We start from the raw sequence: 111,226 nt of genomic DNA on the forward strand, positions 1-111,226 counted from the left end.
GGGAAAACAGCGAGCAACCTTGAAGGCCGGAGGAGACGATCTACAAGGAATGACGAATGGCAATTCAAAAACAAGCAGATACATCACGACAGATGAACGGCAGTTATGATCCATACGGGCCTTTGCGCGCTGGCTCTCAGAGGCTCATTGCATAATCGCAAGTTTGCGGCACAAATCTACTACCTGGTGGATTTTTAGGCATGTACGTCAGAACTCTGTCCCCGCCTAAGAAAACCACACCCTGAACGTCTTTTGCCCAGCTATTTTTGCATAAATGACTAGAATTGAAATCAGCCCACACGGCAAACTCTCTAATCAATTTTTTCTTATTTGATGATAAATTTGCCACGACACCAAGAAAGATCGAACATACCAAAAGTGCCGCAAAACCACCTCCGATAACCTTAATAACTTTAGTAAATTTAATCGACAGCACTACCATTAATGGAAAAACTATGCCCAAGACCATCGATGAAATGATTAATGCATTCCACATTTTTTCCACAACCCATTCGTGGTAAAAAATTCCAATAGGCGCATACAAAGCGGCCAACAAGGTATATGTGATACCAAGAGAAGTAGCATCCACATGAAATATTTCGTTAATAAGGGATGCAGCCCACTTTCTAGCATAAATTGTGTAGGCAAATAAAATCCAAGCAAACATTAACGCGTAATGCCATTTCTTAAAATTATGGCGAATACTAACACCAATATCGGATAAAGAAATCCATAGAGCTATAAAAATAAATGGCAACATTCCAGTTAAGCAGATTGCAATTGCCGCCACAACATTATTTGACGTTATCATAGTCAAAATAATTATTAACAACCAAAAAATAAATGCTAAAGCGTACGGAGTTTTTCGGTCGTTCACTGTCATAATTTCACCATTGTTTATGTCACACTAGACGTTGCATAGGATCACTTTCCAATATATACCTAGAAAACATTGATATACAGTGGACGGAAGGGCGCGGCTGTGTTGCAGCTAGCTCGCCTGAGGACAAAAGAATCGTACAAGGCAACGGCGCAAGAGAAGATTCTAAAGGCGGGTGAATGAGTATCAGCGACGCCGGTAACTCTTGGCACCGCTGTCGCTCAAGCAGTATTCCCCGCCACGCGGCCCGGTACAATAACTGCCGCTGCGGCATGTGCAGCCTGTAGCATCGGCCACAGGCGCCTTAGCTGGTTTGCTAATGGTGGAGCAAATTTTTTTCGAAGAGCTAATTGAGCCATCATTGCAGACAAATGTCGCGCCATCGCAATTTGAAATGCCCCCCTTGCTGCCAGAGCACGGCGTATTGCCAGCCAACAGCGGGAAGCATGTCAGCAGGCATGCGGTAAAAAGAAGATTTTTGATAAGCGGAAATCTCATTCCCTCTTTCCTGTTGACCATCGGGGCACACCGTTGGGACCGTTGTTCATACACTCGCATATAGTTCCATTTGGCATTCTGATGAAACTGCCCATCGAATAAGCCTTGCCATCGACGAAGCAGCGTGTATTAACGTCAGGCTTCGGCGCAGCATCGACAGCGGAAGGTAACAACAGCCAGCAGCAAAGCAAGGCCAAGCCCACCAGCAATGTCCATTGCGCGACGGCTGTAAGCCTCATCGGCTTAATGCCTGGTGCGTGTTGAATACAGGAGGCGCAAGGCATCGCCGCCATATACGTGCTGCATGAGCGCACTCTGTTACTGTCCGCGCCAAAATTACTGAGCGATACATGGTAGACACCTTGTGACGGTGTGCCTACCGACTCAATTGATGTCTTGACTTTGGAGCTTGCATCCTGCTGCTGCAACTTCGTCAGCGCCTGGAATTCAGTGCCCCCCCCATCTATCGTGAGATTAACCACATTAAATTGACGCGACACCTCAATGACATTGCCGACGACAACTTGCGTAACATTCCCATAAAAATCTATGACTTCCTTGGAAGACATTTTTTCAGTGTCTCCAAAACTACTAGCTTGCACTATAAATCTAGCCTTTAAAATCACATCGATTCGTCATTAACCAGTAAGCGGTCCGAGTCTGCGGGATAATCTTTTTCCCGCGAATGACATACGAGGCCCGACCACCACTGATAGGACAAATAGCTTTCACAATTTGATTAGGTTCGCTCAAGAAAATATCAATCACCTCGTCGCCGGTAAGAAAATACGGAGGTTCATCTTCTCCTTTTGCAACCTTTCCAAACTTAACATATTGCACAGTCATGCCCAAATTCGGCAGGCGTTCACCGATATTTTTGTAATTCAGAGTTTTATCCGTTACAGGAATCTTCGCCAGGAAAAAACTAATTTTTTGGGGATCTTTTGTTGACTCGTCAGCATGAGCCGACGTAATAAAAGATACTGTCAATAATACCGCCATCAATATGTTTTTCACTTCTTCTTACCACCCATATTGAACGTCTGTTTTCCAGTCACATCGCCGGTTACTTGCTGGCTCACTTTGCCATGGAAAACAACCGTAGTGGCACTGGCACCTGTCTCAGGCTTCGATGGCGCCGCTTTGACCGCAGGGGATGTGCTCATGCCGTCAATCATTCCTAGTACCCCGGCCTTACCCCGAATATCCAAGCCACGATAACCAGTCAGCAATTCCTTTTCATCCTGAGTGAGCGCCGCTGTTGCCTGATCTCCGGTAAGAATAAATTGAACATCAGCGCCAATCGCAGAGATTGCGCGCAAATAGACTGCATCGGGCGAACGCTCGTCCTGTTCATACGATATTTGAGTACGTTTTTTTACGCCGCCTGCCGCGCCGAAATCATCTTGATTCATGCCTAAGCGCAAACGCTCGGCTTTTAGTGCTTCCCCAATGGTGCTCATATTTTCACTAAATCTCGTTGACAAGTGCACGTTCGTACACTATAGTTACGCCATCCTGTAGCGATTACACATCATAACATTATGAAAAACGTATCCAAAACCGGGCGCACTACCAAGGGCGTCACTTCGCAACCTCTGGGCGTCCGCTTGGCACCTGATGAAGTGCTGGAAGTTGAAGCCTTTGCCGCCGCGCAACAACGATCCCGTGCATGGTTCTTGCGCTTCCTGATCTTGCGCGGCCTGGCTGACTACAAGCGTGAAATCGCTTTCCAATCCACCCACTAAGGACAACGTCATGTACCCCGATGCAAAACGTATCCGCAGCCATAAAGTCATGCTGCGCCTGGACGACTATGAGCACCAGCTCGTTTCCTCGATCGCCAATTATCAGGGTGAAGAATTAGCCGTTCTGGTACGCCAGATCGTCATGCGTGAAGCTCTTGCGGCCATTGCTGCAGACGACATTGACAGCGTACAGCGTCGCAGTGCTTAAACCGAGTCCCTGAATAGTAACTTTTGAGTAACTGAAAAGCTGCCGAACATGCCCGATCACGAAATTCATATCAACGACGAAGAACTTGCAGCGCTGGAAGTCGTTCGTCAACGGCAAGGGCTGGCAAGTATCGAGCAGGCGGCTGAATGGCTCGTCAAGTCGCGCTTACGCAAGCAGTCGAAAAACATGACGGGTCGCGGTCGCGCCCTGTACCAAGTGGAAAGAAAGCTGAAATGAGAGTCATCGGCCTGCCCTGCCCGCATTGCGAAAACACCGTCCGCGCCGTCAAAAGCCGCACGATGTCCGCCATGTTCAAGGAAATCACCTACATGTGCCAGAACCCGGACTGCGGGCACTCCTTCGTGGCAGGCCTGGAAGTGCTGCGCACCCTCTCACTGTCCGCCATGCCCAAGCCGGATATTCGCATCCCGATGTCCCAGCATGCGCGCGCGGCAGCCACCAGCCAGCTGGCCCTGGACCTGACGGCGGGCTGATGATGACTATCCCGATCCTCGCGCCGCCGTAGCCCGGCCGCTGTAAATCCCCTCTTTTGCTGTGCCCTGCAGCGCTCCCTTTTGAGCGTGCGGGATTCGTTCAACCAAAAATAAGGAAACCGATGGAAAACACGCTGCACGCCACCAGTCATGCCGACAACTCCCCGGTGCCAGACACCGCCCGTCCGGCCCTGCAAAAATGCGTCGTGCCGGTGGCGCCGACCTGCTTCCTGCTGCATGCCAGCGCTGGCGCCAGCGTCGCCGACCTGTCCGCCTATATCCGCGAGCTTGCCAAAACCTACCACGCCTATGGCGCGGCCAATATCACCTTCATCATCAGCGACCTGCATGCGCTGCAGCTTGGCGGCTTCTTCCTGCCAGATAGCCAGCGCGGCCTGGTCGATGGCCTGCCCATCGAGCTGCACTACCTGTTCGCCAGCGAATCGGGCGTCGTGCAATGCACCAGCGCGTCGCGCACGCTGACGTACTGGGCCAAGTATTTGACGAAGGAAGGGGCACGCTGATGCAGCGCTTGGCCAAGACCTGCGGCATCTGGCTGCTGTCGCTCCTGATCGTCATCACCCCTGCCGTGCTGCAGGCCATCGGCGCCATCAAGGACTGAGCGATGCCGGCGTCCCTTATCGACAATCACCTGTCGTTTCTGCCAGCGGCGGCCATCCTCGCCGCCCGCGACAGGGACGTGCCGACGCCCCCAGGGGCGCCGGAGGCGCTGGCCGCCATCGCGGCGGCGAAAGCCAGCCTGGCCGAACGGGCCAGCTTGCGCGCCATCGAGCAGCGGCGTGCAAGCGAGGCGCGCTTTATCGCCCAGGCCTGGGGATTGTCGCCACGCGGTGCGCGCCGTTCCGTGCTGATCGCCGCCGGCCTGGACGCCGACCGCTGGGAGTCGCCCATCCATTCATTTACCGAGGAAGAGCGCATCGAGCTGCGCGCCGCCACCTCTGCCGCTATCCGTGTGTACGAAAGACTGTTGAATGCAATCTAAACAAATCCTGCTGCCTGCCCCGCAACGTCACGAAGCCTTCTTGCGCTCCGCGCAGTTTGCGCCCGAGCTGGCCCGCATCCCGTACAAATGGCGCAACCGCGTCATCACGGCCGCCATGGCCAAGATGGCCTGGTCGTCCTGGTACAAAGTCTATGAATCCGTCGCCACCAGCTTTGTGCGCGAGTTCGCCGAACAGTACGTGCCGGCTGGCGTCGACCTCTCGCAAAGCGACGCCGACATCGTGGCCACCGCCGAGCGCGCTGCCTCTGGCGTCACCAGAATGTTATGGATGGCCATATCTGAAACGCACGCCCTGCAGATCATGGAAGACGAATGCGCCTCGTATGGCATTGAGCTGCCCGAGTTCGACACGATGACCGACACCATCGCCCGCCTGGTGGATGCACGCTGGTGGCGCCGCCAGTTGCGCAAGCGCGTCAAGCGCGCCTTTGAAGCCGGCAATATCCGCCTGGGCTATGTGAACTATCGCGGCGAACCCTACGCCAGCAATGACGCCGTGCTGTCGCGCCTGGCGCAGAACCGGCGCAACGCGGCAGCGCTGGCCGCCACGCTGGTGCAGAACGAGAACGGCCAGCAATTCAGCATCGCCGAGCTGGCCGAGAAGACGACTGCCAACAAGGCCATCCGGCGCGGCGAGCTGATGTTGCGCATCAACGGCTTCGAGCAGATCGCCCGCGAGTGCGGCGACCAGGGCATTTTCATCACCTGGACGTGTCCATCACGCTTTCACGCCATGCAGCACAGTGGCAAACCAAACGACAAGTTCGACGGCTCTACGCCGCGCGAAGCCAACGCCTACCTGGGCAAGATGACGTCGCTGTGCCGTTCCGCGCTGGCACGCCGGGGCATCGGCCTGTACGGCTTTCGCATCGCAGAGCCGCACCACGATGGCTGTCCGCACTGGCATCTGCTGCTGTTCGTGCGCCCCACCGCGAAATACAAGACGGCCCACCTGCAGGACGTGGCCGGCCGCGCCATCCGCATCATGAAGCGCTACGCCTGGCGCGTGGACCGTGGAGAGCCGGGCGCCTTCGCGCGCCGCCTGGACGTGAAACGCATCGACTGGGCCAAGGGTAGCGCCGCCGGCTACATCGCCAAGTACGTGGCCAAGAACATCGACGGCGTGGCCGAGCACAAGACGAAAGAAGGCTATGTCGTCACGGCCGACACCGAAGGCGATGTCGAGCTGACGCCATCAGCGCGCGTCGAGTCCTGGGCCGCGTGCTGGGGCATCCGCCAATTCCAGCAATGGGGCGGCGCGCCCGTCACCGTGTGGCGCGAACTGCGCCGCATCGAGGAGAGCATGCTCAACGAAGCCCCGGCCGCCATGCGCCGCGCCTGGGACGCTGTGCAAAAAATCGACGGCGAAAAGCGCGCCTGCTGGGCCGAATACCTGCGCGCCCAAGGCGGCGCCCTGGTGCCGCGCAAGGAACTGGTCGTCACCCTGGCCAAGGACGAAAAGACCGTCATAGGCCGCTACGGCGAAACCCAGCGCATCACGCCCTACGGCGTGCGCTGCAGCGACCTGATTGGGGTGGTCTTCAAGTCCGTGCGCCATACGTGGACGCCGGTACAGGCCACAGGCGGGCGCGGGGTGGCTGTTGGGGTTGCTGTTCCTCGGACTCGTGTAAATAACTGTACGCACCCCGACCGCCCAGCCCCGGCAACGCCGCCAGCGGCGCCCGTGCCCGATCTGCCCGACGAGGCAAAAAAAGCGCTGATTGCAGCCTGGGCGGCCGTCAACGCCTGCCCCTATCCCCGGCTGATCGTCCCCGACAACCCACCACATGAAAGAAATGGCTCATGAGCACCTATGCCGTGATCGTTCGCACGCAAACCGAACGCTTTGAATACGCCGCGATTGCCGCTTCCAGCGGCGACGCGATCCAGGCCGCCCTCGACCACTTCGGCGTGTGCGGCGTTACCGCCAAACTGAAAGGAGCACCGCAATGCTGAACACTTCGACCAATTCGCCGCGGCAAATCGCCCTGGGCGACCGCGTGACATTCAATACCGACGAAGGCTACCAGGCCGGCACCGTCAACGACCTGCGCCGCGACGTGGGCAATGGCGAGCTGCATGCGTGGGTCGAGCTGGACCACCAGTGGGCGGGCATGTTCCGCGCGGTGCCGCTGACGGCAATCATGCCCGCACTGGGTTAGGGACACGGTATGGCAGACCACATCGCGACGAATGCCACCTTCCTGTCGATGGACGATATTTGCGCCCTGACCGGAAGGAAGATGAAAACGAAGCAAATTGAGGCACTGCGGAAGATGGGCCTGCCCTTTTGGGTAAATGCCATCGGGCGACCAGTTGTCGCGGTCGCCGCAGTTGAGGGGCGCAAGGAAGCGCCACGGGAAAAAACATGGGTAATGCCAAGGATCAATAAAAATGGGCCGACGAAACACACGTAATTTGAACATGCCGCCGTGCATGCACCCGCGCACCCAGCGCAGCGGCAAGGTGTACTACTACATGTACACCAAGGACAAGCCGCGTAAGGAAATTCCACTTGGGCCAGACTTCATCCTGGCACTTCGGAAGTATGCCGAGCTGAACATCGTGGTAGAACCAACCGCTGGCGCGACGTTTTCCGATGTGCAAAAACGCTACTTAGTTGAGGCCGTGCCTAAGCTGGCCGTCAGCTCAGCCCGCATGTATCGATCAGACATTAAGCATCTGCTGGCCGCCTTTCACGAAGCGCCACTGGATCAGATCAAGCCGATGCACATTCGGCAGTTTCTTGATGACCATGCGGACAAGCCGACCACAGCGAACCGTTGCAAACGCGTATTCTCCACCATGTGGAACCATGCACGAGGCTGGGGCTATACAGACCTGCCAAACCCATGCGAGGGCATCCAGGGCCATTCTTTGGCAAAGCGCACCGTTTACATCACCGACGAGGTATTTGCAGCGGTCCGCAAGCACGCCAGTGCCCCACTACTCGATGCGATGGACTTGGCATACCTGACCGGCCAGCGCCCTGCCGATGCGTTGCGCATGACAGAGCATGACATCGTCGATGGATACCTGCTCGTCACACAGCAAAAGACAAAGCAGCCGCTGCGCATCACGATTACAGGCGAGCTGGCCAAGTTGATGGAACGCATCCGGGCACGCAAGGCTACGCACAAGGTTGTGACAGGTGCCCTGCTGACTAATATGCATGGCAAACGCCTAACGGCGCCGGCACTGCGCACCCAATTCGACGCGGCAAAGAAGCAAGCGGCAGAACATACGCCCGAGTTGGCGCAGAACATCATGGCATTTTGGTTCTACGACCTGCGCGCAAAGGCTGCAGATGATACATCGGATGACCGCGGCGACCAGGCGGCAAGCGATCTTTTAGGGCATGACAGCGTCAGAACTACACAGCGCCATTATTTACGACGAGGCAAGATAGTGGCGCCGACGAAATAAACTCACGAGGGCAATTTTTACACGGTAGCGGCGCCATGGCTTTCGCTACCATTTGTAGTGCGTTTCGAAAAGACTATGCTTTTTGAAGCGCCTTTTCAAATCAAAAAAGTATCGTCATCATCTACATGTCTGATTCAATTTGCTCCGCAGTCAATATTCTTGAAAGAAAATGCTCTTTAGCTTCCGCACTAATATCTTCCAAATTCTCAATAAAAATCCTCATTGACTTAACATTTACTTCAGCATCCACAATTATATATTGCACATCCTTTTCATTATATGAAAGCCTATACGGCTCAAGTAAATCATTAAACATTTTCTTTTTTGCCTCATTTCCCATTTCACTACTAGGAACAAAGGGCACAACGGCAGTTGTCCCTAATGGCAATACGTAACGCCACTCTCTTTCATCAGCAAATCTGTAATGTTTAGCCTCTTTATTTTTTCGCTTCAAAATACCTTCATAATTCTTTATGTACCGTTGAACATTCATAATATTCATATAATCTTTATTGAGCCTGTTGGCATCGGCATATTTAGGTATTCCATCACCCGAAGTAAGGAGATTGTAAACCCCTTGCAGTCCTTCCATAAGATTATTCGTAAATTCACTATTTTTGTTCACATACGCAACGGGATTCAACCCTTCTTTCAACGCCCATTCTTTTGCCATTCCAATTCCAAATTTTCCGTATTTTTCCATATGAGTAGGTAATTCAGATAACCTCAAATCACAAAATGACACCATCGGAACAGCAAAATCTCGATCAACCCCCGAATTATTTATAACTTCATTAGAATATGAAGGACGAAAGCCCTGATTACCAATAATGGCTTTCAATCCAGCAAAATTAGTGAAATGAAAAAGAATTTCCGGATATGGACTTCGCATAATATCTTCGCAATATTTTATATTTTAATTAAAAATGACAATCTAAACAAAACACTGATTTACCGACACTTCGTTTTATCGTGCTAAAGAGCAAATAGCATTTTATTCTCTTTTTACTATTAGCCATTAATTTCTCAGAATTAAGGTGCGGAAAAATATGGTTCTCCTCGACTAATAACCGCCATTAACGATAGAAAATTTCCAGAAGGAAATAACCACACATTATCACACTAAGCGAACACCTTAGCTTGATATGTGGCTACTCTATTCACGATAATTCAAGAGGTAGATGTTAAGTCGAAGCAACATAGTGCGTTGAATCGAATTTTGTGGAGCGGTTTGGCTTTGTGGAGCGGCGAAAACAGGTTTTCCGCCATTTTTGACTGGAGCGGGTGAAGGGAATCGAACCCTCGTCGTAAGCTTGGGAAGCTTCTGCTCTACCATTGAGCTACACCCGCGAAGCCTGCATTTTACGCGGGATGGCGAGGACTTGGCAAATTTGTAGAATGGCGCCCGGTGCGGCGGCGTACCCAGCAGGAATCTGGACTATATGGCAAATATAGATGCCATTTTCACCGATCAGGTCTTCGGGCTTACGGTAGTGGGCCAGCAATCTTGGCTTGGCTTGGCTTGGCTTGGCTTGGCTTGGCTTGGCTTGGCTTGGCTTGGCTTGGCTTGGCTTGGCTTGGCTTGGCTTGGCTTGGCTTGGCTTGGCTTGAGCAGCCAGGGATCGTAGCTGGCCCGCTTGTCCGGCTTTTGCAACGGTCATGGTTTCTCCTTGAGGGCGGCAGTGTCCTGCCACATGACCGTTTTCACAAAGTTATTTACACCCTTGGTCTTGGCATAGCGTCAACGCATCCTGCCATTGCGGCAGTCCGCAGAAGGTCTTCTTCAACCGTTCCGAGGACAGCACCGAATTGGCAGGTCGCCGTGCTGGAAGCGGATAGGCTTGCGCCAGTATCGGTTTGAGACGCGGCTTCTTAGCAATCGAGGCATGTGCCATGATCGCTTCGGTGAAGCCAAACCAGCTGGTTTGTCCTTGTGCCGTCAGGTGATACAACCCAGAATAGTTGTTCCACCACGCTTGACGATCTGCGGCAGCCACGCTTTGCGCCACGATATGCGCGGTGGTGTCGGCGATGGTTCGGCTCCAGGTCGGCGCACCGAACTGGTCGGAAACGATACTCAGCTCTTCGCGCTCCTGCGCCAGGCGGAGCATGGTCAGCAGAAAGTTCTTCCCATGCGTGCTGTAGACCCAGCTGGTACGCAGGATCAGGTGCGGAATGCCGGCTGCCTCGATTGCCTGTTCGCCGGCCAGCTTGCTGCTGCCATACACATTTACAGGGCAGGTCGGATCGGCTTCGACGTAGGGACCGTTTTTCGATCCATCAAAGACATAATCGGTGCTGTAATGAATCATTGCTGCGCCTAGTCTCTTTGCTTCCTCGGCCATGACACTCGGCGCCTCGCCATTGATACGCAGTGCCAGGTCTGGCTCGCTCTCCGCCTTGTCCACCGCAGTATAGGCGGCGGGGTTGACGATCAGGGTCGGCTTGATGCGGCGGATGACGTCGCGTACCTGGTCCAGGTCGGCCAGGTCCATCTGGCTGCGATCGAGTGCAAAGATTTCTCCCAGGCCCTGCAGGCTGCGTTCGAGTTCATAACCGACCTGACCGGTTTTTCCTGTGATTAAAATACGGCTCATGAAATAGGCTTGTTTCAGTGTGGAAAATTGATCGGGAGCGGTCAGGAAAAAACGTCGGCATTGGCCAGCAAGGTAGCGATTTTATCTTTGCCGGACAGCAGTGGCTCGCCATCGAGCGGCCAGTCGATGCCGATGGCCGGGTCGTTCCAGAGGAGGCTGCGCTCGAACTCTGGTGCCCAGTAGTCGGTCGTCTTGTACAAAAACTCGGCACTGTCGCTGGTGACCATGAAGCCGTGCGCAAAGCCTTCCGGTATCCATAGCTGGCGTTTGTTGGCCGCTGATAAGGTCACGCCCACCCATTGACCAAACGTCGGCGAGCTTTTGCGCAGGTCGACGGCGACGTCAAAGACCTGGCCGGCGGTCACACGTACTAACTTGCCTTGCGGCTGCTGAATCTGATAATGCAAACCGCGCAAGACCCCCTTGGCGGACTTGGAATGATTGTCCTGCACGAAGTCGCGCGTGACGCCAGTCAATTCGGTAAAGCGCTTCTGGTTGAAGCTTTCGTAGAAAAAGCCACGGTCATCGCCGAACACGGTAGGCTCGATCATCAGAACGCCTGGTATTGCGGTAGTTTGGATTTGCATAATATAAAATGAATCGCTCAGGCCTTGTATACTTTTTCTTCGAGCAGACGCAGCAGGTATTGCCCGTAAGCGTTCTTTTTCAGGGGTTGCGCCAACGCATCAAGCTTGGCCGCATCAATGTAGCCGCGACGGTAGGCGATTTCCTCCGGACAGGCAACCTTTAAGCCCTGGCGATTTTCGATGGTGGCGATGAACTGACCCGCCTCGAGCAGGGATTCATGCGTGCCGGTATCGAGCCAGGCCATGCCGCGGCCCATCAGTTCGACGTTCAGCTGGCCGCGTTCCAGGTAGGCACGGTTGACGTCGGTAATTTCCAGTTCGCCACGCGCCGAGGGGACAATGGCGGCGGCGATGTCGCACACCTGGCTGTCGTAGAAGTACAAGCCGGTCACGGCGTAATTCGATTTTGGCTTGAGCGGCTTTTCCTCGATGTTGATGGCGCGACGCTGCTCATCGAAATCGACCACGCCATAGCGTTCCGGATCGGTGACATGGTAGGCGAACACGGTAGAACCGCTGGTGCGCGCGGATGCTTGGCGCAACTGCGTTTCGAAGTCATTGCCGTAATAAATGTTGTCGCCCAAGATCAGCGCCGACGGTGCGTCACCGACGAATTCACGGCCGATGATGAAGGCTTGTGCCAGGCCATCGGGTGTGGGTTGCACAGCGTAGCTGAGCTTGATACCCCACTGGCTGCCGTCACCCAGCAATTCCTGGAAGCGCGGCGTGTCTTGCGGCGTGGAAATGATGAGGATGTCGCGTATTCCGGCCAGCATCAGGGTCGTCAGCGGATAGTAGATCATCGGTTTGTCATACACGGGCAGCAGCTGCTTCGATACCGCCATGGTGACGGGATACAGGCGCGTGCCGGAACCGCCAGCCAGGATGATGCCCTTGCGTTCGTTGCTTGTTTCCATTATTGCTGCTCCTGGACCGCATCGCGTGCCGCGTAATTTTTTTCTACCCACTTCAGGTAGTCGCCCGATTGAACATCGTGCACCCAAGCCTGGTTGTCCAGATACCACTGGACGGTTTTGCGTATGCCCGTGGCGAACGTTTCGGCCGGCTTCCAGCCCAGTTCGCGTTCGATCTTGCGTGCATCAATGGCATAGCGGCGGTCGTGGCCAGGGCGATCCTGCACGTATGTGATTTGCTCGCGATAGCTGCCGGAGGCTTTCGGATCGAGCGTGTCGAGGATATCGCACAAGGTGTGCACGACTTCCAGGTTGGCCATCTCGTTCCAGCCACCCACGTTGTACACCTCGCCCAATCGTCCTGCCTCAAGCACGCGGCGAATCGCCGAGCAATGGTCGCCCACGTACAGCCAGTCGCGCACCTGCATGCCATCGCCATAGATAGGCAGGGCCTTGCCAGCGCGGGCATTGCTAATAACGAGTGGAATCAGTTTTTCCGGGAAATGGCAGGCGCCATAATTGTTCGAACAGTTCGTCGTCAGCACCGGCAAGCCATAGGTATGGAAGTAGGAGCGCACCAGATGGTCAGAGGCCGCCTTTGATGCCGAATACGGGCTGTTTGGCGCATAAGGCGTCGTTTCCGTGAACGGCGGGTCATGCGGACCCAGTGTGCCGTATACCTCGTCGGTAGAGACGTGCAGGAAGCGGAAGCCGTCCCTGGCATCGCCTGCCAAACCTGACCAATAGGCGCGCGCGGCCTCGAGCAGGCTGAAGGTACCGTTGACGTTGGTGGTAATGAATTCGCCAGGGCTATGAATCGAACGATCGACATGGCTTTCCGCGGCAAAATGCACGATCGCGCGCGGCTGGTGCTCTGCCAGCAAGCGCGAGACATGGGCAGTATCGCAAATATCACCGCGCACAAAGATATGGCGCGGGTCTTGTTCCAGACTGGCCAGATTGCTGAGATTGCCAGCATAGGTCAGTTTGTCAAAATTGATTACGGGCTCATCGTTGAGCGCCAGCCAGTCTCTTACAAAGTTGGAACCGATGAAGCCGGCGCCGCCAGTCACTAAAATCATATTGCTTTCCTTTGTTCACTTGAACGAATTCACAGGCATTCCCGAGTGTGCATTCGCCGATGGACGACCTGACTGAACGTGCCACTGCGACATAACATTAAGTATTTAATATCTTTTGTGACTATTATGATACTATCATTCGTGACGAATATGCACCATCTTTCTTGAAGATGACTTTAACCGTTTTCAGTAAAAATAACGATGTCACTAAATACAGACCACTTCTTGAGATGCCAGGCAGCCAGATAGGCACGCTCATCGTACCTGACGGCATTGCGGCCACTGCCTTGCCCCTGCCCCTCCATGGCCTGCGCAATACGCTCCCCCTGCGGGCTACGGCAAGGGCAGCCACAGCATAGCGGGCAACCGCGTCAACGGTGTCCCGCAAGGGATTTTCTACGCCCGCGTGCAATGGCCGGTGGAGCAGTGCCGACGCCGGCCGGGCACTGCGCACCGGGAAGCTTTGGCGACATCAACAACTCGTGCTATTGGCGCCTGCACGGCGATGTGCCGAGCAACGCCAGCGCAGGCTGGCGCGTGGGCCAAGGGACGCGCGCCGGGATTCTCGCCGTGGGCACGCAAGCTGTGCGACAAGCGCGACTTCCCCGACCTGACGGGCGCGGACACAAATGCCTTTGCAGCGTCGGCTGGCCAGCCACGCACCGTAGGCGCCAGCGCCTGCCACGATTTTTAATGAGAAAGTGAATTATCGGCCAGCGCCTCCAGGCGCTGGCGCACCTGGATCAGATCCGCCTCGCGCATGCGCGCCGCCGTCTGGCGCAAGGACTTTTCCGCACCGGACACGCCGGCCGCTGCCGCCATCGACAGCCAGATATACGCCTGCTGCAAATCGAGCGGACCGCCCTGGCCGCTGGCGGCCATCAGGCCCAGGTTCAACTGGGCCCGCGCATGCCCCTGGCGCGCGGCCAGCGCATACCAATCCCAGGCGGCGGCGTAGTCTTGCGGCACATCCTGGCCATTGTCATGACGCAGTCCCAGTGCGAACTGCGCCAGGCTGTGGCCCTGCGCGGCGGCGCGGCAATAGCAGGCGCAGGCCTGCTGGCTGTCGGGCGCGGGACCGTCGTCGCGGTCATGCAATACGCCCTGCATGTATTGCGCCGGCGCGTAATCCTGCTCGGCCGCACGGCGGTACCACTCCAGCGCCAGCAGTAAATCCTGCGGTACGCCCCTGCCGTTTTCATAACGCAGGCCCAGGTCGAACTGCGCCCGCACGTGCCCCTGCTCGGCCGCCTTGCGGTACCAGTACACGGCTTGCTGCGCGTCCTCCGGCATACCCTGTCCTTGTTCAGACAACAGTCCCAGCTGGTACTGGGCGGCGGGGAAGCCCTGTTCGGCTGCCTGGCGGTAAAACGCCTGCGCCTGCGCGTAATCGTGCGCGCCATGCTCATGATGCAGACCCAGGTTATGCTGGGCCGCCGCATGGCCCAGGTCCGCCGCCTTGACATACCATTCCAGCGCCGCCTGTTTATCGCAAGGCACGCCCTGGCCATTGTCATAGATCAGGCCCAGGTTGAACAGCGAGCTGGCGTGACCCTGCTGCGCCGCGCGGCGATACCAATGGATGGCCAGCTGACTGTCCTGTGGCAGCACGTCGCCGTTTTCATAACGCAGCGCCAGGTTGAACTGGGCCGGTGCATAGTCTTGCTCGGCCGCCTTGCGCAGCCAGGCGCTCGCCTGCTGGCGATCCTGGCGCACGCCCTGGCCATTGTCATAGCGCAGTGCCAGGTTGAACTGCGCGCGCGCATAACCTTGCTCAGCCGCCTTGCGGTACCAGGCGATGGCTTGCGCAAAATCCTGTGGCACGCCCTTGCCGTTGTCGTACATCATGCCCAGATTGTTTTGTGCGCCCGCATCGCCCTGCTCGGCGGCACGGCTGAACCACAGCATGGCCTGGGCGCTGTCCTGCGCGATGCCCTGGCCCTTGGCGTACAGCCAGCCCAGGTTGTACTGCGCCGCCGCATAGCCCTGCTCGGCCGCCTGCTGGTACCAGTGTGCGGCCTGCTTGAAGTCCTGCGCCACGCCCTGGCCCTTCTGGCACATCACGCCCAGGTTGTATTGTGCATGCTCGAGTCCCTGCGCCGCAGCCAGGCCGTACCAGTGCAGCGCCAGCGCATAGCTTTGTTCGATTCCCTGGCCATTGAAATGCATGAAACCCAGGCTATGCTGGGCATTCGCATTGCCTTTCTCGGCCAGGCCCTTCAGGCGCAGGTAGTCGGCCGTGTAGCGGGCGTCGGCAAGCGGCATGCTCAAGCCTCGACACTCAGCGCCTGCGCGGCGCCGGGGGCGCGATCGGCAATCAGGCGGTTCTGTTCCTGCAGCACGTTGATAAAACTGCCCAGCGAAATGGGCCGGTGATACAGATAGCCCTGCATGGTGGTACAGCCCTTGTCCTGCAGATAGCGCGCCTGGCCTTCCGTCTCCACCCCCTCCGCGATCAGGTGCAGACCCAGCCCGCGCGCAATCGAGATGATGGCCAGGATGACGGGGTAATGTCCGTGCTCGTCGTGGATTTCCTTCACAAACGACTGGTCGATCTTGATCGTGTGGATAGGGAAACGGTGCAGGTACGATAGCGAGGAATAGCCGGTGCCGAAATCATCGATGGCGACCGAAACGCCCAGCTGGCACAGCTTGTTCAACTGCTCGATCGCGTACTGCGGATTGCGGATGCAGATGTTTTCCGTGATCTCCACTTCAATCTTTTCCGGCGCGATGCCGTAGCGCGTCAGCGCGCCGCGCATCTTCTCGAAAAAGTCGCCCCGGTCCAGGTACTGCGGCGACAGATTCAGCGACAGGCGCACGGCTTCGCCACCGGCCGCATCCCACTGCAGCAGGTCGCGGCACAGCGCGCCCAGCATCCAGTCCGAAATCGGCAGCATCAAGCCGTTTTCCTCGGCAAACGGCAGGAATTCTCCAGCCGTCAGCAGACCGCGCTGCGGATGGTTCCAGCGCATCAATCCTTCCGCGCCGACGATACGGCCCGTCGTCACGTCGACCTGCGGCTGGTAGTACATCTCCAGCTGGTTCAGTTCCAGCGCCTTGCGCAAGCTCTGTTCCAGTGCGATTTTCTGGTGCGACACATCGAGCATGGACTCGTGATAAAAACTGTGGCCATTCTTGCCCAGCGCCTTGACCTGATACATGGCGATGTCGGCATGGCGCAGCAGCTCGTCGATGGTCTCGCCGTCGCCCGGATAAATGGCGATGCCGATTGACGCGGAGATGTGCACCTGGTTGCCATCAAGGTCGAACGGCTGATGCAGGCATTCGAGGAACTTGTCGGCGATCAGACGCGCGTCCTGGCGGTCGCGCAATTCCGGCAGAACGATGGTAAATTCATCGCCGCCCTGGCGTGCCAGGGTATCACCGCGACGCAGACAATCCTTCAGGCGCAGCGCCACCTGCTGCAGCAACTCGTCGCCCTTCACGTGGCCAAGGGTGTCGTTGACCAGCTTGAAACGGTCCAGGTCGATGAACATTACGGCCAGTTCCGTCAGCTTGCGCCGTGCCTGGATCACCGCCAGACCCAGGCGATCCTTGAACAGCATACGGTTCGGCAAGTCCGTCAGGATATCGTGGTAGGCCTGATAGGAGATGACTTCCTCCGCGCGCTTGCGGTCGGTGATATCGCGCGCCACGCCATAGGTACCGAAGTATTCCTGCTTCCTCGCCTCGTGATCGAGGCTGTGCACGCCGATCGAGTTGAGCGGGATCGTCATCAGGGTGTTGTTGAAGGTGCGGTCGCTGCCGCTGCCGCTGTGGCACTTCAGGCGCAGCTCCACATTGCGCGAGGCGCGCTCGTCGAGCCGACGCTCGTTGAAGGCATAGCGTGCGCGCTCCTGGTCTTCGTCGTGGACAAGGATGGAATAATGGCTGCCGATCAGCTCCTCGCGGCTAAATCCCAGCAACTGGTGCACGCGGTCGTTGATGAAGGTAATGCGGCCTTCGTGATTCAGGGTATAGATGATGTCTGGCGAACTGTCGACCAGATACCGGTACATCTTTTCCGAGTTTTCCAGTTGCAGCGCAATGCGCTCGTTATCGTACGCCAGCTTGCGCTTTTGCAGCGCATTTTCCACCGTCTTGAGCAGCTCCTCGCGGCTGTACGGCTTGCGCAGATAATCGTAGGCGCCGCGCTTCAGGGCGCCGATGGCCGCCTCGATGCCGACATCGCCGCTCATGACGATCACGTCGCCCTCGATGCCGCGCCGGTTGATATGGTCCATGATTTCATGGCCGTTCATGTCCGGCAGGCGCAGGTCCAGCAGGATCAGGTCGAAGCGCAACTTCGACAATTGCGCCAGCGCCTCGCTGCCGCAGGTGGCCGTATGCAGCTGATAGCCGCGGTCCTTCAGCAATTCATGCAGGGAGGAGAGCAGCCGGGGCTCGTCGTCGACCAGCAGGATGCGTGGGCTATTTTCCAGGTCGAACGGAATGGCGGAGGAATTCATGAACGTTACGAAGACAGAGCAGTATTGCCGAGCGCGGGCATGGCGCCGGAAGCGGCGGCAGCCCCGTTGGACACGGGAACGGGCAGCAGGATTTCAAACGAGGTACCGGCCTTGCTGCTGCGGCAGCTGATCAAGCCATGCAGGCGCGTGACCAGCTCATGCACGATGGACAGGCCCAGGCCGTGATGCGCGCCCGCCTTGCCGCTGCGCACCGGCGAGAACAGATTGGCCAGCACGTCCGGCGCCAGGCCAGCGCCATTGTCGCTGATGCACAACTCCAGGTACAGCCGCCGGTCGCGGTTCACATGGCCGCGGTTGACCACCTCGATGCGTCCGCCGTCCGGCAAGGCTTCGACGGCATTTTTCAGCAGGTTGAGCAGGATTTGCTTGAGCGTATCCGCATCCGCTTCCACCTCGCTGGGTCCATCCTGCAGGCGCGTGAGCACTTCGATCTTCGCCGGCAAAAATTCGGTGGTGCGGAACAAGCGCAGCACGTCGTCAACCACGCGCGCGCAATCGGTAACGCCACTGGCCGCCACCGGCTGCAGATCGGCCAGGCCGTTAATCAGCTGGCCGACCCGGTCGATCTCCTCGTTGAGGATCGACATTTCTCCCGCCACCGGCTCCTGCTTTTCCAGCTTGTGATCGAGCACGCTCAGGTAATTCTTGATGATGGATAGCGGGTTATTCACTTCGTGCACAACGCGACGCGAGGCGGCGCGGTATTCGTCGGCCACGTGATCGAGCTGGCGTCGCGCCAGTCCGCGCGCGCTGATTGCAGTCTCCAGTGCGCTCGCGGCCTGGTTGCCAAATGCGCGCAGAAAGCCCTCGCGCTTCTGGCTGGCGGGAATCTGCCATGCTGCCACGCCGCCTATCAGTACGCCCAGGCTGCGCTGCCCCGCCACCAGCGGCAGGCACACCAGGCTGTCCGTGCCGAGGATGCGGAACAGCTGCTCCTCGACGACGCCCAGCGCCGGCATGTCGCGCTTCAGGAAGGCAGGACGGCACTCAAGCGCCGAGGCGGCAAGGGCCCCCCCCTTGGCCAGCGGTATCGAAAAGCCGGCCAGGCGCTGCTGCTGTTCGCCCGCCGCCACGCCGACAAGTGCATGGCCGGTAGGGTCTTGCAGCAGGATGACGGTCGTCTCGAAATCGAACAGGATGCGCGCCGAGCGCGTGATGGCTTCCAGCAGGCTGGTTTCGCCCTGCTGGCGCGCGAAGGTCTGGCCCACTTCCGACACCAGCACCATATTGCGCACTTCATCGGAAAGCCGCTGCTGCACCGGATCGAGCGGCGGCGCAAACGCGGGTGGCACGGCGATATCGTCGGCGCCAGCCAGGTCGATGCCCAGATGCTGCGCGGCCAGCTCCACTTGGCGCGCGGCACTGCCGATCAGGGTTTCCAGCACCTCGACCTCCAGCCCGCACAGGCTTGCCGCCTGCGTGATCGACCCGGCATCGTCGGCATGGCAGCACAGTACATGCGCCAGGCGCACGATGCGGATCAGCGGGTGGCTCGCCTCCAGGCGGGCCAGCGGCTCATGGTGATACAGCACGCTATCGGCCAGGAAGGAATCGAGGTGCCAGCGTTCGATCAGCCAGGCGCCCGCTTCCGCATGCGTGATCTGCAAGGTGCGCTGCTCCACCGCGCACAGGGCGGCGTCATCACGCGCCGTAAAATTGAACGCATATTCTTTCGGCGCCGTGGCCAGCAGGGCCAGGCGGCCCACGTTGTGCAGCAAGCCGGCCAGATAAGCTTCCTCGACGTGCGGATAAGCCATGGCCTTGGCCAGTGCACGCGCCATGACGGCAGCCGACAGCGAGCTTTTCCAGAAAGCGCGCAAATCGGTGCTGCCGGAATGGGGAAAGCTGCTGAAGGTCTGGAAGACGGATTCGCTGATGACCAGGGTCTTGATCATGTCCGTGCCCAGCGAGACGAGCGACTGCTCCAGGCTGACGGCCTTATCCTGGCGATGGTAGGCGGAACTGTTGGCCACACCGAGGATCTTGCTGGTCATGCCCGCATCCTTGGCGATCAGTGCCGCCAGTTCCGGCATGCCGGCATCGTCGGCCTGCAGGTGGGCGATCAGCTTGATGAGGATCTGCGGCATGGCCGGCAGGCGGGCAATCAGCAGGCGATTGCGAATATCTTGATCAGATTGATGCATCGTATCAGGCATTGCCGGTTTGAAAAGGAAGAGCGCTCAGCAGCGAAGCGCGGCCACGTTCAGAGGAATCCTCCACTCCTGTAACCAAAAATAAACTGCCTGAGAGGATGCCGGGAAAAAAAGTCATCTTATCATAAGCGCCGGATATTACTTGCAATATAGAAAATTAAGTTGAAATAAATCCAGCGTTCTGCGTTGGAAACTATGCCTTCAAGACACCGAGCAAACGGTGACGGAAACGCCGGGAAATCAGCCACAGCGCCAAGGCCAGACCTGTAAACGCCAACTGGCCGGACGCCAGCCACAACACGGAGCCGGACAGTAACGGCGAAATCACGCCAGCCACCACAGCGCCCAGCAAGGTGCTGGCGAACGACTGGCACGACGCCACTGTGCCGCGGATATGCGGGAACAGGTCCAGCGCCAGCAAAGTAGCACCCGGCCCTACCAGGGACATGCCGAAGGTGTAAAAGAACAGCGGCAGCACCGACCATGGCAAGGATGGCGGCAGGAACAGGTGGTACACGACATTGACGCTGGCCGCACACAGCAGGAAGGTAAAGCCGATGCCGATCTGGCGCGCGAACGTGACCTTGCCGGCGATGCGGTTGGCCGCCAGCGCCCCCATGAAAATGCCGCTCACGCAGGGAATGAACAACCAGCCGAACTGCGACGGTCCCAGGTGCAGCTGCTTGGGCAGCATTTCCGGTGCGGCCGTGATGAACAGGAACAGGCCCGCGAAATTGAGCGCGACGATGCCGGCCTTGATGTGGAACAGGGGCGAGCGCAGGATTTGGCCATAGCTCGACGCCAGGAAGCGGGGGTTGAAAGGCTGGCGCTTTTCCATCGGCAGGGTCTCGGGCAGGCGCCAGTAGCAGAACGCCAGCAGCACCACCGTGTAAAAGGCGAGGAACAGGAAGATCGAGCGCCAGTCGAACCAGATGACGATCCAGCCGCCTAGAATGGGGGCTACGGCCGGAGCGATGGAAAAGATCATCGTCACCAGCGACAGCAGCCGCGCCGCTGCCGCATCGGCATACAGATCACGAATGATGGCGCGGCTGATCACCACGCCAGCACCCGCCGAGACGCCCTGCATGATGCGGAAGAACCACAGATAGTGCACCGTGTGCGCCGAGGCGCAGCCGAGCGAGCCAATGGCAAACATCAGCAGCGACACGAGGATGACATTGCGCCGGCCGAAGGTATCCGAGATCGCGCCATGCCACAGCACCATGCCGGCAAAGGCCAGCATGTAGAACGTCAACGACTGCTGCACCTCCAGCGGCGAGGCCTGCAGCGATCCCTGTATCGCGCCAAAGGCGGGCAAATAGGTGTCGATCGACAAGGGTCCCAGCATCGATAGCCCGGCCAGCATCATGGCCAGCGCACCGCGGCTCAGCGGCGCCATGTGGCTTGGTGTAGGAGGCGGAACGGGCGTGACCGGGTCGGGCGGTACATTGGCCGGAGGGGTGGGAAACATGGCGGATCCAAGGTGGCGCGCGGACCGGTTTCGGTCCGCGCGAGGTACTGCGTTACTACAAACGTCTACAGACTCCAAAATAGCTGATAAAACCGTCGCGAGCGGAAGGGAGAGGTGGCCGAGAAACGCAGCCGTACACGAGTACGGCGAGCATCACAGGCCGCCTATCCCGACGCGCAGCAGGTTTGATCAGTTATTTTTTGGCTTGGCTTCTTCGCGGCGATTGTAGCCGGCGACCATATCAAAGCGGAACAAACGGCATTCCAGCGCGCCGTTGAAGAATGGCGTCTTGCGCGCCTCCTTCAGCCGCAGCAGCTTGGGCAGGCCCAGGTCGGCCGTAAACAGGAACACGGTCCAGCCGGCGAAGCGCTGCTTCAGGGTCGTGCCCATGGCCGAATAAAAAGAAGTCGACAGTTCATCTTCCGGGATGGTGCTGTCGCCGCGCACGCCGATACGCTCACCGTACGGCGGGTTGGTCAGCATGATGCCGGGCACGTCGCTTGGTGGCTTGACTTCCTGTGCCTCGATCTGCTTCAACGGCACGTCGAAGCGCACGCCGGCGCAACGCAGGTTATGACGCGTCATGGCGACCATGTCGCCCGAGATGTCGCTGCCGAAAATGGTCGGTTCTGCCGGCAGCGGATTGACCTTGATGGCGTTTTTCATGGCATTCCACGGCGCGGGATCGAAGTCGTGGAAGTTTTCAAACGCGAACTGGCGCGACGCGCCCGGTGGAATGCCCTGCAGCATCTGCGCCGCTTCGGCCAGGATGGTGCCGGAACCGCACATCGGGTCGAACAGCACCATGCCAGGCTTCCAGCCCGACACGCGCAGCAGGCCGGCGGCCAGGTTTTCGCGCAGCGGCGCGTCGCCCGTCTCTTCGCGCCAGCCGCGTTTGAACAGGGCTTCGCCTGAAGTGTCGAGATAGACGGTAAACGTGTGCGCGTCAAGGAAGCCGACGATGCGCATGTCCGGCGTCTTGGTGTTGACGGATGGACGCTCGTTGAACTGGTCGCGGAAGCGGTCGCAGATCGCATCCTTAATCTTCAACGTCGTGAACTCCAGGCTGCGCAGCGGCGACTTCACGGCCGTAACGTCGACGCGGATCGTATGGTGCACGCCGAACCAGTCTTCCCATGCTTGCGCCAGGGTCAGGTCATAAATGTCATTTTCCGTCTTGTAGCCGGAATGGGCCATGCGCATCAGCACGCGCGAAGCGATGCGCGAATGCAGGTTGATGCGGTAAGCATCGAGCAGGTCGCCCGAGCAGTGTACGCCGCCCGGCACCTGGTTGTGGACCTTCATGGTCGCACTATCCTGGGCGATCTCGCCCAGTTCCTCGGCCAGCGCCGCTTCCATGCCGCGCGGGCATGGGCAAAAATATGAAGCCATGGTGGTGTACCCTTTATCCGTTGAAAAACAATTTACTAAAACCCACAAGCAAAAAATGGGGTCAGACCCGCCGGGTCAGACCCCGGCATCAAAACTAAACTTATTTCTCCAGCGCCCGCTCGACGAAATCGAGGCGGTCCTGGCCCCAGTACCCTTCGCCATCGACGATGTACCACGGCGAACCGAAGACGGAAGCGGCGGTGGCCGCATCCGTGTTGGCATCGTATTCCGCCTGCACGCTGGCCGTTTCCGACGTCTTCAGCAACTGGCGGCCATCGAAGCCGGCATCGAGCGCGATCTGCACCAGGGTTTCCTCGTCACCGATGTTGCGTTCCTCGGCCCACAGGCCGCGCATGATGGCGTGCGCCAGGTTCAGCGAAGCGTCCACGCCATGCGCCAGGCGCGTGGCGATGATCAGCTTGGCCGACGCTTCCGGCGAGACGGGAAAGAACTTCGGCTGCAGGGTCAATGGCACTTGCAAAAAGGCCGACCAGCGCGCCAGCTCGGCCAGGCGGTAGGCCTGGCGCTGCGGCGCGCGCTTGGCCAGCGGCAGGCCGCCCGAAACGCTGAAGACCTTGCCCAGGTCGAAGGGACGCACGTCGATCTGTGCGCCCGTCTTCGCGGCGATGGCCATCAGACGCGCATGCCCCAGGTAGGTCCATGGCGAGTGGGGCGCAAAAAAATACTGCACGACTTTGCTCTGGCTTGCACTCATCTCGACTCCCTTAGAAAGGCTTGACCACGACCAGCACGACGACGGCCAGCAGCATCACCACGGGCACCTCGTTAAACCAGCGGAACCAGGTGTGGCTGCGCTTGTTGACGCCTTTTTCAAACTTGCGCAGGATGGAACCGCAGGCGTGGTGATAGCCGAGCAGGAGCACCACGAACGTCAGCTTGGCATGCATCCAGCCCGGCATCTTCATGCGGCCTTCCCCCCCGCCGTACAGCATCCACATCAGTGCCAGCCCCAGCACCATGGCCGGCAGCGCCAGCAGGGACATAAAGCGGTACAGCTTGCGCGCCATCAGCAGCAGCCGCTCGGTGGCCACCGTTTCCGTCTCCATCGCCAGGTTCACGAAGATGCGCGGCAAATAAAACAGGCCGGCGAACCAGGACATGACAAAAATGATATGGAAGGCTTTAGTCCAGAGAAAGAGCATGGGGTTCCCAGTGTCAGAGGTATCGAAAAAGGAGAGCGCGGACCGCCTTGTGGGCAGCCCGCGAAAGAGACTATTTGCGCACTTCGCCGTGGCCGAAGACCACATACTTGAGCGACGTCAGGCCTTCCAGCCCCACGGGACCGCGCGCATGCAGCTTGTCGTTCGAGATGCCGATTTCGGCACCCAGGCCATACTCGAAGCCGTCGGCGAAGCGCGTGGAAGCATTCACCATCACCGAGGCGGAATCTACTTCCCGCAGGAAGCGCAGCGCGTCGCTGTAATCTTCCGTGATGATGGACTCCGTGTGCTTGGACGAATACCGGTTGATGTGGTCCATCGCCTCGTCGATGCCCTCGACCACCTTCACCGACAGGATGGCGGCCAGGTATTCGGTGCGCCAGTCTTCCTCGGTGGCTGCCACCAGGTGCGGGTAAGCGGCAGCGGCCAGGATCGCATGGCTTTCCGCATCGGCGCGCAGTTCCACCTGCTTGCTCAGGTACAGTTCGGCCAGCTGTGGCAGCACGGTGGCGGCGATGGCACGCGACACGAGCAAAGTTTCCATGGTGTTGCAGGTGCCATAGCGGTGGCACTTGGCGTTGAAGCCGATGTCCAGCGCTTTCTTGATATCGGCCTTGGCGTCAATGTAGACGTGGCAGATGCCATCGAGGTGCTTGATCATCGGCACGGTGGCTTCGTTCATCAGGCGCGCGATCAAGCCCTTGCCGCCGCGCGGCACGATAACATCCACGTACTGCGGCATGGTGATGAGGGCGCCGACGGCGGCACGGTCGGTGGTGTCGATCACTTGCACGGCATCGGCAGGAAGACCTGCTCCCAGCAGTCCTTCCTGCACCAGCCTGGCCAGCGCGCGGTTGCAATGGATGGCTTCCGAGCCGCCGCGCAGGATCGTCGCGTTGCCGCTCTTGATGCATAGACCGGCCGCATCCACCGTCACGTTGGGGCGGGCTTCATAGATGATGCCGATGACGCCCAGCGGCACGCGCATCTGCCCCACCTGTATGCCCGTCGGGCGGAATTTCATGTTCGAGATCTCGCCGATCGGGTCGGCCAGCGCGACGATTTGCGTCAAGCCTTCGACCATGGTGGCAATGGCAGAGTCGGACAGGGTCAGGCGGTCAAGCATGGCCGGCGCCAGGCCGGCGGCCGCTGCCGCATCGAGGTCACGCTGGTTGGCCGCGCGCAGCAGATCCGCATCGCGCACGATGGCCGCGGCGATCAGGCTCAGGGCGCGGTTGCGCGTGGCGCTGTCGGCACGCGCCATGGCGCGCGAAGCGGCGCGCGCGCGCGTGCCCACGTCCTGCATATATTCGGTGATATCCATGCTCGTATCCATAAAAGTTAACCCTTGGCGATCTTCAGACCCAGTTGCAGCATGGCGTCCCAGGCATCACCCGCGTAGCCCCTGGCGCGCAAGCCCTTGATCATCTTGTCCACCTGCGCCGCCTGTTGCAGCGCCGCTTCCAGCACGGGCAGCGAAATGCGCCGCAGGGCTGGCTCCATCATGCGCTCGCGCGGCCCCCAGATGCGGTATTCCTTCAGCAGAGCGCTCAGCGGACGTCCCTGCGCCATGCCCGATTTCAATTTTAACAGCGTGCGGATTTCCTCGGAGACGGCCCACAAGACCAGCGGCAGCGCCTCGCCCTCGCCTTTCAAGCCTTCCAGCATACGCACCAGGCGCGCAGGGTCGCCTGCCAGCATGGCTTCGGACAGCTTGAAGACATCGTAGCGGGCCACGTTCAGCACCGCGTCCTGCACTTGCTCATACGTCAGCTTGCCCGCTGCGTGCAGCAAGCCCAGCTTCTGGATTTCCTGGTGCGCCGCCAGCAGGTTGCCTTCGACGCGTTCGGCGATGAAGTCGATGCTGGCCCGCTCCGCGCTCTGCCCCTGCGCCGCCAGGCGCTGGCCTATCCACAGCGGTAACTGCGCCCGTTCCACATTCGGAATCTCGATGTAGACGGCTGCCTGCTGCAGGCTGGCCACCCAGGCCGCCTTTTGCGTGGCCCAGTCCAGCTTGGGCAAGGTGATCAGCGTCAGATTGTCGGGGCTGAGGTTTTTTGCATAGCTTTGCAGCGCCGCGCCGCCATCCTTGCCCGGCTTGCCGGTGGGGATGCGCAGCTCGATCAATTTTTTATCGCCGAACAGCGACAGCTCCTGATTCGCCGCCAGCAGTTCGCCCCACTTGAAGCTGCGCTCCACCGTCAGCACGTCGCGCTCGGAAAACCCTTGCGCGCGCGCCGCGCGGCGGATCTTGTCGGCAGCTTCCAGCGCCAGCAGATGCTCGTCGCTGGTGATCACATACAGCTGCGCCAGCGGCTTGGCCACATGCCCATCGAGCGCGTCTATCCGCAATTGCATGGCGGCCCCGTTACTGCTGCGGGGTTGCCGGCGCGACCGGCGTCACGGGCGCCACTGGCGCCACCGACATGGCTGGCAGCAGCGGCTTGATGGCGGCCAGGCGACGCATGATCTGCTGCACCATATCGTTGCGCATGTCACGGTACAGCTGCGTTTCTTCCGTCTCCATGGCCAGCAACTGCGCTTCATTGAACGTGATCGGACGCACCAGGCTGATGGTCGTCGGCGCCAGCAACTGGTTCCCCGCCTTGTCCAGCACACGGAAATTGATCGAGTATCCGAGCTGGTACTCGCTTACGCGGCCATTTTTGTTCAGGGACAGGATGGTCTTGGTACGAGTCCTCTCCGGATCGCTGAGGACTTCAAGGACGGCGTCCGCGCCATCCTTGAGGTTAACCACTTCCGTGCTGCCGATGGCGCGGATATAGCGTTTCAGGTCAATCGCCAGCGGCGATGAGTCGGGCAAGCCGATATACATCGTCGCGAACGGCAGCATGAAACTGCCATTCGAACCGCGCAGGTGAAAGCCGCAGGCCGACAGCAGGACTGTCAGGCCCAACGCCAGCACGGCGCGGCGGCCCGACAGCGATACTTGAGAGGAAATCGTCATGATTACACCACGATGCTGATTAACTTGCCCGGCACGACGATGATCTTCTTCGGCGTGGTTTCAACATACTTCTGTACACTTTCGCACGCCAGCGCGGCCGCTTCGATGCTGGCCTTGTCCGCATCCTTGGCCACCGTGATCGAGCCGCGCAGCTTGCCGTTCACCTGGATCATCATCTCGATCTCGGACTGCTCCAGCGCTTGCGGGTCGACTTGCGGCCATTCAGCGTTGAGCAGGTCGCCGTGCACGCCGGCGTAGCCCAGTTCCTGCCACAGCACGTGGGTGATGTGCGGCGCGACGGGATTGAGCAGGCGCAGGAAGATGGAGAAGCCTTCGGCGATCAGCGCCTTCGACTGCGCGCTGTCGTCCAGCTTGGCCGATTCCAGGGTGTTGAGCATCTTCATGCAGGCAGACACCACGGTGTTGTACTGGATGCGCTTCAAGTCGTAATCGGCCTGCTGCAGCAGCTTGTGCAATTCGCGGCGCAGGTTTTTCTGTGCGTCGCCCGTGGCAGGAGCGGCGCCGCCAGCCAGTGCGGCCTGGATCGTTGCCGACTGGGCGTAGCCGAAGTTCCACACGCGGCGCAGGAAGCGGTTCGCGCCTTCGACGCCGCTGCCCGACCACTCCAGCGTCTGTTCCGGCGGCGAAGCGAACATGGTGAACAGTCGGGCCGTGTCGGCGCCATACTGTTCGATCTGCGCTTGCGGGTCAATGCCGTTGTTCTTCGACTTCGACATTTTTTCCGTGCCGCCGATTTCCACCGGCTGGCCGTCGGCCACCAGGATGGCGGACTGCGGACGGCCCTTGTCATCGAGGGACAGGCGCACGTCGTCCGGGTTGAACCAGGTGGTCTTGCCCGCGGCGTCCTTGCGGAAGTACGTTTCGTTGAGCACCATGCCCTGCGTCAGCAGGTTGACGAAAGGCTCGTCGAACTTGACCAGGCCGAAGTCGCGCATGATCTTGGTCCAGAAGCGCGCGTACAGCAAGTGCATGACGGCGTGTTCGATGCCGCCGATGTACTGGTCCATCGGCATCCAGTAATCGTTGCGCGCATCGACCATGGCGTCGTTCGAGCCCGGCGAGGTATAGCGCATGTAGTACCACGACGAATCGACGAAGGTATCCATGGTGTCCGTCTCGCGGCGCGCCGGCTTGCCGCACTGCGGGCAGTCGCACTGCAAAAAGGCTTCGTACTTGTTCAGCGGATTGCCCGTGCCGTCCGGCACGCAGTCTTCCGGCAGCACCACCGGCAGGTCTTTTTCCGGCACCGGCACCACGCCGCAGTCGGCGCAATGGATCATCGGAATCGGCGTGCCCCAGTAGCGCTGGCGCGAAATGCCCCAGTCGCGCAGGCGGAACGTGGTTTTCTTTTCGCCCAGGCCCAGTTCCGCCAGGTCGGCGGCCACCGCGTCGACGGCGGAAGCGAAATGCAGGCCGTCGTATTTGCCGGAAGCGACGCAGACGCCGTCCTTGCTGCCATACGATTCCTGCCAGGCGTCCGTCGAAAATTCCTGGCCCTTGACTTCGATCACTTGCTTGATCGGCAGATTGTATTTCTTGGCGAAGCCGAAATCGCGTTCGTCGTGCGCCGGCACGCCCATCACGGCGCCGTCGCCATAGGTGATCAGCACGTAGTTGCCGACCCAGACTTCCACCTGCGCGCCCGTCAGCGGATGCGTGACGAACAGGCCGGTCGGCATGCCCTTCTTCTCCATCGTCGCCATGTCCGCTTCGATCACGGAGCCCAGCTTGCACTCGGCGTTGAAAGCGGCCAGTGCAGGATTCGTCTGCGCGGCGTGGATGGCCAGCGGATGCTCGGCGGCCACGGCGCAGAAGGTCACGCCCATGACGGTGTCCGGACGGGTGGTGAAGACATACAGCTTGCCGTCGCCGATCAGGGCGCCATTCGCGTCCTTGATCTGGTGTGGGAAGGCGAAGCGCACGCCCGTCGACTTGCCGATCCAGTTGGTCTGCATGATGCGCACGCGCTCGGGCCAGCCCGGCAGCTTGTCGTCCACATACGCCAGCAGCTCTTCCGCGTAATCGGTGATGCGCGCGTAGTACATGGGTATTTCGCGCTTTTCGATCAGCGCGCCGGAACGCCAGCCGCGGCCATCGACCACTTGCTCGTTGGCCAGCACGGTCTGGTCAATCGGGTCCCAGTTCACGGTACCGGTTTTCTTGTAGATGATGCCTTTTTCCAGCATCTTGAGGAACATCCACTGGTTCCATTTGTAGTATTCAGGCTTGCAGGCGGTCATTTCGCGCGACCAGTCGATGGCCAGGCCCATCGATTCCATCTGCTGCTTCATGTGGGCGATGTTCGAATACGTCCATTGCGCGGGCGGCACGTTGTTGGCCATGGCCGCGTTTTCCGCCGGCATGCCGAACGCATCCCAGCCCATCGGCATGAGCACGTTGTAGCCGTTCATGCGCAGGTAGCGGTACATCACGTCATTGATCGTATAGTTGCGCACGTGACCCATGTGCAGCTTGCCCGAAGGGTAAGGCAGCATCGAGCAGGCAAAATACTTGCCTTTTGGGAAACGCGGGTCGTGTTCGACGGCTTTATAGGCGTCGATCGCCTTCCAGTGCGATTGGGCGGCTTGTTCGACGTCGGCGGGACTATATTTATCTTGCATGATGTGCGGCCAATAGTGGATATGAACCGAGCATTATACTGGTTGTCGCCGCCCGATAGCGCGGCGCGCTGGCGGCCCGGGCCGGCATATTTTTGCGAGCACACAATTATGCTGTGTGATATATACACAATCTTGTTCTTTGCATCAAAGCCGGCCATGATCGTCTACCAGGAAGTCGCCCCCATCCCCGCCCTGCGGCCATGGCTGGACTGCGTCTGGACCTGCCGCGTGCAGACGGGCGCCACGCCCCTGACGCACCATGTCTTGCCGGACAATTGCATCGATATTTTGTGCCAGGACCAGCAGGATGCCAGCTTTGCCGTGGGCATGATGACGGCGCCGATTGCCGTCGTCAGCCATGGCCTCGTGCAGACGGTGGCGGCCCGCTTCAAGCCGGGCGCGGCGGCCCGTTTCTTCCGGCTGCCCCTGTGCGAACTCAATGATGGACGTGCCGATCTGCGGCAACTGTGGGGCCGCGATCTGGCGGCGCGCCTCGGCGATGCACTGTGGAGCGAACCCTTGTCCAATGCACAAAGAATTGCCATTTTGCAAGATTATCTGCTGCTGCGCCTGCGCCAGGGGCCGCCGCTGCGCCCGGCCGGCGTCGCCGAACACGCGATTGCCGCCATCGAAGGCGCGCACGGCATGCTGCGCGTGGATGGCCTGGCCGAGCGGCTGGGCGTGTCGCGCCAGCACCTGGCGCTGCAATTCCGGCGACAAGTGGGCATCAGCCCGAAGCTGTTTGCCCGCATCTGCCGTTTCCGGGCCGCCAGCGCTGGCTTGAAAAGCCTGCCGGGGCAGCCGGACTGGGCGCAAATTGCCTTGGAATATGGCTATTTCGACCAGTCGCACCTGATCCACGATTTCCAGGATTTCGCCCATACTTCGCCCGAGGCGTGGCTGACGGGCCGGCGCGCATGAGCACCTTCCATTTTTCCAATCGCGCGGCGCGCGCCGGTGGCATGATGATGCCAGCTATTTCGCCGACTATTTCAACCAACAGGAGCAAAACATGATCAAGGGCTTGCGCACCGTCACCTATCCCGTCCCCGACCTGGACCAGGCCAAGGCCTGGTACAGCCAGGTGTTCGGCACGGCACCGTATTTCGACCAGCCTTTTTATGTCGGCTTTGCCATCGGCGGCTTCGAGCTGGGCTTGCTGCCGGGCGGCCAGCCTGGCACGCAGGGCAGCGTCACCTACTGGGGCGTGGAAGGCATCGAAGCGGAAGTCGAGCGCATCGTTACGCTGGGCGGCACCCTGCACCACCCGATCACGGACGTGGGCGACGGCATCCGCACGGTGGAATTGCTCGATCCGTTCGGCAACCAGATCGGCCTGATCGACAATCCCCACTTCGATACGGCCAAGGTCGCCTAGGCCGCTTCGCCTTGCAGCCACAGCCGGAACTGCTGCAAGGCCAGCTTTTCATGCGCCGCCTCGGGCGTGATCAGATAATATGCCCGCTGGCCGCGCAGTGGGCGCTCGCATACAATGCGCAGCTCGCCACGCGCCAGTTCCGCCTCCACCAGCATACGCGGCAGCAAGACCACGCCCTGCCCCTGCACGGCCGCCATGGCCAGCATGGAAAACAGTTCATAGCGGGCGCCATAACGGGCCAGCTCGCCATCGACCTGCATGGCGTCGCACCATTGGCGCCAGGCGCCGGGGCGCGTGCTTTGCTGCAATAACGTCAATTCCAGCATATCCTGCGGCTGCCAGTGACTGCGCGCGGCCAGCAGGCGCGGACTGGCGACGGGCACGATTTCCTCATGCATGAGCAGGGTGGCGCGCGTGCCGGGCCAGCGCGCCAGCTGCTCGGGCGTGCCCGCATACAGGGCGCCATCGTATTCCGTATCGGCAAACATGAACGGCTTCGTGTAAGCATCGATATGCACGACGATGTCGGGATGCAAGCCCGCCAGTGACGACAACCGCGGCATCAGCCAGCGCGTGGCAAACGTCGGCACGGACGCCAGTTGCAGCGCGCCGCCACCGCCCTGGCGCGCCATGGTGTCGAGCGTATCGCGTTCCAGGCCATCGAGCCGTGCCGCAATCTGGCGCGCATACGCGGCGCCGGCGCTGGTCAGCAGCACGCCGTGGCGCGTGCGCTGGAACAGTTGCACACCAAGAAAGCTTTCCAGGGAGGATATCTGCCGCGAGACGGCGCTTTGCGTCAGCGACAGTTCGCGCGCCGCATGCGTGTAGCTCTGGTGGCGCGCGGCCGCCTCGAAGCAATTTAAAGCTTGCAGCATGGGAATTTTTCGCGACATGGCATCTCAAAGGAAGGAAAAGATACGCCAGTATGCCCCAAGATATGCGCAATACGCATGTCTGGGTGCGAAAAAATCGTTTGCGCAAGGTAAGGCAAGAATCTACCATGAGCCATATTCAATCTTGCGCCGATCACCGGCGCTCACCTGCGAGGCCTGTGATGAGCAAAACCGTATTCGACTGGAATTCCCCCCTGCTGCTGGAAGAACAACTGACGGGCGACGAGCGCGCCGTGCTGGAAGCGGCCCGCGACTATTGCCAGGGCAGCCTGGTGCCGCGCGTGCTTGAATCGTTCCGCCATGGCCGCACGGACGCCGCCATCTTCCGCGAAATGGGAGAATTGGGCTTGCTGGGCACCACCATTCCCGAAGAATACGGCGGCGCCGGCCTGAACTACGTTTGCTACGGCCTGGCCGCGCGCGAAGTCGAGCGCGTCGATTCGGGCTACCGCTCGATGATGAGCGTGCAATCGTCGCTGGTGATGGTGCCGATCAATGCCTTCGGCAACGAAGAAACCAAACAGAAATACCTGCCGAAACTGGCGACGGGCGAATTCATCGGCTGCTTCGGCCTGACGGAACCGAACCACGGCTCCGACCCGGGCAGCATGGTCACGCGCGCGCGCAAGGTACCGGGCGGCTACAGTATCTCCGGCGCCAAGATGTGGATCACCAACAGCCCGATTGCCGACGTGTTCGTCGTCTGGGCCAAGGACGACGAAGGCGCGATCCGCGGTTTTGTGCTGGAAAAAGGCTGGAAAGGCCTGTCGGCGCCGGAAATCCACGGCAAGGTCGGCTTGCGCACCAGCATCACCGGCGAAATCGTCATGGATGAAGTATTTTGCCCGGAAGAAAATGCCTTCCCCGACGTGCGCGGCCTGAAAGGTCCGTTTACTTGCCTGAACAGCGCCCGCTACGGCATCGCCTGGGGCGCGCTGGGCGCGGCCGAAGACTGCTACCTGAAGGCGCGCCAGTACACGATGGACCGCCAGCAATTCGGCCGCCCGCTGGCTGCAAACCAGTTGGTGCAAAAGAAACTGGCGGACATGTTGACGGAAATCACCATGGGCTTGCAAGGCTGTTTGCGCCTGGGTCGCATGAAGGATGAAGGCTCGCCCGCCGTGGAAATCACCTCCATCATGAAGCGCAACAGCTGCGGCAAGGCGCTCGACATCGCCCGCATGGCGCGCGACATGATGGGTGGCAACGGCATTTCCGACGAGTTCGGCGTCATCCGCCACCTGGTCAACCTGGAAGTGGTCAACACCTATGAAGGCACGCACGATGTGCACGCGCTGATCATCGGCCGCGCCATCACCGGCATCGCCGCCTTCAGCAACTGATGGACGCCTTGGCTTCCACCCTGCGGCCCGCGCCGCTGGAAGGCTTGCGCGTGCTCGACCTGTCGCGCGTGCTGGCCGGTCCGTGGGCCGGACAATTGCTGGCCGACCTCGGTGCCGACGTCGTCAAGGTCGAGCAGCCGGGCCGCGGCGACGACACGCGCTCCTGGGGTCCGCCGTATCTGAAGGACGAGGACGGCCGCGACACGGCCGAGGCCGCCTATTTCCAGTGCGCCAACCGCAACAAGCGCTCCTTGTGCATCGACCTGGCCGCGCCCGAAGGCCAGGCGCTGGTGCGCCGGCTGGCGCAAGAAGCAGACGTGTTGCTGGAAAATTTCAAGCTGGATGGCTTGAAGCAATATGGCCTGGACTCTGCCAGCTTGCTGGCGCTCAACCCGCGCCTCGTGTATTGCTCGATTACCGGCTTTGGCCAGGATGGGCCGTACGCGGCGCGCGCCGGCTACGACTTCCTGATCCAGGGCATGGGCGGCCTGATGAGCATCACCGGCGTGCCCGATGGCCAGCCGGGCGCCGGGCCGCAAAAAGTGGGCGTGGCGCAGACGGACATCATGACGGGCCTGTACGCCACCATCGCCGTGCAGGCGGCGCTGGCCGAACGCGCGCGCTCGGGCCTGGGCCAGCACATCGACCTGGCCCTGCTGGACGTGCAAGTGGCAGCCCTGGGCAACCAGGCGGCCAATTACTTGTGCGGCGGCAAGGTGCCCCAGCGCATGGGCAATGCGCATCCGAACATTGTTCCATATCAAGACTTTCCCACGGCCGATGGCGACATGATTCTGGCGATCGGCAACGACGGCCAGTTTTCGCGCTTCTGCGCCGTCGCCGGCCACCCGGAATGGGCGCAGGATGAACGCTTCGCCACCAACCCGCAGCGGGTGGCGCACCGGGCGGTGTTGATCCCCTTGATGCGCCAGACCACGGTCATGCGCACGACGGCCGAATGGATAGCGGCCTTCGAGGCGCAAGCCGTGCCTTGCGGCCCCGTCAACCGCATCGACCAGGTCTTTGCCGACCCGCAAGTGGTGGCGCGGGGCTTGAAAGTGGAGATGCCGCATCCGACGGCGGGGACTGTTGCGCTGGTGGCCAATCCCGTGCGCCTGTCCGGCTCGCCGGTGCAGTACCGCTTGCCGCCGCCATTGCTGGGGCAGCATACGCAGGAAGTGCTGCAGCAGTGGCTGGGGTTGGAGAGTGGGGAGATTGACGGTTTGCGCGAACGCAAGGTCGTCTAAACAAAAACGCCGGCCAGTTGCAAAACTGTCCGGCGTTTTTTATGTCTTCAGCGTTACTTCAGCGTCAGTTTCAACGCCGGCTTTTCGCCATAATCGTCGTAGCGCTCATTGATGCCGGCGATACAGAAGGTGATTTCTTCCAGCAAATCAGGCACTTGCGCCTTCATCGCATCCGCGTCCTGCACCACGATTTCCAGCACTTCATTCGGTTTCAAACGGAACTGCGTCATGTTTTCATCGTCGCGCAGGTAGCTGAGACAATCGACCCAGGCATCCATGCTGTTGCCGTAGAACTCAGGGAAACCGAAGGCTTGCGCGCATTGCGCGTGAAAGCTCGCTGCGTCGGTGATGTCTTTTCCATTCAGGATGGCAGTGGCCATGGTCGTCCTCAGTTCTTCAGCGACAGCACGTCCTGCATGTCGAACAGGCCGGTCGGCTTGTCGGCCAGGAAACGCGCGGCGCGCAGGGCGCCGTGGGCGTAGGTGACGCGGCTGCTCGACTTGTGGCTGATCTCGATGCGCTCGCCGATGCCGGCAAACAGCACCGTATGGTCGCCGACGATATCGCCGCCGCGGATGGTCGCAAAGCCGATGGTGGACGGATCGCGTTCGCCCGTCACGCCTTCGCGGCCGTACACGGCGCATTCCTTCAGGTCGCGGCCCAGGGCGCCGGCCACCACTTCACCCATTTGCAGGGCCGTGCCCGACGGCGCATCGACCTTGAAGCGGTGATGCGCTTCGATAATCTCGATGTCGTAGCCTTCGGACAGGCTTTTCGCGGCCAGTTCCAGCAGTTTCATGGTGACATTCACGCCCACGCTCATGTTCGGCGCGAACATGATGGCCGTCTTTTCGGCGGCGGCGGCAATGGCGGCCTTGCCCGCGTCATCGAAACCGGTGGTGCCGATGATCATCTTGATGCCGTGTTCGGCGCAGTACGCCAGGTGCTGCAAAGTGCCTTCGGGACGCGTGAAGTCGATCAGGTAATCGGCATTGGCCAGGCCGGCGGCCAGGTCGGACGCGATCAGCACGCCGGCAGGCTTGCCCAGGAAGGCGGCCGCGTCCTGGCCGACGGACGGCGAGCCGGCGCGGTCAAGGGCGCCGGCCAGCACGGCGTCCGGGGCGTTGCTGACGGCTTCGATCAGGATATGGCCCATGCGGCCGCTGGCGCCAGCGATGGCAATTTTCAGTTCAGTCATTTTATTCTCTTACAGCAACTTATTTGGTGGGCTCGGCTGTGGGCGCAGGCTCGGCGGCAGGCGCCGGCGCTGGTGCAACTTCAGGCTTGCTCACAGGAATGGCGGGCGTGGCATCGGCCGGTACCGGCACGGCGCTTGGCGCCACGGGCGACGGCACGACGGCGGCAGGCACATCGGCCTTGGCCACTTTGGCGAACGGCGACGGACCGGCGATGCGGTCGATATATTCTTTTTCTGTCGGCAGGTTGCCGCCTTCGAAACGCGCAACCTTGCCTTCCTTGTCAAAGAACACGACCACGCGGCTGCTGGTGGTTTCGCCGCTGCCCCGGGCCAGGCGGAAGGGATAATCCCAGCGGTCGGCATGGAAGATATCGGTCAACAACGAAGTGCCGAGAACAAAACGCACCTGGTCGCGCGTCATGCCTACCTTCAACTGGGCCAGCATTTCTTCGGAAACAAAGTTGCCTTGTTGAATGTCTGGGCGATATGGCGAGAAAAACCACATGAATTTCTGCAGCGGCGTGATGGTTGTCGTCTGCGCGCCATTTTCAGGCACGACTTCCTTGCCCTCTTTCTGGGTAATGGCGGGCTTTTCGCCGAGGATGCCACGGCTGGCGCAACCAGACGCCACCAGCGCGACACAGACCATGCCTGCCACGACTGGGGCTCGAAATGAAAGACGGTGCCAGAGAGATGGCAATACAGCCGGTGTTACGCGCATAAATGACCTCAATTGAATGAACAAAACGCCAGGAGTGACCGGCCCGCCAAAAAATGCATATTTTGGCACTCCCCGACAAAACGCTATATGATAAAGCACCTGACCCACATACGAGCAACAAACATGAGTAACAATCCTAGTGATCTCAAGGCAAGCGGCCTGAAAGCGACCCTGCCACGGCTGAAGATACTCGATATCTTCCAGAGTAGCCCGGTACGCCACCTGACAGCGGAAGATGTCTACAAAATTCTGCTGGCCGACAATATGGATGTCGGTTTGGCAACTGTCTACCGTGTCCTGACGCAATTCGAACAGGCAGGCTTGCTCAACCGCAACCATTTTGAAACCGGCAAGGCCATCTTCGAGCTCAACGAAGGTTCCCACCACGACCACCTGGTTTGCCTCGATTGTGGCCGGGTCGAAGAATTCTTCGACGAAGACATCGAAATCCGCCAGCAAAAAGTGGCCGAAGAGCGCGGCTTCAAGATCGCCGAACACGCCTTGGCTATCTACGGCAACTGCATCAAGACGGCCTGCCCGCACAAATCCGCCTGATACGAGCCGGCCGTTTCCGCAAGGGAACGGCCGGCCTGACGTTCAATGATGACTGAGTGCGTTGGACAGTAATTTCGCCGTGATATCGACTATCGGAATGACGCGCTCGTAAGCCATGCGCGTCGGTCCGATCACTCCCAGCGTTCCCACGATCTTGCCGTTGACTTCATACGGCGCCGTCACCACGCTCATCTCATCCATCGGCACCAGGTTCGACTCGCCGCCGATGAAAATCTGCACGCCCGTCGCCTTGCTCGACACGTCGAGCAGCTGCATCAGGCCCGTTTTTTGCTCGAACATGTCGAACATCTGGCGCAGCGAGTGCATATTCGATGACAAATCGCTCACGCTGAGCAAGTTGCGCTCGCCGGAAATCACCATATCGTCGCTATGATCGGCCATCGCTTCGCTGCCCGCCTCCACGGCCGCCTGCATCAGGCTGCCCATATCGTCGCGCAGCTGGCGCAACTCGCCCTGCAGGCGCACGCGCACGGCGTCAAACGACAGGCCGCCATAGTTCTGGTTGATGTAATTGGCCGATTGCACCAGTTGCGCCGGCGTATAGTCCGCCTCCGTCAGCAATAAACGGTTCTGCACGTCGCCACCGGGGGCGACGATGACGAGCAGGATGCGTTTTTCGGACAGGCGCAGGAATTCGATTTGCTGGAACACGGATTCGCGGCGCGGGCTGAGCACGACGCCGGCAAATTGCGACAGCGACGACAGCATCTGCGCCGCATTGGCGATGGTTTTTTGCGGCTGCGGCGTCTGCAGGCGCAGGCGCGACTCCACCAGGTGTTCATCGAGATGCTTGACCGTCAGCAAGGTGTCGACAAAGATGCGGTAGCCGCGCGGCGTGGGGATGCGTCCGGCCGAGGTATGGGGACTGGCCACATAACCGAGCTCTTCCAGATCGGCCATGATGTTGCGGATCGTGGCCGGCGACAGGTCGAGACCGGAAATTTTCGACAAGGCGCGCGAACCGACCGGCAGGCCGTCGGCGATATAGCGCTCGACCAGGGCTTTCAGCAGTGTTTGGGCACGTGTATCGAGTTGCATGGTGTGTAGTTAAGCAAGGTACTGTGACGCAAACGGCAACGAAGGCGGCCAAACGTGCGTCAACAGCGTCTATTATGCACGTTCGCCCGGTCAGCGGCGATCAATCTTCCAGTTGCCTTTGCAGCCACAGCAGCAATTCATCAAAGTTCGCGCAGATGGCGTCCGGCTGCACGCCAGCCGCCAGGTGCGCGTCGCTGCCCTTGCGGTTCATCCAGACGGCGCGCATGCCCGCCCCCTGCGCCCCCGTCACGTCGAAATACAGGTCGTCGCCCACGTACACGGCTTCGTGCGGCGCCACGCCCAGCGCGGCGCAACCGGCCAGGAAGATGCTGGCATCGGGCTTGGCCACGCCGAAATCGCTGGCGGCGATGGACACCTTGAAATGCTGCGCCAGGCCGATAATTTCAAGGTCCGCGTTGCCATTCGAGATGGAGCCGACCAGCATGCGCTGGCGCAGCCAGGCCAAGCCAGGCAAGACATCGTCATAGGGCTGGACACGGTTGCGGGCGGCCAAAAAGTGCACGATGGCGCCATCGACCAGGGCGGCATCCTCGCCCGCCGCTTCAAAAGCGGCCAGCAGGCCCGCGCGGCGCAACTCGATCAGATTGCCATGAAAATGCGGCTGTTCGTTGAGCATGGTCAAACGGTGCTGACGCAACATCTCGCTGGAGAACTGCTGCGCCACCTTGGGCGCATGCGTGGCCAGCCAGTCGTGCAACAGGATTTCGGCGGCGGCGATCACGGGGGCGATAGGCCACAGCGTATCGTCGAGGTCGAACAGGATGGCCTTGGGCGGCACGACAGCTTTTACAGGGGCAAGGGACATGGAACTCACGATGGATGCCGCGCCACGGTGCGCAGCTTGCCTCTATTGTCGCACCGATCGCCGCCGCCGGCATGGCGCCGCCCCCGTGAAATGGGGCCGGACCGGCGCTTCCCGGCAAAAAATTGTTACAGGGTGATACAAGGCAAGGTCATCCGGCTTGCCAGATAGACTAAAATAGGCGCCATTCCAATGCGGCGCCAGCGTCCGTGTTGCGCTACCCCACCTAATTCGTTTTGGAGAATGTATGAAAAATTTGTACCTGCGCTCGATGCTGGCGGCGGCTTGCGCCGTCACCCTGGCAGCCTGCGGCGGCAGCGGCGGCAACCTGTATCTGCAAGGCCAGGTCGTCAACCTGGCAAAAGATGGCCTGGTTCTCCTGAATAATGGCGAAAGCTTGCCGATCTCTGCGAACCAGACCTCGTTTGTTTTCACCAAGCTGGTCAACACCGATGACCGCTACGATATCACCATTGCGCAACAGCCCAAGGGCGCCGTCTGCACCATTATCAACGGCAGCGGCAAGGCGTCGAGCTACTCCGTGACCACGGCCCAGGTGACCTGCCAGACCAATACCTACGCGCTGAGCGGCACCATCACGGGCCTGAACGCTGGCGGCTTGCGCCTGGTGATGGGTTCCAACGGCATCAGCCCACTGGCTGGCGCCACCTCCTACGAATTCAAAACCGTTGCTGACGGCGCCCCGTACAGTATTTCCATAAGGACTCAGCCAACGGGCCAGACGTGCCGCTTCCAGGGTTCGAAAAGTGCCGACGGCAGCGATACGGTCGGCACGATGGGCTCTGCCGCCACGACCGCGGCCACACTTGACTGCACGCCGCAGTAATCCTTGCGATCCGTCACCTATTTTTTGGAGAAATACATGAAGTTATCCTGCTTGCGCCCACTCGCCGCGCTGCTGCTGACCCTGGGACTGGCCGCTTGCGGCGGCAAGGCCTCGTACGATGTCAGCGGCACAATCTCCGGCTTGAACAATGAAGGACTGATCCTGGCCAATGGCGGCGAATCCCTGCCCGTCGCGGCCGGCAAGACATCTTTCACCTTTGCCAAGCGCATCGACTACGGCACCGAGTACAACATCACCTTCAAGCAACAACCGGCCCACATGACCTGCAGCATCAGCGGCGGTTCCGGTTCGGCTGGTCACTACCTCAATATCAGCGCCTTTGTTTCTTGTTCACAAAATACCTATAGCGTGGGCGGCACGGTTTCCGGCCTGACGGTGGACGGCCTGGTGCTGATTAACGGCAATACGCAGACAACGGTGGCCAAGGACGCCACGGCCTTTACCATGACCGGCCCTGTTGCCGATGGCACCACCTATAACGTCAGCGTCTTCACCCAGCCGAAGGGGCTGCTGTGCGTGGTACAACAAGGCACCGGCGTCGGCACGATGGGCGAAGCGAATGTGACGACGGTGAAGGTCGCCTGCAATCCGGCCTGAGTTGCGACGACGGTAGCCGCCAGGCGGCTACCGGGAAGAGATATCACGGAAATCTATATTTGATATTCCAAAGATAAATTGGAGTTATATGTGGCGATGCAGCATAATGCATCTGTCTCCTCCAACTCTTCCAAGAATTGGATTTAGCCCGCTTTCACCAGCGGGCTTTTTTTTGCCCAACATTCCTCAACCGGGTTTGTTCAGACCCGGCTGCAGCATTTGCACGATGCTGGAGAAATCCTGCTGCGCATAACCGGCTTGCGCATGCATCTGGTACAGCTGGCGCACCAGGCCGCCCAAGGGCGTGGGCGCGTTCGCCGACAAGGCCGACTGCTGCGCCAGGCCCAGGTCCTTCAGCATCAGCGCCGTGCCGAAGCCGCCGCTGTAGTTGCGCGAAGCGGGCGTGCCGTCCATGACGCCAGGCCACGGGTTGTACACTTCCAGGGTCCAGTTGCGGCCGGAACTCTTGGCCATGATCTCGGACAACACTTTCGGGTCCAGGCCATGCGCCACGCCCAGGTTCAGCGCCTCGGCCGTGCCCGCCATCAGAATGCCCAGCAGCATGTTGTTGCAAATCTTCGCCACCTGGCCCGCGCCCGCCTCGCCGGCATGGAAGATATTCTTGCCCATCTTTTCCAGCAGGGGTCGCGCCTGCTGCAAGGCGGCGTCCGGGCCGCCGACGATGAAGGTCAGGGTGCCGGCCGCCGCGCCCGCCGTGCCGCCCGAGACGGGCGCATCGATCATGGCAAAACCGCGCTCGCTGGCCGTCTGCGCCACCTGGCGCGCCACGTCGGCGGCGATAGTGCTGCAATCGATGAGCAAGGCGCCCGGCTTGGCCGAGTCCAGCACGCCGCCGGCCCCCAGGTACAGTTCCTGCACGTGCTTGTTGGCGGGCAGCATGGTGATGACGGCGTCGGCCGTCTGCACGGCCGCACTGGCGGACGCGGCCGCCGTGGCGCCCGCCTCGACGAGGGACGCCACTGCCGCCGGCGCCAGGTCGAACACGGATACGTGGAAACCGGCGGCCACCAGGTTGCGGGCCATCGGCGCGCCCATGTTGCCCAGGCCGATAAAAGCGATATGTTGCATTTTTAGAGTCTCCTGTAGCGCCTAAAAAAGCCCATGGCGTTGTTGCCTAGCCCTGAGCATTTTTATGCACTACTTAAATGTTTAAATGGGCAGGTCGGCCAGCGGATGCTGTGTCCACGGCGCCGCAAAATACTCGTCCAGGTACGCTGCGCTGACGTCACCCAGGGTGGCCGGCTGCCATTGCGGCGCGTTGTCCTTGTCAATCAGCAAGGCGCGCACGCCTTCGCTGAAGTCAGCATGGGCGCAACATTGCACGGCGACGATCAGTTCCAGCTGGAACACTTGCGCCAGGCTCAGATGACGCGTGCGTACACGCATGGCCCAGACCAGGGCGGCCGAGCTGGGCGCGCCCTTGTCCAGCGAGTGGGCCGCCTTTTGCAGCCAGGCCGAATCACCGTCATAGGCGGCAATGGCGGCCACCACTTCGGGCAAGGTGGGCGCTTGCGTCAGCGCGGCGATGGCGTCGAAGTTGGCGCGCACTTCGGACACGGGCAACATGGATGCGGGAGCCGAGAAGCCGCGCAGCAGGCGGTCCAGCTGCTGGTGATTCGCCTGCGGACTGGCTTGCCATTGCGCCAGCGCCAGCGCGTCGAGCACCATGTTCCGTTCTTCCTGACGCAGGAAATAGTCGCCCAGGCCCGCAAACAGGGCGTCGGCCGCGTTCAGCGGCGCGCCCGTCAAGCCCAGGAACAGGCCGCTGCGCCCTGGCATGCGGCCCAGAAACCAGCTGCCGCCCACGTCGGGAAACAGGCCGATGGTGATTTCCGGCATGGCGATGCGCGTGCTTTCCGTCACGACCCGGTGGCTAGCACCGGCCATCAGACCCAGGCCGCCGCCCATGACGATGCCGCCGCCCCACACCAGCAACGGTTTCGCATACGTATGGATGCGGTGGTCGAGCCGGTATTCCTCGGCAAAGAAGGCCAGCGCCTGCGGGTTCGGCACGACGCCGGGCTGCTCGACGATGGCCGCGCGCAGGCTGCGCACGTCGCCGCCCGCGCAAAAGGCCTTGTCCGTCGACGATTGCAGCACCACGCAGGCGATGGCGTCGTCAGCGGCCCAGCGCACGAGGGCGCTGTCGATGGCGCGTATCATGTCCAGGGTCAGCGCGTGCAAGGATTTGGGCGCATCGAGGGTGATGACGCCCAGCTTCATGCCGCCGGGACAGTCGCGTTCCTCGATTTTCACGGTTTCAAGCAAAGTCTCAACCATTCTTCCACTCCGCCGGACGTTTTTCCAGGAACGCCTGCACGCCTTCCTTCTGATCTTGCGTATCGAACAGGCCCAGGAACAAGGTGCGTTCATCGGGCAGGGAATGGACCAGGGGACGGCTGCGCGCGCCCTGGATCAGTGACTTGCACGCCGTCACGCTGCTGGGACTCTGGCGCGCCACCTTGGCCGCCAGGGCCAGGGCCGTGGCGGCAGCCTTGCCGGTTGGCACGACTTCCTCGACGAGGCCGATGGCCAGGGCCCTGGCCGCATCGACGCGCTCGCCGCATAAAATCATGCGCTTGGCCCAGCCTTCGCCCACCAGCCACGGCAGGTGCTGCGTGCCGCCCGCGCACGGCAGCAAGCCGACGGACGCTTCCGGCAAGGCCATCTGCGCGTGTTCCTCGGCGATGCGGATATCGCAGGCCAGCGCGCATTCGAGCCCGCCGCCCATGGCGTAGCCGTTGATGGCGGCGATGCTGACGCCGCGGAATGCGGACAGCGCCTCGAAGGCCTCGCCAAAGGCGGCGGCCATGGCGAAGGCCGTGTCCTTGTTGCCATCGGCAAACACGTTCAGGTCGGCGCCGGCCGAGAAGAACTTGGCGCCGCCGCCCGTGATCACGAGCGCGTACACGTCAGCGTCCGCGTTCAGGTCGGCCACCAGTTCTTTCAGGGCGCGCAGGCTGGCCAGGGTCCAGGTATGGGCGGGCGGGTTGTCGAGAGTCACCAGGGCCGTGTGGCCACGGCGTTCCAGCAGCAGATTGGTATACACTTTAGTCATCGTAAGGTCTCCGTGGCGCCGTCTTTCAAAATCGCTCGCGCGACGATCAGGCGCATGATTTCATTCGTCCCTTCCAGGATCTGGTGCACCCGCGTGTCGCGCACGTGGCGCTCGAGCGGATACTCGCGGATGTAGCCGTAGCCACCGTGCAATTGCAGCGCATCGTTGGCGACATTAAAACCCACATCCGTCGCGAAACGTTTTGCCATGGCGCAATATGCCGTCGCATCCGGGCTTTCCTGGTCAAGTTTCCAGGCTGCCAGGCGCACCATCTGGCGCGCCGCCACCAGTTCCGTCAGCATGTCGGCCAGCTTGAATTGCAGGGCCTGGAACTGGGCCAGCTCGCGGCCGAACTGCGTGCGCTCCTTCATATACGTTTGCGCGCGCGTCAGGGCCGCCTGCGCCGTGCCCACCGAGCACACGGCGATGTTGATGCGCCCGCCGTCGATGCCCTTCATGGCAATCGCAAAACCTTCGCCTTCCGCGCCCAGCAAGTTGCCAACAGGCACTTTCACCTGGTCGAAGCTGATGATGCGCGTAGGCTGGCTGTTCCAGCCCATCTTTTCTTCTTTCTTGCCATACACGATGCCGGGCAGATCCGCCGGCACGGCAAAGGCGGAAATGCCGGCCGCACCCTCGCCGCCCGTGCGTGCCATGACGATCAGCATGTCCGTCTGCCCCGCGCCCGAGATGAACGCTTTCGTACCGTCGAGCACGTAAAAATCGCCCTCTTTTACTGCCTTGGTGCGCAAGGACGCCGCGTCGGAACCCGATTGCGGTTCCGTCAGGCAATAGCTGGCCAGCTTCCGGCCGGCGGCCAGCGCTGGCACCCACTCGTCGCACAGGGCTTCCTGTCCCCAGCGCGACAGCATCCAGGTGGCCATGTTATGGATCGTGATATAGGCCGTGGTCGAGGTGCAGCCGCCGGCCAGTTCCTCGAAGACGATGGCCGCGTCCTGGCGGGACAGGCCCAGGCCGCCCCAGCGCTGCGGCGTGTACAGGCCGCAAAAGCCCATCTCGCCCGCCTTGGCGATGGTTTCCACGGGAAAGATCGATTCCGCATCCCAGCGGGCCGCGTGCGGCGCCAATTCGCCCTCGGCAAACGCGCGCGCCGCCTGCTGGAACTCGCGCTGCTCGTCGCTCAGTTCAAAGTCCATGCCAGCTCCTTACTTGAGGCTGATGGTGGTGTTGACCTTGCCCACCGACGCCGCATCCGTGAACCAGCGCTGGGTGATCGTCTGCGTCTGCGTGTAGAACAGCACGACCTGCTTGCCGAACGGGCCCAGGTCACCGAGCTTGGAGCCGCGCGAGCCCGTAAAGCTGAACAGGGGAACGGGCACGGGAATGGGCACGTTGATGCCGACCTGGCCCACGTCGATTTCTTCCTGGAAATAGCGCGCGGCGGCGCCGCTTTGCGTGAACAGGGCCGTGCCATTGCCGTTCGGATTCGCGTTCACCAGGGCGATCGCTTCATCGAGCGTGTCGACTTCGACGACGATCAGGACGGGGCCGAAGATTTCCTGGTCATACACGGCCATGCCGGGTTTCACGCCGGACAGGATCGTCGGCCCGACGAAGTTGCCGTTCGGATAGCCGTCGACCTTCACATCGCGGCCGTCGAGGGTCAGCACGGCGCCCTGCTCGACGCCCTTGGCGATCAGGCCAAACACGCGCTCTTTTGCCGCGCAGGAAATCACAGGGCCCAGGTCAGGATTGTCCTTGCCCGCGCCCACCGTCAGGGTTTGCGCCTTGGCGGACAGTTCCGGCAGCCACTCGCGCGCCTCGCCCACCAGCACGGCAACGGACGCCGCCATGCAGCGCTGGCCGGCCGCGCCGAAGCCTGCGCCCAGCAGCTGGTTCAAGGTCTGTTCTTTATTTGCATCAGGCAAGACGACGGCATGGTTCTTGGCGCCCATCATGCACTGCGCGCGTTTGCCGTTCAGGCTGGCGCGCTGGTACACATGCGTGCCCACCTTGCTCGAGCCGACAAACGAAATCGCCTTGATGTCCGGGTGGTCGCACAGGGCGTTGACCACGTCCTCGCCGCCGTGAATGACGTTCAGCACGCCAGCCGGAATGCCCGCCTGCAAGGCCAGGCGCACGAGTTTTTCCGTCACCAGCGGGTCTTGCTCCGATGGTTTCAGCACGAAAGTATTGCCGCAGGCAATCGCCATCGGAAACATCCACAGCGGAATCATGGCGGGGAAGTTGAACGGGGTGATGCCGGCGCACACGCCCAGCGGCTGCATCACGCTGTAGGTATCGACGCCGCCGGCCACGTTTTGCGCGTATTCGCCCATCTGCAGGGTGCCGATATTGGCGGCATGCTCGACCACTTCCAAGCCGCGGAACACGTCGCCTTCCGCGTCGAGCAGGGTCTTGCCCTGTTCCATCGTCAGGGTGGCGGCCAGGTCGGCCATGTTTTCGCGGATCAGCTGCTGGAGTTTCAGGAAAATGCGCGCGCGGGCGCCGATCGGCGTCTTGCGCCAGGTTTTGAAGGCGCGCTGGGCCGAGGCGATGGCGGCGTTGACTTCATCGGGCGTGGCGAACGGCACCTTGGCCAGGACTTCCTGCGTGGCGGGGTTGACGACGTCGCGCCAGACGGTGGTGCGGGATTCGACCCATTCGCCGTTGATCAAGAGGGGAACGGTCGGAATTATGTTTTGCGTGGTCACTCGGTGTCTCCTGGTGTGGGTATGGTCTGTTTGCATTATTCGCACAATCCCCAGCGCAAACAAGGCGTGAAAATGCGAGATAATGCAAAGCTGAATCTGTTAATCTGCAAAGATTGTAAATTTGCAGATTCCACAAACCGAGGGAGAGTAAACGCGATGGCAAAGGTTTTCATGGGCGTGCGCCTGCAGCGCCTGCGCGAGGAAAGGCGCATGACGCAGGTGGCGCTGGCCAAGTCCCTGGGCATCTCGCCCAGCTACCTGAACCAGATGGAGCGCAACCAGCGCCCGCTGACGGTGCCGATCCTGTTGCGCATCGGCAGTGTTCTCGGGGTCGACCCGCAAATCTTTTCCGAGCACGACAGCGCCAGCCTGGTGGCCGACGTGCGCGACGTGTTCGGCGAATTGCCCGACGCGCCGCCCACCTCGATGGCGGAACTGAAAATGCTGGTGGAAAACATGCCGGAACTGGCGCGCTCGATCTTGCTCTTGCAGCGGCGCTACCGGGTGATGGCGGAACGGGCCGATACGCTGGCCGCGCGCCTCGATGACGGCAGCCGCGGCGCCAGTTCGGCCGCGCCATCCACGGACGAGGAAGTGCGCGAATACCTGAACCGGCGACAAAATTACATCGATGAACTGGACCGGGCGGCCGAGCTGGTGGCGGGCGAACTCGACCCGCAACTGCGCACGCTCGACGCCCTGCAAAGCCGGCTGATGGAGCGCCACGGCATTCAGGTGCAGCTGTCCGATGGCGACGCGGGCATGGTGCGCAAGCACCGCTTTGATGCGCAACAACATATCCTGTTTCTGCCCGACACCCTGACAGGGGGCCAGCGCGCCTTCCAGATGGCGGCCCAAATCAGCCTGCTCGAACACAGTTCGCTGATCGACGCGCTGGTGCTGGCGGCGGGATTGTCCGGCGCGGCCGCGCAGACGGGCGCGCGCCTGGCGTTTTCCAATTATTTTGCCGGCGCCCTGTTGATGCCGTATCAGCGCTTCCTGCAGGCGGCGGAGTCGCGCGCCTACGATATCGAGCGCCTGGCGCACCAGTTCGGTGTGGGTTTTGAAGCCGTGTGCCACCGTTTGAGCACCATGCAGCGCCCCGATGCGGCGGGGCTGCCGTTTTTCTTCGTGCGCGTTGACCGCGCGGGTAACGTGTCGAAGCGCCAGTCCGCGACGGATTTCCATTTTTCCAGGGTGGGCGGCACTTGCCCCCTGTGGATCGTCTACGACGCCTTCAGCCATCCGGGCCAGGTACTGACGCAAGTGGCCAGCATGCCCGACGGCTGCACCTATTTATGGATCGCGCGCCAGGTCAGCACGGCGTCGCCCGGCTTCCGCGCGCCCGGCAAGACTTTCGCCGTGGCGCTGGGCTGCGACATCTCGCAGGCGCACCGGCTGATTTACTCGAAAGGGCTGGACCTGCACGATCCCGGCGGCGCCACGCCGATCGGCACGGGCTGCAAGGTGTGCGAGCGCCAAAGCTGCCCGCAGCGGGCGTTTCCGTCGCTGCTGGCGCCGCCGCCAGTGTCAGCCTGATTTACTCGACGACCCGGCTGCGCAGCGCGTCGAATTCACGCGTAAATTGCGCGCGCCAGTCGCGCCGCGTGGACTCGTCTATCCAGGCCGCGTCCAGGCCATTCAACATGAAGCCGCGCATGTCATCGAGGCCGAAGCCGAATTCGCGCATCATCATCCAGGCGCCTGTCGGCGTCACGTGGTGCAGGGTCGGGTCGTCCGTGTTCGGATGCAGTTTCAGGCCCAGCCTGGCCATGGCGCGGATCGGGTGGTCGAGGGCCCAGCGCTCGGGCGCCAGGGTGCGCAGGTAATACGAATTGGTGGGCACGACGGTAAACACCAGGCCGCGCTCCACGCAGCGCTGCGCCAGTTGAGGATTATCAACAATCGTGTAGCCGTGGTCGACCCTGTCCACCTGCAATTGCTCGATGGCCGTCTCCACGTTCATCCACGGCATGCCGAATTCGCCCGCGTGCGCCGTGCACTTGAAGCCGGCCTCGCGCGCGGCGCGGTAGGCCTCGATGAAGAGTTCCGGCGGACGGTCGTTTTCGCGGTAGTCGATGCCGATGCCGATGACTTCCGGCGCGCGGTGCGCCTTCATCCATTCCACCATCTGCACGGCTTCCGCGGGAGCGGCTTCACGGTCGATGCTGGGGATCAGACGGCCGATCACGCCAAAATCCCTTTGCGCGTCGCGGATGGCGGCCACGATGGCGTCCTGCGCCGAGCCGTAGCGGATGCCCGACACGCGCACCGTGCCGGTCGGATTCCAGAAGAACTCCGCATAGCGCACGCCGTGGCCATGCGCGTCTTCCAGGTATTCGTAGGCGAGGCAATACAGGTCGGTCGGCGTGACGATCAGGTGCGCGTCGAGCGCGCGCAGCACGCGCAGCACGCCGACGGGCTTGTCGCCGCGCGTATAGAAAGCGTCGATCTCTTCGGGAGTGACGACATTGCCCGCCTTGGCGGCCAGCGCGCGGAAAGTGGCCTGGCGCACCGTGCCGAACAGGTGGCAATGCAGCTCCACCTTCGGCATGGCGCGTAAAAACTGTTCGATGCTCAGGGCAGGCAGGGTGTCGGCAGGGTGACTCATGAAGCTCGCTTCGTTAGTGGAAAAAAGATCAGACGAGAATGGCGGCCAGGCGGCGCATCAGGCGCTCGATGGCAGCCGGGCCGTCGGCCAGCATCGCCACTTGCGTGTTGATGGGCGCGCGGCGCGGCACGCGGAACTCGCATACCGTCATGCCGCGCGTCAGTTCGCCCGTCAATTCGATGGCCACGTGAGCCGGCTGGAACTGGAACAGCTGCGGCGCTTCCAGGTACAGCGCCACGACCGGGTCGTACATGGGCATGGGCACGGAACCGTCGGCACTGCGGATGCGCACATACGCTTCCAGGTAGCCAGCCAGACGCAAGGCACGCGGCGTGGCGATGGCGCGCAGGCGTGCCACTTCCAGTTTAGTGACCAGCAGCTGGCGGCACAGGTTCAGGCCGAACATGCGCAGCGGGATGCCGGCCTTGAATACCTGCGCGGCCGCTTCCGGGTCCGCATAGATATTGAATTCGGCCGCCGCCGTGTGGTTGCCCTGGTCGGTGGAGCCGCCCATCAGGATGATTTCGACAATTTTTCCGGCGATATCGGGCGCGCGCGTCAAGGCGGTCGCCAGGTTCGTCATCGGCGCGATCGCCATGATGGTGATCTGGCCCGGATGCTTGCGCACGGCGGCGATCAGGGCGTCGACGGCGTGGCCGGCAGCGTCGCTGGCGGCGCCTGGCGGCAGGATTTCTCCGGTCGTCGGCATGCCGCTGTCGCCGAGGATGCGCTGCGCCGTTTCGATGACGCCCGCCAGCGGTTCTTCGCAGCCGCGGTAGATGGGCACCGTCAAGCCGTCATGGGCCTTGATGCGCAAGGCGTTGTCGTAGGTGATGGCGACGGGCGCATTGCCCGCCACCACGCTCACGCCCAGCCACTCGATGTCCGGATTGCTGCCCAGCAACAACATCGTCAGCCAGTCGTCAAATCCGGGATCCGTGTCGAGCCAGATTTTTTTCAAGGCTTGGGTCATGATGGTTTCCAGTTAAAAAATCAGGCAGCCAAACACAGGGCGCTGTCGGACGGCAGCACGAACGAGACGGCCGTGCCTTCGCGCCAGGCGGCGCCGCCGGCCGCGCAAATGCCCTTGACCTGGCCCAGCGGCGTTTGCAGCAGATATTCGACGGTGTCGCCCAGGAAGCCGCGCGCCAGCACGGTGCCCGGGTACTGGCCGCTTGCATCGTCGGCGGCGCACACGCGCACCTTGTCCGGACGCCAGCCCAGCACCGTCGTGCCCGAGGTCACCGGCGCCGTGTACGGCAGGCTGGCGCCCGCGTGGTGCAGCGCGCCGTCGCGGTAGTCGAACAGGTTCTCGAAGCCCATGAAGTTGGCAACAAAACGCGTCGACGGCGTATTGAAGACGGCTTCCGGCGCGGCCAGCTGCTCGATGCGGCCGCTGTTCATGACGACGATGCGGTCGGACAAAGCCAGCGCTTCTTCCTGGTCATGCGTCACGTACAGCATGGTGATGCCCAGTTCGCGCTGGATGCGGCGCAATTCGGCGCGCATCTGCACGCGCAGCTTGGCGTCCAGGTTCGACAGCGGCTCATCGAGCAGCAGCAGGGCCGGCTCGACGACGATGGCGCGCGCCAGCGCCACGCGCTGCTGCTGGCCGCCGGACATCTGCGCCGGCAAGCGCGTTTCGAACCCCGCCAGGCCGACGGCGGCGATCACGGCTTCCACCTTGGTTTTCAGCAAAGCTGGCGCAACCTTGCGCAGGCGCAAGCCGAAAGCGATGTTGTCGTATACATTCAGGTGAGGAAACAAGGCGTACGACTGGAAGACCATGCCGATATTGCGTTTATTCGGCGCCAGCTTGCCGATCTCGCGGCCGTCGAGCACGATGCGGCCCGACTGCAGCGGCATCAGGCCGGCAATCGCGCGCATGGTGGTGGTCTTGCCGCAGCCGCTGGGGCCCAGCAGGGAAATCAGTTCGCCCTGCTCGACGTGCAAGTCCAGGTCTTTCACGGACGTCGTGTTCTTGGCGTAGCCGAGGTTCAGCTTGTGCAGTTCCAGATAACTCATCGTGTATTGCCTCTTACATGTATTTAGAAATGCCCAGCACCTTCTCGGTCACCATCACGAAGGCCATGGTGAACAAGACCAGCAAGGTCGACAGGGCAGCGATCGAAGGATCGAAGCTGTTTTCCATATGTCCCAGCATCTCGATGGGCAGGGTGCTGATGCCAGGCCCCGTCAGGAACAGCGAGACGGGCACCTGGTTGAACGAAGTGACGAAGGCGAGGAAGAAGGCGGCGATCACGGCGTTGCGGATGTTCGGCAGCACGATCATGAAGAACGCGCGCAGGCGCGACGCGCCCAGCGTGATGGCGGCATCCTCGATATCCACGCGCAGGTTCACCAGGCTGGCGTACACCACGCGCACCGAATACGGGATCAGCAACGCGATATGGCCGATCAACAGGCCCACGTAGACGGGCGCATTGATGGTCAGCACGAGGTGGTGCAGCAGTCCCAGGCCGACGAGGATGGCGGGAATGATCAGCGGCGACGTCAGGATCTGGCGGATGGCGCCGATGCCGGGCGGCGGCATGCGTGAAAACGCATACGCGACGGGTATGCCCAGCAACAGCGCGATGACGGTGGCGATCAGGCCGATTTCCAGGCTGGTCTGGAAGGCCCGGCGGAACTCGGGCGCCGACCACACTTCGATTATCCAGCGCAGCGAATACGACTCGGGCGGGAAGGCCAGGGTTTCGCCGCCGCTAAAGCCGGCCAGCACGACGATGGCGAAGGGGCCCAGCAGGAACAGGAACACGAGCCACAGGACGGCGCGCGAGAATAAGCTTTCTTTCATACGGAACTCCGGCTCGAGGAAATACGTTTAAGGCCGGCATTCACCAGCAAAGTCATGCAGACGAGGATGACGGCGATGACGTTCGCCGCGCCGAAGTCGCTCTCCACGCTGACCTTCTGGTACAGCAGGGTTTCCAGCATCAGCACCTTGGTGCCGCCCAGCAGGGCCGGCGTCACATAGGCCGTCACGCAGCCCGTAAACACCAGGGTGCCGCCGACCACCAGGCCTTCCTGCGTCAGCGGCAGGGTGACCTTGCAAAAGACTTGCCAGGGATTGGCGCCCAAAGTCGCCGCGGCCGGTTCCACGTCGCGCGGCAGGTTTTCCAGCGCGCCGGCCAAGGACATCAGCATCAAGGGCAGCAGCAGTTGCAGCAGGCCGACAAAGACGGCGAACTCGCTGAACAGCAAACGCAGCGGCTCGTCCGTGAAACCCATGTTGACCAGCGCCGCGTTGAGGGCGCCATTACGGCCCAGCAAGACGATCCAGGCGTAGGTACGCGCAATCGGCGAGACCATCAGCGGCAAAATCATCATGCCCACCACCAGCCCGCGCCACTTCGGCGACACGCGCGCCACGGCCTGCGCGGCCGGGTAGCCGAGGATGACGGCAGCGAGCGTCACCAGCGCGGCGATGCGCAGGGTGCGCCAGAAGATGGTGCGGTTGAATTCCTGCGAGAAGAATTCGACGAAGCGGTCAACGCCCCACTGCATGCCGTCGCCGACGCGGAAGGCGTCGACCAGCAGCGCCAGCACGGGCAGCAGGAAGCAGACAACGATAAAGATCAGCGCGGGCAGGACCAGCAGCAGGCCCAGGCGCTTTTTTGGATCAGCAAACATGGTGTTCTCTCCTCGTCACCACTATTTGCTCATGGCCTTGTTCCACTGCGTCATCCAGTTGCTGCGCTGTTTGATGATGGTTTCCGGCTTGACGAATTTCAGCGAGTTGATCTGGTCAGGGCCGTAGGTGTTGAATTGCGCGGCCGCCACGGACAGGCGCACGTCCTTGTTGACGGGCGAGTCGACCAGGTTGGTCGCCAGCTGCGTCTGCACTTCCTTGGACAGCCAGAAATCCATCAGCTGGTACGCCAGGTCCGCATTCTTCGAGCCGGCGACGATGCCCATCACGTTCATGCCGGCCGCCTGGCCTTCGGCCGGGATGCTCCATTTCAGGGGCAGACCCGTCTTGAGCATTTGCGACCACGTAAAACGCGCCACGGGCGCGGCCCAGATTTCATCCTGGGCGAACAGGGCGGCCAGCTGCGCGCTGTTTTTCGAGAACGTGACGACGCTGCCCTTCATGCCGACGATCTTGGCAAAGCCGGCGGCATAGTCATCCGTCTTGCCGCCCCAGGCCGCATCGGCCATGCGCAGCATCAAGGGGCCCTGCGTGGTGCTCACGTCGGGGAAGGCCACGCGGCCCTTCAGTTCGGGGCGCCACAGGTCCTTCCAGGACGTCAGCGGGGCGATCTTGTCGCTGCGGTACACCAGGCCCACGGAATACAGGGTGTAGCCGACGGCGAAGTTGCCGCCGATGGGGTTTTTCGCCACGTCATACAGGGCCTTGTAATTGCTCAGTTTGGAGTAATCCATGGGCTGGATCACGCCCTTCTGTGCCGCTTCCAGCATGCCGGAATCGGACAGCAGCACCAGGTCGATGACCGGGTTCTTGGCGTGTACCACCAGCTTGGCGATGCGGTCAGCATTATTTCCCGTTTCCACCTTGATATCGCAACCGCATTTGGCCTTGAACGGCTCGTACACATACTTCATGAACAGGGGCTGGGCAATCGGATAGGCCGAAATGACCAGCTCGCGTTTTTCCGCGTGGGCGGCGTTGGCCAGCAAGCCTAGGCTCAAAGCCAGCATGAGGTGCTTTTTCAAGATGCTTCCTTTCAGGGGGCGGCGCTGCGGGACAGCGCCTGTAAAGATGAATCAGAATCAGAAATAATGTCGCATGCCGACGATCAGCACGCTTTGCGTCTTGCCGCCGGACGCGCCGAAGCCGAACACGCGGGCGAACGTCGCATCGCCGGCCGCCTTCTGGTAGCTCCAGGTGACGGCGACGTCGGTGCGCTTGGACAGGAAGTAATCGGCCTGGAAGTTGACCTGATGCCATTTCGGCGTCTTGTTGATCACGTCATATTTTCCGGTGGTATAGAAATACGACGCGCCCAGGTTCAGCGCTTCCGTCAGCTTGTGGTTCACGTTCAGATCCACGTTTTGCAGGGTCAGATTGCTTTGGTCCAGGTAGTGGTAGCGCACGTTGGTGTACAGCGCGCCAAACTTGGTCCTGCCCACATTATAAAAGCCTCCCGTGCCGGCGATGGCCTGGCTGTCCACGCCGGCGCCCTTGACGGCGCTCTTGTTAAAGATCAACAGGGAGCTGCCATAGTCGTTGCCGATGGCGCCATTCGGCGCATCGGGGCTGTTCGGGTGGTCCATCTTGGTGTAGGCGACGGCCCAGCTGAAGGCATCGACCTTGTAGCCGGCGCCCATGCTGTAGACGCGGTTGCGCTTGGAGTCCGCCGGGTTTTCGCTGAAGCCATACAGGCCCGTGAACGACAGGTTGCTGATGTTCGGGCTGACGTACTTGACGGCATTTTGCACGCGCAAGTTGTTATAGCCATTGTCGTTGTCGCCGATGTGCACGCCGTTACTGGCGATGACCACCGGGCCCAGCAGGTCCTTGACGGCTTCGTACTGGCGGCCCAGGGTCAGGGTGCCCTTGTCGTTGCTGGACAGGCCCACATACGACTGGCGGCCGAACAGGCGGCCGCTTTGCGAGGCCGTGCCCGTCATCACGTTAAAACCGTTTTCCAGCACGAAGACGGCCTTGTTGCCGTCGCCCAGGTCTTCCTGGCCGCGGAAGCCGATGCGGGGATTCTGGTTGGTGCCGCTCAGCGCATGCGTGCGGCTGCCGTTACCCTCGTCCGAGACATAGCCGATACCGGCCGACAGCAAGCCATACACTTGCACGCTGCTTTGCGCCTGCGCCGCGCCCTGCGCCGCCAGCAAGCCACCCACCACCATCGTTCCAGTCATCCATTTATTCATCGCCGCCACCCTAAAAAAGAATACACCCTGAGTTTTTTGGAATTATTGTTATTGCCTGCGTCCCTTGCATGCTGGCTGCCGCGTGTGCCGGCGCCCCATGGCAAGCGCTTCTCCGAAAATTGTTGCTTTCAAGACAAGTAAAGACCAGTCCAGAATATGGTAAATTGCGGGATAAGAAAATTTGTTTATTTTTATAAATCCATTATTTTTTCTGATAAGCAAAGCGCATGCATGAACTGAGCAAGAAGATTTCCTTACGACATTTACAAGCGTTTGCCACCCTAGCCCGGGTAAACAGCTTCAGCAAGGCGGCGCAGGAGCTGTGCGTGACCCAGCCGGCCCTCAGCGCATCGATCAAGCTGCTGGAAAATCAACTGGGAAAAAAGTTGTTTAACCGCACAACGCACCAGCTGGAGCTGACGCGCGAAGGCAAGCTGGCGCTCGACTACACCACGCATTTATTGAATACGGCGAGCAATACCTTTGCCGATATCCAGCGCGCCATCGGCAGCGGCCGGCACCGCATCCGCATCGGCGCGATACCGTCGGCGATGGCCATGACAGCGGCCGTGGTGGCGCGCTACAGCGAACAGCATGGCGATGAAGTGGAAATCGTCCTGTCGGACATGCCCAACGACGGCTTGCTGCACGCGCTGCATTCGGGACAGCTGGATTTTTGCGTGGGTATCGAGGTGCCCGGTTCCGTCTCGCTGGAGAGCGTCGGCCTGTTCGAGGATGAGCTGGTGCTGGTGACGGCGGGACGCCATGCGCTGGCGTCGCTGAAGGAAGTGCGCTGGGAACAGCTGGCGGGCCAGGAAATCGTCGTATTTACCAAGGGCAGCATCTGGGAATTCGCCTCGAATGCGCTGCGCCAGCATGGCTTGAGCCCGTCGAGCCTGTACCAGATGATACACAGCGAGTCGCTGTATGGCGTGGTGCGCGCCGGCATTGCCGTGGGCATCATGCCCAGCCTCTACACGACCTTCCTCAACGACGAGGATCTGCACGTGGCCCCCCTGCGCCATCCCACATGCAAGCGCAAGATCGCCCTGATGCGGCGCAATGAGATCAGCCGCAACCACCATGTGGACGACTGTTTTTCAGCATTGCGGCAGGATTTACAGCAGGTCGACCAGTGGTTTTGATTGTCACCGCCGGGGCCAGCCCCCCACTCACGTCGACGCCTGCTCAGGCGCTGGTGGTGGAGAGGGTCTGACCCCAGCCTTGGCGATTACTGCGGTGCTTTGAGCAGATTCGCCAAGGCAACATACTGCTCCAGTCCCACGGTTTCCGGACGCAGGGTCGGGTCGATGCCCGCCGCCTTGATCTGCTCTTCCGTAAACATGCCGGCCAGGCAGTTGCGGATCACCTTGCGGCGCTGCGAAAACGCCTTCATGACGACCGCTTCCAGGGTTTCCTGGTCGCACGCCAGGCGTTCGGCCACGGGGATCATGCGCACGATGGCCGATTCCACCTTCGGCGGCGGATCAAACGCCGTCGGCGGCACGATGAACATCAAGGTCATGTCGTAGCGCCACTGCAGCATCACGGACAGGCGGCCATACGCCTTGCTGCCCGGCTCGGCCACCATGCGCTCGACGACTTCCTTCTGCAACATGAAATGCTGGTCCTGCACCAGCGGCGCAAAATCCGCCAGGTGGAACAGCAGCGGGCTGGAAATGTTGTACGGCAAGTTGCCCACGATGCGCAGCTTCTGGCCGGCCGGCACGGGGATTTGCGCGAAATCAAACTTCAGCGCATCGCCCGAATGGATCGTCAGCTTGGCAGGGTTGAAGGTCTTTTCCAGGCGCACGATCAGGTCGCGGTCCAGCTCGACCACGTGCATCTGCTTCAGGTGACGCAGCAGCTGCTCCGTCATGGCGCCCAGGCCGGGGCCGATCTCGACCATGGCGTCGTCCGCCTGCGGCGCGATGGCGGCCGTGATGTCGTCGAGGACGAAGCGGTCATGCAGGAAGTTCTGGCCAAAACGTTTGCGGGCAACGTGTTTCATATTCTGTTTTTCTATTCTAGAGGCGGTGTAGCGGGGTAAGACCGGTGGATATCAGGCGCGGCGGCTGGCGCGCAGCATGTGCAGCGCCGTTTGCAGGGCCTGCTCCATGCTGTGGCAATCGGCCAGGCCCAGTCCTTGCGCGGCCAGGTCCAGCGCCGTGCCGTGGTCGACCGAGGTGCGGATCAGCGGCAAGCCCAGGGTGACATTGATGCCGCGCCCGAAGGTCGCGTATTTCAGCACGGGCAAGCCCTGGTCGTGGTACATGGCCAGCACGCAGTCGGCGTCGGCCAGGTACTTGTGCTGGAACAAGGTGTCGGCCGGGTACGGGCCGCGCGCATCGATGCCGCGCGCTTGCGCGGCTGCAATCGCCGGGGCGATGACGTCGATTTCCTCGCGCCCCAGATAGCCGCCCTCGCCCGCATGCGGGTTCAGGCCGGTCACGAGGATGCGCGGCGCGGCGATGCCGAATTTCTGTTGCAGATCAAGCTGGAGGATATCGAGCGTGACGGCCAGGCTGTCCATCGTGATGGCAGCGGACACGTCCTTCAATGGCAGGTGCGTGGTGGCCAGCGCCACGCGCAGGGTCGGCTCGCCATGGCCAGGTTCGCCGGCCAGCATCATGACCACTTGCGGCGTGCCGGTCTTTTCCGCCAGGTATTCCGTGTGGCCGGAAAAGGCCACGCCCGCATCGTTGATGGTGCTTTTTTGCAAGGGCGCCGTGACCATGGCGCCGAACCAGCCGGCCGCGATGCCTTCCACGGCCGCATCCAGGGTGGCCAGCACGGCGCGGCCATTTTCCTTGTCGAGCACGCCAGGGATGACATTGTTGACGGTAGGAATGTCGATCACGGCCAGGCGGCCGGGGCCGAACTGGGGCAAGCCGCTGTTGCGCACGGCTTGCAGCGACAGCGCCGCCAGGCGGATCTCCGGATCGATCAGGCTGGCCGTCATGGCCAGGAAGGCGGCGTCGCCCAGCAGGATGCAGTTGACTTCATTGCGCATGGCCCAGGCGGCGCGTATGGAGATTTCCGGGCCGACACCGGCCGGTTCGCCGCAGGTGATGGCGATGGCCGGGCGGCGTGCAAGGGGCAAGTTACTCATGCGCAATTAATCAGCAGCATTACTGGTCGTCCGCGCGGAATTCGACGTAGGCACGGTCGCGCACTTCACGCGCCCAGTTCTCCGTCGCCTCTTCCAGTTTGCGTTCGCGCAAGGCGTTGCGCGCGGCATTGCGCTGCTTCTCTTTCGAGACGTCGTCGCTCTTGCGCTCCAGCACTTCGATCAGATGGAAACCGAAGCTCGATTCGATCGGCTGGCTCACTTCGCCCGGTTTCAGCGCATTCATGGCCGTCTCGAATTCCGGCACGGTGTCGCCCGGATACAGCCAGCCCAGGTCGCCGCCCTTGGCCGCCGAACCGTCGTTCGAGAACAAACGGGCCAGGTCTTCGAACTTGGCGGCCTTGTTGTCGAGACGCTCTTTCAATTCCAGCAATTTACGCTTGGCTTCGGCGGCCGACAGGGTCGGCGTCACTTTCAGCAGGATGTGGCGGGCATGCGTCTGCTGCACGGCGGCCACGGCCTGCGCCTCGGCCGCGCTGCGGCGGTCCACCAGTTTCAGGATATGGAAGCCGGTGTTGCTCTTGATGATGGGCGTGATCTGGCCCGGTTTCAGCTTGAGCAGCTGCTCGGTGAACAGGGGCGGCAGGCGGTCGCTCTGGCGCCAGCCGATATCGCCGCCGCTCAGCGCATCGCTGGCGTCGGAATAGGTGGCGGCCATCTTGGCGAAATCGGCGCCCGTGCGCAGCTGGCGGCTGACTTCTTCGGCGCGCGCGCGGCGGGCGGCGATCTGTTCCGGGCTGGAGTTTTCCGGGATACGCACGAGAATTTGCGCCAGGTTCAGTTCCACCTGTTCGCTGGCCGCCGCTTTTTCCGCGTCGAGGAAATTGTCCACTTCGGAATCCGAAATCTGGATCTTGGCGTCGACTTCATGTTCGCGCAGGCGCTGCATGATGATCTCATCGCGAATTTCTTCACGGAAAGTTGCAAACGGCGTACCTTCTTTTTCCATCTGGTTGCGCAGGTCTTGCACTGTCATTTTTTGCTGTTCCGCAATACGGGCAATCGCGCGGTCCAGGGTCAGGTCATCCACGCGCACGCCCATTTCCTTGGCCAGCTGCATTTGCGCGCGCTCAACGATCATGCGTTCGAGCAATTGACGGCGCAGGTCGGCAGGATCGGGCAGCGGGATGTTCTGCGCCTTCATGCGCTGCTCCACGCTCTTGATGCGGGCCGCCACTTCATTGCGCGTGATCACATCGTCATTGACGACGACGGCGATGGAGTCGATGGTCTTGCCGCTGCTCGACGCTGGCGGCGTGAAACCCTTGACGGCGGGAGCGGCGGCAGGCGCAGGCGCGGCCTGTTGCGCCCAGACACTACTGGTCGCGGCGCCGGAAATGGCGCACAACAAAACCGTTGCAATTTTGAGTTGGTGCATACTGGCATTACGCATAATGTGTAGAGCGCTCATGAGTTCAGGTGAATAAAAAAACCGGTTTGCGCCAGCGCCGGGGACACCGGCGGCGGCAACGACGACTATCTTAACGGAGTGGCTGGCTCAATGCCTGATAACCAGGGATGGTTTTTGTAAAAGTTTCCAGGCCGTTCGCGCCCAGTCCCAGGCCATTCGACAAGCCTGTCAGCTCCAACTGGAAGAAAATCGGCGTCGATGCATCTCTGGTCGACGTCACGAAACGCTGTGCGCCCATGCGGAATACCCAGCAATCGCCCTTGTATTCCAGGCCGATCAGGCTATCGACCAGGCGCCGGTCCAGCAGCGAGTAACTGATGCGGCCCACGCCATACAGGCGGTCCGTCAGCGGCCATTGCGTCGACACTTCCGCATAGCGCATGCTGCCGCGCTGGAAACGATTGCTGATATTCAATACTTTCTTCGGGCCGGGCTGATATTGCAGCGTGTAGTTATAGCTCATCAACTGGCGGTCGCTGGGATTGTACTGCACCAGGCTGTCGACGGTCCAAGTCTCGGACACGCGGCCCGTGGCCGCCAGCAGGATATCCGAACGCGACTGGTTGACCGGCGTCGTCGACTTGAGCTGCACGCGCTGGTCGGCAAAATAGAAGCGCTGGCCAAACGTCAGGCGCATGCGCTCGGCGCCATCGGGCTGCAGGAAGCGCGAGACGACGGCCGCCGTGACCTGGTTGGCATCGCCGATGCGGTCGCTGCCGACGAAGCGGTTTTCCGTGAAGATCTGCGTCAGGTTGAAGGTGCCGTTGTCCGTGTCGAAGGTCGGGAACTGCGACTGGTCGCGGTATGGCGTGTAGACGTAGAACAGGCGCGGCTCCAGCGTCTGCGTGCCGCCCTTGGCGCCGAACAGGTTCGTGTCGCGCTCGAACACCAGGCCGCTGTCGACCGAGAAGGTCGGCACGGCGCGCGTCAGCGAGGTATTCGGAAACTGCGCCTTGGTCGTGGCGTTGTTGTCGAGCTGGTATGCGCTGGCGTTCAGCATCAGCTTGGGCGTGATGAAATAGCCAGGGTGGATAATCGGAAAACTCACCTGCGGCACGGCCACCAGGCGCGAACCCTGCACCAGGGTCGGATGCACGAAACGCGTCGCTTCCGCGTCGAACGTCCAGTCGAAACCACCCCAGACGTCATATTTGCCGGCGTGGAAATTCACCGCTGGCAAACGGTCATACGGGCGCGGCACGATCACGCTGGGGTCGGGATCCTGCAGCACCTGGTAATTCTGCACGCGCGCCGTCAGGCTCCAGTCCTCGGTACGGTAGTCGGTACGCAATTCACGCAGCAACTGGCGCTCGGTGGCGGAAGCCACGTTTTTCGAAAAATCGTTCGGATAATTATTGTCGGACGCGTCGCGCACATCCCAGCCATAGGTCCAGCCCGTGGCCAAGGCCTGCTCGTGCTTGGACTTGATCAGATAGCGGTTGGTCTTGGTCTGTTTGTCGTTGGGCAAGAATTCGAACGACGTTTCGCCACTGTAAAAGCCGGCGTCCGTCTCGCCCATGTAACGGCCCGTGGCGCCCAGCTGGATGCCGCGCCGCTGTATGTATTTCGGGTACAGCGTCAGGTCGCGGTTCGGCGCGATATTCACGTAATACGGTACCGTCAGCTCAAAGCCATTCTTCGAGGCAAAGCCCGGCGTGGGCGCCAGCCAGCCCGAACGGCGCGCGCCCGACAGCGAAAACGAGATGCCGGGGGTGCCAAGAATGGGCACGCCCTTGAAATAAATGATGGTCTTGCTGCCCGTGCCCACATCGCGCCCCGTATCGAGGTTCAGGGTGCTCGACTTCAGGTACCAGTCCGGGTTCGGTCCTTCGCAGGTACTGTAGGTACCGTCGATGACGTTGGCTTCGTCGGGATTGATGAAGTCGACGCGCTCGGCCTTGCCCTGGCCGTGGCCCACTTCAAAGCGGTAGGTAGGATTGAGCAGGAAGCCCTTGCCCGTTTCCATGTTCAGCTTCAGCACGTCGCCCGTGTAGTAGTCGCCGAAACGCCACATCTTGATATGGCCGTCCGCATCGAATTCATCTTCAACTTGTTTGTAACAAGCTGTGTCGGAGGTCATTTTTGTGGTTTTTCCGCGCTCAATCACGACATTCCTGTCGAGATTGAGCTCGCGTTCCGGCCTGCCATGCATGCTTTCCGCCGTCATGACGGTGGGCGCGTCCGGATCCTCCGCATGCACGGGGCGTGGCGCCTTCTGGGCGTGAACAGGCACCGTCGTGGCGGCGACGAGCGCGCTGATGGCGAAAGCCCAGCGCTGCGAAGGGGGGGAGGCCGAAAACCAGCTCATGAATTGGAAGGGGCAAGCACCATTGACAGGCGATTTTTTGATTTGAATCCCTTATTATATGGGAATCTGTGCGACACGCCTGAAAGCTCAGGTAGCTGTCTCCGCTCACAACGTGGCAGCAAGGGCTGGCGGCGCAGGAACTGCACCGGCAAATCACCGGGATCGCAGCGATAAAACCGTCAGGAACGCTCCCGCAGTCGCTATGGTCGGCAGCACAGGCATGCTGCGAATCGGCGCCCTGCCAGGCTTGCAGCCTCGCCGCACCAGCGGCGACCAGCTATTTCCTTGCCGGCTTTGTTCCATGAGCGCCGCGCCTGTAGTTGATTTGCAAAGCGTGTCAATATTTTACATTTATTTGCAATTTTTCACATTTCAACCATGCCCTGCAGGGTTCACGATTTGTCCCGGGCCGAGCCAGGACACCCGCGGCATCCGGCGTCATCCTGGCCATGCGGGGCTGCTCGCCGGAACGGCGGGCCGAAGTTCGGCATGAAGGCAAGCGCTGGCAGTCTTGCCGGATGGGAACTGTACGGCCCCCCTTCGGCGGAACGCCTGGTGAAAAAAAACAGGGCTTGCCGGCGCGAGCGGGCCAGGCGCCATGGCGAGCAGCGCAACTTGTGCGCTGCGTGTCAATCCACGATGAAATGCAAGCCCGACGGTGTGGCCAGCACATGGAACAGCGTGTCGCCGGTGGTTCCGACACCCTTGGAAATCGCGTATTATTGCACCCAAATTGCCATACAAATGTGCACGCAAACGATTTACAGGTTGCGAAGCCGGTCCCCGTACAGGGACTTTTATCATGCTTGAGCCGTGTGCGGTGATATTCACGCGCACGGTTCTTGGGGGAAGAGCTTCCAGCAATGGGGACTCCTGCCCTGCGCACCATCAACCCGATTCCACAGGCCGCTTAATGTCACTCTCCCCCAATTCCCCTGCCGCGCCGGCCTCCGCCGACGCCCGCCTGACCCTGTTGAAAGCCTGGCTGGCCCCGCTGAACCTCGTTTCACCCGATTCCGCCCGCCCCGCCTCCAGCGACGCCAGCTTCCGCCGCTACTACCGCCTTGATGTGCTGCCAGGCAATACAACCTTGCCAGGAAGCACACTGATTGCCATGGATGCGCCGCCCGAACGCGAAAACGTGCCCGCCTTCATCAAGGTGGCCGGCTTGCTGAAGGGGGCAGGCGTGTCCGTGCCCGAGATCATCGCGCAAGACGTGGATAACGGCTTCCTGCTGATCTCCGACCTGGGCACGACCACTTATCTTGACGCCCTGAACCACGACAACGCCAGCGTGCTGTATGCCGAAGCGCTGGAATCGCTGATGAAAATCCAGCTGGCCAGCGCCCCCGACGTGCTGCCCGAGTTCGACCGCGCCTTCATCCTGCGCGAAATGAATTTGTTCCCGGAATGGTTCATCGGCAAGCACCTGGGCGCCACCCTGACGGATGTGCAACAAGCCCAGCTGGACAAGGTCTTCGATGCCATCACGGCCAATATCCTGTCGCAACAACAGGTATTCATGCACCGCGACTACCATTCGCGCAATTTGATGCACATCAACGATGGTTCCATCCCCAATCCCGGCATCCTCGATTTCCAGGACGCCGTCTTCGGCCCCGTCACCTACGACATCGCCTCGCTGCTGCGCGACGCGTATATCCAGTGGGACGAAGAGCTGGTGCTGGACTGGGTGATCCGCTACTGGCAGCGCGCCAAACAGCTGGGCTTGCCGGTGAATCCCGACATCGACGCCTTCTACCGTGATTTCGAATTCACGGCCCTGCAGCGCCACCTGAAAATCCTCGGCCTGTTCTCGCGCCTGAATTACCGCGATGGCAAGGATCTGTACATGGGCGACCTGCCGACCGTGCTCGATTACGTGCGCAAGACAGCCAACCGCTACACGGAACTCAAGCCGCTGGTGCGTTTGCTCGATGCATTGGAGAATAAAACGCCCCAGGTCGGTTATACCTTCTAGGCGCTTTCCCGCTGCGCGGCCTGTCCGCGCAGCCGACTTACCGATACTGAAAACGACTACCCATGAAAGCCATGATCTTTGCCGCAGGCCGCGGTGAACGGATGCGTCCGCTCACCGACACCTGCCCCAAACCGCTGCTGAAAGTGCGCGGCCGTCCGCTGATCGTCTGGCATGTGCTGAACCTGGTGCGCGCCGGCATCACGGACATCGTCATCAACCATTCCCACCTGGGCCATCTGATCGAGGAAACCCTGGGCGACGGCAGCGCGTATGGCGCGCGCATCGCGTACTCGCCGGAAACGACGCCGCTGGAAACGGCGGGCGGCATCGCCCAGGCCCGCCATTTGCTGGGAGAGGAACCGTTCCTCGCCATTTCCGGCGACATCTATTGTCCGTATTTTGATTTTACGCAAGTACTCGACGTGCTGGCCGACAAGGATGTGCTGGGCACGCCGTATCCGGCCGACCAGCGCGACATCGCCTGGACTTACCTGGTACCCAATCCCGATTTCCACCCGCGGGGCGACTTCGGCCTGACCTTGTTCTCGATCAACAATACGGACGACACCAAATGGACCTTCGCCAATATCGGCGTCTACCGTCCTGAAATGTTCGATGGCATCCAACCGGGCAGCCACGCCAGGCTGGGCGACCTGCTGCGCAAGTATGCGGACCAGGGCCGCGTGGGCGGCGAAGTCTACCCGGGAGAGTGGACCAACGTGGGCACGCCGCAGCAGCTCGACGCGCTCAACGGCGTCGCCGGCACCAGCCCGAAGGCGCCAACGCCATGATGGCCAACTACGCGGCACGGCGCGCGGCGCTGCTGGCGCAGATGCTGCCGGGCAGCGTGGCCTTCCTCGCCACGGCGCCCGAAGTGCCGCGCAACAGCGATTGCGACTATCCGTATCGCCACGACAGCTACTTTTACTACCTGAGCGGCTTTACGGAACCCGACAGCGCGCTGGCCCTCGTGGCCGCCAGCGCCACGGCGCCCGCGCGCGCCATCCTGTTCTGCCGCGCCAAGAACACGGAACGCGAAATCTGGGACGGCTTTCGCCATGGTCCCGAGGCGGCGCGCGCCACGTTCGGCTTCGACGCCGCCTTTCCCATCGAGGAGCGCGACGTGGAAATGGCGCGCCTGCTGGCCGATGCGCCTGCCCTGTATTACCCGCTGGGCGGCAGCCTCGACGCGCAAGTCAGGGTCTGGCTGCACGGCGTGCGGCAAAAGGCCCGCAGCGGCGTCACGGCACCCGCGATGGCGGTTGACCTCAACGGCATGCTCGACGCCATGCGCCTGCTGAAAGACCCGCAAGAGCAAAGCCTGATGCGCCGCGCGGCGGCCATTTCCAGCGCCGCCCACGCGCGCGCCATGCGCGCCACGCGGCCCGGCATGCATGAATATGCGCTGGAAGCGGAGCTGCTGTACGAATTTCGCCGCAACGGCGCGCAATTTCCCGCCTATTCCTCCATCGTGGCCGGCGGCGGCAACGCCTGCATCCTGCATTACAGCGCCAACAATGCGGCATTAAAAGACGGCGAGCTGGTATTGATCGACGCCGGCTGCGAACTTGATGGCTACGCCTCCGACATCACGCGCACCTTTCCCGTCAATGGCCGCTTCAGCGGCCCGCAGCGGGCGCTGTATGAACTGGTGCTGGCGGCGCAACAGGCGGCGCTGGACGTGGTGCGTCCCGGCTTGCCGCACAGCGCCATCCACGAGGCAGCCGTGCAGGTGCTGGCGCAGGGCATGCTGGACTTGAAACTGCTGGATCCGCAAAAATGCGGCAGCGTGCAGGACGTCATCGCCGACAAGGGCTACGCGCCGTTCTACATGCACGGCACCAGCCACTGGCTGGGCATGGACGTGCACGACGTGGGAGCCTACCGCGACACGACCGCCCCCGGCAAGCCGTGGTGCGCTTTGGCACCGGGCATGGTGCTGACGGTGGAGCCGGGCATTTACGTGCGCCCCGGCGCCGGCGTGCCGGAACAGTTCTGGCACACCGGCATCCGCATCGAAGATGATGTGCTGGTCACGCCGCAAGGCCATGAAGTCTTCAGCACGGCGCCCAGAAGCGTCGCTGAAATCGAACAACTGATGACACAGGATTAACGCCGCCGCATGCATACACCGTCCACTTTCGATCTCGCCATCTGCGGCGCCGGCCCCGTCGGCATGGCGCTGGCCGCCCTGCTGGTGCAGCGCGGCAGCCGCGCCGCCGGCATCGCCCTGCTCGACGCCAAGTCCATCGAACAGGCCAAACGCGACCCGCGCACCATCGCCCTGTCGTATGGCAGCCGCCAGATTCTGGACGAAGCTGGCGCCTGGCCCGTCGAGGCGACGCCCATCCACGCCATCCACGTCTCGCGCCGCGGCCGTTTCGGGCGCAGCCTGATGGACCGCAGCGAGCATGGCGTCGAAGCCCTGGGCTATGTGGCCCGCTATGGCGCCGTGGTCGGCGCGCTGGCCGAGGTATGCGGGCGCCTCGGCGTGGCCACCGTGCGCCCGGCCCTGGTGACTGCCAGCGCCGAAGATGGCGATGGCGTCAGCGTGCAGATCGAACAGGACGGCGCCGTTTCCAGCCTGCGCGCGCAATTGCTGGTACAGGCCGAGGGCGGCCTGTTCGGCCAGCAGCAGGAGCGCGCCGTCAGCCGCGACTATGGCCAAAGCGCCATCATCGCCCACGTGCATGTCAGCGCGCCCATCGCCCACCGCGCCTTTGAGCGCTTCACCGACGAGGGTCCGCTGGCCCTGCTGCCGCAGGACGACGGCTACGCGCTGGTCTGGTGCGTGCCGCCCACGCGCGCCGAACAATTGCTGGCGCTCGACGACGCCGCCTTCCTGGCGCGCCTGGGCGCGGCCTTCGGCAGCCGCCTGGGACGTTTTATCCGCACGTCGGCGCGCCTGGCCTATCCGCTGGGCCTGAACGCGCAGGCGGGCGACACGGCGCGCACGGTCGCCATCGGCAATGCGGCGCAAACCCTGCATCCGGTGGCCGGACAAGGCCTGAACCTGGGCTTGCGCGACGCCGCCGTGCTGGCCCGCGTACTGGCGCAGGACAGCAGCCCGGCCGGCCTGGAACGCTATGCCAGCCTGCGCCAGGCCGACCGCGGACTGACCGTGCGCATCACCGACACCATGGCGCGCATTTTTACGGGCAGCGCGCCCACGCAAGGCTTGCTGGGCCTGTCGCTGGGCTTGCTCGACGCCGTCAGCCCGGCGCGCAAAAGCCTGGCGGAACTGATGATGTACGGCCGCCGCTGAACCTTATCAATAAGGAAAGAGCACGGGCGAAAAAGAAACAGGCAGCATCTCCGGCATGGAGTAAACGGCCCGCGGATGCGACAATGACTGTCACCTGGATTCTGGCGACCGTTCCATGACAGACGCATTGCCCGCAGCACCGCCTGCCGCTCTTCCCGAAATACTCTTTTCCCGCCTGCTGGAAGACGCCCTCGACGCCGTCATCATCATCGACGAGCAGTGCCGCATCCGCTACATCAATGGCGCCATGCAAGCGCTGTCGGGCTATGCCAGCGGAGAACTGCTGGGCCAGACCCTGAATGGCCTGCTGCCAGACGCCGTCGGCGCGCAGCACGACAACCATGTGATCAATTACATCCGCAGCTCGCGCACCTCCAGCGTGCTGGGAAAAATACGCGAATTCGCCATCCGCCACCGCGACACACAGATGATCCCCATCGAAATGAAGGCGCTGGACCTGGGCGTGGTGGACGGCATGCGCTATTTCGGCGCCTTTTTGCTCGACGTGCGCGAACGGCGCGAACTGGCGGCCAAGAACGCCAGCCTGCTGGCGCAGCTGGAACAGCAGGCGCTGTACGATGCCCTCACTTCGCTGCCGAACCGGCGCGCCTACGAGGCCCAGGCCGAGCAGGCCATGGCGCGCGCGGCGCGCAGCGGCGCCGCGCTGACGGTGGGCGTGGCCGACCTTGACCATTTCAAGAAAATCAACGACCGCCATGGGCACGCCGTGGGCGACGCCGTGCTGCGCAACGTGGCGCAAGTGCTGCGCGATACGGGCCGCGTCACCGACGTGGCGGCGCGCATGGGCGGCGAGGAATTCGGCCTGCTGTTCCCCGACGCGACCTTGCAGCAGGCGCAGCTGGTGGCCGAGCGCATCCGCGCGGCCGTGGCGGCGGCCGTCACCGTGCTGCCGGACGGTTCCGCGCTGCATGTCACCATCAGCATCGGCCTGGCGCCGCTGGCGCGAGGCGCCAGCATGGATGCGGCCATGTCGGAAGCCGACAAGGCCCTGTACGTGGCCAAGCACCAGGGCCGCAACCAGGTCATGGCCAGCGCCGCCGAATAAAAACAGCCCGCGCAAGGCGGGCCGTCCGGGCGTCGCCTGCAGCGCTGGCGTTTATTCGACCGCTTTCAGCATGTCCTCGATCACCTTCTTGGCGTCGCCAAATACCATCATCGTGTTCGGCTGGTAGAACAGCTCATTGTCCAGGCCCGCATAGCCGGACGCCATCGAGCGCTTGTTGACGATGATGCTCTTGGCCTTGTACGCCTCGAGGATCGGCATGCCGGCGATCGGCGATTTCGGGTCTTTTGCCGCCGGGTTGACGACGTCGTTCGCGCCCAGCACCAGCACCACGTCCGTCTGGCCGAATTCACCGTTGATGTCTTCCATCTCGAAGACCTGGTCGTACGGCACCTCGGCCTCGGCCAGCAGCACGTTCATGTGGCCCGGCATGCGCCCCGCCACCGGGTGGATCGCATACTTGACGGTGACGCCCTTGTGCGTGAGCTTTTCCACCAGTTCCTTGAGCGAATGCTGCGCGCGCGCCACGGCCAGGCCATAGCCTGGCACGATGATGACGGTTTCCGCATTGCCCATGATGAAGGCGGCATCGTCGGCCGAGCCCGATTTGACGGGGCGCTGTTCCTGCGCGCCGCCGCTGGCCGCGGCCGGTGCATCGCCGCCGAAGCCGCCGAGGATGACGTTGAAGAACGAGCGGTTCATGGCCTTGCACATGATGTACGACAGGATCGCGCCCGAAGACCCCACGAGCGAGCCGGCGATGATCAGCATCGAGTTATTCAGCGAAAAGCCGATGCCCGCCGCGGCCCAGCCCGAATAGCTGTTGAGCATCGACACCACCACCGGCATGTCGGCGCCGCCGATGGGGATGATGATCAGCACGCCCAGCGCAAAGGCGATCAGGGCCATGATGATGAACGGCGTCCACGCCGGCTGCACGCCGTCGGCGAAGCAGAAGGCCAGGCCCAGGCCCACCATCACCAGCGCCAGCACCAGGTTGAGCATGTGCTGGCCCTTGAAGCTGACGGGCGCGCCCTGGAACAGGCGGAACTTGTACTTGCCTGACAGCTTGCCGAAGGCGATCACCGAACCGGAGAACGTGATGGCGCCGACAAAGGTGCCGATGAACAGCTCGAAGCGGTTGCCGATGGGCAGCGCCTCGCCGTTTTTGGCGATATTGAAGGCCCACGGTTCCGACACGGCCGCCACGGCGATGCAGACGGCCGCCAGGCCGATCAGCGAGTGCATGGCCGCCACCAGTTCCGGCATCTTCGTCATTTCCACGGTTTTTGCCAGGTAGGCGCCGATGGCGCCGCCCGTGACGATGCCGATGATGACGAGGGTCAGGCCCATGCCGCCCGTCTGCTGCTCCTTGAGTTTCAGGATCAGCGCCACGGTGGTGACGGCGGCAATGGCCATGCCGCTCATGCCGAAGGCATTGCCGCGGCGCGCCGTCGAGGGCGACGACAGCCCTTTCAGGGCCTGGATGAAGCACACCGACGCGATCAGGTACATCATCGTCACCAGGTTCATGGTGACGAAGCTCATGGCGTGACTCATTCTTTCGCTCCTTGCTTGGCTTTCGGTTCTTTTTTTCGGAACATCTCGAGCATGCGCTGCGTGACGAGGAAGCCGCCGAACACGTTGACGGCGGCCAGCGCCACTGCCAGCGTGCCGGCCGCCTGCGCCAGCGGACCATCCGTCAGGCCGGCCGCCAGCATGGCGCCAACGATGATGATGGCGGAAATGGCGTTGGTGACGGCCATCAGCGGCGTATGCAGCGCCGGCGTGACGGTCCAGACGACGTGGTAGCCGACATAAATGGCCAGCACGAAGATGATCAGGTTGGTGATGGTGTGACTGATTTCCATGATGTTGTTCTCTCCCTGTGCCGCATTATTTTCGTAACTTATTTGCGCAAGATCACGCTGTCCGCGCAAACCAGGCTGGCCTTGATGATTTCATCCTCGCGGTCGATCAGCAGCTGATCGTCCTTGTCGATGATGAGCTTCAAAAAGTCCAGCACGTTGCGCGCATACAGGGCCGAGGCATCGGCCGCCACCAGGGTCGCCAGGTTCGGCTCGCCCACGATGTAGACGCCGTGCTTGAGCACCGTCTTGCCCAGTTCCGACAGCGGGCAGTTGCCGCCCTGCTCCACGGCCAGGTCGACGATGACGGAACCGGGTTTCATGGCTTTCACCGTTTCTTCGGAAATGAGCACGGGCGCGGCGCGGCCGGGGATCAGTGCCGTGGTGATGATGATGTCGGCCAGTTTCGCCCGTTCGTGCACCAGTTCGGCCTGGCGGCGCATCCAGTCGGCCGGCATGGCGCGCGCATAGCCGCCCGAACCCTTGGCGATTTCCTTTTCTTCCTCGGTGAGGAAAGGCACGTCGAGGAACTTGGCGCCCAGCGATTCAACTTGTTCCTTGACGGGCGGGCGCACGTCGGACGCCTCGATGACGGCGCCCAGGCGCTTGGCCGTGGCGATCGCCTGCAAACCGGCCACGCCCACGCCCATGATCAGCACGCGGGCCGCCTTGACGGTACCGGCCGCCGTCATCAGCATGGGCATGAAGCGCTGGTAGGTATTGGCGGCCACCAGCACGGCCTTGTAGCCGGCGATGTTCGCCTGCGAGGACAGCACGTCCATCGACTGGGCGCGCGTGATGCGCGGCACGGCTTCCAGGGCGAAGGCGGACAGCCCGGCCGCAGCCATGGCGGCGATATTGTCCGCGTCAAACGGGTTCAACATGCCGACCAGCACGGTGCCGCCGGCCATCAGGGTCCGTTCTTCGGCATCGGGAGCGCGCACCTTGAGCACGATGGCGCAGCCGTAGGCTTCCTGGGCGGTGCCGATCTGCGCGCCGGCGGCGGCGTACGCGTCGTCGGGAATCGACGCTTGCACGCCCGCGCCCGCCTGTACGACGACCTGATGCCTGGCCGCCAGCTTCTTGACTGTCTCGGGCGTCGCTGCCACCCGGGTCTCACCGGGCCGCGTTTCGGCCGGTATGCCTATCCTCATGATGCCTCCGCAAATTGATAAACTGACTAGAATCTAACACGGAAAGCCGCGCGTTAAACGTTTGTGAACCAGCAACTTTTAGGCACAGGACACTAATTCCCCCGAAATGGCAGCGCTCGTTTCGCCATGCGGTGCAGCGACCGTATTATGGGAAATGTGTGTCAATCTCACCACAGTCCACGCCGCATGCGCGCTTGTTTTGACCAGGCGGAAGGCCTATATTGACGAGCGCTTCCTGCCGCCTTGCCGCCTAAGCCCCCATGCTAGTGCGCTCCCCGGGAAAGACGTAAGTACCTCCCACCGCTATTTGCTAAAACGTTGTCATTTATCAATATGTCCGCGCAACAGAAGGCCGCGTTCAAACCGCGCGCGCAGAACAAGATAAAATGTCGGCTCTTTCAAGGATGGAATCATGCCGAGAATCTGGAAACCCTCTGTCACCGTTGCCGCCATCGTCGAGCGCGACGGCCTGTTTTTACTGATTGAAGAAGAGACCAGCGAAGGCATCAAGATCAATCAGCCGGCCGGCCACCTCGACCCGTTCGAATCGCTGGAGCAGGCCGTCATCCGCGAAACGCTGGAGGAAGCGGCCTATGATTTCATTCCCACGGCACTGGTCGGCATGTACATGTCGCGCTACCAGTCGCTGCGCACGGGCGAGGATGTGACCTATCTGCGCTTCACCTTTTGCGGCACGGCCGGCGCCGAGCATGACCGCCCGCTGGACGAAGGCATCATCCGCACCCTGTGGATGACGCGCGACGAGCTGGCGGCGTGCCAGGAGCGCCACCGCAGCCCGCTGGTGCTGCAGTGCGTGGACGAATACCTGGCTGGCCGGCGCGCGCCGCTGGCCCTGCTGCACACGCATACGTCGGTCTTTAACAGCGCATAGACCCGCGCATGGCAACATTATCTAAAGTACACTGGAAAGCAAGATGAGCAAGAAGAAAGTCGTTATCGGCATGTCGGGCGGGGTCGATTCCTCGGTCGCGGCATGGATGCTGAAGGAACAAGGCTATGAAGTCATCGGCCTGTTCATGAAAAACTGGGAAGACGACGACGATTCGGAATACTGCTCCACGCGCCAGGACTGGATCGACGCGGCCAGCGTGGCCGACGTCATCGGCGTCGATATCGAAGCCGTCAATTTCGCCTCCGAATACAAGGACCGCGTCTTCGCCGACTTCCTGCGCGAATACCAGGCCGGCCGCACGCCGAACCCGGACGTGCTGTGCAACGCCGAAATCAAGTTCAAGGCTTTTCTTGACCATGCCATGACCCTGGGCGCCGACCTGATCGCCACCGGCCACTATGCGCGCGTGCGCCAGGCGCCCACCGATGCGGGCCGCTACGAACTGCTCAAGGCCGTCGACGCCAGCAAGGATCAAAGCTACTTCCTGCACCGTTTGAACCAGGCGCAGTTGTCCAAGACCTTGTTTCCGCTCGGTGAAATCCCGAAGACGCAAGTGCGCCAGATCGCCGAAAAGCTGGCCCTGCCGAATGCGCAAAAAAAGGATTCGACGGGCATCTGCTTCATTGGCGAGCGCCCGTTCCGCGAATTTTTGAACCGCTACCTGTCGTACAAGCCGGGGCCGATGAAAACGGCCGACGGCAAGACCGTGGGCGAACACGTGGGACTGAGTTTTTATACCCTGGGCCAGCGCAAGGGTATCGGCATCGGCGGCGTGAAGTCATACCAGAACGCCGACGGCAGCAGCGACGCCTGGTATGTGGCGCGCAAGGATATCGCCAACAACACCCTGTGGGTGGTGCAGGGCCACGACCACCCTTGGCTGCTGTCGCCGGCCTTGACGGCCGACCAGGCCAGCTGGGTCGCCGGCAGCGCGCCGCAAGCGGGCGCCCTGTCCGCCAAGACGCGCTACCGCCAGGCCGACGTGGCCTGCCAGTTGCTGCCTGATGGAAATGAAAATTTTGGCCTGGCCTTTGATCAGGCGCAATGGGCCGTCACGCCGGGCCAGTCGGCCGTGTTGTACGACGGCGACGTCTGCCTCGGTGGCGGCATCATCGCCAGCGCGACGGGCCTGGCCTAAAGTCAGCTTGGTTAAGTAGATTTTTACCAATCCAACTCAATAACAACACCTGAGACAATCGTAGCGAGCGGCAGTGAGTTGTGGCCGAGAAGCGCAACTGTACTTTAGTACAGTGAGCATCGCCGGCCGCAAATCGCGACGCGCAGCAGATTTTATCAGGTGTCTTTCGCAGCGGCGGCCAGCGCCTGCTGCTGCTTGCGCACCATGGCAATGACGGTATTGCGCACGGTTTTCAGGACCGTGTCGGCCATGAAGGGTTTCACGATGAAGCCCGACACGCCCATGGCGTGGGCCGCCTGCAGCGAGGCCGCGTCTATGCCGCCCGAAACCATGAAAATGAGCGTCTTCGGGTACTGGGCGCGGATGGTTTGCACCACGTTGGTCCCGTCTTCCACCTGCTCGCGCGCGATGCAGACGAAATGCGGGTGGTGCTTGACCAGCAGCGCCAGTCCCAGCGCGCTGGTATGCGTCTGCCCGCAGACATCGTAGCCGCCATCGGTCAGGACCGTGTTCAGCAGGCCGCGCGCCACGGCGCTGCTATCGATCAGGACTGTCTTTAACATCATGATTTACATCCTTGCTTGATTGTTCTTGTGTTGCGCCAGCGCTTACTTCTCCCACGCCAGCTTGTTCCAGGTCACGCCCAACGTCACGTCGGTCTTGAGTTCGACCAACTTTCTTGAAAGATACAGTATTTCCCGCTCTTTTCGCAGGCTTTCACCGAGCGCGCCGGGCAAAATGCCCGCGCCGGCCATCACGGCGTCGATATTGCCGTACGCACGCAACAGTTTCGCACCCGTCTTCAGGCCGATCTTCGACACGCCGGGGATGCTGTCGGTGACGTCGCCCATCAGCGCCAGCAGGTCGGGCAGCAGGTCCGGCGGCACGCCGAACTTTTTCTCGACCCAGGCATGGTCGTGCCAGATGCCCTTGAAATGGTCCCATACCAGCGCGCCGTGGGCGATCAGGCCGTGCAAATCCTTGTCGGTGGTGGCGATGACGGCCGCGCCGCGCCCCTCGTGCAGCCAGCGCATGACGGCCGTGCCGATCACGTCGTCGGCCTCCACTTCGGGGATGCTCACCACGTGCATGCCGAAGCTGGCCAGCGTGGCGTAAAAGCCGGGCAAGGCGTCGCGCAGCACTTGCGGCATGGGCTGGCGCCCCTCGCGGTAGCCCGCATACAGGGCGTGGCGCCAGGTGGGGCCGCCATAGTCGAAGGCCGGCAGGATGTGCGTCGGCTCGTGGTCGTTGATGAGGGTGCGGAACGACGACAGCGCATGGCGCAGCGCGATCTCCGCCTTCAGGTCGGAATCGGGTTCAGGACTGGCTTCGTAGACGCGGCGTACGATATTCAAGCCGTCGATAGCGAGGAGTCTGGCCATGCGGTTAAAAGGACTATTGATGCTTGTTCAAGCACGCATTTTACCGCATGGACAGGGCCATCCGCAGTTTCAGCCGCCAGCGCCGCCCGGGAAAAGCTGGTTGACCAATTCGCCTATCTTTTTGTCCGCATCGATGAACTTGGCCGTATTCATGCCGGCGCGATTGGCGTCGTACATGGCTTCACCGATCACCTTGCCCTTGTTGTACACCTTGATGTTTGCATAATTCATGTACAACGCCAGATCCCAGCGCCAGTTCGCCGTGTACGTGGACGTCAGCGGGCATTCGATGATCGACGCGGCCGCAGGCAACTGGCGTGCGACATATCCCTTGCCTTCGAGCGCACGTTTATAGGAAGCCATGAACCCGACGCGGACATCGGGGTTTTCCAGAATGCACACTTCTTTGCTGGCAAAATGCTCGACCGGCTTGACGGTTTGCGTAATGGCGCAACCGGTGAAGAGGAAGACCACGGCGGAGAGCAGCGTAATTTTTTTGATCATGAGGGGGCGCGCATCGCAGCGCGGTCAGATAGTTGCATAAAGGAAAATATTTTATAGCAAAATCATGCAAACAGGTAATATTACTTTCTTTGCATGCCACCTCCCCAGGCACGGCGTATTACTTTGCGAAATCGTAGGGCCCGCCCCGCTCCAGCGCGCGCCGGTAGGCGGGCCGCGCGTGGATGCGCTGCAAAAAGGCCGTCAGTTTCGGCAGGCGCTCGTCGAGCCCGGCGCGCATGGCGGCCGCTTCCAGCGGAAAGCTCATCTGGATGTCGGCCGCCGTGAACTCGTTGCCGGCAAACCATTTTGTTTTCTCCAGTTCCGCTTCCATATAGGCCAGCTGGCTATTGATATTGGGCAAGATGAAGCTGCTTTTGACCTTGCCGGCGATGCCGCGCGCAATCGGCTTGACGAAAAACGGCATCGGCGACGACTCGACCTTGTCGAATACCAGCTTCATCAGCAGCGGCGGCATGGCCGAGCCTTCCGCGAAGTGCAGCCAGTAAGTCCAGCGCAGCTTCTCGGGCGAACCTGCCGCCGGTATCAAGCGGCCATTGCCGTAGCGTTCCACCAGGTAATCGATGATGGCGCCCGATTCGGCGATCGTGTTGGCGCCGTCCGTGATCACGGGCGACTTGCCCAGCGGATGCACGGCCTTCAGCGAGGCGGGCGCCAGCATGGTTTGCGGATCGCGCTGGTAGCGCTTGACCTCGTAGTCGAGGCCCAGTTCCTCGAGCAGCCAGAGCACGCGCTGCGAGCGCGAATTGTTCAGATGGTGGACGACGATCATGGTTGTTCCGTTAGGCGATGGTTGAGTTCCAGTATAGCCGGGACGGGAAAATCGCGGCGGCAGGGGCCGAGCACCAAAAATAATTGCGAAAAACAGTATTTTCAATTGATAACTTTTCAATATTCCCTTATCTTGTTTTGTTTCCAATAAGTAAGGAAACCCCCCTGTGGATTTCGACACCAACAACACTACTCCCCGGCGCGAAGCCATCACCTTCAGCGCCACGGGCAGCGAATACTTCCGTATCTGGATCGTCAACCTGCTGCTGAGCATCGTCACCCTGGGCATTTACTCGGCCTGGGCCAAGGTGCGCCGCAACCGCTATTTCTATTCCAGCACCCACCTGGCCGGCAGCAGCTTCGAATACCATGGCAATGCCGTCGCCATCCTGAAAGGCCGCATCGCGGCCGTGGTGCTGATCGGCGGCTACAACATCGCCCTGAAGCTTTCACCCATCGTGGGCCTGCTGATGTTCGTGCTGCTGGCCGCCATCCTGCCCTGGCTGGTATGGAAAAGCCTGCAGTTCAAGCTGTACAACACCAGCTACCGGGGCATCCGCTTCGGTTTCGGCGGCAGCGCCAAAGAGGCCTACAAGTATTTCCTGTGGCTGCCCATCCTCAATACCTTCACCCTGGGCCTGATGACGCCCTTCCTGCACCAGCGCCTGAAGCGCTTCCAGCACACGCAAAGCCGCTTCGGCACCAGCCCGTTCAGCTTTGACGCCACGGTCGGCAGCTTCTACAAGACCTACCTGCTGTTCTTCGCGCTGCTGCTGGGCGGCCTGCTGGTCCTGATTTTCGTCGTCTTCGGCAGCGTGTTCGCCTCGTTTGCCGCCAATCTGAACGACAGGGCCAAGGTCGGCAGCCTGCTGTTCGCCATCGGCGCCCTGTACCTGTGGGCGTTTACCGTGCTGCCGCTGTTCCTGACCATGATCCAGAACCTGATCTGGAACAATACGCGCTTGCAGCAGCACCAGTTCCAGTCGCAGCTGACCTGGGGCCGCACCACCTTCATCATGCTGACCAACCTGCTGGGCGTGGTCTTCACCCTGGGCCTGTTCGCGCCATTCGCCCATGTGCGCTGGCTGAAGTACCGCCTGGAGGCGACGTCGATGCTCGTGCATGGCAGCCTGGACGAGTTTGTCGCCGCCACGGGCCAGCAAGTGTCGGCCACGGGCGAAGGCATGGCCGACCTGCTGGACTTCGACCTGTCGATGTAAGCAATGAACGCCGACACGCAAGAAGACCACGCCGCGCTGGCCGCCCGCTATTTCGACGGCCAGAGTTCGCGCCTGTACCGCGTCACGCTCAGCGTGCGCGATGGCGTGGCCGTGCTGGCGGGCGACATCGCGCGCAGCTGCCCGCTGGGCGAGCTGCACGTGTCCGAACGCAGCAGCCACGCCGTGCGCAAGGTCAGCTTTCCTGACGGCGCCTACCTGGAAATCGCCGACCAGGCGGCCTTCAACAGCCTGCTGCACGCCACCGGCCACCGCGACGGCTGGGTGGTGCGGCTGCAGCAAAGCTGGCGCGGCGCGCTGCTGGCGACGGTGGCCACGGTGCTGGCCCTCTGGCTCAGCTATCAATACCTGCTGCCGCTGGCGGCGCAAGGCATCGCCCATGCGATTCCGCAATCGGTCGAGCGCCAGCTGGGCCAGGGCGTGCTCGATTTCCTCGACCAGCACGTGTTTGCGCCAAGTCAACTCGATGCGGCGCGCCAGCAAGCCTTGCGCAGCCAGTTTGCGCGCCTGGCCACGCCCGGCAACAGCGCGCCCGAGCACCGCATCGTTTTCCGCAAGAGCAAGATCGGCCCGAACGCGTTCGCCCTGCCTTCCGGCGACATCGTGCTCACCGATGAAATGGTCGAACTGCTGCCGGACGACCAGGCCATCATGGGCGTGCTGGCGCATGAACTGGGCCATCTGCAGCAGCGCCACCTGACGCGGCGCATCATCCAGACTTCGGCCGTGGGCGCCGGCGCGGCGCTGCTGTTCGGCGACGTGTCGACGGTGGTGGCGACCCTGCCGCCGATGCTGCTGGACCTGAAGTATTCGCGCGACGTCGAGCGCGACGCGGACGATTACGCGATCGCCATGCTGCGCCAGAACGGCATCGCGCTGGAACACCTGGCGCAGGTGTTTGTCGCCCTGGGCAAGCTGGGCGACGGCACGCCCTACCTGTCGAGCCATCCGGCCAGCACCGAACGGGTCGAACGTATCCGCGCGGCACAACGGTGAACACCTGACCAAACCGACTGCGCGTCGCACTTTGCGGCCGGCGATGCTCACCGTACTAAAGTACGGTTGCGCTTCTCGGCCACAAATCACTGCCGCTCGCTACGGTTTTGTCAGGTGTCGCATGCGTGGATAGCGTCGCTCCAACCGCACACTTTCCCATTCAGCAAGATCCACAAATCACCGGTACACTCAGCAGTATCAGTCTGACTTCCCCGGAGTGCCCATGCACCTAGTACCATTTCGCTACCTGACCTTCATTGCGACGGCAGCCATCTTTGTCCTGTCCGTGTTTTACTATGACCATTACTGGCTGCCCGTGCTGGCCGGCGCGCTGACCCTGGTCGGCATCAGCGACCTGCTGCAGACGAAGCGCGCGCTGCGCCGCAACTATCCCATCCTCGCCCACTTCCGCTTCTTTTTTGAAAGCATCCGCCCCGAGATCCGCCAGTATTTCCTGGAAAGCGACAGCGAGGCGACGCCGTTCTCGCGCAGCCAGCGCAGCATCGTCTACCAGCGCGCCAAGGAACAGACGGACAAGCGCCCGTTCGGCACCCAGCTCGACGTGTATGAAGCGGGCTATGAATGGATCAACCACTCCATCGCCCCCGCCAAGGTCACGGGCCACGATTTCCGCATCGACATCGGCAACCATCCGGATTGCCCGCGCGCCAAGCCGTATTCGGCCAGCGTCTTCAATATCTCGGCGATGAGCTTTGGCGCCCTGTCGGCCAACGCCATCCTGGCCCTGAACGGCGGCGCGCGCAGCGGCGGCTTCATGCACGACACGGGCGAAGGCAGCATCAGCCCCTACCACCGCGAAAACGGCGGCGACCTGGTATGGGAAATCGGCTCCGGCTACTTCGGCTGCCGCAACCAGGACGGCACGTTTTCCGAAGAGCGCTTCGTCGCCAACGCCAGCTCCGAACAGGTGAAAATGATCGAGCTGAAAATGTCGCAGGGTGCCAAGCCGGGCCACGGCGGCGTGCTGCCCGGTCCCAAGGTGACGATCGAGATCGCCACCACGCGCGGCGTGATGGTGGGCGAGGATTGCGTCTCGCCGGCGGCGCACAGCGCCTTTTCCACGCCACTGGAAATGCTGCGCTTTATCGACCGCCTGCGCACGCTCTCGGGCGGCAAGCCGACGGGCTTCAAGCTGGCCATCGGCCACCCTTGGGAGTTTTTTGCCATCGTCAAGGCCATGCTGGAAACGGACATCACGCCCGACTTCATCGTCGTCGACGGCAGCGAAGGCGGCACGGGCGCGGCGCCCCTGGAATTTACGGACCACGTGGGCACGCCGCTGCAGGAAGCGCTGGTACTCGTGCATAACACGCTGGTGGGCGCCAATCTGCGAGACAGGATCAAGATCGGCTGCTCGGGCAAGATCATCACGGCCTTCGACATCGCCCGCCTGCTGGCGCTGGGCGCCGACTGGTGCAATTCGGCGCGCGGCTTCATGTTCGCGCTGGGCTGCATCCAGTCGCAAAGCTGCCACACGGACCGCTGCCCCACGGGCGTGGCCACGCAGGACCCGCAGCGCCAGCGCGCGCTGGTGGTCGACGACAAGATTTCTCGCGTGGCGCACTTCCACCAGAACACCATGAAGGCGCTGGCCGAACTGATCGCCGCCGCCGGCCTGTCGCACCCGCAGGAGCTGCGTCCGCATCACCTGGTGCGGCGCATCTCGCCGAACCAGGTGAAACTGGCCTCGGCCCTGCTGCCCTTCCTGGAAGCGGGCCAGCTGCTCGATCCGAGCCAGCTGCCGCAGCTGCCGCCCGTGTTCGGCCAGTACTGGCCCAAGGCCCAGGCCGCATCGTTCCAGAGCCTGGCCTGAGCCCGCCCTTGCGCAAGCAATACCACTTAATAACCACTTGCGCAAATATCCAAATCCAATACAATACCAAAATAAGCATAAAACAAAGGCAGCTTTTCCGGTGACCGCTCCGATGCGTCACCGTGGCCCACAATACGGACTTGTCGTCATCTGAATGAATACCGGAGGAGTTGCAGCATGGAGCAGGGTTTGCGCGAGAAAGTAGGACAGCTATTCATGGTGGGCTTCGACGCCCTGCAGGCGGACGAGCATATCAAGACCTTGATACGCAACAAGAAGGTGGGCGGCGTGATTTTGTTCCGCCGCAATGTGCACACGCCCGCGCAAGTGTCGGCCCTGTGCCGCGAGCTGCAGGAAATCAACGCGGAAGTGTCCGACATCCCGCTGCTCATCTCCATCGACCAGGAAGGCGGCATGGTCATGCGCATCGAGCAGGGCGTCACGCCGATACCCGCCGCGATGGCCTTCCAGGCGGCCGGCTCCGTGGAAGACTGCGAACGCATGAACCAGATCAGCGGCGATGAAATGCGCCAAGTGGGCATCAATATGCTGCTCGCCCCCGTGCTGGACGTGAACAACAACCGCAGCAACCCCGTCATCGGCGTGCGCGCGTATGGCGAGGACGCCGCCACCGTCATCGACTACGGCATGGCGGCCATGCGCGGCCAGCGCGCCAGCGGCCTGGCCGTCACCGCCAAGCACTTCCCCGGCCACGGCGACACGGCCATCGACACGCATTACGCCATGGCGCTGGTCCCGCACGACAAGGAACGCCTGCGCGCGGTGGAACTGGCGCCCTTCCGCGCGGCCATTGCCGGCGGCGTGGACGCCATCATGACGGCGCACGTGGTCTTCCCCGCCTTCGAGGCCGACACCAGCGTGCCGGCGACGCTGTCGAAAGGCGTGCTGACGGACCTGCTGCGCGGCGAAATGCAATACAAGGGCGTGGTCATCACCGACTGCCTGGAAATGGCCGCCATCGCCGACGGCATCGGCATCGCCCAGGGCGCCATCGCCACCTTGCAGGCGGGCGCCGACATCGTCCTCATCTCGCACCGCGAAGCGCAGCAGACGGCCGCCATCGACGCCGTCCTTGCCGCCGTGGAACGGGGCGACATTGCCATGGCGCGCATCGACGCCGCTTGCGCCCGCGTGGCTGAACTCAAGCGCAACCGCGCCGTGCGCGACTGGCGCGAACGTCCTGTCGTCCCGCCGGCGCTGATGCAGCCGGCCGCCATGGCTCTGTCGCAGCTGCTGCAAAAAGCGGCACTGCGCGTGCAGGGCGCATACCGCCCGCTCGACGCGGGCCTGCCCGTGACCCTGCTGACGGTGGAAGTGCGCTCGCGCAGCGAAATCGACGAAGTGGCGCTGGGCCGCAACAAGGAGGCGCGCAGCTCGATGCTGCCGGCGCTGCTCGAAGCGGGCCTGGACGTGCGCGAGTACGCCCTGTCGGCCGAGGCGCTGGACGAGGAAGTGGCCGCTGCCATTGATTTTGCACAAGGCGCGCAGCAGATCGTGCTGCAAACGTATAACGCCATGTTCGTCGACGGCCAACGCCGCCTCGTCGAGGCCCTGCCGCACGATAAACTGTGGCTGGTGGCGGGCCGTTTGCCGTATGACCTGGATCTGGCGCCGCAGGCGCAAGGCCGCCTGGCCGCCTTCGGCTGCCGCCCCGCCGCGCTCGTGCCAGTGGTGGAAAAACTGGCCGGCCAGGCGTAAGCGCAGTATCGGCGTAAAAAAACCCGCAGTCGCGGGTTTTTTTACGTTCAGGGCCGCTGAACTGGTGACACGGGCGGCAGGGCCGCTACCGCCAGCAAGGCGAATGGCCCGAGGAACAGGCCGATGCCGAACCAGAGTCCGCCGTGTCGGCCGCGCCGGCTGGCCAGCAGCCAGGTGGCGACGGCAAACAAAAACATGAAGATCAACAGTATCGCCATTGCCACTCCTTGCCATGCGGAAAGCCCAGTGTAGCCCACGGGCGCGCCCATGACCAGATGTACATCAATCCTGGCGCTGCACCTGCATCAGGATCACGCGCTTGCTGCTGCCGTCGGCCGGCGGCGTGGCGGACGGCGGCGGCGGGCTGTCGCAGGAGCCGCAGGAACCGCAGCCGCTGCCGCAGCCCGGCGCCACCCTGAAGAAGGTCGACATCTTCGCTTCATCGAGGCCGCAGCGCACCAGGCCGCGCACGATGGCGCGGCGCACGCCGGCCGGCAGGTATTTGGTCGAAAAATGCAGCAGCGCGGCTGCGACGATCAGGGCGACGATCAGGGTTTGCCACATGGTGTGCTCCTAGGCGCCGAACAGCAGGGCGACGCGGTACGTGATGAACGAGGCGGCATAGGCCAGCGCGAACATATAGCCGGCCATCAGCAGCGGATAGCGCCAGCCGCCCGTCTCGCGCTTGACGACGGAGAGGGTCGACAGGCACTGCGGCGCGAACACATACCAGGCCAGCAGGGACAGCGCGGTGGCCATCGACCACGAATGGGCGATCAGCGGTTCCAGCGTGGAGGCCAGCGCATCGCCCGTCTGCGACAGCGCATACACGGTGCCCAGCGCGCCGACGGCCACTTCGCGCGCCGCCATGCCCGGCACCAGCGCGATGCAGATCTGCCAGTTGAAACCGATGGGCGCGAAGATCACTTCCAGGCCGCGGCCCAGGATGCCGGCCAGGCTGTAGTAGATGGGCGGATGGATGGCATTGTCCGGCGCGCCGGGGAAGGTGCTGAGGAACCACAGGATGATCATCAGGCTCAGGATGATGGTGCCGACGCGCGTGAGGAAGATCTTCGCGCGCTCCCACAGGCTGACGGCCAGGTTGCGCAAGTGCGGCCAGTGGTAGGCCGGCAGTTCCAGCAGCAGCGGCTGGTTGCCGCGCACGCCCATGCCGCGCTTCATGACCCAGGCCACGGCCATGGCCGAGATGATGCCGGCGAAGTACAGGATGAACAGCACCAGGCCTTGCAGGCTCAGGTAGCCCCACACCTGGCGCTGGGGGATGAAGGCGGCGATGATCAGCGCATACACGGGCAGGCGCGCCGAGCATGTCATCAGCGGCGCGATCATGATGGTCACCAGGCGGTCGCGCGGGTTCTGGATGGTGCGCGCCGCCATCACGCCGGGAATGGCGCAGGCAAAGCTCGACAGCAGCGGGATGAAGGCGCGGCCCGACAGGCCCACGCCGCCCATCAGGCGGTCCAGCAAAAAGGCCGCGCGCGGCAGGTAGCCGCAGTCTTCCAGGCTCAGGATGAAGAAGAACAGGATCAGGATTTGCGGCAGGAAGACCAGCACGCTGCCGACGCCGCCGATGATGCCTTCCACCAGCAGGCTTTTCAGGTGGCCGTCGGGCATGTTCGCCGTCAGCACGGCGCCCAGGTGGCCCACGCCATCGGTGATCATTTCCATCGGCGTGGCGGCCCAGGCAAACACGGCCTGGAAGATCAGGAACATCAGCACGGCCAGGATGATCGGGCCGAAGACGGGGTGCAGCACCACGTCGTCGATCTTTTCCGTCAGGTTGCCCGTGTCGCCGGCGTCATTGCTGACGGCAGCGAGAATGCGGCGCACTTCGCGCTGGGTTTCTTCGACGCTGACGGCGTCGATGGCCGCCAGCGGTTTCGCCTCCACGGCCGGCAACGGCAGCATGGCGTCGATAGCATTGAGCAGGGCTTTTTCGCCATCGTGCTGCACCGCGACGGTTTCCACCACGGGCATGCCCAGTTCCTGCGACAGCCGGGCCGTGTCGATGACCATGCCGCGCTTGCGCGCCACGTCCGTCATGTTCAGCGCCAGCAGCATGGGCAAGCCCAGGCGCCTGACTTCCAGCACCAGGCGCAGGTTCAGGCGCAAATTGGTGGCGTCGACGACGCAGATGATGGCGTCCGGACGCGGATCGCCGCGGCGCAGGCCGCCCACGACGTCGCGCGTGATGGCTTCATCGGGCGTGGTGGCCGACAGACTGTAGGCGCCCGGCAGGTCGAGCAGGCGCACGGGCTTGCCGGCGGGCGAGGTGAAATGGCCTTCCTTGCGCTCGATGGTCACGCCGGCGTAGTTCGCCACTTTCTGGCGCGCGCCCGTCAAACGGTTGAACAGGGCCGTCTTGCCGCAGTTCGGATTGCCCAGCAAGGCGATTTGTGGCTGGTGCGGCGGCTTGTGCGCGCCCGCTTCCACGATAGTTTCTACGGCACCCATAATTATTCCGGTTGAATCAGCGGTTGAATCGTAATCAGTGCCGCTTCGAAGCGGCGCAGTGCGAACGTGGCGTTACCGACCTTGATGGCCAGCGGATCGCCGCCGGGAAGGCCGCGCTTGAGCATGTGGATTCGTTCGCCGGGAACGAATCCCAGCTCCATCAGGCGCCGGGCAAGGTCGACGCCGTCTTCCATCTGTCCGGCCGCATGGGGGGTGATATGCAACACCGTGCCGCTCTGGCCGACTGCCAGCGCATCGAGCGTCATCAGGGGTGGAACTAGAGTCATGAGCAAATTCCGTTCAAATTAAGAACACCGGGGACAGCCTGCCGCGCATGGCGCATGCCCTGGGTGTTGTGAGGTAAAACGCAACTGTTGCGCATTACCGACAAGCGGCCTTTCGATCTATCCGGACGGCGACCGTCCGAGACAATACCAGCATTATAAACATGAATGCGAATTGTTTTTATTTAGCCCGGAGAGCCGCCCCTGTCAAGGGCGGCAGCATGCGCATGTTCCCCCGACAACCGCGCCGCGCCACGCCGCCAACTGCCGCACACTTGATCAAAATCGCTTGCATTGTCCTGCACTTTGCGCGACAATGAAACGTAATGATAATGATTCTCATTAAAACACTAGCAACAATGCTTTCAAGCACTAGTGTCTGTTCATCCTCCAGCCAGAAGGTGTATCAATGATTGTATGTGTCTGCAACAACATATCTGATCGTGAAATCCGTCAAGCCGTCGATCTTGGCCTGTCCAGCATGGCCGAACTGCGCCGCGACCTGGGCGTGGCCACCTGCTGCGGCAAATGCCACACCTGCGCGCGGGAAGTGCTGAACGATCACCTGAACGCCACCGCGGTGCTGCAAGAAACCGTATTGATGCGAGCTGTACTGACAAACTAAAGAAAGCGATAACGCCATGACGATGATGCCCCCGCCCGTAACGGTGCAGGCCGTGCCGCAATTTGCCGACTTCGACAAGAAGCGCAACAAATTCGCGCCGCTGATGGCCATCGTCGTCCTGCATATCGCCGGCTTTTACGCCATCCAGAGCGGCCTGCTGAGCCGCGTGGTCACGGCGGCCATGCCGACCATCACCACCATCAGCATCATTGCCCCGCCGGCGCCGCCGAAACCGCCGGCGCCATCCGTACCGAAAACCGTGGAACTGAGTGCGCCCGTGCCGCGCGCCGTGATCCCGCCGCTGCCGCTGATCGCCGTGGCGCCTACCGAACCGACGATCACGCCGCCGCAGGCCACGCGCGCCGAAGCGGCGCCCGTGGCCACGGCCGCGCCGACAGCGCCAGCGGCCCCATCGCCCACACCGCCGGCCCCAGCGACGCCGCGCACCGTCAGCAGCGTCGAATACATCAAGGCGCCGCAACTGGTGTATCCGAACCTGTCGCGCCGCCTGGGCGAAAGCGGCACCGTGGTGCTGCGCATCCTGATCAATGAAAAGGGCTTGCCGGAGCAAATCCTGATCCACAAATCGACCGGCTACGGCAACCTCGATGAAGCGGGCCGCCAGGCCGCGCAACGCGCGCTGTTCAAGCCGATGATCGAAAACGGCAAACCCGTCCCCGTCTACGTTTTAGTACCGCTGACCTTCCAGCTGAGCTAGCCTTCGGCGGCCACCGCGCCGCTGCCAGCCCGCAAGCACCGCACCGTGTGCCCTGCTGGCTTTTTTGCGCCCTGTTTTCTGTACCAGTCAAGCAACTGCTTGTTTCAGTCTGCCAGCCTACATCCCCGGGCCAGGCAGACTTTTTTTTGCCTGCGCATTTGCGCGACTGCGCCGCGAAGCGCACAGGGCAAGGCGCGACGGCGAAGACAGTACGAATGTACGGCGAGCCTAAGCAACGCCGCCATGCGCGTTTCGCGTTACATCTCCGCCCACATGCGCAGCAGATTATGATAATGCCCCGTCAGTCCCACGGTCGCCGGCGAATCGCCGTGTTCTGCGCGCACGCTCTGGATGTTTTGATCGAGCTCAAACAGCATGCTGCGCTTCCAGTCCTCGCGCACCATGCTTTGCGTCCACAGGAAGGAGCAGATGCGCTCGCCGCTGGTGACAGGCAGCACCTGATGCACGCTGCTCGACGGATACACGATCACGTCGCCGGCCGGCAGCTTCACTTCATGCGTGCCGTACGCATCGACCACCACCAGCTCGCCGCCCTCGTATTCGTCCGGTTCGCTCAAAAACACGGTCGATGAGACGTCGGCGCGCATCGACTGCATGCCGTTTTTCGGCGTGCGGATGGCGCCGTCGATGTGCAGGCCGTAGTGCTCGCCGCCCGCATAGCTGTTGAAGAAGGGCGGCAGGATGCGCAGCGGCAACACGGCGGCAAAGAACAGCGGGTTGGCCATCAGTGCGCGGCTGACGATCTCGCCCAGCTCCAGCGCCAGCGGCGAACCTTCGGCCAGCTGGCGGTTGCGCTTGACTTGCGCCCCTTGCGCGCCCACGCTGGCGCGCCCGTCGATCCAGTCCGTCTGCGCCAGTCGCTGGCGAAACTGCGTCACCTGTTCCGGCGTCAGCACGCCGGGTATATGCAGCATCATCTTGCTATCCTCTCAGTAAAAATCGCTGCCCGATTATCGCACCGCCACTGCCCGGCCAGAATAGCCAAAGGCAAGAATGGCGCAAACATTTCCAGCGTTTCCATGCCGCCGCGCAGGCGCGCCGGCCGCACACAAACAGCGCCATGAACGCGAATGAGAATGGCCTTCATTTTCCTTAACAAATAAAAAACGGGAAAGTGGCGAGATCCACTTGAGAATGGGTTTTATTCGCACGATTTTTACGTTAAAAAGACGGAAAAATGCCGTTTACCACCCGAAATCGCCAACATTTTGCGCTATCATGCGGGCATAGCGAAACCGGCAATATGCGCGCCACCAGGCAGCCTTTGCGCCACCCGGCCGTGGACGCCAACAGCTTCCGGTTTCATCATCGAACACAGAACAAAGGAAATCCCATGAAGGGCGATAAAGAAGTCATCCGCTTGCTCAACGCACAGCTCACCAACGAACTGTCCGCCATCAACCAGTATTTCCTGCATGCCCGCATGTACAAGCACTGGGGCCTGGAAAAGCTGGGCAAGAAGGAATACGAAGAATCGATCGGCGAAATGAAACACGCCGACAAGCTGATCGACCGCATCCTGATGCTCGACGGCCTGCCTAACCTGCAAGCGCTGCACAAGCTGCTGATCGGCGAGAACACGCCGGAAATGCTGGCTTGCGACCTGAAACTGGAACGCGCCGCGCACGCCACCGTCAAGGAGGGCATCGCCACCTGCGAAAAAGCGGGCGACTACGTCTCGCGCGACCTGTTCCTGATGATCCTGGAAGACACGGAAGAGCATATCGACTGGCTGGAAACGCAGATCGACCTGATCGACAAGGTCGGCATCCAGAACTATCTGCAGAGCCAGATGGCGATTGAGGAGTGATGACACCTGATAAAACCTGCTGCGCGTCGGCATCGGCGGCCCGCGATGCTCACCGCACTGGAGTACGGTTGCGCTTCTCGGCCACCTCTTCCTTCCGCTCGCTACGGTTTTATCAGGCGTTGCAACCTTGGTGGTGAAATAAAAAAACCGGCAACAGCCGGTTTTTTTTCGTCCGCGCCTTACTGCGGCACGGTGTCCTTGAACGATGGCCGCTCGGAGAGCTTGTCGAACAGGCGCGCCAGCGCGGGGTGATCCGCGCGCCAGTCGATTTCCGGGAAGCGGAAGCTGAGCCAGCCCAGGGTACAGCCCACGGCCACGTCGGCCAGGGTATAGCTCTTGCCGGCGCAATAGGCGCTCTCGCCCAGGCGCGCTTCCAGCGCAGCCAGGCCCAGCGTGACTTTTTCCAGCTGGCGCGCGATCCAGGCCGCGCTCTGCTGCTCGGGCGGACGCTGCGTGCGCTCCAGGCGCACCAGCACGCCCGCGTCGAGGATGCCGTCGGCCAGCGCTTCCCAGTTCTTGATGTCGGCCCGCTCGCGGCCATTGCCGCCGGCCGGCAGCAGCTTGCACACGGGCGTGAGCGTGTCGAGATATTCGACGATAACTCTCGAATCGATGAGCGCGCTGCCATCTTCCATCACCAGGCAAGGCACCTTGCCCAGCGGGTTGGCCTGGGCGATGCGGGTTTCCGGCACCCACACGTTTTCCAGCTCGAATACATAGTCGAGCTTTTTTTCCGCCAGCACGATACGGGCTTTGCGGACATACGGGCTGGCGAGGGAGCCGATCAGTTTCATAGGTACTTTAAGGTAAGGAGCAGCGCTCAGTATAGCATCGGCGGCCGCCGCCTTTTGGCAGCGCGCGCCCGGCGCACCGCCCAGTGTGGCAGGCATGCCGCATCGGGGCCGGATTCGGCCAGATTGCGGTGCACCGGCGCCCGACGGACGGCTGGCGAGCCCCCAGCGGTGGTAAAATCGCCCTTTACTGTGGCGCCGTCAGTGTTGCTGTATTTCAATAGCCCTGCCCTCCCCGCGCGCCACGCGCCAACCGTTTCTTTAACTTGCGTCCGCTCTCATGACTTCTACTACTCCGTATTCCACGCTGTCGGCCCTGTCTCCGCTCGATGGCCGCTACGCCAGCAAGACCGATCTGCTGCGCCCGATCCTGTCCGAAGCCGGTTTCATGCACCACCGCGTGAAAGTGGAAATCTCCTGGCTGCAAGCGCTGTCGCAAGCCGGTTTCGCCGAAATCAAGCCGTTTTCGGCAGAAGCGAGCGCCCTGCTCGACAAGATGGCGGCCGACTTCTCGGAAGCCGACGCGGCCCGCATCAAGGCCATCGAAGCGGTCACCAACCATGACGTCAAGGCCGTCGAGTACTGGCTGAAGGAACAAGTGGCGGACGTGCCGGAACTGGTGGCGGCGTCGGAATTCATCCATTTCGCCTGCACCTCGGAAGACATCAACAACACTTCGCACGGCATGATGCTCAAGGCCGCGCGCGATGGCGTGATGCTGCCGGCCCTGCAAGGCTTGGTGACCAGGCTGACGCAGATCGCGCACGACAACGCCGACGTGCCGATGCTGTCGCGCACGCACGGCCAGACGGCCAGCCCGACCACCCTGGGCAAGGAATTCGCCAACGTCGTGGCCCGCCTGCAGCGCGCCGTAAAACGCATCGAGCAAGTGGAAATCCTCGGCAAGATGAATGGCGCCGTCGGCAACTACAACGCCCACCTGTCGGCCTACCCCGGCTTCGACTGGCCCGCATTCTCGCAAGCCGTCATCGAACAGCGCCTGGGCCTGGTCTTCAACCCGTACACCATCCAGATCGAGCCGCACGACTACATGGCCGAGCTGTTCGACGCCTTCGCGCGCGCCAACACGATCCTGCTGGACCTGAACCGCGACATCTGGACGTATGTCTCGCTGGGCTACTTCAAGCAAAAGCTGAAAGCGGGCGAAATCGGTTCCTCGACCATGCCGCACAAGGTCAACCCGATCGACTTCGAAAACTCGGAAGGCAACCTGGGCCTGGCCAATGCCGTCCTGAAACATTTGTCGGAAAAACTGCCCGTCTCGCGCATGCAGCGCGATTTGACCGATTCGACCGTGCTGCGCAACATCGGCGTGGGCCTCGGCTACACCTTGCTGGCCTATGACAGCTGCCTGCGCGGCCTGAACAAGCTGGAAGTGAACCATGCACGCCTGGCGCAAGACCTGGACGCCACCTGGGAAGTGCTGGCCGAGCCCGTACAAACCGTGATGCGCCGCTATGGCATCGAAAACCCGTACGAGCAGCTGAAGGAATTGACGCGTGGCAAGGGCATCTCAAAGGAAGCGCTGCAGGAATTCGTCAACGGCCTGGCCATCCCGCAGGACGCCAAGGATGTCTTGCTGACGATGACGCCAGGTAACTACATCGGCATCGCGGCGCAGCTGGCCAAGGCCATCTAAGCCCTTACCACACGGGGATCATCCGATCCCGCTCCGCGGGGCGGCCGGCATACAAATGCTGCCTGCCCCGCGGTTTTTCACGCAATCTTTCTTGTAGAATCTCCAGCACGCAGCGCAATTTGCTTTTCTTTGGTATATTAGGCCGAATTAGTCCTAATACGTACTACATTCCAGAAAGCCGCCGATGCAACGCTACACCACCACCGCCATCATCCTGCACTGGCTGACCGCCCTGCTGATCATCAGCGCCTTCGTCATGGGCCTGGTCATGACGGATATTCCCGGCCTGACGCCCACCAAGCTCAAATATTTCTCCTGGCACAAATGGCTGGGCGTGACCGTGCTGGCCATCGCCGCCATCCGCTTGCTGTGGCGCAAGGCCAACGTGCCGCCGCCGCACCCGGCCAGCATGGTTGCCTGGCAAAAGAAAGCGGCCGACGCCATGCATGTGCTGCTGTACATCCTGATCTTCGCCGTCCCCATCTCCGGCTACCTGTACACGCTGGCCGCGGGCGTGCCGGTGGTCTACCTGGGCCTGTTCCAGCTGCCTGTCATCATGGCGCCGAACCCGGAACTTAAGCCGCTCCTAAAAGAAATTCATTATGTTCTGAACATGACGCTGGCCGCCGCCGTGGCCGCCCATGTGCTGGCGGCGCTGAAGCACCAGTTCATCGACCGTGACGGCGTGCTTAAGCGCATGCTGCCCTAAGAACGTCGAACCAAACCTACTGCGCGTCGCGATTTGCGGCCTGCGATGCTCACTGTGCTAAAAGCACAGTTCCGCTTCTCGGACCAACGGGGGCGCCGAGCCGCACTTCCGCTCGCTACGGTTTTGTCCGGCGTTCCAAGTCCGTCTCAATCTGCTTTGCTCACTGAAACACAGGAAAAAACAAGATGAAAACCACCCAACGCATCGTCCTCGCTTCCCTGCTGGGCCTGTCCGTGGCCGCCACCGCCGCCACCCTGCTGAAAGTCGATCCCGCCAAGACCAGCGTGTCGGCCGTGTTCAAGCAAATGAACGTGCCCGTGGAAGCGAAATTCAAGAAATTCAATATCGCCATCGATTACAACCCGGCCGCGCCGGACGCCTCGAAGGCGTCGGTGGACATCGAGACGGCCAGCATCGATATCGGCGATCCGGAATACAACAAGGAAGTGGCCAAGAAAGAATGGTTCAATTCGGCCCAGTTTCCGAAAGCCACCTTTGTTTCGAGCAGCATCAAGGCCGCCGGCGCCGGCAAGCTGACGGTCAGCGGCAAGCTGAGCATCAAGGGCAAGACCACGGACGTGACCTTCCCCCTAACGGTGAAGGCCGATGGCGGCAAATACGCGTTTGACGGCGCCCTGCCGATCAAGCGCCTGACCTACAACATCGGCGAAGGCGAGTGGAAAGACACGAGCATGGTTGCCGACGAGGTCACGATTAAGTTTCATGTTTCTGCTCAGTAATCGCCACACCCCTTGTTCAACCTTAGGATATTCATGACATTCAAGCATTTGATGATCGCCGTGCTGGCAGCCGCCGGCGCGGGTTCGGCCATGGCCGCTACCGACACCTACAACCTCGACCCGACGCACACCTTCCCCAGCTTTGAAGCCGATCACATGGGCATGTCCGTGTGGCGTGGCAAGTTCAACAAGACCAAGGGCACCGTGACCCTGGACCGCGCCGCCAAGAGCGGCAGCCTGGACCTGGTCATCGATGCCGATTCGATCGATTTCGGCCTGGACGCCATGAATACGCACGCGAAAAAAGCGGATATGTTCAACGTCGAGAAATTTCCGCAAATCAGCTACAAGAGCAAGTCGTTCAAGTTCAACGGCGAGCAGCTGGTGGAAGTCGATGGTGAGCTGACCCTGCTGGGCGTGACCAAGCCCGTCAAGCTGAACGTGAGCAAGTTCAAGTGCATCATGCACCCGCGCTACAAGCGTGAAGTGTGCGGCGCCGATGCCAGCGCGGAATTCAAGCGCAGCGACTTTGGCCTGAACTACGGCATGCCGGCGTTCTCGCCGGAAGTCAAGCTGGCCATCCAGGTCGAAGCGATCAAGGCCGACTAAACACGACCTTGCCGCACGACAAGCCCGCCTCGCTGCCCGCAGCCAGGCGGGCTTTTGCATGCGCGACGCGAATCCGCTGGACTTTTCTATCGTGCGGCATCAGTATCGATTTGCCATGATGTTTTTCTGACATGGCACAACCACTCATTCATCGCGCGGAGGATTACATGAATTTCATTATCTGGATCGTTATTGGCGGCGTCATCGGCTGGCTGGCCAGCATGGTCATGAAAACCGATGCGCAACAAGGCATCTTCCTCAATATCGTCGTCGGCATCGTCGGCGCCTTCCTGGGCGGCTGGCTGCTGGCGCCCCTGTTCGGCACGGGCACCATCAATAGCGACAATTTCAGCCTGTCTTCGCTGCTGGTCTCGTTCCTGGGCGCCGTGATCCTGCTGGGCATCGTGAATCTTTTGCGCCGCGGCAAAATACGCTAGGCAGGAAAAAAGCAGCGCCGAGCAAGTGGCCGGGCCGCGCAAGCGCCCGGCCATATTTTATTGCCGGTAGGATAATTGTATGGACAATACCACAGCCGCCGCACGGAAAAATGCGCCTTGGCAGCCGGTTGCAGCCCCTGCATTAGCGAAAATATTACCTTTCAAGCAAGCGCGCGCGAACATGCTGTCCGGAAAATGTGATTGACTAGTGCGAGTTCGATACGGATACTCTATGTCGCCCGCTGCTCAATCAGCGGGTACTCCGCTGATTCCGACTTCCCTACAATGTAAAAGAACAGAACTCGAATGAAAAAATCTCTCATCGCGCTCGCCATCCTGAGCAACTTCGCACACGCCGACGAAGGCATGTGGATGCCCCAACAGCTGCCACAAGTAGCCAAGGAACTGAAAGCGGCCGGACTGAAACTCGATCCGACCACCCTGACCAAACTGACCGAGTTCCCGATGGGCGCCATCGTCAGCCTGGGCGGCTGCTCGGCCTCGTTTGTTTCGCCGCAAGGCCTGGTTGCCACCAATCACCATTGCGTCTACAACAGCGTGGCGGTCAATTCGACCAAGGAGCGCGATTTGCTGGCCAACGGTTTCCTGGCCAAAACGTTCGCTGAAGAACTGCCGGCCGCCCCAGGCAGCCGCATCTTCGTCACCTCGGCCGTGACCAATGTCAGCGACAAGATCATCACCGCCGACGTGGCCAAGCTGCAAGGCAAGGCACGCATCGACGCGATCGAGAAAAACCAGAAGAAACTGGTCGCCGAGTGCGAAAAAGAAGCCGGTTTCCGCTGCACCGTGTCGAGCTACTACGGCGGCCTGGAGTTCTACCTGATCAAGCAACTGGAAATCCGCGACGTGCGCCTGGTACACGCGCCTCCGGCCGGCGTGGGCAAGTTCGGCGGCGACACCGACAACTGGATGTGGCCGCGCCACACGGGCGACTACGGTTTCTACCGCGCCTATGTCAGCCGCGACGGCAAAGCTGCCGACTTCAGCAAGGACAACGTGCCATACCAGCCAAAACACGTGCTGAAACTGGCCAAGGATGGCTTGAAGGAAGGCGATTTCGTCATGGCGCTGGGTTACCCTGGCCGCACCAACCGTCACCGCCTGCCGTCGGAAGTGGCGTTTACGTTTGACTGGAACTACCCGGCCTTCGTGAAAGCGTCGGGTGAAACCCTGGCCATCATCGCGCGCGAAACCAAGGACAACAAGGATGTAGCCCTGAAATACGCGGGTCAGGTCGCCGGCGTGAACAATTACTACAAGAACCGCCAAGGCATGCTCGATTCCTACGCCGGCAGCGACTTCCTGGCGCGCAAGACGGCCCAACACGAAGCCCTGAAAACCTGGGTCAACGCCACGCCGGCACGCAAGGCGGAATTTGCCGGCGACATCGAGCAAGTGGAAAAGCTGATCGCCGAGCGCGATGCCGACACCAAGCGCGATTTCTTCCTCAGCTACGCCCAGCCACGCCTGCTGAGCACGGCACGCAGCCTGTACCGCCTGTCCAACGAAGGCACCAAGGCCGATACGGAACGCAAGTCCGGCTACCAGACGCGCGACTTGCCACGCCTGGAAGCGGGCATCACCTCGGTCGAGCGCACCTACGATGAAAAAGTCGACAAGGCGCTGGTACTGAACAGCCTGACCAAGTACGCCGCGCAACCGGCAGCACAACGCCGCGCCAGCTTCGACGCCGCCATCGGCATCAAGGATGGCATGTCGCAGGCCGAGCTGGCCGCCGCCCTGGACAAACTGTATGCCGGCAGCAAGCTGGGCGACAAGGCCGAGCGCGCTGCATGGCTGAAACGCACGCCAGCCGAGTTCCAGGCCAGCAAAGACAGCTTCATCCAGGCCGCCGTCGCCATGTACCCGGATTCGCTGAAAAACGAAGCGGAAGACGAAGAACTGGCAGGCAAGATCCAGCAAGCCTACGCCAACTACATGAAAGCAAAAATCGCCTTCATGAAGAGCAAGGGCCAAGCCGTCTACCCTGACGCCAACAGCACCCTGCGCGTAACGTTCGGCAAAGTTGCCGGCCGTGACCATGGCGCCGACGGCACCACCTGGACCGCCTTCACCACCGTCAATGGCGTCGCCGCCAAGGCCACCGGCCAGGGCGAGTTCAATGCGCCGGCGAATCAGCTGGCTGCGATCAAGGCCAAGGACTTCGGCAAGTTCGTCGATCCTAAGCTGAAAACCGTGCCGGTCGACTACCTGGCCACCCTGGACATCACCGGCGGCAACTCCGGTTCGGCTGCCCTGAATTCGAAAGGTGAATTCATCGGCCTGGCCTTCGACGGCACGCTGGACTCGATCATTTCCGATTGGGACTACAACAAGGCCAACACCCGTTCGATCCAGGTCGACCTGCGCTACATGCTGTGGAACATGAAACACATCGACCACGCAGACAACCTGCTGAAAGAAATGGGCGCTGAATAACAAGAAGCAATAACCCGGCAACGGGCGCTTTAGCCTGAGCCACTCCTGCGGGAGTGGCTTTTTTTCGCCTGGCGTTTTACTTTGGCAAAGCGGTAGGGCGCGGCTTGCTCCTCGCCAAACACCTGTGCGCGGCTTTTTCCCAGCGGCAGCATCACCCTCCGGCCATCCTGCAGCAGCAGGGCCAGGTCGGCGCCGGGAAAGCGCTGCGCCAGCAAGGGATAAGCGTGGCGTTCGATGCGCGCGGCGGGAATCACGATGCGGTAATCGCCATCGCCAAAGTCGAGCAGCAGGGCAGGAAGCCCATCCGGCCCCGGCAGCGCCGTGACGCGCAAACGCGTGCTGCCCTTGATCAACTCGAAGGCCTCCCACACAGGCAAGGTGCGCGCCAGCTTGCCCGCCTGCAGACGGGGCGCCTGACGGGCACTTCCGGAAATCAACACCACATCGGCCATTTCATCAGCTTGCGCTCCGTCAACGGCCAGCAGCCAGTCCCGGTAGCGTATCAGCGCGCCCTGCGCGGCGGCCGTGACGGAGCCGCCCTGCGCCACGGGCTCCTTGCCAGCCGGCAAGCGCAGCGGCGCCGCCTGCGCCGCCAGGCATATACTCCACACCAGCGCCGCCAGCGCCACCTTACCCATACCGCCTCCCTTGCGCGTGAAACGTATTCATAACACAAGTCTGGCGCCCGCCTGCTGCGGCACATCAAGGCCAGGGCGCCGGTGCTACAATTGGCCCCTAGCGGGCGTACTTACCCAGTGCGCCTTCCCCCTCCCAGACTCAGACCGCTATGCCACCAGACTTGCGCACGACCTACGAACTCGGTAACCACAACCAGACCACGACCTGGCTGGAATGCATTACTTTCTATAAAGATCTCGCCGCACGCTACCCGCAGGTGCTGCACTTCGAACAGATCGGCCTGTCCGACTCGGGCGTGCCCATCCACGCTGGCGTCGTCAGCGCGGATGGCGTGTTCGACCGCGAGCAAATCAAGCGCGCAGGGCGCACCGTATTTTTCAACAATAACGGCATCCATCCGGGCGAACCGGAAGGCATCGACGCCTGCATGGCCATCGTGCGCGACCTCTGCACGCAGCCCGAGCGCCTGGCGGCGCTGGGCAGCACCGTGCTGCTGTTCATTCCGATCTACAACGTCGATGGCAGCCTGAACCGCGCCAATACCTCGCGCGTGAACCAGGATGGTCCGGAGCAATTCGGCTTCCGCGGCAACAGCCGCCACCTGGACCTGAACCGCGATTTCGTCAAGTGCGACAGCCTGAACGCGCAAGTGTTCAACCGCCTGCTGGCCAGCTGGGACCCGGACGTGATGGTCGACACCCACACGTCGAACGGCGCCGACTATCCGTACACGATGACCCTGATCCACACGCAGACGGATAAGCTGGGCAATGGCCTCGGTCCCTTCCTGCAAGACACCATGCTGCCGCACATCTTTGCGCAGATGGAACAGGCCGGCTGGCCCACCTGCCCGTACGTGAATCCCGTCAAGGACAGCCCGGACCACGGCATCGCCGAATTCCTCGAAGTCCCCCGTTTCTCGACCGGTTTTGCGGCCCTGCATCATGTCATCGGTTTCATGCCGGAAACGCACATGTTGAAACCGTTTGCCGACCGCTACGCGTCCATGCGCGCCCTGCTCGACATCACGATGGCGTTTACAGTCAAACACGGCGAACAGATCAGGCAACTGCGCGCGCAGGCCAAGACGGCCGGACGCACGCAAGCCGAGTGGCCCATCCACTGGGCCATGAACGAAGAACAACCGTCGACCTTCCCCTTCAAGGGCTATGCGGCGCAATACACGCCGAGCATCCTGGGCGACTACCAGCGCCTGTCGTATGACCGCTCGCAGCCGTGGGAACGCGATATCAAGTATTACAACCGCTTTGATGCGGATGTCACCGTCACCGCGCCGAAAGCCTATGTGGTGCCGCAAGCCTGGCGCGAAGTCATCGAACGCTTGCGCTGGAACGGCGTCGAAATGACCCGCATCACCGCCGAACAGACCTTAACGGCACGCTACTACCATATCAAGAACGTCGGCACGCGGGCCACGGCCTACGAAGGCCACATGTTCCACGACACGGTCGATGTGGAAGCGCGCACGGGCCAGTTCACGCTGCAGGCGGGCGATTATGTGGTCAGCCTGGACCAGGACAAGGCGCGCTACGCCGTGGAAACGCTGGAACCGCAGGCCCACGACAGCTTCTTCCGCTGGGGCTTCTTCAACAGCGTGCTGGAGAAGAAGGAAGCGTTCTCCGATTACGTCTTTGAAGACATGGCGTCCGAGCTGCTGCGCGATGAACCTGCACTGGCGGCCAAGTTTTCCGACTGGAAGGCAGCGAATCCTGCCTTGCTGAGCAACCAGGAAGCCGTGCTCGACTTCATTTTTGAGCACTGCCAGCGCTTTGCCGAGCCCGAGTGGCGGAGATATCCTGTCATTGCCCTGATGTAAATCAAGGCTGTAGCGACTGCAACATCCTGGCGCCGCATCGGAGACCCCGGTGCGGCGCCTCTTTCTGTGCCCTGCCCACAAGGTAATCCCATGCACTACGCACTGAACCTGCGCACCTTTATTTACAGCCATTATTTTTACCTGGGCTTGCGCGTGGCCATCGGCCTGGTGGGCCTGGCCTTGCTGGTCCAGGAAGTCAGCGACAGCACCACCGCCATGACGGTGTGCATCGGCGCCCTGTGCACGACCCTGATGGACATGCCCAGCCCGCTGCGCCACAAGCTCAACGAAATGCTGGCTTCCGTGCTGCTGTGCAGCGCCGTCACGTTATTGATCAGCCTGTGCGGTCCCGTGCAGTGGCTGTTGATGACGGTACTCGTCCTCGTCAGTTTTCTCGCCAGCATGATGGTGGTGTACGGCAAGAAATCCATGCCCTTGCAGCTGGCCGCCCTGTTCATCATGACCATGTCGATGGAACACCAGATGACGTGGCAGCAATCGTTCCACCACGCGGGCCTGTTCATGCTGGGCGGCTTGATCTATCTGGCCTACGCCATGGCCATCGCCTGGGTCTTGCGCCACCGCATCAAGCAGCAAGTGCTGGCCGAAGCCCTGTTCGAACTGGCCGCCTACATCGACATCAAGGCCGATTTCTACGACACGCGCTTCAATTTGACGGAGCAGTTCAACAAGCTGGTGCGCCACCAGAGCATCCTGGCCGACCGCCAGCAAGCATCGCGCGACTTGATTTTGCGCAGCCACAAGAACAGCAAGGATGCCATCGTCGTGCAAGTGCATGTGTGCATGCTCGATTTATATGAACTGATCCTGTCCACGCACACGGATTACGCGCTGCTGCGCCAGCACCTGGCCGACTCCGACGTACTCAACTCCCTGCACGACCTGGCCTGCAAGGCGGCGCGCGACATCGAATCCGTGGCGTATGCCGTCACGCGCAAGCGCGCCTCGTATGCGCAGATCAGCTACGACAAGGAATGGGCCGACATCGAAGCGGAAATCGCCCGCCTGCAGGCGCAAGGCGACACCGCACAGGAAGCGCTGGCCACCCTGCGCGCGCAACGCAACAAGATCCGTGCCATCTTAAAAATGATCACGGAGTTACACCTGGCCACGCAAAAAGTCTACGACAACGTGCCGTTCTGGAGCGGCGCGGACATGGCGCCCTTCCTGTCGCAGCAGAAATACGAACTGAAGACCCTGCTGTCTAACCTGCGTCTGGAATCGCCCGTCTTCCGCTTCGCGCTGCGCGTATCGATGGCCATCTCGGTGGGATTGCTGATCGGCCACTGGCTGCCGTATGCGGCCCACAGCTACTGGATCGTCCTGACTATCGTCATCATCCTGCGCCCCACGTTCAGCATGACGCGCCAGCGCCGTGCCGACCGCATCATCGGCACCATCATCGGCTGCGTGATCACGGCCATCGTGATCCGCTTCGTGCACAGCAATATCGTGCTGATGGCCATTTTGTTCCTCTCCATCGTGGCCACGCCCACCTTCATTTATCTGCGCTACCGCTACACGGCCATCGCCGTGAGCCTGATGATACTGTTGCAGATGCATCTGGTGGCGCCCAGCAACCCGAACCTCGTCAGCGAGCGCCTGATCGACACCCTGATCGGCGCGGCGGTGGCCACCGTGTTCAGCTTTGTGCTGGCCAATTGGGAATACCAGAGCTTGCCGCGGCTGGTGCGCCAGGTGCTCAACGTCAACCTGTCGTACATGCAGGCCAGCTTCGAGTTGCTGCAGGGGAAATGCTTCCATGATTTTGCCTACCGCATCGAACGCAAGCGCCTGATGGACAGCCTGGCCGCGCTCAGCTCGGCGCTGGTGCGCATGCTCGATGAACCGGCCAGCAAGCAGCGGGCCGTGGAAGACATCAATCTGTTCATCGTACAAAATTACCTGCTGGTGGCCCACGTGGCGGCGCTGCGCTCCATCCTGGGGCGCCATGCCAGCCAGCTGCCCGTCGCGCCCGTCAATGCCTTGCTCAGCCACAGCCACACGCAAGTGTGTTTGACACTGTCGCGTGCGCTTGACCAGCTCGACGACAAGGCGGCCATCAGCGCGCCCCTGCCCACGCCGCCGGCGCCGCCCGTCAGCGACGTGGCCTGGTCGGGCTGGCCGCTGGTGCAGCGCCGCATCCGATTGTTGCAGGCAGATGCCGACAAGATCGTGGTGCATAGCGCGGCGATCGTGCATATCGTGTCGCCACGCTAAACACCAGCGATTTATTTCAGATAACGTTCAAACCAGCCAATGGTGCGCTTCTGCAAGTCGCGCTGGTGCTCGGGCTTGCGGAAGGAATGGCCTTCGCCGTCGTAAATGAACAGGCTGGACGGCACGCCCATGGCGCGCAAGCCGTGCCAGAATTCCAGCGACTGGGCGGCCGGCGTTTCCACGTCGCGCTCGCCCACATAGATCAGGGTCGGCGTCTTCGCCGCCTTGATCGATTCAATGGGCGAGGCACGGCGGTAGACGTCCGGATTGTCATACGCGGAGGCGCCGAAGAAGGGAATCATCCACTGGTTGATGCCGTTCTGGCCGTAATAACTGATCCAGTTCGACACGCCCGCGCCCGCCACGGCCGCCTTGAAACGGTCGCTGTGCGTGACGCCCCACATGGTCATGAAGCCGCCATACGAATGGCCGATCAGGCCCAGGCGCTGGCCGTCGATGGGCGCCACTTTTTGCGCGGCATCGATGCCGGTGAGAATGTCGCGCCAGTCGCCGCCGCCAAAGTCGGCCATGTTGGCGCGCGTAAATGCCTGGCCCTGGCCAAAGCTGCCGCGCGGATTGGGCAGGAAGACGAAATAGCCTTTTTGCGTCAATTCGTGGATCAGGGTGCTCGCCGCCACGTAACGGGGCGAGGCGGCAGCGCCGGGCCCGCCATGCACGTTGACGACCATCGGATAGCGCTTGCCGGCCTCCGTCTTCAACGGCCCCAGCAGCCAGCCTTGCACCTTGTATTGCTCGTTGTTCCAGCCCACGTTCTGCACCGTCAGCTGGGGCATGGAGCCGTCATTGTCGCGCGTTATTTTCTTGAGCTGGCGCAAAGGTCCGGCCACCAAATAGCTGGCGTGCGCAAAATCTTCCTGCGCGGCCGCTGCCTGCCTGCCATCGGCGCTGAACGACAGGCGGCCATCGCTGCCACTGCTGCTCAGTTCACCAAGCAGCACGGGCTGGGCAGGGCCGCTCTGCGCGTCGACAGGCACCAGCGCCAGCTGCGAGTCGATCAGGGCCGTTGCCAGCAAGCCGGCGCCGCGCCAGACGACGCCATTGAAGGTGCCGCGGTAGTCTGGCGTGAGATTGCGCGGCATGCCGCCGGCCAGCGGCACGGTATAAATATCGCCGCCGATGGAGCCGAAATCGCTCATCAGGCCGCCGATGAAGGCCACCGTCTTGCCATCCGGCGAGACGGACGGCAGGTTCAGCTGCATGGCCGGCGCGGCGATCACGCGCAGGGCGCCCGTGTTCCCGTCAATATGGCTGAGCTTGGCAACCCACCAGTTGCTGTCGCCATTGCCTTGCGCGCTGGTGGCAACAAAGCCGCGGCCATCGGGCGTCCAGTTGTATTCATACACATAGGTGTCGGCGGGCGACAGCAAACGCGGCTCGCCCCCACTGGCAGGCACGACGGCGATGCGCTGGGCATCATCATCGCTGCCCACTTCGCCCACCTGCCTCGCGCCCGCCTCGACGGCGCCGGCCAGCTTGCGCGCCCCCACCGTGGCCAACAGGCCCAGTTGCAGGCCATCGGGCGACCAGCGCGCCGTGCTGGCCACGCCTTTGATACTGGTCAACACGCGCGCCTGCGCCTGTGTCATTGTGGCCAGGTACAGATGCGCCATGCCCGCCTTGGCGTCGTAGCCGATAAAGGCCAGCTGCCTGCCATCGGGCGACCAGCTGGGCTTGTCGTAGGAACACGCGGCGCACGGGTCGAACTGCTGCACGATGGCGCCGTTGGCGGCGTCACGCACGACGATGGCAGCATGCGGACGCTGCGGCTGCTCACCGGCCTTGCTCGATTCGATGGCGGCAATGCGCTGGCCATTGGCCGACAGGGCCACGGCGCGGTAATCGCGCAAGGCCAGGTCGCCGGCGGGCGCGGCCTGCGCCGCGGCACCCAGAAGACTGCTTGCCAGCAAGCCGCAAGCGGCCAGATCAGTTATTTTCATCATGTAAATTCCGGTTAGAAATAAAAAAAACCGCCGGCAAGCGCGGCGGTTTTGGATGGAACAGACTGCATCAGCGGGCCTTCTTGCCCAGGTGTGAATGGCGCATGCTGTACAGGAAGTAAATGGCCACCGTCACCGCCATCCACACGCTGAACACGACAAACGTCGTATGCGGCAAGTCGCGCATGATGTACAGGCAGGCAAACACGCTCAGGCCCGGTATCACGTAGGGGCCGAACGGCACGCTGAAGCCTTCGATGCGGTTCGCGCCCTGCTTGTGGCGCAGCACGGGCACGGCGATCGACACCACCATGAAGGCTGTCAGGGTGCCGATGCTGACCATGTCCCACAAGTAAGTCGCATCGACGGAACCGGCCACCACGGCCACCACCAGGCAGACCATGATGGTATTGCTGACAGGCACCAGGGTGCGCGGATGAATCTTCTGGAACGATTTCGGGATCAGGCCGTCGCGGCTGACGGCGAACAGGATGCGCGTCTGGCCATAGATCGTTACCAGGGTTACGCTGAAGACGGAAATGACGGCGCCGGCCGACAGCACCAGCGCGGGCCAGGTCTTGCCCGTGACGTTTTGCAGGATCACCGCCAGGCCCGCTTCCTGGCCTTCAAACAGTTTCGCCTGTTGCGCGCCCAGGGCGGCCACGGCCACCAGCAGATAAAACACGGTGACGATCAGCAAGGCGCCAAGGATGCCGCGCGGCACATTGCGCGTGGGATTTTTCACTTCGTCGCCGGCCGTCGCCACCGTATCGAGGCCGATGAAGGAGAAGAACACGGTGCCGGCCGCGGCCGTGACGCCCGTCATGCCGGCAAAGCCCTTGCTGTTGTCGCTATTGAAGAAAGGGAAGAAATTGTCGGCGTTGAAACCGGAAAACGCGATGACGATGAAAAACACGAGGATCGCCAGCTTGATCAGGACCATGATGGCGTTCATCAGGGCCGATTCCTTAGCGCCGCGCAACAGCAAGAAGCCGCACATGCAGATCAGGAAGATGGGCGGCAAGTTGATGTGGCCGGCGTGAAACTCCATGCCATGCGGGCCGGAAACGATCATCGGCGTGCGCAGCATTTCCGGAATATGCCAGCCGAAGGCGTTTTCCAGGAAATTGTTCAGGTAGGACGACCAGCCGATGGCCACGGCACTGCCGGCCAGCCCGTATTCGAGCAGCAGACAGGCCGCCATGATGAAAGCAAGAAACTCGCCCACGGTGGCGTAGGCAAACGAATACGAAGAGCCGGAGGCCGGTATGCGGAACGACAATTCCGCATAGCACAAGGCTGTCAGGCCGGCCGTAATGGCGGCGATCAGGAAGGACAGGATGACCGATGGGCCCGCCTTGGGCACGGCTTCGACCATGGTAAAGAAGATGCCCGTGCCGATGGTGGCGCCGACGCCGATCATGGTGAGGGAAAACAGGCCGATGGAGCGGCTCAAGCCGCTGCTGCTGAGGCCTTCACCATACTCGACCGTGGTATCGATCGGCTTGGTGCGGCAGAGTTTCTGGACCAGGGTTTGGCTCACTAGACATCCTTTATGAGGCATACGTATTTTCGTACGACGAGTAAAAACAAATAGCGCTCCGGCCTTGAGTAACCCCCAATAAATTCTTGTGTTTTCTAGCTTCCATAAGTGGCGCGCTGCTGCGTTACCCATCGCTAGCAGTGCTCGCACTGCGTCGCGCCGGGCGCCTTGCATCACATCCACTTCTGTTTGCTATAAATTCACAATAATTTCCTGGCGATTACTTACCTGGCAAAAAACCGGAAAGATCGCGTCCATTTTCAAAACTAAGCGATTATAGGGCTTTCACCGGCTCAGCTAAACAGAACTTTGATGCAAGGAAACAACGCCAGGCATGCGCCGGCAAAGCCGCAACAGTGCTGGCACGGACGAAGTTGCCTCTATGAAAGAAAAAGCGCGCCCCTGCAGGGGCAGGGGCGCGCTTTTGATTCAGCTCAACGACGCTGGTTTACTTCTTGACGTGTGGCGCATCGGCCGCTGGCCAGCCCGCTTCGTAGCCTTGCGGCACGTCGTCGCGCTTGTCCTTTGGCGCCAGGCCCAGCACGTAGTACAGCACCGTCAACAGGATCAGCCAGGCTGGGCCGACCATCAGGGCGATGCGCGTATCGGGGAAATACGCCATCAGGCCGATGACCAGGGCCAGGAAGGCCAGCGAAATCCAAGAACCATACGGCGCGAACGGCATGCGGAAGGCCAGGTTCTTGATTTCCAGCGGCGTCAAGGTCTTGCGGAACTGGATCTGCGTGACCAGGATCACGCCCCAGGTCCAGACTGCGCCGAAGGTCGAGATCGAGGTGACCCAGATAAACACTTTTTCCGGCACCATGTAATTCAGCAGCACGCCCAGCAGCAGCGCCACGACGGACACGAGGATGGCGCGGCGCGGCACGCCGCTGGCCGTCGTTTCCGCAAACGCCTTCGGCGCCTGGCCTTGCAGCGCCAGGTTGTACAGCATGCGGCCCGTGCTGAAGATGCCGCCATTGCACGACGACAAGGCCGCCGTCAGCACGACGAAGTTGATGATGCCGGCGGCCGTCTTGATGCCCAGGCGTTCGAACGTCATCACGAAGGGGCTGCCGGTGGTGCCGATTTCATTCCATGGATAGATCGACAGGATGACGAACAGCGCGCCGACATAGAAAATCAGGATGCGCCAGAACACGGAATTGATGGCGTCGGGAATCGATTTCTTCGGGTTCGCCGCTTCGCCGGCCGTCAGGCCGATCATTTCCACGCCCAGATAGGCAAACATCACCATCTGCAAGGACATCAGCACGCCCTGCGCGCCATTCGGGAAGAAACCGCCATGCGTCCACAGGTTCGAGATGCCGACGGCCACGCCGCCATTGCCGAGACCGAAGATGATCATGCCCGTGCCGCCGACGATCATCAGGATGATGGTCACCACCTTGATCAGGGCAAACCAGAATTCGAACTCGCCATACGCTTTCACGGCCAGCAGGTTAATGGCGCCCATGGAACCGAGGGCTGCCAGGGCCCAGATCCAGCGCGGCACGTCGGGGAACCAGATGCCCATGTAGATGGCAACGGCGGTAATTTCCGCCACGCATGTGACCAGCCACAGGAACCAGTAGTTCCAGCCCGTCAGATAGCCTTGCAGGGGTCCCAGGTAATCCTGGGCATAGCGGCTGAAGGAACCGGCCACGGGGTTATGCACGGCCATTTCGCCCAGCGCGCGCATGATCATGAAGATGACGGCGCCACCGATGATGTACGACAGCATGATGCCAGGACCGGCCATCTTGATGGCGTTGCCGGAACCCAGAAACAGGCCCACGCCAATCGCGGCGCCCAGCGCCATCAGGCGGATCTGCCGCTCGCCCAGGCCGCGGTGCAAGCCTTGTTCACTTGTTTTCATTACTCGTCTCCGTATTTTTAGATAGCCGCACGCTCCCGCCCCCCCTGTGGCGGTTCCGCTCTTGCAGGGGAGGATCATGCGGCTGGCCGGCTAGTGATTGCCGGCGCGTATTGCAGCTAAGGGGGTGTTAAGCAGCCAATTCAGCGATCAGCTCGATCTCGACGCAAGCGCCCAGCGGGATCTGCGCCACGCCGAAGGCGGAGCGGGCGTGCTTGCCGCTGTCGCCGAAGACTTCAACGAACAATTCCGAGGCGCCATTGGTGACCAGGTGCTGTTCCGTGAATTCGGCGGTGGAGTTGACCAGGCTCATGACCTTGACGATGCGTTTGACTTTGCTCAAGTCGCCGCCGCACGCGTCCTGCAGGGTGGCGATCAGTTCGATGGCGATGCCGCGCGCGGCGATCTTGCCTTCTTCCGTGGTGACGTTCTTGCCCAGTTGGCCGACCCATACCTTGCCATCCTTCTTGGCCAGGTGGCCGGACAGGAAGACGGTGTTGCCGGTGCGGGCATGCATTACATAGGCGGCAGCTGGCGCTGCAACAACTGGCAGTTCAATGTTGAGGGCTTTGAGTTTTTCGTAAAACGACATGCTATTTCTCCAAGAAAACAATATAAGCGAAACCAAAATTCATGCGCAGCAGGGCACGGAAGGTGACGCCCTGGCAGCGCGGTAGTGACCGACAACAGTGCCAGATTAAACGTCATCATATTGGTGAACCAGCAGTTTTAGTTCACAAATAGGCCCGGTTATTCAGTGGATTATACCGACAATCGAACAAAATTCAGCATCGTTTCATGAAGCATGCTCTACAGGCATCGAGCGTGATCCTTTTCACTTGATTGTCTTTTATACAAAGTCAAGCCCTCCGGGTCAAGGTTCAGGCCATCCAGAAATGCCTGGTCATGCGATACCACAAGTAACGCACCGAGGTATTGCAGCAGCATCTGTTCCAGCGCCTGCAGGCTGGCCAGGTCCAGATGATTGTCGGGTTCGTCGAGCAGCAGCAGTTGCGGCGGCACCTGCGCGTACAGTTCGGCCGCCAGCGCCACCTTCATGCGCTCGCCGCCGCTGAGCAGGTGGCTGGGCATGGTGGCGCGCGCGCCGGCGATGCCCAGCAGCGCCAGACGCGTGCGCAAGGCCCCTTCCGCCAGCGTACTGTTGCGTTTTTGCACGCGCTGCACAGCACTCAGCTCGCCTTCACGCGCGGCCGCATGCTGGTCCAGCCAGACCACCCGCGCGGGACACAGCACCTCGCCGCCGGCTGGCGCCAGTTGCCCGGCGATCACGCGCAGCAGCGTCGACTTGCCGCTGCCATTGTCGCCCGTCACGGCCAGGCGGCGCGGGCCGCTGAGCACCAGGTCCAGGGGCTGCGCCTGGCCATGCGGCAAGACCAGGGCGCGCAGCTCAAGGATCAGTTTTCCGTTGGGCACCTGGCTGTCCGGCGCCAGCAGCAGGCGCTCCGTCTCGGGCGCGCAGCGGGCGCTCGCTTCCAGCACCCGTTGCTGGCGCGCCAGCTGCGCTTCCTGCGCGCGCACGCGCAGCTTGCCCTGGCTATCCTGGCTCTTCTCCTTTTTCGCGTCCAGCAGAAGCTTGCTCTGATTGCCTTCGCGCCCTTCCCTCTCGCCGCGTCCGACTCTGCGCTGCTGGCGCTCGGCCTGCTGCTGCGCTTCGCGCTGCTCGCGTCGGGCACCTGCCTTTTCCGCCTGCAGGGCGGCAGCAAAACCGGCTTGCTCGAGCGCGCGCTGCTGCGCATAAAACAGGTAGTTGCCGCCATAGCTGCACAAGCCCTGCGGCGACAGCTCGACGATTGCATCGACGTGCTGCAGCAAGCCGCGGTCATGGCTGATCAGCAACAAGCCGCCCGGCCAGCGCGCCATCTGCGCCACCAGGCGGGCGCGTTGATGCGCATCAAGGTGGTTGCTCGGTTCATCGAGCACCAGCCAGTCCGCCTGCGACAGCCAGGCGCCCTGCAGGGCGATGCGCTGGCGTTCGCCGCCGCTCAGGCTGGCCGTTGGCGTGCCGGCATCGACATGACGCAAATCGAGCGCATCGAGCGCCTGGCGCAGGCGGGCGTGGGCATCCCAGCGTTCGCCCACCAGGGCGTAGTCGGCCTCGTCGACGCTGCCTTCAGCGATGCGCGCCAGCGCGGCCAGCAAGTCGTCCATGCCGGCAAGCGCCGCCACGCTGGGATAGCGGTCCGGATCGAGCTCCTGCGCCACGTAATGCACGCTGCCGTCGCAGCGCACGGCGCCAGAAGACGGCTGCGCCCGGCCTGCCAGCAGGCGCGCGAGCACACTCTTGCCCACGCCGTTATCGCCGACGAGGCCGATACGTTGCGGGGCAAAAGAAAATTGCAAATCGGAAAACAGGGCGCGGCCATCGGGCAGCACCAAGGAAAGACGGTCGAGTTGCAGTAATGCGGGCATGGATACTCCTTGAGCAAGGCTGGCGAACCCGCGCGGCGCAACGGTGCGCTGGCGGGAAGGGCAAGGCCGTGCACAGCACGGCAGTATCAATGGCGCATGTCGAAGCGTCCTGGAGAAATGGATGAAGAAGCGTCAGTGTAGCAGAGCAGACCTGTCAGCGCTGGCCCAGCGTCGTATCGCCGAACAGGCTCTTGAACTCACGCGGCTGCGAGCGCCAGTACTGCGGTGGCGCCTGCACTTGCGCGCCCAGCTGCGCCGCAGCGTGCCACGGCCAGCGCGGATCGAACAGGATGGCGCGCGCCAGCGCCACCATGTCGGACTGGCCCTGCGCGATGATGTCTTCGGCCTGCTGCGCTTCCGTGATCAAGCCGACGCTGATGGTGGGCAAGCCGCTGTCGCGCTTGATACGCTCGGCAAACGCCACCTGGTAGCCGGGTCCCACGGGAATCTGCTGCTGCGGAGAGATTCCGCCGCTGGAGACGTGGATGAAATCGGTGCCCAGCTGCTTGAGCTCCTGCGCAAAGCGCACGCTTTGTTCGATTTCCCAGCCGCCCTCGACCCAGTCGGTGGCGGAAAGGCGCACGCCCACCGCCACGCTGGCGGGCACGGCGGCGCGCACGGCTTCATACACTTCCAGCGGAAAGCGCATGCGGTTGTCCAGGCTGCCGCCGTACGCATCGCTGCGCTGGTTGGCAAGCGGCGAGAGGAACTGGTGCAGCAGATAGCCGTGCGCCGCATGCAGTTCGATGCCGTCGATGCCCAGTGCATGCACGCGCTGGGCAGCGGCGACAAACGCGCCCTTGATTTGCAACAACCCCATCTCGTCGAGCGCGAGCGGCACGGTTTCGCCCGGTGCATGGGCGATGGCCGATGGCGCCACCGTTTGCCAGCCGCCATCGGCCAGGCGCACGCAGGCGCCGCCCTGCCAGGGCGCGCGGCTCGACGCCTTGCGTCCCGCATGGCCCAGCTGCACCACCAGCGGAATAGCCGCGTGGCGGCGGATCGCCTGCACCACCTTGGCCAGCGCCGTTTGATTCGCGTCCGACCACAGGCCCAGATCGTCGGCCGAGATGCGCCCCTCGGGCGAGACGGCCGTCGCTTCCGTCATCAGCAGGCCCGCGCCGGACAGCGCCAGGTGTCCCAGATGGATCATGTGCCAGTCGGTGGCGTTGCCGTTGTCGGCCGAGTACTGGCACATGGGCGCGATGGCGATGCGGTTGGCCACCCGCAAGGGGCCCAGCGCAAACGGCGTAAATAACTGGCTCATGGCGCACTCCGGAAAAGGGGAAGCACCGATTCTACTGCGCTTTGGCGATCGGAGCCTTACACCTGCTTACGTTTGATACAGCGCAAGGGCTAGCCTTGGGCAGGCGCGGCCGCTAATCTGGACACATCAACAACACCAGTAATACCACCCCAGGAGAACACATGAACACGACGACTACCGCCAGCCGCATCCACCCCTTGATGGCAGGCGCCGCCATTTCCGTGACGGTCCTGTGCCTGGTCGGCGCGGCGTCCATCGCCGGCATCCTGCCCAATTCGCGGGCGAATGTAGCCGCCGTGCCGGCCGACGTGGCGGCGTTGACGCCGGCGGGCGCGACAGCCCTGGCGGCGCCCGTGGCGGCCCCGGTGGCCGCTCCCGTGGTGGCGCAAGCGGCGCCAGCGCCAGCGCCGGCCCCCGTCGTGCACAAGCGCGTCGTGCACCACACGCAAGTGGCGCAGGCGCGTCCCGCCTATAATGACGATGGCTACCGCGACACGGCCTACCGCGAACCGGCACGCCAGCCGCAGCCGGTGCCTGCACCGGCGCCGTCACAGCCGAACTACGTGGGCATCGGCACGGGCGCCGTCATCGGCGGCTTGATCGGCAACCAGGTCGGCGGCGGCCGCGGCAAGGCGCTGGCGACGGTGGCCGGCGTGATCGGCGGCGGCATGCTGGGCAATGCGGTGCAGAACCAGGTTCAGCAGCAGCCGCAGCAATAACCCGTCTCAGTCGTACGGGCCAAGATAGTCGAGCTTGCCCACGGCCACGCCATTGTTGCGCAGGATGGCGTGGACCATGGAAACGTGGAAATAGAAGTTTGGCAAGGCAAAGCTGAGCAAGTAATCGTCGCCCGAGAATTTTGTCCCCTCGTCCGTCCAGTTCAGCACGATTTCCTTCTGTGCGCTGCCTGCCATCTGGCCCGCATTGACGCTGTCGATATAGGCGATGGTGTTGGCAATACGCTCCTGTAACTGCTCGAACGAGGCTTCGTTATCCTCGAACTTCGGCGCCGGCACGCCGCTCAGGCGCTCGACCGACATTTTCGAGGTATCGCTGACGCGCTGCACCTGCGCCGTCAAGTCCAGCATGTCGGGCGCCAGCTGCGCGCCCAGTAAAATCTCGGGCACGATGCCGTCTTCCTCCACATGGGCTTGCGCTTTTTCCAGCAGGGCCGAGACGACCCGCAAGCCGCGGATGAAGACGGGAATGGTTGCCTGGTACATGGACACGGACATGGCGGACTCCTGATAGTGAACGATGAGCCAGTGTACCCGAGGCGCTGTCTTCCGGCAGCGTGCTTATGTGCCACTCCTGTGCGCCAGCGCACGGAGCGGCTCAATGCATCCTACTTTTCCAGATTCACCTTGCCGTCCGGCGCATGACCGGGCTGTTCGGCTGGTTCCGGCTGCAGTTCTGGCTGCGGCAGCGGCTTTTCCTTGCGCTTGCCGCCGAAAAACTTGACGATGGCCGCACCGGCACCGACCACGGCCAGGATCAGCACTTTCTTGAAGGCCAGCAGCAGCGCCAGCAGTTTGCCGAACAGGCCCAGCTTGCTGGCCACGCCACCGGCCACCAGCGCCGCCAGGCCATACTCGGCCACCTTGTCCGTCTTGCTGTCGAAGTCCGTATAGCGGTTACCCTCGGTAAATTCCGTGAACGCCGTCACTTGCTGCATTTCCTTCTTGATCGTTGCGATCTGCTGCATGCTGGCGATCGCGTTCAGGTTCAGCACGCCTTCGCGGCCCAGCACGCGCACGTTGTAGTTCAATGAATGCTCGCCGCCATCGACCATCAGGTCCTTGGCCCAGTACAGCTTGTGCGTATCCTTGGCATAGCTGGGTTTCTCCGCCCAGCCCATCAAATGGATGCCGGGATAGCCCTGCTTCTTGCGCTCCGCGTTATTCTCCAGCACGGATGCCTGCATGTCCTTGAGCAACTCATCGTACTTGATGCTGTCCGCATCGTCATCCTTGATATGCCCTTCCTTTTCATACGTGACGATGACGCCCCAGCTATCGCGCTCGAGCACGCTGGTCTTGGCCGGCACGATCATGCCCAGCGATACCATGCCCGGTGGATTGCCCCAGGCATCGACCAGCACGCGCTCGGCGTCCGTCGGCGACAGATAACGGAAGTTCGCGGGCAAATCCAGGGTGGCGATGCCGCCAGGCAAGGTGATCTTGCCGCGCTGCAGGTGCAACTGGGCGAGAAACTGTTCAGCCGTCATTTCCGGGGCGGCTGCTTTCTCATCGGCAGGGGCGGCAGCCGCGAGGCCGGAGAGGGTCAGGCACAGCAAGGCTGTCAGCAGGCGTTTCAACATGATCGGTCCAAAAAATTGCAAAGGGTAAATATTTTAAATCAATTGATTGCTTAATGGATAATTATTTCTGTGCGGCATTTTTTTATGAAAAAAGCGCCAGGCGGGTTTCCCCGGCTGGCGCCCGATGCGCTGTGATGGCTGAACGATCAGGAAACGCGCACCACCATTAATCCCGCGCGCAAGCCGACGCGCACATCCGGGTTGGGAAATACCACCAGTTCTTCCGCGTGCTGCACTGTGTAGATGTGGTCGCCATCGCTGGCGATCACGGCATGCTGCGGCAGAGACGTGAAGTTTTGCGTGCGACGGTCAAAGGCCATGCGGAATTCATCGCTGTGCTTGATGATTTCCTGCGCCACCTTGAACACGTGCGGTTGCGCCTTGACGGCTTGCGCAGGCAGTCCGCGCAGCAGGCCGTCCAGCGCCCGCGACACGTCGTCGAA

At 61.7% G+C, this 111,226-nt stretch carries 114 protein-coding genes and 1 tRNA gene (2 of these 115 running past the window's edge); 46 read left to right on the forward strand and 69 right to left on the reverse strand.

Features of this window, described 5'->3' with window-relative positions:
* Positions 1–23: the 3' end of a phage late control D family protein gene (locus tag AC07VI_RS05740; protein WP_492996102.1), read on the forward strand. It extends 1,210 nt beyond the left edge of the window; 23 of the gene's 1,233 nt are visible here — the last part of the coding sequence; the start codon falls outside the window, past its left edge; its stop codon occupies positions 21–23.
* 113 nt (positions 24–136) lie between these two features.
* Here the strand turns inward: AC07VI_RS05740 and AC07VI_RS05745 are convergent, their stop codons facing one another.
* From AC07VI_RS05745 to AC07VI_RS05765, 5 genes are all read right to left on the reverse strand, one after another.
* Positions 137–883 (reverse strand): hypothetical protein, encoded by a 747-nt coding sequence (locus AC07VI_RS05745; protein ID WP_492996104.1) that lies wholly within the window; start codon positions 881–883, stop codon positions 137–139.
* Between the two features lie 183 nt (positions 884–1,066).
* Positions 1,067–1,438, reverse strand: coding sequence for a YdcA family protein (locus tag AC07VI_RS05750; RefSeq protein ID WP_492996106.1), 372 nt, complete (start codon positions 1,436–1,438; stop codon positions 1,067–1,069).
* Positions 1,375–1,947 (reverse strand): hypothetical protein, encoded by a 573-nt coding sequence (locus tag AC07VI_RS05755; RefSeq protein WP_492996401.1) that lies wholly within the window; start codon positions 1,945–1,947, stop codon positions 1,375–1,377. The genes AC07VI_RS05750 and AC07VI_RS05755 overlap by 64 nt, the downstream gene beginning before the upstream one ends.
* A gap of 40 nt (positions 1,948–1,987) precedes the next feature.
* Positions 1,988–2,395, reverse strand: a complete 408-nt coding sequence (locus tag AC07VI_RS05760; protein ID WP_492996108.1) for a hypothetical protein — start codon at positions 2,393–2,395, stop codon at positions 1,988–1,990.
* Positions 2,392–2,841: a helix-turn-helix domain-containing protein gene (locus AC07VI_RS05765; RefSeq protein ID WP_492996110.1), complete on the reverse strand. Its 450-nt coding sequence runs from the start codon at positions 2,839–2,841 to the stop codon at positions 2,392–2,394. Before AC07VI_RS05765 ends, AC07VI_RS05760 begins: the two co-directional genes overlap by 4 nt.
* An 81-nt stretch (positions 2,842–2,922) precedes the next feature.
* Between AC07VI_RS05765 and AC07VI_RS05770 the strand changes: the two genes are divergently transcribed.
* The 11 genes from AC07VI_RS05770 (at position 2,923) to AC07VI_RS05820 (ending at position 8,278) form a co-directional block, all read left to right on the forward strand.
* Positions 2,923–3,126, forward strand: a complete 204-nt coding sequence (locus tag AC07VI_RS05770) for a hypothetical protein (protein ID WP_492996112.1) — start codon at positions 2,923–2,925, stop codon at positions 3,124–3,126.
* A gap of 10 nt (positions 3,127–3,136) precedes the next feature.
* Positions 3,137–3,334 carry a hypothetical protein gene (locus AC07VI_RS05775; RefSeq protein WP_492996114.1) on the forward strand — a complete coding sequence of 66 codons (198 nt, stop codon included), beginning with the start codon at positions 3,137–3,139 and terminating at the stop codon, positions 3,332–3,334.
* 48 nt (positions 3,335–3,382) lie between these two features.
* On the forward strand, positions 3,383–3,571 hold the full coding sequence (locus AC07VI_RS05780; RefSeq protein ID WP_086138170.1) for a hypothetical protein: 189 nt from the start codon (positions 3,383–3,385) through the stop codon (positions 3,569–3,571).
* The gene (locus AC07VI_RS05785; RefSeq protein ID WP_492996115.1) at positions 3,568–3,828 is read left to right on the forward strand and encodes an Ogr/Delta-like zinc finger protein; all 261 of its coding nucleotides are present in this window, start codon (positions 3,568–3,570) and stop codon (positions 3,826–3,828) included. The genes AC07VI_RS05780 and AC07VI_RS05785 overlap by 4 nt, the downstream gene beginning before the upstream one ends.
* Before the next feature lie 122 nt (positions 3,829–3,950).
* Entirely contained in the window at positions 3,951–4,352 is a 402-nt protein-coding gene (locus AC07VI_RS05790; protein WP_492996117.1) for a hypothetical protein, read from the forward strand.
* Positions 4,353–4,453: 101 nt separating this feature from the next.
* A complete protein-coding gene (locus AC07VI_RS05795) occupies positions 4,454–4,831 on the forward strand; it encodes a hypothetical protein (protein WP_492996119.1) in 378 nt (125 codons plus the stop codon).
* Positions 4,821–6,659 (forward strand): replication endonuclease, encoded by a 1,839-nt coding sequence (locus AC07VI_RS05800; RefSeq protein ID WP_492996121.1) that lies wholly within the window; start codon positions 4,821–4,823, stop codon positions 6,657–6,659. Before AC07VI_RS05795 ends, AC07VI_RS05800 begins: the two co-directional genes overlap by 11 nt.
* Positions 6,656–6,808: a hypothetical protein gene (locus tag AC07VI_RS05805; protein ID WP_162995787.1), complete on the forward strand. Its 153-nt coding sequence runs from the start codon at positions 6,656–6,658 to the stop codon at positions 6,806–6,808. Before AC07VI_RS05800 ends, AC07VI_RS05805 begins: the two co-directional genes overlap by 4 nt.
* On the forward strand, positions 6,802–7,014 hold the full coding sequence (locus AC07VI_RS05810) for a hypothetical protein (protein WP_492996123.1): 213 nt from the start codon (positions 6,802–6,804) through the stop codon (positions 7,012–7,014). Before AC07VI_RS05805 ends, AC07VI_RS05810 begins: the two co-directional genes overlap by 7 nt.
* 9 nt (positions 7,015–7,023) lie before the next feature.
* Positions 7,024–7,269, forward strand: coding sequence for a DUF4224 domain-containing protein (locus AC07VI_RS05815; RefSeq protein ID WP_289903210.1), 246 nt, complete (start codon positions 7,024–7,026; stop codon positions 7,267–7,269).
* 61 nt (positions 7,270–7,330) lie between these two features.
* Positions 7,331–8,278, forward strand: coding sequence for a tyrosine-type recombinase/integrase (locus AC07VI_RS05820; RefSeq protein WP_492996125.1), 948 nt, complete (start codon positions 7,331–7,333; stop codon positions 8,276–8,278).
* Positions 8,279–8,399: 121 nt separating this feature from the next.
* Here the strand turns inward: AC07VI_RS05820 and AC07VI_RS05825 are convergent, their stop codons facing one another.
* The 18 genes from AC07VI_RS05825 to leuS all read right to left on the reverse strand — a co-directional run bounded on the left by AC07VI_RS05825 (position 8,400) and on the right by leuS (position 29,761).
* Positions 8,400–9,170 (reverse strand): abortive infection system antitoxin AbiGi family protein, encoded by a 771-nt coding sequence (locus AC07VI_RS05825; protein ID WP_492996127.1) that lies wholly within the window; start codon positions 9,168–9,170, stop codon positions 8,400–8,402.
* Positions 9,171–9,554: 384 nt separating this feature from the next.
* Positions 9,555–9,628, reverse strand: a tRNA-Gly gene (locus tag AC07VI_RS05830).
* Positions 9,619–9,939, reverse strand: a complete 321-nt coding sequence (locus tag AC07VI_RS05835) for a hypothetical protein (protein WP_492996129.1) — start codon at positions 9,937–9,939, stop codon at positions 9,619–9,621. Before AC07VI_RS05835 ends, AC07VI_RS05830 begins: the two co-directional genes overlap by 10 nt.
* A 51-nt stretch (positions 9,940–9,990) precedes the next feature.
* Positions 9,991–10,875 carry a dTDP-4-dehydrorhamnose reductase gene (gene rfbD, locus AC07VI_RS05840; protein WP_099374067.1) on the reverse strand — a complete coding sequence of 295 codons (885 nt, stop codon included), beginning with the start codon at positions 10,873–10,875 and terminating at the stop codon, positions 9,991–9,993.
* Between the two features lie 41 nt (positions 10,876–10,916).
* The gene (rfbC, locus tag AC07VI_RS05845; RefSeq protein ID WP_086144638.1) at positions 10,917–11,462 is read right to left on the reverse strand and encodes a dTDP-4-dehydrorhamnose 3,5-epimerase; all 546 of its coding nucleotides are present in this window, start codon (positions 11,460–11,462) and stop codon (positions 10,917–10,919) included.
* A 17-nt stretch (positions 11,463–11,479) separates the two neighbouring features.
* A complete protein-coding gene (gene rfbA, locus AC07VI_RS05850; protein ID WP_086144639.1) occupies positions 11,480–12,379 on the reverse strand; it encodes a glucose-1-phosphate thymidylyltransferase RfbA in 900 nt (299 codons plus the stop codon).
* Positions 12,379–13,458 carry a dTDP-glucose 4,6-dehydratase gene (gene rfbB / locus AC07VI_RS05855; protein ID WP_492996132.1) on the reverse strand — a complete coding sequence of 360 codons (1,080 nt, stop codon included), beginning with the start codon at positions 13,456–13,458 and terminating at the stop codon, positions 12,379–12,381. Before rfbB ends, rfbA begins: the two co-directional genes overlap by 1 nt.
* Positions 13,459–14,148: 690 nt before the next feature.
* On the reverse strand, positions 14,149–15,723 hold the full coding sequence (locus AC07VI_RS05860; RefSeq protein WP_086144641.1) for an SEL1-like repeat protein: 1,575 nt from the start codon (positions 15,721–15,723) through the stop codon (positions 14,149–14,151).
* A gap of 2 nt (positions 15,724–15,725) precedes the next feature.
* Positions 15,726–17,930: an EAL domain-containing response regulator gene (locus AC07VI_RS05865; protein WP_086144642.1), complete on the reverse strand. Its 2,205-nt coding sequence runs from the start codon at positions 17,928–17,930 to the stop codon at positions 15,726–15,728.
* 5 nt (positions 17,931–17,935) lie between these two features.
* Positions 17,936–20,095: an HDOD domain-containing protein gene (locus AC07VI_RS05870; RefSeq protein WP_172404682.1), complete on the reverse strand. Its 2,160-nt coding sequence runs from the start codon at positions 20,093–20,095 to the stop codon at positions 17,936–17,938.
* A 202-nt stretch (positions 20,096–20,297) separates the two neighbouring features.
* Entirely contained in the window at positions 20,298–21,578 is a 1,281-nt protein-coding gene (locus tag AC07VI_RS05875; protein WP_216356321.1) for a multidrug effflux MFS transporter, read from the reverse strand.
* Between the two features lie 189 nt (positions 21,579–21,767).
* Positions 21,768–22,970 (reverse strand): THUMP domain-containing class I SAM-dependent RNA methyltransferase, encoded by a 1,203-nt coding sequence (locus tag AC07VI_RS05880; protein WP_413465910.1) that lies wholly within the window; start codon positions 22,968–22,970, stop codon positions 21,768–21,770.
* Between the two features lie 100 nt (positions 22,971–23,070).
* Positions 23,071–23,685: a 2-hydroxychromene-2-carboxylate isomerase gene (locus tag AC07VI_RS05885; protein WP_492996136.1), complete on the reverse strand. Its 615-nt coding sequence runs from the start codon at positions 23,683–23,685 to the stop codon at positions 23,071–23,073.
* A 10-nt stretch (positions 23,686–23,695) separates the two neighbouring features.
* Complete coding sequence (locus tag AC07VI_RS05890; protein WP_086144647.1) at positions 23,696–24,133, reverse strand: CopD family protein; 438 nt, start codon at positions 24,131–24,133, stop codon at positions 23,696–23,698.
* Between the two features lie 70 nt (positions 24,134–24,203).
* Positions 24,204–25,475 carry a glutamate-5-semialdehyde dehydrogenase gene (locus AC07VI_RS05895; protein WP_086144648.1) on the reverse strand — a complete coding sequence of 424 codons (1,272 nt, stop codon included), beginning with the start codon at positions 25,473–25,475 and terminating at the stop codon, positions 24,204–24,206.
* 17 nt (positions 25,476–25,492) lie between these two features.
* Positions 25,493–26,509 carry a DNA polymerase III subunit delta gene (gene holA, locus AC07VI_RS05900; RefSeq protein ID WP_099374064.1) on the reverse strand — a complete coding sequence of 339 codons (1,017 nt, stop codon included), beginning with the start codon at positions 26,507–26,509 and terminating at the stop codon, positions 25,493–25,495.
* Between the two features lie 10 nt (positions 26,510–26,519).
* Positions 26,520–27,119, reverse strand: a complete 600-nt coding sequence (locus AC07VI_RS05905; RefSeq protein ID WP_086144650.1) for an LPS-assembly lipoprotein LptE — start codon at positions 27,117–27,119, stop codon at positions 26,520–26,522.
* Positions 27,120–27,121: 2 nt separating this feature from the next.
* The gene (gene leuS / locus AC07VI_RS05910; RefSeq protein WP_099419379.1) at positions 27,122–29,761 is read right to left on the reverse strand and encodes a leucine--tRNA ligase; all 2,640 of its coding nucleotides are present in this window, start codon (positions 29,759–29,761) and stop codon (positions 27,122–27,124) included.
* A 132-nt stretch (positions 29,762–29,893) separates the two neighbouring features.
* Here leuS and AC07VI_RS05915 point away from each other — a divergent pair, with 132 nt between their 5' ends.
* A complete protein-coding gene (locus AC07VI_RS05915; protein ID WP_226936414.1) occupies positions 29,894–30,682 on the forward strand; it encodes an AraC family transcriptional regulator in 789 nt (262 codons plus the stop codon).
* Between the two features lie 91 nt (positions 30,683–30,773).
* Complete coding sequence (locus AC07VI_RS05920; RefSeq protein WP_086144652.1) at positions 30,774–31,139, forward strand: VOC family protein; 366 nt, start codon at positions 30,774–30,776, stop codon at positions 31,137–31,139.
* On the opposite strand, the gene AC07VI_RS05925 is transcribed toward AC07VI_RS05920, so the two are convergent.
* Positions 31,136–32,032, reverse strand: coding sequence for a LysR substrate-binding domain-containing protein (locus AC07VI_RS05925; RefSeq protein ID WP_172404683.1), 897 nt, complete (start codon positions 32,030–32,032; stop codon positions 31,136–31,138). The genes AC07VI_RS05920 and AC07VI_RS05925 overlap by 4 nt on opposite strands.
* A 161-nt stretch (positions 32,033–32,193) precedes the next feature.
* Here AC07VI_RS05925 and AC07VI_RS05930 point away from each other — a divergent pair, with 161 nt between their 5' ends.
* Positions 32,194–33,375 carry an acyl-CoA dehydrogenase gene (locus AC07VI_RS05930; protein WP_070220528.1) on the forward strand — a complete coding sequence of 394 codons (1,182 nt, stop codon included), beginning with the start codon at positions 32,194–32,196 and terminating at the stop codon, positions 33,373–33,375.
* Positions 33,375–34,622 (forward strand): CaiB/BaiF CoA transferase family protein, encoded by a 1,248-nt coding sequence (locus tag AC07VI_RS05935; RefSeq protein WP_086144654.1) that lies wholly within the window; start codon positions 33,375–33,377, stop codon positions 34,620–34,622. Before AC07VI_RS05930 ends, AC07VI_RS05935 begins: the two co-directional genes overlap by 1 nt.
* Before the next feature lie 53 nt (positions 34,623–34,675).
* Here AC07VI_RS05935 and AC07VI_RS05940 read toward each other — a convergent pair whose 3' ends face one another.
* Genes AC07VI_RS05940 through AC07VI_RS05950 form a run of 3 tightly spaced genes read right to left on the reverse strand, consistent with a single transcriptional unit; the run spans position 34,676 to position 36,565 of the window.
* Positions 34,676–35,002: a barstar family protein gene (locus AC07VI_RS05940; protein WP_086144655.1), complete on the reverse strand. Its 327-nt coding sequence runs from the start codon at positions 35,000–35,002 to the stop codon at positions 34,676–34,678.
* A gap of 8 nt (positions 35,003–35,010) precedes the next feature.
* A complete protein-coding gene (gene dapB / locus AC07VI_RS05945) occupies positions 35,011–35,820 on the reverse strand; it encodes a 4-hydroxy-tetrahydrodipicolinate reductase (RefSeq protein WP_086144656.1) in 810 nt (269 codons plus the stop codon).
* Between the two features lie 19 nt (positions 35,821–35,839).
* Positions 35,840–36,565 (reverse strand): outer membrane protein assembly factor BamE, encoded by a 726-nt coding sequence (locus AC07VI_RS05950; RefSeq protein WP_492996142.1) that lies wholly within the window; start codon positions 36,563–36,565, stop codon positions 35,840–35,842.
* Positions 36,566–36,664: 99 nt separating this feature from the next.
* On the opposite strand from AC07VI_RS05950, the gene fur reads away from it, so the two are divergent.
* Positions 36,665–37,096, forward strand: coding sequence for a ferric iron uptake transcriptional regulator (gene fur / locus AC07VI_RS05955; protein WP_086144658.1), 432 nt, complete (start codon positions 36,665–36,667; stop codon positions 37,094–37,096).
* Between the two features lie 42 nt (positions 37,097–37,138).
* Here the strand turns inward: fur and hrcA are convergent, their stop codons facing one another.
* Positions 37,139–38,155 (reverse strand): heat-inducible transcriptional repressor HrcA, encoded by a 1,017-nt coding sequence (hrcA, locus tag AC07VI_RS05960; RefSeq protein ID WP_086144659.1) that lies wholly within the window; start codon positions 38,153–38,155, stop codon positions 37,139–37,141.
* 100 nt (positions 38,156–38,255) lie between these two features.
* A complete protein-coding gene (locus tag AC07VI_RS05965) occupies positions 38,256–38,981 on the reverse strand; it encodes an HAD family hydrolase (protein WP_172404684.1) in 726 nt (241 codons plus the stop codon).
* A gap of 244 nt (positions 38,982–39,225) precedes the next feature.
* On the opposite strand from AC07VI_RS05965, the gene AC07VI_RS05970 reads away from it, so the two are divergent.
* Complete coding sequence (locus AC07VI_RS05970; RefSeq protein WP_086144661.1) at positions 39,226–39,825, forward strand: hypothetical protein; 600 nt, start codon at positions 39,226–39,228, stop codon at positions 39,823–39,825.
* Positions 39,826–39,861: 36 nt separating this feature from the next.
* Positions 39,862–40,443 (forward strand): hypothetical protein, encoded by a 582-nt coding sequence (locus tag AC07VI_RS05975; protein WP_099419382.1) that lies wholly within the window; start codon positions 39,862–39,864, stop codon positions 40,441–40,443.
* A 186-nt stretch (positions 40,444–40,629) separates the two neighbouring features.
* On the opposite strand, the gene mmsB is transcribed toward AC07VI_RS05975, so the two are convergent.
* The 5 genes from mmsB to AC07VI_RS06000 all read right to left on the reverse strand — a co-directional run bounded on the left by mmsB (position 40,630) and on the right by AC07VI_RS06000 (position 46,233).
* Positions 40,630–41,532 carry a 3-hydroxyisobutyrate dehydrogenase gene (gene mmsB / locus AC07VI_RS05980; protein WP_099374059.1) on the reverse strand — a complete coding sequence of 301 codons (903 nt, stop codon included), beginning with the start codon at positions 41,530–41,532 and terminating at the stop codon, positions 40,630–40,632.
* 81 nt (positions 41,533–41,613) lie between these two features.
* A complete protein-coding gene (locus AC07VI_RS05985) occupies positions 41,614–42,744 on the reverse strand; it encodes an enoyl-CoA hydratase/isomerase family protein (RefSeq protein WP_086144664.1) in 1,131 nt (376 codons plus the stop codon).
* On the reverse strand, positions 42,737–43,522 hold the full coding sequence (locus tag AC07VI_RS05990; RefSeq protein ID WP_086144665.1) for an enoyl-CoA hydratase: 786 nt from the start codon (positions 43,520–43,522) through the stop codon (positions 42,737–42,739). Before AC07VI_RS05990 ends, AC07VI_RS05985 begins: the two co-directional genes overlap by 8 nt.
* Positions 43,519–44,679, reverse strand: a complete 1,161-nt coding sequence (locus tag AC07VI_RS05995; protein WP_086144666.1) for an acyl-CoA dehydrogenase family protein — start codon at positions 44,677–44,679, stop codon at positions 43,519–43,521. The genes AC07VI_RS05990 and AC07VI_RS05995 overlap by 4 nt, the downstream gene beginning before the upstream one ends.
* 9 nt (positions 44,680–44,688) lie before the next feature.
* Entirely contained in the window at positions 44,689–46,233 is a 1,545-nt protein-coding gene (locus AC07VI_RS06000) for a CoA-acylating methylmalonate-semialdehyde dehydrogenase (RefSeq protein ID WP_086144667.1), read from the reverse strand.
* A gap of 120 nt (positions 46,234–46,353) precedes the next feature.
* Between AC07VI_RS06000 and AC07VI_RS06005 the strand changes: the two genes are divergently transcribed.
* The gene (locus AC07VI_RS06005) at positions 46,354–47,736 is read left to right on the forward strand and encodes a short-chain fatty acyl-CoA regulator family protein (protein WP_086144668.1); all 1,383 of its coding nucleotides are present in this window, start codon (positions 46,354–46,356) and stop codon (positions 47,734–47,736) included.
* 1 nt (position 47,737) lies between these two features.
* Here the strand turns inward: AC07VI_RS06005 and AC07VI_RS06010 are convergent, their stop codons facing one another.
* Genes AC07VI_RS06010 through AC07VI_RS06040 form a run of 7 tightly spaced genes read right to left on the reverse strand, consistent with a single transcriptional unit; the run spans position 47,738 to position 54,667 of the window.
* The gene (locus AC07VI_RS06010) at positions 47,738–48,808 is read right to left on the reverse strand and encodes an adenosine deaminase family protein (RefSeq protein ID WP_086144669.1); all 1,071 of its coding nucleotides are present in this window, start codon (positions 48,806–48,808) and stop codon (positions 47,738–47,740) included.
* A 28-nt stretch (positions 48,809–48,836) separates the two neighbouring features.
* Positions 48,837–49,781, reverse strand: coding sequence for a nucleoside hydrolase (locus tag AC07VI_RS06015; protein WP_226936408.1), 945 nt, complete (start codon positions 49,779–49,781; stop codon positions 48,837–48,839).
* Between the two features lie 20 nt (positions 49,782–49,801).
* Positions 49,802–50,833 (reverse strand): ABC transporter ATP-binding protein, encoded by a 1,032-nt coding sequence (locus AC07VI_RS06020; RefSeq protein WP_086144670.1) that lies wholly within the window; start codon positions 50,831–50,833, stop codon positions 49,802–49,804.
* A 13-nt stretch (positions 50,834–50,846) separates the two neighbouring features.
* Positions 50,847–51,626, reverse strand: a complete 780-nt coding sequence (locus AC07VI_RS06025) for an ABC transporter permease (protein ID WP_034778814.1) — start codon at positions 51,624–51,626, stop codon at positions 50,847–50,849.
* Entirely contained in the window at positions 51,623–52,462 is an 840-nt protein-coding gene (locus tag AC07VI_RS06030; protein ID WP_086144671.1) for an ABC transporter permease, read from the reverse strand. The genes AC07VI_RS06025 and AC07VI_RS06030 overlap by 4 nt, the downstream gene beginning before the upstream one ends.
* 21 nt (positions 52,463–52,483) lie before the next feature.
* On the reverse strand, positions 52,484–53,506 hold the full coding sequence (locus AC07VI_RS06035) for an ABC transporter substrate-binding protein (protein WP_492996148.1): 1,023 nt from the start codon (positions 53,504–53,506) through the stop codon (positions 52,484–52,486).
* A 57-nt stretch (positions 53,507–53,563) separates the two neighbouring features.
* Positions 53,564–54,667, reverse strand: coding sequence for a porin (locus tag AC07VI_RS06040; protein ID WP_086144672.1), 1,104 nt, complete (start codon positions 54,665–54,667; stop codon positions 53,564–53,566).
* Positions 54,668–54,906: 239 nt separating this feature from the next.
* On the opposite strand from AC07VI_RS06040, the gene AC07VI_RS06045 reads away from it, so the two are divergent.
* The gene (locus AC07VI_RS06045; protein WP_086144673.1) at positions 54,907–55,824 is read left to right on the forward strand and encodes a LysR family transcriptional regulator; all 918 of its coding nucleotides are present in this window, start codon (positions 54,907–54,909) and stop codon (positions 55,822–55,824) included.
* An 86-nt stretch (positions 55,825–55,910) separates the two neighbouring features.
* Here the strand turns inward: AC07VI_RS06045 and rsmA are convergent, their stop codons facing one another.
* From rsmA to AC07VI_RS06065, 4 genes are all read right to left on the reverse strand, one after another.
* Positions 55,911–56,690, reverse strand: a complete 780-nt coding sequence (gene rsmA, locus AC07VI_RS06050; RefSeq protein ID WP_099374055.1) for a 16S rRNA (adenine(1518)-N(6)/adenine(1519)-N(6))-dimethyltransferase RsmA — start codon at positions 56,688–56,690, stop codon at positions 55,911–55,913.
* Between the two features lie 51 nt (positions 56,691–56,741).
* Positions 56,742–57,791: a 4-hydroxythreonine-4-phosphate dehydrogenase PdxA gene (pdxA, locus tag AC07VI_RS06055; protein WP_086144675.1), complete on the reverse strand. Its 1,050-nt coding sequence runs from the start codon at positions 57,789–57,791 to the stop codon at positions 56,742–56,744.
* A gap of 19 nt (positions 57,792–57,810) precedes the next feature.
* Positions 57,811–59,187 (reverse strand): peptidylprolyl isomerase, encoded by a 1,377-nt coding sequence (locus AC07VI_RS06060; RefSeq protein ID WP_226936402.1) that lies wholly within the window; start codon positions 59,185–59,187, stop codon positions 57,811–57,813.
* A gap of 103 nt (positions 59,188–59,290) precedes the next feature.
* The gene (locus AC07VI_RS06065; protein ID WP_086144677.1) at positions 59,291–61,528 is read right to left on the reverse strand and encodes an LPS-assembly protein LptD; all 2,238 of its coding nucleotides are present in this window, start codon (positions 61,526–61,528) and stop codon (positions 59,291–59,293) included.
* 671 nt (positions 61,529–62,199) lie between these two features.
* On the opposite strand from AC07VI_RS06065, the gene AC07VI_RS06070 reads away from it, so the two are divergent.
* From AC07VI_RS06070 to AC07VI_RS06095, 6 genes are all read left to right on the forward strand, one after another.
* Positions 62,200–62,352, forward strand: coding sequence for an HNH endonuclease (locus AC07VI_RS06070; protein WP_492996152.1), 153 nt, complete (start codon positions 62,200–62,202; stop codon positions 62,350–62,352).
* 89 nt (positions 62,353–62,441) lie between these two features.
* Positions 62,442–63,509: an aminoglycoside phosphotransferase family protein gene (locus AC07VI_RS06075; protein ID WP_086144678.1), complete on the forward strand. Its 1,068-nt coding sequence runs from the start codon at positions 62,442–62,444 to the stop codon at positions 63,507–63,509.
* Positions 63,510–63,571: 62 nt separating this feature from the next.
* Positions 63,572–64,300 carry an N-acetylmuramate alpha-1-phosphate uridylyltransferase MurU gene (murU, locus tag AC07VI_RS06080; RefSeq protein ID WP_492996155.1) on the forward strand — a complete coding sequence of 243 codons (729 nt, stop codon included), beginning with the start codon at positions 63,572–63,574 and terminating at the stop codon, positions 64,298–64,300.
* Positions 64,300–65,622 (forward strand): aminopeptidase P N-terminal domain-containing protein, encoded by a 1,323-nt coding sequence (locus AC07VI_RS06085; RefSeq protein WP_172404691.1) that lies wholly within the window; start codon positions 64,300–64,302, stop codon positions 65,620–65,622. Before murU ends, AC07VI_RS06085 begins: the two co-directional genes overlap by 1 nt.
* Before the next feature lie 9 nt (positions 65,623–65,631).
* A complete protein-coding gene (locus tag AC07VI_RS06090; protein ID WP_492996156.1) occupies positions 65,632–66,774 on the forward strand; it encodes a UbiH/UbiF/VisC/COQ6 family ubiquinone biosynthesis hydroxylase in 1,143 nt (380 codons plus the stop codon).
* 115 nt (positions 66,775–66,889) lie between these two features.
* Positions 66,890–67,840: a GGDEF domain-containing protein gene (locus AC07VI_RS06095; protein ID WP_086144682.1), complete on the forward strand. Its 951-nt coding sequence runs from the start codon at positions 66,890–66,892 to the stop codon at positions 67,838–67,840.
* Between the two features lie 51 nt (positions 67,841–67,891).
* On the opposite strand, the gene AC07VI_RS06100 is transcribed toward AC07VI_RS06095, so the two are convergent.
* From AC07VI_RS06100 to AC07VI_RS06110, 3 genes are read right to left on the reverse strand one after another with little or no spacing between them, the layout of a single operon-like run.
* Positions 67,892–69,346, reverse strand: coding sequence for an NAD(P)(+) transhydrogenase (Re/Si-specific) subunit beta (locus AC07VI_RS06100; protein ID WP_086144683.1), 1,455 nt, complete (start codon positions 69,344–69,346; stop codon positions 67,892–67,894).
* An 8-nt stretch (positions 69,347–69,354) separates the two neighbouring features.
* The gene (locus AC07VI_RS06105; RefSeq protein WP_071321726.1) at positions 69,355–69,669 is read right to left on the reverse strand and encodes an NAD(P) transhydrogenase subunit alpha part 2; all 315 of its coding nucleotides are present in this window, start codon (positions 69,667–69,669) and stop codon (positions 69,355–69,357) included.
* 38 nt (positions 69,670–69,707) lie between these two features.
* A complete protein-coding gene (locus AC07VI_RS06110) occupies positions 69,708–70,820 on the reverse strand; it encodes a Re/Si-specific NAD(P)(+) transhydrogenase subunit alpha (RefSeq protein ID WP_086144684.1) in 1,113 nt (370 codons plus the stop codon).
* Between the two features lie 412 nt (positions 70,821–71,232).
* Here AC07VI_RS06110 and AC07VI_RS06115 point away from each other — a divergent pair, with 412 nt between their 5' ends.
* Positions 71,233–71,712, forward strand: a complete 480-nt coding sequence (locus tag AC07VI_RS06115) for an NUDIX hydrolase (RefSeq protein ID WP_076571927.1) — start codon at positions 71,233–71,235, stop codon at positions 71,710–71,712.
* 43 nt (positions 71,713–71,755) lie between these two features.
* Complete coding sequence (gene mnmA / locus AC07VI_RS06120; protein ID WP_086144685.1) at positions 71,756–72,871, forward strand: tRNA 2-thiouridine(34) synthase MnmA; 1,116 nt, start codon at positions 71,756–71,758, stop codon at positions 72,869–72,871.
* Positions 72,872–73,026: 155 nt separating this feature from the next.
* Here the strand turns inward: mnmA and AC07VI_RS06125 are convergent, their stop codons facing one another.
* The 4 genes from AC07VI_RS06125 to AC07VI_RS06140 form a co-directional block, all read right to left on the reverse strand.
* Positions 73,027–73,434, reverse strand: coding sequence for a response regulator (locus AC07VI_RS06125; protein WP_086144753.1), 408 nt, complete (start codon positions 73,432–73,434; stop codon positions 73,027–73,029).
* 45 nt (positions 73,435–73,479) lie between these two features.
* A complete protein-coding gene (locus AC07VI_RS06130) occupies positions 73,480–74,253 on the reverse strand; it encodes a 5'-3' exonuclease (protein WP_086144686.1) in 774 nt (257 codons plus the stop codon).
* A gap of 69 nt (positions 74,254–74,322) precedes the next feature.
* Positions 74,323–74,757 carry an Sbal_3080 family lipoprotein gene (locus AC07VI_RS06135; protein ID WP_086144687.1) on the reverse strand — a complete coding sequence of 145 codons (435 nt, stop codon included), beginning with the start codon at positions 74,755–74,757 and terminating at the stop codon, positions 74,323–74,325.
* A gap of 118 nt (positions 74,758–74,875) precedes the next feature.
* Positions 74,876–75,547 carry a glutathione S-transferase gene (locus AC07VI_RS06140; protein WP_086144688.1) on the reverse strand — a complete coding sequence of 224 codons (672 nt, stop codon included), beginning with the start codon at positions 75,545–75,547 and terminating at the stop codon, positions 74,876–74,878.
* Between the two features lie 166 nt (positions 75,548–75,713).
* Between AC07VI_RS06140 and AC07VI_RS06145 the strand changes: the two genes are divergently transcribed.
* From AC07VI_RS06145 to nagZ, 4 genes are all read left to right on the forward strand, one after another.
* Positions 75,714–76,766 (forward strand): YjgN family protein, encoded by a 1,053-nt coding sequence (locus tag AC07VI_RS06145; protein ID WP_086144689.1) that lies wholly within the window; start codon positions 75,714–75,716, stop codon positions 76,764–76,766.
* Positions 76,767–76,769: 3 nt separating this feature from the next.
* The gene (locus tag AC07VI_RS06150) at positions 76,770–77,780 is read left to right on the forward strand and encodes a M48 family metallopeptidase (protein ID WP_086144690.1); all 1,011 of its coding nucleotides are present in this window, start codon (positions 76,770–76,772) and stop codon (positions 77,778–77,780) included.
* A gap of 223 nt (positions 77,781–78,003) precedes the next feature.
* Complete coding sequence (locus AC07VI_RS06155; RefSeq protein WP_086144691.1) at positions 78,004–79,614, forward strand: FMN-binding glutamate synthase family protein; 1,611 nt, start codon at positions 78,004–78,006, stop codon at positions 79,612–79,614.
* A gap of 177 nt (positions 79,615–79,791) precedes the next feature.
* Positions 79,792–81,333: a beta-N-acetylhexosaminidase gene (gene nagZ / locus AC07VI_RS06160; protein ID WP_086144692.1), complete on the forward strand. Its 1,542-nt coding sequence runs from the start codon at positions 79,792–79,794 to the stop codon at positions 81,331–81,333.
* 47 nt (positions 81,334–81,380) lie between these two features.
* On the opposite strand, the gene AC07VI_RS06165 is transcribed toward nagZ, so the two are convergent.
* From AC07VI_RS06165 to AC07VI_RS06180, 4 genes are all read right to left on the reverse strand, one after another.
* Positions 81,381–81,551 carry a hypothetical protein gene (locus AC07VI_RS06165; protein WP_172404685.1) on the reverse strand — a complete coding sequence of 57 codons (171 nt, stop codon included), beginning with the start codon at positions 81,549–81,551 and terminating at the stop codon, positions 81,381–81,383.
* A 64-nt stretch (positions 81,552–81,615) separates the two neighbouring features.
* Positions 81,616–81,897, reverse strand: coding sequence for a DUF6587 family protein (locus AC07VI_RS06170; protein WP_086144693.1), 282 nt, complete (start codon positions 81,895–81,897; stop codon positions 81,616–81,618).
* Positions 81,898–81,906: 9 nt separating this feature from the next.
* Positions 81,907–83,808, reverse strand: a complete 1,902-nt coding sequence (gene feoB / locus AC07VI_RS06175) for a ferrous iron transporter B (RefSeq protein WP_086144694.1) — start codon at positions 83,806–83,808, stop codon at positions 81,907–81,909.
* A 2-nt stretch (positions 83,809–83,810) separates the two neighbouring features.
* Positions 83,811–84,095 (reverse strand): FeoA family protein, encoded by a 285-nt coding sequence (locus tag AC07VI_RS06180; RefSeq protein WP_492996164.1) that lies wholly within the window; start codon positions 84,093–84,095, stop codon positions 83,811–83,813.
* Positions 84,096–84,501: 406 nt separating this feature from the next.
* On the opposite strand from AC07VI_RS06180, the gene AC07VI_RS06185 reads away from it, so the two are divergent.
* Both AC07VI_RS06185 and AC07VI_RS06190 read left to right on the forward strand, forming a co-directional pair.
* The gene (locus tag AC07VI_RS06185; RefSeq protein ID WP_086144695.1) at positions 84,502–84,717 is read left to right on the forward strand and encodes a (2Fe-2S)-binding protein; all 216 of its coding nucleotides are present in this window, start codon (positions 84,502–84,504) and stop codon (positions 84,715–84,717) included.
* A 16-nt stretch (positions 84,718–84,733) separates the two neighbouring features.
* Entirely contained in the window at positions 84,734–85,435 is a 702-nt protein-coding gene (locus tag AC07VI_RS06190) for an energy transducer TonB (RefSeq protein ID WP_086144696.1), read from the forward strand.
* Between the two features lie 257 nt (positions 85,436–85,692).
* Here the strand turns inward: AC07VI_RS06190 and AC07VI_RS06195 are convergent, their stop codons facing one another.
* Together AC07VI_RS06195 and AC07VI_RS06200 are read right to left on the reverse strand one after the other, a co-directional pair.
* On the reverse strand, positions 85,693–86,373 hold the full coding sequence (locus AC07VI_RS06195) for a Fe2+-dependent dioxygenase (RefSeq protein ID WP_086144697.1): 681 nt from the start codon (positions 86,371–86,373) through the stop codon (positions 85,693–85,695).
* Complete coding sequence (locus AC07VI_RS06200) at positions 86,370–86,543, reverse strand: hypothetical protein (protein ID WP_494808777.1); 174 nt, start codon at positions 86,541–86,543, stop codon at positions 86,370–86,372. Before AC07VI_RS06200 ends, AC07VI_RS06195 begins: the two co-directional genes overlap by 4 nt.
* A 246-nt stretch (positions 86,544–86,789) precedes the next feature.
* On the opposite strand from AC07VI_RS06200, the gene bfr reads away from it, so the two are divergent.
* Positions 86,790–87,266 (forward strand): bacterioferritin, encoded by a 477-nt coding sequence (bfr, locus tag AC07VI_RS06205; protein WP_086144698.1) that lies wholly within the window; start codon positions 86,790–86,792, stop codon positions 87,264–87,266.
* Positions 87,267–87,445: 179 nt separating this feature from the next.
* Here bfr and AC07VI_RS06210 read toward each other — a convergent pair whose 3' ends face one another.
* On the reverse strand, positions 87,446–88,060 hold the full coding sequence (locus AC07VI_RS06210; RefSeq protein ID WP_086144699.1) for a glutathione S-transferase N-terminal domain-containing protein: 615 nt from the start codon (positions 88,058–88,060) through the stop codon (positions 87,446–87,448).
* A 277-nt stretch (positions 88,061–88,337) separates the two neighbouring features.
* Here AC07VI_RS06210 and purB point away from each other — a divergent pair, with 277 nt between their 5' ends.
* From purB to AC07VI_RS06245, 7 genes are all read left to right on the forward strand, one after another.
* Entirely contained in the window at positions 88,338–89,717 is a 1,380-nt protein-coding gene (gene purB, locus AC07VI_RS06215; protein WP_086144700.1) for an adenylosuccinate lyase, read from the forward strand.
* Between the two features lie 184 nt (positions 89,718–89,901).
* Entirely contained in the window at positions 89,902–90,426 is a 525-nt protein-coding gene (locus AC07VI_RS06220; RefSeq protein WP_086144701.1) for a cytochrome b, read from the forward strand.
* Between the two features lie 185 nt (positions 90,427–90,611).
* Positions 90,612–91,166 (forward strand): YceI family protein, encoded by a 555-nt coding sequence (locus AC07VI_RS06225; RefSeq protein ID WP_086144702.1) that lies wholly within the window; start codon positions 90,612–90,614, stop codon positions 91,164–91,166.
* A 33-nt stretch (positions 91,167–91,199) separates the two neighbouring features.
* A complete protein-coding gene (locus tag AC07VI_RS06230) occupies positions 91,200–91,775 on the forward strand; it encodes a YceI family protein (protein ID WP_086144703.1) in 576 nt (191 codons plus the stop codon).
* 167 nt (positions 91,776–91,942) lie between these two features.
* Entirely contained in the window at positions 91,943–92,212 is a 270-nt protein-coding gene (locus AC07VI_RS06235; protein ID WP_071075198.1) for a GlsB/YeaQ/YmgE family stress response membrane protein, read from the forward strand.
* A gap of 79 nt (positions 92,213–92,291) precedes the next feature.
* On the forward strand, positions 92,292–92,417 hold the full coding sequence (locus AC07VI_RS06240) for a hypothetical protein (RefSeq protein WP_264296514.1): 126 nt from the start codon (positions 92,292–92,294) through the stop codon (positions 92,415–92,417).
* 101 nt (positions 92,418–92,518) lie between these two features.
* Complete coding sequence (locus AC07VI_RS06245) at positions 92,519–94,672, forward strand: S46 family peptidase (RefSeq protein ID WP_086144704.1); 2,154 nt, start codon at positions 92,519–92,521, stop codon at positions 94,670–94,672.
* 29 nt (positions 94,673–94,701) lie between these two features.
* Here AC07VI_RS06245 and AC07VI_RS06250 read toward each other — a convergent pair whose 3' ends face one another.
* Complete coding sequence (locus AC07VI_RS06250) at positions 94,702–95,310, reverse strand: hypothetical protein (RefSeq protein ID WP_086144705.1); 609 nt, start codon at positions 95,308–95,310, stop codon at positions 94,702–94,704.
* Positions 95,311–95,459: 149 nt separating this feature from the next.
* Between AC07VI_RS06250 and AC07VI_RS06255 the strand changes: the two genes are divergently transcribed.
* Together AC07VI_RS06255 and AC07VI_RS06260 are read left to right on the forward strand one after the other, a co-directional pair.
* Positions 95,460–97,148 carry a M14 family zinc carboxypeptidase gene (locus AC07VI_RS06255; protein ID WP_492996171.1) on the forward strand — a complete coding sequence of 563 codons (1,689 nt, stop codon included), beginning with the start codon at positions 95,460–95,462 and terminating at the stop codon, positions 97,146–97,148.
* A gap of 90 nt (positions 97,149–97,238) precedes the next feature.
* The gene (locus tag AC07VI_RS06260) at positions 97,239–99,389 is read left to right on the forward strand and encodes an FUSC family protein (RefSeq protein WP_492996172.1); all 2,151 of its coding nucleotides are present in this window, start codon (positions 97,239–97,241) and stop codon (positions 99,387–99,389) included.
* 11 nt (positions 99,390–99,400) lie between these two features.
* On the opposite strand, the gene AC07VI_RS06265 is transcribed toward AC07VI_RS06260, so the two are convergent.
* The 6 genes from AC07VI_RS06265 to AC07VI_RS06290 all read right to left on the reverse strand — a co-directional run bounded on the left by AC07VI_RS06265 (position 99,401) and on the right by AC07VI_RS06290 (position 108,463).
* Complete coding sequence (locus AC07VI_RS06265; protein WP_492996174.1) at positions 99,401–101,350, reverse strand: S9 family peptidase; 1,950 nt, start codon at positions 101,348–101,350, stop codon at positions 99,401–99,403.
* A gap of 67 nt (positions 101,351–101,417) precedes the next feature.
* A complete protein-coding gene (locus AC07VI_RS06270; RefSeq protein WP_086144708.1) occupies positions 101,418–102,890 on the reverse strand; it encodes an amino acid permease in 1,473 nt (490 codons plus the stop codon).
* A 448-nt stretch (positions 102,891–103,338) separates the two neighbouring features.
* Positions 103,339–104,769, reverse strand: coding sequence for an amino acid permease (locus AC07VI_RS06275; protein WP_086144709.1), 1,431 nt, complete (start codon positions 104,767–104,769; stop codon positions 103,339–103,341).
* 127 nt (positions 104,770–104,896) lie between these two features.
* The gene (locus tag AC07VI_RS06280; RefSeq protein WP_086144710.1) at positions 104,897–105,358 is read right to left on the reverse strand and encodes a RidA family protein; all 462 of its coding nucleotides are present in this window, start codon (positions 105,356–105,358) and stop codon (positions 104,897–104,899) included.
* A gap of 218 nt (positions 105,359–105,576) precedes the next feature.
* Entirely contained in the window at positions 105,577–107,196 is a 1,620-nt protein-coding gene (locus tag AC07VI_RS06285) for an ATP-binding cassette domain-containing protein (RefSeq protein WP_172404687.1), read from the reverse strand.
* A 154-nt stretch (positions 107,197–107,350) separates the two neighbouring features.
* Positions 107,351–108,463, reverse strand: coding sequence for an NADH:flavin oxidoreductase/NADH oxidase (locus tag AC07VI_RS06290; RefSeq protein WP_086144711.1), 1,113 nt, complete (start codon positions 108,461–108,463; stop codon positions 107,351–107,353).
* Positions 108,464–108,624: 161 nt separating this feature from the next.
* On the opposite strand from AC07VI_RS06290, the gene AC07VI_RS06295 reads away from it, so the two are divergent.
* A complete protein-coding gene (locus AC07VI_RS06295) occupies positions 108,625–109,182 on the forward strand; it encodes a glycine zipper 2TM domain-containing protein (RefSeq protein ID WP_086144712.1) in 558 nt (185 codons plus the stop codon).
* Positions 109,183–109,188: 6 nt separating this feature from the next.
* Here the strand turns inward: AC07VI_RS06295 and AC07VI_RS06300 are convergent, their stop codons facing one another.
* The 3 genes from AC07VI_RS06300 to AC07VI_RS06310 form a co-directional block, all read right to left on the reverse strand.
* Entirely contained in the window at positions 109,189–109,698 is a 510-nt protein-coding gene (locus AC07VI_RS06300) for a DUF1993 domain-containing protein (protein WP_086144713.1), read from the reverse strand.
* Between the two features lie 110 nt (positions 109,699–109,808).
* Positions 109,809–110,783, reverse strand: a complete 975-nt coding sequence (locus AC07VI_RS06305; protein ID WP_086144757.1) for a DUF2167 domain-containing protein — start codon at positions 110,781–110,783, stop codon at positions 109,809–109,811.
* A gap of 146 nt (positions 110,784–110,929) precedes the next feature.
* Positions 110,930–111,226, reverse strand: the end of a protein-coding gene (locus AC07VI_RS06310; RefSeq protein ID WP_086144714.1) for a succinylglutamate desuccinylase. It continues 735 nt past the right edge of the window; 297 of the gene's 1,032 nt are visible here — the last part of the coding sequence; its start codon lies beyond the right edge, outside the window — the gene reads right to left on this strand; its stop codon occupies positions 110,930–110,932.

The organism is Janthinobacterium sp. GW821-FHT03A03, from assembly GCF_059421435.1.

Excerpts from the sequence above, each read along its gene's own strand:
- AC07VI_RS05940 (WP_086144655.1), bottom strand. The coding sequence starts at position 35,002 with ATGGCCACTGCCATCCTGAATGGAAAAGACATCACCGACGCAGCGAGC.
- AC07VI_RS05805 (WP_162995787.1), top strand. The coding sequence starts at position 6,656 with ATGAGCACCTATGCCGTGATCGTTCGCACGCAAACCGAACGCTTTGAA.
- AC07VI_RS05880 (WP_413465910.1), bottom strand. The coding sequence starts at position 22,970 with ATGGCTTCATATTTTTGCCCATGCCCGCGCGGCATGGAAGCGGCGCTG.
- AC07VI_RS05875 (WP_216356321.1), bottom strand. The coding sequence starts at position 21,578 with ATGTTTCCCACCCCTCCGGCCAATGTACCGCCCGACCCGGTCACGCCC.
- AC07VI_RS06105 (WP_071321726.1), bottom strand. The coding sequence starts at position 69,669 with ATGGAAATCAGTCACACCATCACCAACCTGATCATCTTCGTGCTGGCC.
- AC07VI_RS05770 (WP_492996112.1), top strand. The coding sequence starts at position 2,923 with ATGAAAAACGTATCCAAAACCGGGCGCACTACCAAGGGCGTCACTTCG.
- AC07VI_RS05795 (WP_492996119.1), top strand. The coding sequence starts at position 4,454 with ATGCCGGCGTCCCTTATCGACAATCACCTGTCGTTTCTGCCAGCGGCG.
- AC07VI_RS06010 (WP_086144669.1), bottom strand. The coding sequence starts at position 48,808 with ATGAGTCACCCTGCCGACACCCTGCCTGCCCTGAGCATCGAACAGTTT.
- AC07VI_RS05825 (WP_492996127.1), bottom strand. The coding sequence starts at position 9,170 with ATGCGAAGTCCATATCCGGAAATTCTTTTTCATTTCACTAATTTTGCT.
- AC07VI_RS05930 (WP_070220528.1), top strand. The coding sequence starts at position 32,194 with ATGAGCAAAACCGTATTCGACTGGAATTCCCCCCTGCTGCTGGAAGAA.
- AC07VI_RS06230 (WP_086144703.1), top strand. The coding sequence starts at position 91,200 with ATGACATTCAAGCATTTGATGATCGCCGTGCTGGCAGCCGCCGGCGCG.
- AC07VI_RS06300 (WP_086144713.1), bottom strand. The coding sequence starts at position 109,698 with ATGTCCGTGTCCATGTACCAGGCAACCATTCCCGTCTTCATCCGCGGC.
- AC07VI_RS06110 (WP_086144684.1), bottom strand. The coding sequence starts at position 70,820 with ATGAGGATAGGCATACCGGCCGAAACGCGGCCCGGTGAGACCCGGGTG.
- AC07VI_RS06045 (WP_086144673.1), top strand. The coding sequence starts at position 54,907 with ATGCATGAACTGAGCAAGAAGATTTCCTTACGACATTTACAAGCGTTT.
- AC07VI_RS05925 (WP_172404683.1), bottom strand. The coding sequence starts at position 32,032 with ATGTCGCGAAAAATTCCCATGCTGCAAGCTTTAAATTGCTTCGAGGCG.
- nagZ (WP_086144692.1), top strand. The coding sequence starts at position 79,792 with ATGGAGCAGGGTTTGCGCGAGAAAGTAGGACAGCTATTCATGGTGGGC.
- AC07VI_RS06185 (WP_086144695.1), top strand. The coding sequence starts at position 84,502 with ATGATTGTATGTGTCTGCAACAACATATCTGATCGTGAAATCCGTCAA.
- mnmA (WP_086144685.1), top strand. The coding sequence starts at position 71,756 with ATGAGCAAGAAGAAAGTCGTTATCGGCATGTCGGGCGGGGTCGATTCC.
- AC07VI_RS06295 (WP_086144712.1), top strand. The coding sequence starts at position 108,625 with ATGAACACGACGACTACCGCCAGCCGCATCCACCCCTTGATGGCAGGC.
- purB (WP_086144700.1), top strand. The coding sequence starts at position 88,338 with ATGACTTCTACTACTCCGTATTCCACGCTGTCGGCCCTGTCTCCGCTC.
- AC07VI_RS06130 (WP_086144686.1), bottom strand. The coding sequence starts at position 74,253 with ATGGCCAGACTCCTCGCTATCGACGGCTTGAATATCGTACGCCGCGTC.
- rsmA (WP_099374055.1), bottom strand. The coding sequence starts at position 56,690 with ATGAAACACGTTGCCCGCAAACGTTTTGGCCAGAACTTCCTGCATGAC.
- AC07VI_RS06240 (WP_264296514.1), top strand. The coding sequence starts at position 92,292 with ATGGACAATACCACAGCCGCCGCACGGAAAAATGCGCCTTGGCAGCCG.
- AC07VI_RS05835 (WP_492996129.1), bottom strand. The coding sequence starts at position 9,939 with ATGACCGTTGCAAAAGCCGGACAAGCGGGCCAGCTACGATCCCTGGCT.
- AC07VI_RS06060 (WP_226936402.1), bottom strand. The coding sequence starts at position 59,187 with ATGCACCAACTCAAAATTGCAACGGTTTTGTTGTGCGCCATTTCCGGC.
- AC07VI_RS05895 (WP_086144648.1), bottom strand. The coding sequence starts at position 25,475 with ATGGATATCACCGAATATATGCAGGACGTGGGCACGCGCGCGCGCGCC.
- AC07VI_RS06265 (WP_492996174.1), bottom strand. The coding sequence starts at position 101,350 with ATGATGAAAATAACTGATCTGGCCGCTTGCGGCTTGCTGGCAAGCAGT.
- AC07VI_RS06115 (WP_076571927.1), top strand. The coding sequence starts at position 71,233 with ATGCCGAGAATCTGGAAACCCTCTGTCACCGTTGCCGCCATCGTCGAG.
- bfr (WP_086144698.1), top strand. The coding sequence starts at position 86,790 with ATGAAGGGCGATAAAGAAGTCATCCGCTTGCTCAACGCACAGCTCACC.
- AC07VI_RS05750 (WP_492996106.1), bottom strand. The coding sequence starts at position 1,438 with ATGCGAGTGTATGAACAACGGTCCCAACGGTGTGCCCCGATGGTCAAC.
- AC07VI_RS05810 (WP_492996123.1), top strand. The coding sequence starts at position 6,802 with ATGCTGAACACTTCGACCAATTCGCCGCGGCAAATCGCCCTGGGCGAC.
- AC07VI_RS06085 (WP_172404691.1), top strand. The coding sequence starts at position 64,300 with ATGGCCAACTACGCGGCACGGCGCGCGGCGCTGCTGGCGCAGATGCTG.
- AC07VI_RS06260 (WP_492996172.1), top strand. The coding sequence starts at position 97,239 with ATGCACTACGCACTGAACCTGCGCACCTTTATTTACAGCCATTATTTT.
- AC07VI_RS05785 (WP_492996115.1), top strand. The coding sequence starts at position 3,568 with ATGAGAGTCATCGGCCTGCCCTGCCCGCATTGCGAAAACACCGTCCGC.
- AC07VI_RS06280 (WP_086144710.1), bottom strand. The coding sequence starts at position 105,358 with ATGTCGTTTTACGAAAAACTCAAAGCCCTCAACATTGAACTGCCAGTT.
- AC07VI_RS05870 (WP_172404682.1), bottom strand. The coding sequence starts at position 20,095 with ATGCATCAATCTGATCAAGATATTCGCAATCGCCTGCTGATTGCCCGC.
- AC07VI_RS06020 (WP_086144670.1), bottom strand. The coding sequence starts at position 50,833 with ATGAGTTATCTGGAACTGCACAAGCTGAACCTCGGCTACGCCAAGAAC.
- AC07VI_RS05985 (WP_086144664.1), bottom strand. The coding sequence starts at position 42,744 with ATGGTTGAGACTTTGCTTGAAACCGTGAAAATCGAGGAACGCGACTGT.
- AC07VI_RS06075 (WP_086144678.1), top strand. The coding sequence starts at position 62,442 with ATGTCACTCTCCCCCAATTCCCCTGCCGCGCCGGCCTCCGCCGACGCC.
- AC07VI_RS05935 (WP_086144654.1), top strand. The coding sequence starts at position 33,375 with ATGGACGCCTTGGCTTCCACCCTGCGGCCCGCGCCGCTGGAAGGCTTG.
- AC07VI_RS06290 (WP_086144711.1), bottom strand. The coding sequence starts at position 108,463 with ATGAGCCAGTTATTTACGCCGTTTGCGCTGGGCCCCTTGCGGGTGGCC.
- AC07VI_RS05780 (WP_086138170.1), top strand. The coding sequence starts at position 3,383 with ATGCCCGATCACGAAATTCATATCAACGACGAAGAACTTGCAGCGCTG.
- pdxA (WP_086144675.1), bottom strand. The coding sequence starts at position 57,791 with ATGAGTAACTTGCCCCTTGCACGCCGCCCGGCCATCGCCATCACCTGC.
- AC07VI_RS05885 (WP_492996136.1), bottom strand. The coding sequence starts at position 23,685 with ATGAGTGCAAGCCAGAGCAAAGTCGTGCAGTATTTTTTTGCGCCCCAC.
- AC07VI_RS05800 (WP_492996121.1), top strand. The coding sequence starts at position 4,821 with ATGCAATCTAAACAAATCCTGCTGCCTGCCCCGCAACGTCACGAAGCC.
- hrcA (WP_086144659.1), bottom strand. The coding sequence starts at position 38,155 with ATGCAACTCGATACACGTGCCCAAACACTGCTGAAAGCCCTGGTCGAG.
- AC07VI_RS05905 (WP_086144650.1), bottom strand. The coding sequence starts at position 27,119 with ATGACGATTTCCTCTCAAGTATCGCTGTCGGGCCGCCGCGCCGTGCTG.
- AC07VI_RS05860 (WP_086144641.1), bottom strand. The coding sequence starts at position 15,723 with ATGCCGCTTGCCGACGCCCGCTACACGGCCGACTACCTGCGCCTGAAG.
- AC07VI_RS06140 (WP_086144688.1), bottom strand. The coding sequence starts at position 75,547 with ATGATCGTCGTCCACCATCTGAACAATTCGCGCTCGCAGCGCGTGCTC.
- AC07VI_RS06070 (WP_492996152.1), top strand. The coding sequence starts at position 62,200 with ATGGAACAGCGTGTCGCCGGTGGTTCCGACACCCTTGGAAATCGCGTA.
- AC07VI_RS06245 (WP_086144704.1), top strand. The coding sequence starts at position 92,519 with ATGAAAAAATCTCTCATCGCGCTCGCCATCCTGAGCAACTTCGCACAC.
- feoB (WP_086144694.1), bottom strand. The coding sequence starts at position 83,808 with ATGGGTGCCGTAGAAACTATCGTGGAAGCGGGCGCGCACAAGCCGCCG.
- AC07VI_RS05920 (WP_086144652.1), top strand. The coding sequence starts at position 30,774 with ATGATCAAGGGCTTGCGCACCGTCACCTATCCCGTCCCCGACCTGGAC.
- AC07VI_RS06190 (WP_086144696.1), top strand. The coding sequence starts at position 84,734 with ATGACGATGATGCCCCCGCCCGTAACGGTGCAGGCCGTGCCGCAATTT.
- AC07VI_RS05890 (WP_086144647.1), bottom strand. The coding sequence starts at position 24,133 with ATGCTCTTTCTCTGGACTAAAGCCTTCCATATCATTTTTGTCATGTCC.
- AC07VI_RS06025 (WP_034778814.1), bottom strand. The coding sequence starts at position 51,626 with ATGAAAGAAAGCTTATTCTCGCGCGCCGTCCTGTGGCTCGTGTTCCTG.
- AC07VI_RS05990 (WP_086144665.1), bottom strand. The coding sequence starts at position 43,522 with ATGACTAAAGTGTATACCAATCTGCTGCTGGAACGCCGTGGCCACACG.
- AC07VI_RS05790 (WP_492996117.1), top strand. The coding sequence starts at position 3,951 with ATGGAAAACACGCTGCACGCCACCAGTCATGCCGACAACTCCCCGGTG.
- AC07VI_RS05765 (WP_492996110.1), bottom strand. The coding sequence starts at position 2,841 with ATGAGCACCATTGGGGAAGCACTAAAAGCCGAGCGTTTGCGCTTAGGC.
- AC07VI_RS06015 (WP_226936408.1), bottom strand. The coding sequence starts at position 49,781 with ATGACCCAAGCCTTGAAAAAAATCTGGCTCGACACGGATCCCGGATTT.
- AC07VI_RS05745 (WP_492996104.1), bottom strand. The coding sequence starts at position 883 with ATGACAGTGAACGACCGAAAAACTCCGTACGCTTTAGCATTTATTTTT.
- rfbD (WP_099374067.1), bottom strand. The coding sequence starts at position 10,875 with ATGAGCCGTATTTTAATCACAGGAAAAACCGGTCAGGTCGGTTATGAA.
- AC07VI_RS06170 (WP_086144693.1), bottom strand. The coding sequence starts at position 81,897 with ATGTGGCAAACCCTGATCGTCGCCCTGATCGTCGCAGCCGCGCTGCTG.
- AC07VI_RS06285 (WP_172404687.1), bottom strand. The coding sequence starts at position 107,196 with ATGCCCGCATTACTGCAACTCGACCGTCTTTCCTTGGTGCTGCCCGAT.
- fur (WP_086144658.1), top strand. The coding sequence starts at position 36,665 with ATGAGTAACAATCCTAGTGATCTCAAGGCAAGCGGCCTGAAAGCGACC.
- AC07VI_RS06255 (WP_492996171.1), top strand. The coding sequence starts at position 95,460 with ATGCCACCAGACTTGCGCACGACCTACGAACTCGGTAACCACAACCAG.
- AC07VI_RS06210 (WP_086144699.1), bottom strand. The coding sequence starts at position 88,060 with ATGAAACTGATCGGCTCCCTCGCCAGCCCGTATGTCCGCAAAGCCCGT.
- rfbB (WP_492996132.1), bottom strand. The coding sequence starts at position 13,458 with ATGATTTTAGTGACTGGCGGCGCCGGCTTCATCGGTTCCAACTTTGTA.
- AC07VI_RS06000 (WP_086144667.1), bottom strand. The coding sequence starts at position 46,233 with ATGCAAACAGACCATACCCACACCAGGAGACACCGAGTGACCACGCAA.
- AC07VI_RS05995 (WP_086144666.1), bottom strand. The coding sequence starts at position 44,679 with ATGGACTTTGAACTGAGCGACGAGCAGCGCGAGTTCCAGCAGGCGGCG.
- mmsB (WP_099374059.1), bottom strand. The coding sequence starts at position 41,532 with ATGCAACATATCGCTTTTATCGGCCTGGGCAACATGGGCGCGCCGATG.
- AC07VI_RS06030 (WP_086144671.1), bottom strand. The coding sequence starts at position 52,462 with ATGTTTGCTGATCCAAAAAAGCGCCTGGGCCTGCTGCTGGTCCTGCCC.
- holA (WP_099374064.1), bottom strand. The coding sequence starts at position 26,509 with ATGCAATTGCGGATAGACGCGCTCGATGGGCATGTGGCCAAGCCGCTG.
- AC07VI_RS05865 (WP_086144642.1), bottom strand. The coding sequence starts at position 17,930 with ATGAATTCCTCCGCCATTCCGTTCGACCTGGAAAATAGCCCACGCATC.
- rfbC (WP_086144638.1), bottom strand. The coding sequence starts at position 11,462 with ATGCAAATCCAAACTACCGCAATACCAGGCGTTCTGATGATCGAGCCT.
- AC07VI_RS05755 (WP_492996401.1), bottom strand. The coding sequence starts at position 1,947 with ATGTCTTCCAAGGAAGTCATAGATTTTTATGGGAATGTTACGCAAGTT.
- AC07VI_RS06275 (WP_086144709.1), bottom strand. The coding sequence starts at position 104,769 with ATGAAAACAAGTGAACAAGGCTTGCACCGCGGCCTGGGCGAGCGGCAG.
- AC07VI_RS05975 (WP_099419382.1), top strand. The coding sequence starts at position 39,862 with ATGAAGTTATCCTGCTTGCGCCCACTCGCCGCGCTGCTGCTGACCCTG.
- AC07VI_RS06100 (WP_086144683.1), bottom strand. The coding sequence starts at position 69,346 with ATGAGCTTCGTCACCATGAACCTGGTGACGATGATGTACCTGATCGCG.
- AC07VI_RS06065 (WP_086144677.1), bottom strand. The coding sequence starts at position 61,528 with ATGAGCTGGTTTTCGGCCTCCCCCCCTTCGCAGCGCTGGGCTTTCGCC.
- AC07VI_RS06200 (WP_494808777.1), bottom strand. The coding sequence starts at position 86,543 with ATGAAGGCCATTCTCATTCGCGTTCATGGCGCTGTTTGTGTGCGGCCG.
- AC07VI_RS06235 (WP_071075198.1), top strand. The coding sequence starts at position 91,943 with ATGAATTTCATTATCTGGATCGTTATTGGCGGCGTCATCGGCTGGCTG.
- AC07VI_RS06250 (WP_086144705.1), bottom strand. The coding sequence starts at position 95,310 with ATGGGTAAGGTGGCGCTGGCGGCGCTGGTGTGGAGTATATGCCTGGCG.
- murU (WP_492996155.1), top strand. The coding sequence starts at position 63,572 with ATGAAAGCCATGATCTTTGCCGCAGGCCGCGGTGAACGGATGCGTCCG.
- AC07VI_RS06220 (WP_086144701.1), top strand. The coding sequence starts at position 89,902 with ATGCAACGCTACACCACCACCGCCATCATCCTGCACTGGCTGACCGCC.
- AC07VI_RS06155 (WP_086144691.1), top strand. The coding sequence starts at position 78,004 with ATGCACCTAGTACCATTTCGCTACCTGACCTTCATTGCGACGGCAGCC.
- AC07VI_RS06165 (WP_172404685.1), bottom strand. The coding sequence starts at position 81,551 with ATGGCGATACTGTTGATCTTCATGTTTTTGTTTGCCGTCGCCACCTGG.
- AC07VI_RS06040 (WP_086144672.1), bottom strand. The coding sequence starts at position 54,667 with ATGACTGGAACGATGGTGGTGGGTGGCTTGCTGGCGGCGCAGGGCGCG.
- leuS (WP_099419379.1), bottom strand. The coding sequence starts at position 29,761 with ATGCAAGATAAATATAGTCCCGCCGACGTCGAACAAGCCGCCCAATCG.
- AC07VI_RS06125 (WP_086144753.1), bottom strand. The coding sequence starts at position 73,434 with ATGTTAAAGACAGTCCTGATCGATAGCAGCGCCGTGGCGCGCGGCCTG.
- AC07VI_RS05775 (WP_492996114.1), top strand. The coding sequence starts at position 3,137 with ATGTACCCCGATGCAAAACGTATCCGCAGCCATAAAGTCATGCTGCGC.
- AC07VI_RS06150 (WP_086144690.1), top strand. The coding sequence starts at position 76,770 with ATGAACGCCGACACGCAAGAAGACCACGCCGCGCTGGCCGCCCGCTAT.
- AC07VI_RS05815 (WP_289903210.1), top strand. The coding sequence starts at position 7,024 with ATGGCAGACCACATCGCGACGAATGCCACCTTCCTGTCGATGGACGAT.
- AC07VI_RS05965 (WP_172404684.1), bottom strand. The coding sequence starts at position 38,981 with ATGTCCCTTGCCCCTGTAAAAGCTGTCGTGCCGCCCAAGGCCATCCTG.
- AC07VI_RS06090 (WP_492996156.1), top strand. The coding sequence starts at position 65,632 with ATGCATACACCGTCCACTTTCGATCTCGCCATCTGCGGCGCCGGCCCC.
- AC07VI_RS06195 (WP_086144697.1), bottom strand. The coding sequence starts at position 86,373 with ATGATGCTGCATATACCCGGCGTGCTGACGCCGGAACAGGTGACGCAG.
- AC07VI_RS06305 (WP_086144757.1), bottom strand. The coding sequence starts at position 110,783 with ATGTTGAAACGCCTGCTGACAGCCTTGCTGTGCCTGACCCTCTCCGGC.
- AC07VI_RS06225 (WP_086144702.1), top strand. The coding sequence starts at position 90,612 with ATGAAAACCACCCAACGCATCGTCCTCGCTTCCCTGCTGGGCCTGTCC.
- AC07VI_RS06180 (WP_492996164.1), bottom strand. The coding sequence starts at position 84,095 with ATGACTCTAGTTCCACCCCTGATGACGCTCGATGCGCTGGCAGTCGGC.
- AC07VI_RS06135 (WP_086144687.1), bottom strand. The coding sequence starts at position 74,757 with ATGATCAAAAAAATTACGCTGCTCTCCGCCGTGGTCTTCCTCTTCACC.
- AC07VI_RS06005 (WP_086144668.1), top strand. The coding sequence starts at position 46,354 with ATGGCAAAGGTTTTCATGGGCGTGCGCCTGCAGCGCCTGCGCGAGGAA.
- rfbA (WP_086144639.1), bottom strand. The coding sequence starts at position 12,379 with ATGGAAACAAGCAACGAACGCAAGGGCATCATCCTGGCTGGCGGTTCC.
- AC07VI_RS06095 (WP_086144682.1), top strand. The coding sequence starts at position 66,890 with ATGACAGACGCATTGCCCGCAGCACCGCCTGCCGCTCTTCCCGAAATA.
- AC07VI_RS05970 (WP_086144661.1), top strand. The coding sequence starts at position 39,226 with ATGAAAAATTTGTACCTGCGCTCGATGCTGGCGGCGGCTTGCGCCGTC.
- dapB (WP_086144656.1), bottom strand. The coding sequence starts at position 35,820 with ATGACTGAACTGAAAATTGCCATCGCTGGCGCCAGCGGCCGCATGGGC.
- AC07VI_RS05820 (WP_492996125.1), top strand. The coding sequence starts at position 7,331 with ATGTACACCAAGGACAAGCCGCGTAAGGAAATTCCACTTGGGCCAGAC.